This window comes from Halomonas sp. LC1 (genome assembly GCF_030247125.1).
In the GTDB taxonomy this organism is placed as follows: domain Bacteria; phylum Pseudomonadota; class Gammaproteobacteria; order Pseudomonadales; family Halomonadaceae; genus Vreelandella.
Genome location: NZ_JASSPG010000010.1, coordinates 1 through 114,092, shown reverse-complemented (window position 1 = coordinate 114,092; position 114,092 = coordinate 1). Strand labels below are relative to the sequence as shown.

105 protein-coding genes (1 of these 105 running past the window's edge) are annotated in these 114,092 nt (G+C 59.3%); 54 read left to right on the top strand and 51 right to left on the bottom strand.

Annotation, left to right across the window (positions count from 1 at the left end):
- The 5 genes in view from cobS to cobT are tightly spaced (each overlapping or abutting the next) and all read right to left on the bottom strand, a layout consistent with a single transcriptional unit that may run on beyond the window.
- A protein-coding gene (cobS, locus tag QIT27_RS16195) for an adenosylcobinamide-GDP ribazoletransferase (protein WP_285264396.1) crosses the window boundary here: on the bottom strand, positions 1 to 669 show its 5' portion. Its footprint begins 108 nt before the window's first position; the window shows 669 of its 777 coding nt (coding positions 1-669); the start codon lies at positions 667 to 669; the stop codon falls past the left edge of the window.
- Positions 666 to 1,232, bottom strand: coding sequence for a bifunctional adenosylcobinamide kinase/adenosylcobinamide-phosphate guanylyltransferase (locus QIT27_RS16190; RefSeq protein ID WP_285264395.1), 567 nt, complete (start codon positions 1,230 to 1,232; stop codon positions 666 to 668). Before QIT27_RS16190 ends, cobS begins: the two co-directional genes overlap by 4 nt.
- Positions 1,216 to 2,307, bottom strand: a complete 1,092-nt coding sequence (gene cobD / locus QIT27_RS16185; protein WP_285264394.1) for a threonine-phosphate decarboxylase CobD — start codon at positions 2,305 to 2,307, stop codon at positions 1,216 to 1,218. Before cobD ends, QIT27_RS16190 begins: the two co-directional genes overlap by 17 nt.
- On the bottom strand, positions 2,304 to 3,287 hold the full coding sequence (cbiB, locus tag QIT27_RS16180; protein WP_285264393.1) for an adenosylcobinamide-phosphate synthase CbiB: 984 nt from the start codon (positions 3,285 to 3,287) through the stop codon (positions 2,304 to 2,306). The genes cobD and cbiB overlap by 4 nt, the downstream gene beginning before the upstream one ends.
- Positions 3,284 to 4,360, bottom strand: coding sequence for a nicotinate-nucleotide--dimethylbenzimidazole phosphoribosyltransferase (gene cobT / locus QIT27_RS16175; protein ID WP_285264392.1), 1,077 nt, complete (start codon positions 4,358 to 4,360; stop codon positions 3,284 to 3,286). The genes cbiB and cobT overlap by 4 nt, the downstream gene beginning before the upstream one ends.
- Before the next feature lie 276 nt (positions 4,361 to 4,636).
- Between cobT and edd the strand changes: the two genes are divergently transcribed.
- The 4 genes from edd to QIT27_RS16155 are packed head-to-tail and all read left to right on the top strand — an operon-like array spanning position 4,637 to position 9,390.
- Entirely contained in the window at positions 4,637 to 6,526 is a 1,890-nt protein-coding gene (gene edd / locus QIT27_RS16170) for a phosphogluconate dehydratase (protein WP_285264391.1), read from the top strand.
- Positions 6,526 to 7,491 (top strand): glucokinase, encoded by a 966-nt coding sequence (glk, locus tag QIT27_RS16165; RefSeq protein ID WP_253018933.1) that lies wholly within the window; start codon positions 6,526 to 6,528, stop codon positions 7,489 to 7,491. Before edd ends, glk begins: the two co-directional genes overlap by 1 nt.
- Before the next feature lie 15 nt (positions 7,492 to 7,506).
- The gene (locus QIT27_RS16160; protein ID WP_285264390.1) at positions 7,507 to 8,376 is read left to right on the top strand and encodes an aldo/keto reductase; all 870 of its coding nucleotides are present in this window, start codon (positions 7,507 to 7,509) and stop codon (positions 8,374 to 8,376) included.
- A 48-nt stretch (positions 8,377 to 8,424) separates the two neighbouring features.
- On the top strand, positions 8,425 to 9,390 hold the full coding sequence (locus QIT27_RS16155; protein WP_285264389.1) for a carbohydrate kinase family protein: 966 nt from the start codon (positions 8,425 to 8,427) through the stop codon (positions 9,388 to 9,390).
- A gap of 21 nt (positions 9,391 to 9,411) precedes the next feature.
- Here the strand turns inward: QIT27_RS16155 and QIT27_RS16150 are convergent, their stop codons facing one another.
- Positions 9,412 to 10,893 carry a glycoside hydrolase family 32 protein gene (locus QIT27_RS16150; protein ID WP_285264388.1) on the bottom strand — a complete coding sequence of 494 codons (1,482 nt, stop codon included), beginning with the start codon at positions 10,891 to 10,893 and terminating at the stop codon, positions 9,412 to 9,414.
- A gap of 154 nt (positions 10,894 to 11,047) precedes the next feature.
- Between QIT27_RS16150 and QIT27_RS16145 the strand changes: the two genes are divergently transcribed.
- The 6 genes from QIT27_RS16145 to QIT27_RS16120 are packed head-to-tail and all read left to right on the top strand — an operon-like array spanning position 11,048 to position 16,274.
- Positions 11,048 to 11,785 (top strand): FadR/GntR family transcriptional regulator, encoded by a 738-nt coding sequence (locus tag QIT27_RS16145; RefSeq protein ID WP_285264387.1) that lies wholly within the window; start codon positions 11,048 to 11,050, stop codon positions 11,783 to 11,785.
- 31 nt (positions 11,786 to 11,816) lie between these two features.
- Complete coding sequence (gene dgoD, locus QIT27_RS16140) at positions 11,817 to 12,965, top strand: galactonate dehydratase (protein WP_285264386.1); 1,149 nt, start codon at positions 11,817 to 11,819, stop codon at positions 12,963 to 12,965.
- A 26-nt stretch (positions 12,966 to 12,991) separates the two neighbouring features.
- On the top strand, positions 12,992 to 13,762 hold the full coding sequence (locus QIT27_RS16135; RefSeq protein WP_159341837.1) for an SDR family NAD(P)-dependent oxidoreductase: 771 nt from the start codon (positions 12,992 to 12,994) through the stop codon (positions 13,760 to 13,762).
- Positions 13,759 to 14,730: a 2-dehydro-3-deoxygalactonokinase gene (locus tag QIT27_RS16130; protein WP_159341836.1), complete on the top strand. Its 972-nt coding sequence runs from the start codon at positions 13,759 to 13,761 to the stop codon at positions 14,728 to 14,730. Before QIT27_RS16135 ends, QIT27_RS16130 begins: the two co-directional genes overlap by 4 nt.
- A 42-nt stretch (positions 14,731 to 14,772) precedes the next feature.
- Positions 14,773 to 15,378, top strand: a complete 606-nt coding sequence (locus QIT27_RS16125; RefSeq protein WP_159341835.1) for a 2-dehydro-3-deoxy-6-phosphogalactonate aldolase — start codon at positions 14,773 to 14,775, stop codon at positions 15,376 to 15,378.
- Positions 15,378 to 16,274 carry an SMP-30/gluconolactonase/LRE family protein gene (locus tag QIT27_RS16120; RefSeq protein WP_285264385.1) on the top strand — a complete coding sequence of 299 codons (897 nt, stop codon included), beginning with the start codon at positions 15,378 to 15,380 and terminating at the stop codon, positions 16,272 to 16,274. Before QIT27_RS16125 ends, QIT27_RS16120 begins: the two co-directional genes overlap by 1 nt.
- A gap of 98 nt (positions 16,275 to 16,372) precedes the next feature.
- Here QIT27_RS16120 and QIT27_RS16115 read toward each other — a convergent pair whose 3' ends face one another.
- The 4 genes from QIT27_RS16115 to zwf form a co-directional block, all read right to left on the bottom strand.
- Positions 16,373 to 17,968, bottom strand: coding sequence for a solute:sodium symporter family transporter (locus QIT27_RS16115; RefSeq protein WP_285264384.1), 1,596 nt, complete (start codon positions 17,966 to 17,968; stop codon positions 16,373 to 16,375).
- Between the two features lie 233 nt (positions 17,969 to 18,201).
- Positions 18,202 to 18,864, bottom strand: a complete 663-nt coding sequence (locus tag QIT27_RS16110; RefSeq protein WP_159341832.1) for a bifunctional 4-hydroxy-2-oxoglutarate aldolase/2-dehydro-3-deoxy-phosphogluconate aldolase — start codon at positions 18,862 to 18,864, stop codon at positions 18,202 to 18,204.
- A 42-nt stretch (positions 18,865 to 18,906) separates the two neighbouring features.
- Positions 18,907 to 19,572, bottom strand: coding sequence for a 6-phosphogluconolactonase (gene pgl / locus QIT27_RS16105; RefSeq protein ID WP_285264383.1), 666 nt, complete (start codon positions 19,570 to 19,572; stop codon positions 18,907 to 18,909).
- 1 nt (position 19,573) lies between these two features.
- Positions 19,574 to 21,067, bottom strand: a complete 1,494-nt coding sequence (zwf, locus tag QIT27_RS16100; protein ID WP_159341830.1) for a glucose-6-phosphate dehydrogenase — start codon at positions 21,065 to 21,067, stop codon at positions 19,574 to 19,576.
- Between the two features lie 324 nt (positions 21,068 to 21,391).
- On the opposite strand from zwf, the gene malE reads away from it, so the two are divergent.
- From malE to trkA, 7 genes are all read left to right on the top strand, one after another.
- On the top strand, positions 21,392 to 22,579 hold the full coding sequence (malE, locus tag QIT27_RS16095; protein WP_285264382.1) for a maltose/maltodextrin ABC transporter substrate-binding protein MalE: 1,188 nt from the start codon (positions 21,392 to 21,394) through the stop codon (positions 22,577 to 22,579).
- A 62-nt stretch (positions 22,580 to 22,641) separates the two neighbouring features.
- Positions 22,642 to 24,201: a maltose ABC transporter permease MalF gene (malF, locus tag QIT27_RS16090; RefSeq protein WP_285264381.1), complete on the top strand. Its 1,560-nt coding sequence runs from the start codon at positions 22,642 to 22,644 to the stop codon at positions 24,199 to 24,201.
- A 10-nt stretch (positions 24,202 to 24,211) separates the two neighbouring features.
- On the top strand, positions 24,212 to 25,102 hold the full coding sequence (malG, locus tag QIT27_RS16085) for a maltose ABC transporter permease MalG (RefSeq protein WP_285264380.1): 891 nt from the start codon (positions 24,212 to 24,214) through the stop codon (positions 25,100 to 25,102).
- A gap of 183 nt (positions 25,103 to 25,285) precedes the next feature.
- The gene (locus QIT27_RS16080) at positions 25,286 to 26,773 is read left to right on the top strand and encodes a TrkH family potassium uptake protein (protein ID WP_285264379.1); all 1,488 of its coding nucleotides are present in this window, start codon (positions 25,286 to 25,288) and stop codon (positions 26,771 to 26,773) included.
- An 11-nt stretch (positions 26,774 to 26,784) separates the two neighbouring features.
- Positions 26,785 to 27,876 (top strand): sensor histidine kinase, encoded by a 1,092-nt coding sequence (locus QIT27_RS16075; protein ID WP_285264378.1) that lies wholly within the window; start codon positions 26,785 to 26,787, stop codon positions 27,874 to 27,876.
- Positions 27,866 to 28,591 carry a response regulator gene (locus QIT27_RS16070; protein ID WP_285264377.1) on the top strand — a complete coding sequence of 242 codons (726 nt, stop codon included), beginning with the start codon at positions 27,866 to 27,868 and terminating at the stop codon, positions 28,589 to 28,591. The genes QIT27_RS16075 and QIT27_RS16070 overlap by 11 nt, the downstream gene beginning before the upstream one ends.
- Positions 28,588 to 29,961, top strand: coding sequence for a Trk system potassium transporter TrkA (gene trkA / locus QIT27_RS16065; RefSeq protein WP_159341823.1), 1,374 nt, complete (start codon positions 28,588 to 28,590; stop codon positions 29,959 to 29,961). The genes QIT27_RS16070 and trkA overlap by 4 nt, the downstream gene beginning before the upstream one ends.
- 39 nt (positions 29,962 to 30,000) lie before the next feature.
- On the opposite strand, the gene QIT27_RS16060 is transcribed toward trkA, so the two are convergent.
- The 7 genes from QIT27_RS16060 to QIT27_RS16030 form a co-directional block, all read right to left on the bottom strand.
- Positions 30,001 to 30,738 (bottom strand): anti-sigma factor, encoded by a 738-nt coding sequence (locus QIT27_RS16060; protein WP_285264376.1) that lies wholly within the window; start codon positions 30,736 to 30,738, stop codon positions 30,001 to 30,003.
- On the bottom strand, positions 30,735 to 31,358 hold the full coding sequence (locus QIT27_RS16055; protein ID WP_285264375.1) for a sigma-70 family RNA polymerase sigma factor: 624 nt from the start codon (positions 31,356 to 31,358) through the stop codon (positions 30,735 to 30,737). Before QIT27_RS16055 ends, QIT27_RS16060 begins: the two co-directional genes overlap by 4 nt.
- Before the next feature lie 125 nt (positions 31,359 to 31,483).
- Complete coding sequence (locus QIT27_RS16050; protein WP_253018951.1) at positions 31,484 to 32,008, bottom strand: DUF3455 domain-containing protein; 525 nt, start codon at positions 32,006 to 32,008, stop codon at positions 31,484 to 31,486.
- 114 nt (positions 32,009 to 32,122) lie between these two features.
- The gene (gene ugpC / locus QIT27_RS16045; protein WP_285264374.1) at positions 32,123 to 33,238 is read right to left on the bottom strand and encodes a sn-glycerol-3-phosphate ABC transporter ATP-binding protein UgpC; all 1,116 of its coding nucleotides are present in this window, start codon (positions 33,236 to 33,238) and stop codon (positions 32,123 to 32,125) included.
- Entirely contained in the window at positions 33,226 to 34,908 is a 1,683-nt protein-coding gene (locus tag QIT27_RS16040) for an alpha-amylase family glycosyl hydrolase (protein WP_285264373.1), read from the bottom strand. The genes ugpC and QIT27_RS16040 overlap by 13 nt, the downstream gene beginning before the upstream one ends.
- 147 nt (positions 34,909 to 35,055) lie before the next feature.
- A complete protein-coding gene (malT, locus tag QIT27_RS16035) occupies positions 35,056 to 37,761 on the bottom strand; it encodes an HTH-type transcriptional regulator MalT (protein ID WP_253018954.1) in 2,706 nt (901 codons plus the stop codon).
- A gap of 158 nt (positions 37,762 to 37,919) precedes the next feature.
- Complete coding sequence (locus QIT27_RS16030; protein ID WP_159341817.1) at positions 37,920 to 39,455, bottom strand: carbohydrate porin; 1,536 nt, start codon at positions 39,453 to 39,455, stop codon at positions 37,920 to 37,922.
- Between the two features lie 469 nt (positions 39,456 to 39,924).
- On the opposite strand from QIT27_RS16030, the gene QIT27_RS16025 reads away from it, so the two are divergent.
- The 6 genes from QIT27_RS16025 to QIT27_RS16000 all read left to right on the top strand — a co-directional run bounded on the left by QIT27_RS16025 (position 39,925) and on the right by QIT27_RS16000 (position 47,128).
- Positions 39,925 to 41,196 carry an ABC transporter substrate-binding protein gene (locus tag QIT27_RS16025; RefSeq protein ID WP_159341816.1) on the top strand — a complete coding sequence of 424 codons (1,272 nt, stop codon included), beginning with the start codon at positions 39,925 to 39,927 and terminating at the stop codon, positions 41,194 to 41,196.
- Between the two features lie 14 nt (positions 41,197 to 41,210).
- Entirely contained in the window at positions 41,211 to 42,203 is a 993-nt protein-coding gene (locus QIT27_RS16020) for a carbohydrate ABC transporter permease (protein ID WP_159341815.1), read from the top strand.
- Positions 42,203 to 43,045, top strand: a complete 843-nt coding sequence (locus tag QIT27_RS16015; protein ID WP_159341814.1) for a carbohydrate ABC transporter permease — start codon at positions 42,203 to 42,205, stop codon at positions 43,043 to 43,045. The genes QIT27_RS16020 and QIT27_RS16015 overlap by 1 nt, the downstream gene beginning before the upstream one ends.
- Before the next feature lie 66 nt (positions 43,046 to 43,111).
- Positions 43,112 to 44,728 (top strand): alpha-glucosidase family protein, encoded by a 1,617-nt coding sequence (locus QIT27_RS16010; protein ID WP_285264372.1) that lies wholly within the window; start codon positions 43,112 to 43,114, stop codon positions 44,726 to 44,728.
- Between the two features lie 65 nt (positions 44,729 to 44,793).
- A complete protein-coding gene (locus QIT27_RS16005; RefSeq protein ID WP_253018955.1) occupies positions 44,794 to 45,900 on the top strand; it encodes an ABC transporter ATP-binding protein in 1,107 nt (368 codons plus the stop codon).
- Between the two features lie 196 nt (positions 45,901 to 46,096).
- The gene (locus tag QIT27_RS16000) at positions 46,097 to 47,128 is read left to right on the top strand and encodes a LacI family DNA-binding transcriptional regulator (protein ID WP_371825147.1); all 1,032 of its coding nucleotides are present in this window, start codon (positions 46,097 to 46,099) and stop codon (positions 47,126 to 47,128) included.
- 24 nt (positions 47,129 to 47,152) lie between these two features.
- Here the strand turns inward: QIT27_RS16000 and gap are convergent, their stop codons facing one another.
- Positions 47,153 to 48,157 (bottom strand): type I glyceraldehyde-3-phosphate dehydrogenase, encoded by a 1,005-nt coding sequence (gap, locus tag QIT27_RS15995; protein ID WP_159341812.1) that lies wholly within the window; start codon positions 48,155 to 48,157, stop codon positions 47,153 to 47,155.
- 242 nt (positions 48,158 to 48,399) lie between these two features.
- On the opposite strand from gap, the gene pyk reads away from it, so the two are divergent.
- Together pyk and QIT27_RS15985 are read left to right on the top strand one after the other, a co-directional pair.
- On the top strand, positions 48,400 to 49,866 hold the full coding sequence (gene pyk, locus QIT27_RS15990) for a pyruvate kinase (RefSeq protein WP_159341811.1): 1,467 nt from the start codon (positions 48,400 to 48,402) through the stop codon (positions 49,864 to 49,866).
- Positions 49,867 to 49,920: 54 nt separating this feature from the next.
- Positions 49,921 to 50,397 carry a methylglyoxal synthase gene (locus QIT27_RS15985; protein ID WP_044629387.1) on the top strand — a complete coding sequence of 159 codons (477 nt, stop codon included), beginning with the start codon at positions 49,921 to 49,923 and terminating at the stop codon, positions 50,395 to 50,397.
- 18 nt (positions 50,398 to 50,415) lie between these two features.
- Here QIT27_RS15985 and cra read toward each other — a convergent pair whose 3' ends face one another.
- The gene (gene cra, locus QIT27_RS15980; protein ID WP_253018957.1) at positions 50,416 to 51,390 is read right to left on the bottom strand and encodes a catabolite repressor/activator; all 975 of its coding nucleotides are present in this window, start codon (positions 51,388 to 51,390) and stop codon (positions 50,416 to 50,418) included.
- A gap of 237 nt (positions 51,391 to 51,627) precedes the next feature.
- Here cra and ptsP point away from each other — a divergent pair, with 237 nt between their 5' ends.
- The 5 genes from ptsP to QIT27_RS15955 all read left to right on the top strand — a co-directional run bounded on the left by ptsP (position 51,628) and on the right by QIT27_RS15955 (position 59,620).
- A complete protein-coding gene (ptsP, locus tag QIT27_RS15975; RefSeq protein WP_285264370.1) occupies positions 51,628 to 54,498 on the top strand; it encodes a phosphoenolpyruvate--protein phosphotransferase in 2,871 nt (956 codons plus the stop codon).
- The gene (pfkB, locus tag QIT27_RS15970; protein WP_285264369.1) at positions 54,498 to 55,469 is read left to right on the top strand and encodes a 1-phosphofructokinase; all 972 of its coding nucleotides are present in this window, start codon (positions 54,498 to 54,500) and stop codon (positions 55,467 to 55,469) included. Before ptsP ends, pfkB begins: the two co-directional genes overlap by 1 nt.
- Positions 55,466 to 57,202 carry a PTS fructose-like transporter subunit IIB gene (locus tag QIT27_RS15965; RefSeq protein ID WP_285264368.1) on the top strand — a complete coding sequence of 579 codons (1,737 nt, stop codon included), beginning with the start codon at positions 55,466 to 55,468 and terminating at the stop codon, positions 57,200 to 57,202. Before pfkB ends, QIT27_RS15965 begins: the two co-directional genes overlap by 4 nt.
- 235 nt (positions 57,203 to 57,437) lie before the next feature.
- Positions 57,438 to 59,105: a glucose-6-phosphate isomerase gene (gene pgi, locus QIT27_RS15960; protein WP_044629392.1), complete on the top strand. Its 1,668-nt coding sequence runs from the start codon at positions 57,438 to 57,440 to the stop codon at positions 59,103 to 59,105.
- Positions 59,106 to 59,239: 134 nt separating this feature from the next.
- Entirely contained in the window at positions 59,240 to 59,620 is a 381-nt protein-coding gene (locus QIT27_RS15955) for a gamma-glutamylcyclotransferase family protein (RefSeq protein ID WP_285264367.1), read from the top strand.
- A 6-nt stretch (positions 59,621 to 59,626) separates the two neighbouring features.
- On the opposite strand, the gene QIT27_RS15950 is transcribed toward QIT27_RS15955, so the two are convergent.
- Positions 59,627 to 60,190 carry a cysteine hydrolase family protein gene (locus QIT27_RS15950; protein ID WP_285264366.1) on the bottom strand — a complete coding sequence of 188 codons (564 nt, stop codon included), beginning with the start codon at positions 60,188 to 60,190 and terminating at the stop codon, positions 59,627 to 59,629.
- A gap of 158 nt (positions 60,191 to 60,348) precedes the next feature.
- On the opposite strand from QIT27_RS15950, the gene QIT27_RS15945 reads away from it, so the two are divergent.
- Together QIT27_RS15945 and QIT27_RS15940 are read left to right on the top strand one after the other, a co-directional pair.
- Entirely contained in the window at positions 60,349 to 61,428 is a 1,080-nt protein-coding gene (locus tag QIT27_RS15945; protein WP_285264365.1) for a PA0069 family radical SAM protein, read from the top strand.
- A 38-nt stretch (positions 61,429 to 61,466) separates the two neighbouring features.
- Positions 61,467 to 61,760, top strand: coding sequence for a winged helix-turn-helix domain-containing protein (locus QIT27_RS15940; protein WP_083026029.1), 294 nt, complete (start codon positions 61,467 to 61,469; stop codon positions 61,758 to 61,760).
- On the opposite strand, the gene QIT27_RS15935 is transcribed toward QIT27_RS15940, so the two are convergent.
- Genes QIT27_RS15935 through coxB form a run of 4 tightly spaced genes read right to left on the bottom strand, consistent with a single transcriptional unit; the run spans position 61,681 to position 67,910 of the window.
- A complete protein-coding gene (locus tag QIT27_RS15935) occupies positions 61,681 to 63,987 on the bottom strand; it encodes a heavy metal translocating P-type ATPase (protein ID WP_350338777.1) in 2,307 nt (768 codons plus the stop codon). The two genes, QIT27_RS15940 and QIT27_RS15935, sit on opposite strands and share 80 nt — an antisense overlap.
- A complete protein-coding gene (locus QIT27_RS15930) occupies positions 63,978 to 64,322 on the bottom strand; it encodes a hypothetical protein (protein WP_285264364.1) in 345 nt (114 codons plus the stop codon). Before QIT27_RS15930 ends, QIT27_RS15935 begins: the two co-directional genes overlap by 10 nt.
- Positions 64,323 to 64,326: 4 nt before the next feature.
- A complete protein-coding gene (ctaD, locus tag QIT27_RS15925; protein WP_285264363.1) occupies positions 64,327 to 66,852 on the bottom strand; it encodes a cytochrome c oxidase subunit I in 2,526 nt (841 codons plus the stop codon).
- Complete coding sequence (gene coxB / locus QIT27_RS15920) at positions 66,849 to 67,910, bottom strand: cytochrome c oxidase subunit II (protein ID WP_285264362.1); 1,062 nt, start codon at positions 67,908 to 67,910, stop codon at positions 66,849 to 66,851. The genes ctaD and coxB overlap by 4 nt, the downstream gene beginning before the upstream one ends.
- A 68-nt stretch (positions 67,911 to 67,978) precedes the next feature.
- On the opposite strand from coxB, the gene QIT27_RS15915 reads away from it, so the two are divergent.
- Positions 67,979 to 68,437 (top strand): DUF2231 domain-containing protein, encoded by a 459-nt coding sequence (locus QIT27_RS15915; protein WP_285264361.1) that lies wholly within the window; start codon positions 67,979 to 67,981, stop codon positions 68,435 to 68,437.
- A gap of 49 nt (positions 68,438 to 68,486) precedes the next feature.
- On the opposite strand, the gene QIT27_RS15910 is transcribed toward QIT27_RS15915, so the two are convergent.
- The 8 genes from QIT27_RS15910 to QIT27_RS15875 all read right to left on the bottom strand — a co-directional run bounded on the left by QIT27_RS15910 (position 68,487) and on the right by QIT27_RS15875 (position 74,748).
- Positions 68,487 to 68,912, bottom strand: coding sequence for a HemJ family protein (locus QIT27_RS15910; protein WP_285264360.1), 426 nt, complete (start codon positions 68,910 to 68,912; stop codon positions 68,487 to 68,489).
- Between the two features lie 92 nt (positions 68,913 to 69,004).
- Positions 69,005 to 69,868, bottom strand: a complete 864-nt coding sequence (locus QIT27_RS15905) for a DUF2797 domain-containing protein (RefSeq protein WP_502875208.1) — start codon at positions 69,866 to 69,868, stop codon at positions 69,005 to 69,007.
- A complete protein-coding gene (locus QIT27_RS15900) occupies positions 69,852 to 70,136 on the bottom strand; it encodes a YeaC family protein (RefSeq protein WP_159341799.1) in 285 nt (94 codons plus the stop codon). The genes QIT27_RS15905 and QIT27_RS15900 overlap by 17 nt, the downstream gene beginning before the upstream one ends.
- A gap of 41 nt (positions 70,137 to 70,177) precedes the next feature.
- A complete protein-coding gene (locus QIT27_RS15895) occupies positions 70,178 to 71,029 on the bottom strand; it encodes a rhomboid family intramembrane serine protease (protein ID WP_159341798.1) in 852 nt (283 codons plus the stop codon).
- A 199-nt stretch (positions 71,030 to 71,228) separates the two neighbouring features.
- On the bottom strand, positions 71,229 to 72,215 hold the full coding sequence (locus tag QIT27_RS15890) for a metallophosphoesterase (protein ID WP_285264359.1): 987 nt from the start codon (positions 72,213 to 72,215) through the stop codon (positions 71,229 to 71,231).
- A 1-nt stretch (position 72,216) separates the two neighbouring features.
- Positions 72,217 to 73,149 carry an NAD(+) kinase gene (locus QIT27_RS15885; RefSeq protein ID WP_159341796.1) on the bottom strand — a complete coding sequence of 311 codons (933 nt, stop codon included), beginning with the start codon at positions 73,147 to 73,149 and terminating at the stop codon, positions 72,217 to 72,219.
- Positions 73,150 to 73,253: 104 nt separating this feature from the next.
- Complete coding sequence (locus QIT27_RS15880; protein WP_159341795.1) at positions 73,254 to 74,129, bottom strand: carboxylate/amino acid/amine transporter; 876 nt, start codon at positions 74,127 to 74,129, stop codon at positions 73,254 to 73,256.
- A gap of 85 nt (positions 74,130 to 74,214) precedes the next feature.
- On the bottom strand, positions 74,215 to 74,748 hold the full coding sequence (locus QIT27_RS15875; RefSeq protein WP_285264358.1) for a YqaE/Pmp3 family membrane protein: 534 nt from the start codon (positions 74,746 to 74,748) through the stop codon (positions 74,215 to 74,217).
- A gap of 142 nt (positions 74,749 to 74,890) precedes the next feature.
- Here QIT27_RS15875 and QIT27_RS15870 point away from each other — a divergent pair, with 142 nt between their 5' ends.
- The 6 genes from QIT27_RS15870 (at position 74,891) to QIT27_RS15845 (ending at position 82,974) form a co-directional block, all read left to right on the top strand.
- Positions 74,891 to 75,298, top strand: coding sequence for a CBS domain-containing protein (locus QIT27_RS15870; RefSeq protein ID WP_159341793.1), 408 nt, complete (start codon positions 74,891 to 74,893; stop codon positions 75,296 to 75,298).
- A gap of 305 nt (positions 75,299 to 75,603) precedes the next feature.
- Entirely contained in the window at positions 75,604 to 75,963 is a 360-nt protein-coding gene (locus tag QIT27_RS15865) for a hypothetical protein (RefSeq protein WP_159341792.1), read from the top strand.
- A 27-nt stretch (positions 75,964 to 75,990) separates the two neighbouring features.
- Positions 75,991 to 76,857: an AraC family transcriptional regulator gene (locus QIT27_RS15860; protein ID WP_253018970.1), complete on the top strand. Its 867-nt coding sequence runs from the start codon at positions 75,991 to 75,993 to the stop codon at positions 76,855 to 76,857.
- A 255-nt stretch (positions 76,858 to 77,112) separates the two neighbouring features.
- Positions 77,113 to 80,304 carry a bifunctional proline dehydrogenase/L-glutamate gamma-semialdehyde dehydrogenase PutA gene (putA, locus tag QIT27_RS15855; protein ID WP_159341790.1) on the top strand — a complete coding sequence of 1,064 codons (3,192 nt, stop codon included), beginning with the start codon at positions 77,113 to 77,115 and terminating at the stop codon, positions 80,302 to 80,304.
- Positions 80,305 to 80,644: 340 nt separating this feature from the next.
- Positions 80,645 to 82,144: a sodium/proline symporter PutP gene (putP, locus tag QIT27_RS15850; RefSeq protein ID WP_159341789.1), complete on the top strand. Its 1,500-nt coding sequence runs from the start codon at positions 80,645 to 80,647 to the stop codon at positions 82,142 to 82,144.
- Positions 82,145 to 82,347: 203 nt separating this feature from the next.
- Positions 82,348 to 82,974, top strand: a complete 627-nt coding sequence (locus QIT27_RS15845; RefSeq protein WP_253018973.1) for an OmpW/AlkL family protein — start codon at positions 82,348 to 82,350, stop codon at positions 82,972 to 82,974.
- 71 nt (positions 82,975 to 83,045) lie between these two features.
- On the opposite strand, the gene QIT27_RS15840 is transcribed toward QIT27_RS15845, so the two are convergent.
- On the bottom strand, positions 83,046 to 83,378 hold the full coding sequence (locus QIT27_RS15840) for a YqcC family protein (RefSeq protein WP_159341787.1): 333 nt from the start codon (positions 83,376 to 83,378) through the stop codon (positions 83,046 to 83,048).
- Positions 83,379 to 83,663: 285 nt separating this feature from the next.
- Here QIT27_RS15840 and QIT27_RS15835 point away from each other — a divergent pair, with 285 nt between their 5' ends.
- From QIT27_RS15835 to QIT27_RS15820, 4 genes are all read left to right on the top strand, one after another.
- Positions 83,664 to 84,707 carry a DUF3549 family protein gene (locus tag QIT27_RS15835; RefSeq protein WP_285264357.1) on the top strand — a complete coding sequence of 348 codons (1,044 nt, stop codon included), beginning with the start codon at positions 83,664 to 83,666 and terminating at the stop codon, positions 84,705 to 84,707.
- A gap of 52 nt (positions 84,708 to 84,759) precedes the next feature.
- A complete protein-coding gene (locus tag QIT27_RS15830; protein WP_153843938.1) occupies positions 84,760 to 85,200 on the top strand; it encodes an ATP-dependent zinc protease family protein in 441 nt (146 codons plus the stop codon).
- Between the two features lie 39 nt (positions 85,201 to 85,239).
- The gene (gene rimK, locus QIT27_RS15825; RefSeq protein WP_044629759.1) at positions 85,240 to 86,148 is read left to right on the top strand and encodes a 30S ribosomal protein S6--L-glutamate ligase; all 909 of its coding nucleotides are present in this window, start codon (positions 85,240 to 85,242) and stop codon (positions 86,146 to 86,148) included.
- A gap of 88 nt (positions 86,149 to 86,236) precedes the next feature.
- Positions 86,237 to 86,683, top strand: a complete 447-nt coding sequence (locus QIT27_RS15820) for a hypothetical protein (RefSeq protein WP_159341785.1) — start codon at positions 86,237 to 86,239, stop codon at positions 86,681 to 86,683.
- Positions 86,684 to 86,735: 52 nt separating this feature from the next.
- Here the strand turns inward: QIT27_RS15820 and QIT27_RS15815 are convergent, their stop codons facing one another.
- From QIT27_RS15815 to QIT27_RS15770, 10 genes are all read right to left on the bottom strand, one after another.
- Positions 86,736 to 87,494, bottom strand: coding sequence for a SanA/YdcF family protein (locus QIT27_RS15815; protein WP_159341784.1), 759 nt, complete (start codon positions 87,492 to 87,494; stop codon positions 86,736 to 86,738).
- 18 nt (positions 87,495 to 87,512) lie between these two features.
- Positions 87,513 to 88,082: a putative Fe-S cluster assembly protein SufT gene (gene sufT / locus QIT27_RS15810; protein WP_253018976.1), complete on the bottom strand. Its 570-nt coding sequence runs from the start codon at positions 88,080 to 88,082 to the stop codon at positions 87,513 to 87,515.
- Positions 88,083 to 88,090: 8 nt separating this feature from the next.
- Positions 88,091 to 89,356 (bottom strand): cysteine desulfurase, encoded by a 1,266-nt coding sequence (locus QIT27_RS15805; RefSeq protein ID WP_285264356.1) that lies wholly within the window; start codon positions 89,354 to 89,356, stop codon positions 88,091 to 88,093.
- Between the two features lie 14 nt (positions 89,357 to 89,370).
- Positions 89,371 to 90,711, bottom strand: a complete 1,341-nt coding sequence (sufD, locus tag QIT27_RS15800) for a Fe-S cluster assembly protein SufD (RefSeq protein WP_285264355.1) — start codon at positions 90,709 to 90,711, stop codon at positions 89,371 to 89,373.
- Complete coding sequence (gene sufC / locus QIT27_RS15795) at positions 90,708 to 91,457, bottom strand: Fe-S cluster assembly ATPase SufC (protein WP_139528441.1); 750 nt, start codon at positions 91,455 to 91,457, stop codon at positions 90,708 to 90,710. The genes sufD and sufC overlap by 4 nt, the downstream gene beginning before the upstream one ends.
- 71 nt (positions 91,458 to 91,528) lie before the next feature.
- Entirely contained in the window at positions 91,529 to 92,971 is a 1,443-nt protein-coding gene (gene sufB / locus QIT27_RS15790) for a Fe-S cluster assembly protein SufB (protein ID WP_285264354.1), read from the bottom strand.
- A gap of 68 nt (positions 92,972 to 93,039) precedes the next feature.
- Complete coding sequence (locus tag QIT27_RS15785; protein ID WP_139528439.1) at positions 93,040 to 93,504, bottom strand: SUF system Fe-S cluster assembly regulator; 465 nt, start codon at positions 93,502 to 93,504, stop codon at positions 93,040 to 93,042.
- A 239-nt stretch (positions 93,505 to 93,743) separates the two neighbouring features.
- Complete coding sequence (locus QIT27_RS15780; RefSeq protein WP_285264353.1) at positions 93,744 to 94,091, bottom strand: zinc ribbon domain-containing protein YjdM; 348 nt, start codon at positions 94,089 to 94,091, stop codon at positions 93,744 to 93,746.
- A gap of 91 nt (positions 94,092 to 94,182) precedes the next feature.
- On the bottom strand, positions 94,183 to 94,659 hold the full coding sequence (locus QIT27_RS15775; protein ID WP_159341777.1) for a YbhB/YbcL family Raf kinase inhibitor-like protein: 477 nt from the start codon (positions 94,657 to 94,659) through the stop codon (positions 94,183 to 94,185).
- A 52-nt stretch (positions 94,660 to 94,711) separates the two neighbouring features.
- A complete protein-coding gene (locus QIT27_RS15770; protein WP_285264352.1) occupies positions 94,712 to 95,278 on the bottom strand; it encodes a hypothetical protein in 567 nt (188 codons plus the stop codon).
- Between the two features lie 159 nt (positions 95,279 to 95,437).
- On the opposite strand from QIT27_RS15770, the gene QIT27_RS15765 reads away from it, so the two are divergent.
- Positions 95,438 to 95,899 (top strand): flavodoxin family protein, encoded by a 462-nt coding sequence (locus QIT27_RS15765; RefSeq protein WP_285264351.1) that lies wholly within the window; start codon positions 95,438 to 95,440, stop codon positions 95,897 to 95,899.
- Between the two features lie 62 nt (positions 95,900 to 95,961).
- Here the strand turns inward: QIT27_RS15765 and fadA are convergent, their stop codons facing one another.
- Both fadA and fadB read right to left on the bottom strand, forming a co-directional pair.
- Positions 95,962 to 97,140, bottom strand: a complete 1,179-nt coding sequence (fadA, locus tag QIT27_RS15760; RefSeq protein ID WP_159341774.1) for an acetyl-CoA C-acyltransferase FadA — start codon at positions 97,138 to 97,140, stop codon at positions 95,962 to 95,964.
- A gap of 24 nt (positions 97,141 to 97,164) precedes the next feature.
- Complete coding sequence (gene fadB / locus QIT27_RS15755) at positions 97,165 to 99,351, bottom strand: fatty acid oxidation complex subunit alpha FadB (RefSeq protein WP_285264350.1); 2,187 nt, start codon at positions 99,349 to 99,351, stop codon at positions 97,165 to 97,167.
- 258 nt (positions 99,352 to 99,609) lie between these two features.
- Between fadB and QIT27_RS15750 the strand changes: the two genes are divergently transcribed.
- The gene (locus QIT27_RS15750) at positions 99,610 to 100,767 is read left to right on the top strand and encodes a DUF5924 family protein (RefSeq protein WP_285264349.1); all 1,158 of its coding nucleotides are present in this window, start codon (positions 99,610 to 99,612) and stop codon (positions 100,765 to 100,767) included.
- A gap of 72 nt (positions 100,768 to 100,839) precedes the next feature.
- Positions 100,840 to 101,292, top strand: coding sequence for a transcriptional regulator SlyA (gene slyA, locus QIT27_RS15745; protein WP_159341771.1), 453 nt, complete (start codon positions 100,840 to 100,842; stop codon positions 101,290 to 101,292).
- Between the two features lie 4 nt (positions 101,293 to 101,296).
- Here slyA and QIT27_RS15740 read toward each other — a convergent pair whose 3' ends face one another.
- Positions 101,297 to 101,848: a preprotein translocase subunit YajC gene (locus QIT27_RS15740; RefSeq protein ID WP_253018985.1), complete on the bottom strand. Its 552-nt coding sequence runs from the start codon at positions 101,846 to 101,848 to the stop codon at positions 101,297 to 101,299.
- 145 nt (positions 101,849 to 101,993) lie between these two features.
- Here QIT27_RS15740 and QIT27_RS15735 point away from each other — a divergent pair, with 145 nt between their 5' ends.
- Complete coding sequence (locus QIT27_RS15735; RefSeq protein WP_159341769.1) at positions 101,994 to 102,446, top strand: universal stress protein; 453 nt, start codon at positions 101,994 to 101,996, stop codon at positions 102,444 to 102,446.
- Between the two features lie 53 nt (positions 102,447 to 102,499).
- On the opposite strand, the gene QIT27_RS15730 is transcribed toward QIT27_RS15735, so the two are convergent.
- Positions 102,500 to 104,419, bottom strand: a complete 1,920-nt coding sequence (locus tag QIT27_RS15730; RefSeq protein ID WP_285264348.1) for an ATP-binding cassette domain-containing protein — start codon at positions 104,417 to 104,419, stop codon at positions 102,500 to 102,502.
- A gap of 122 nt (positions 104,420 to 104,541) precedes the next feature.
- Complete coding sequence (locus QIT27_RS15725) at positions 104,542 to 106,194, bottom strand: fatty acid--CoA ligase (RefSeq protein ID WP_285264347.1); 1,653 nt, start codon at positions 106,192 to 106,194, stop codon at positions 104,542 to 104,544.
- 159 nt (positions 106,195 to 106,353) lie between these two features.
- On the opposite strand from QIT27_RS15725, the gene QIT27_RS15720 reads away from it, so the two are divergent.
- Complete coding sequence (locus QIT27_RS15720; protein WP_285264346.1) at positions 106,354 to 107,205, top strand: TatD family hydrolase; 852 nt, start codon at positions 106,354 to 106,356, stop codon at positions 107,203 to 107,205.
- A 13-nt stretch (positions 107,206 to 107,218) separates the two neighbouring features.
- Positions 107,219 to 107,698, top strand: a complete 480-nt coding sequence (locus QIT27_RS15715; protein ID WP_159341765.1) for a hypothetical protein — start codon at positions 107,219 to 107,221, stop codon at positions 107,696 to 107,698.
- Here the strand turns inward: QIT27_RS15715 and QIT27_RS15710 are convergent.
- On the bottom strand, positions 107,695 to 108,273 hold the full coding sequence (locus QIT27_RS15710) for an elongation factor P hydroxylase (RefSeq protein ID WP_159341764.1): 579 nt from the start codon (positions 108,271 to 108,273) through the stop codon (positions 107,695 to 107,697). The genes QIT27_RS15715 and QIT27_RS15710 overlap by 4 nt on opposite strands.
- A 136-nt stretch (positions 108,274 to 108,409) precedes the next feature.
- On the opposite strand from QIT27_RS15710, the gene QIT27_RS15705 reads away from it, so the two are divergent.
- The 3 genes from QIT27_RS15705 (at position 108,410) to QIT27_RS15695 (ending at position 111,641) form a co-directional block, all read left to right on the top strand.
- Positions 108,410 to 109,828, top strand: a complete 1,419-nt coding sequence (locus QIT27_RS15705) for an MATE family efflux transporter (RefSeq protein ID WP_285264345.1) — start codon at positions 108,410 to 108,412, stop codon at positions 109,826 to 109,828.
- 3 nt (positions 109,829 to 109,831) lie between these two features.
- Positions 109,832 to 110,824, top strand: a complete 993-nt coding sequence (locus QIT27_RS15700) for a DUF3080 family protein (protein WP_285264344.1) — start codon at positions 109,832 to 109,834, stop codon at positions 110,822 to 110,824.
- 112 nt (positions 110,825 to 110,936) lie between these two features.
- Positions 110,937 to 111,641: a hypothetical protein gene (locus tag QIT27_RS15695; protein WP_159341761.1), complete on the top strand. Its 705-nt coding sequence runs from the start codon at positions 110,937 to 110,939 to the stop codon at positions 111,639 to 111,641.
- Positions 111,642 to 111,700: 59 nt separating this feature from the next.
- Here QIT27_RS15695 and tusA read toward each other — a convergent pair whose 3' ends face one another.
- A complete protein-coding gene (gene tusA, locus QIT27_RS15690) occupies positions 111,701 to 111,952 on the bottom strand; it encodes a sulfurtransferase TusA (RefSeq protein WP_159341760.1) in 252 nt (83 codons plus the stop codon).
- A 27-nt stretch (positions 111,953 to 111,979) separates the two neighbouring features.
- Here tusA and QIT27_RS15685 point away from each other — a divergent pair, with 27 nt between their 5' ends.
- Positions 111,980 to 112,267 carry an antibiotic biosynthesis monooxygenase family protein gene (locus QIT27_RS15685; RefSeq protein ID WP_159341759.1) on the top strand — a complete coding sequence of 96 codons (288 nt, stop codon included), beginning with the start codon at positions 111,980 to 111,982 and terminating at the stop codon, positions 112,265 to 112,267.
- Positions 112,268 to 112,283: 16 nt separating this feature from the next.
- Here QIT27_RS15685 and rlmM read toward each other — a convergent pair whose 3' ends face one another.
- On the bottom strand, positions 112,284 to 113,333 hold the full coding sequence (gene rlmM, locus QIT27_RS15680; protein WP_285264343.1) for a 23S rRNA (cytidine(2498)-2'-O)-methyltransferase RlmM: 1,050 nt from the start codon (positions 113,331 to 113,333) through the stop codon (positions 112,284 to 112,286).
- Between the two features lie 264 nt (positions 113,334 to 113,597).
- Between rlmM and rnk the strand changes: the two genes are divergently transcribed.
- Complete coding sequence (gene rnk / locus QIT27_RS15675; RefSeq protein WP_159341757.1) at positions 113,598 to 114,011, top strand: nucleoside diphosphate kinase regulator; 414 nt, start codon at positions 113,598 to 113,600, stop codon at positions 114,009 to 114,011.
- Positions 114,012 to 114,092: the final 81 nt, after the last annotated feature.

The following is a 114,092-nucleotide window of genomic DNA, read 5'->3' as shown; positions in this document are numbered from 1 at the left end:
GCCGTTAAATAAGCGCAGCAGCGCTAAGCGCGCCAGCGTGACCCAACACACCACCCCTAGCAGCCACAGCGCTGCCGACGGCCATGGCATGGCGAGCGGTAGCAGCGGCAAAAGCGCCAAACCAACGTCGCGGCGACCCAACGACTGCTGCCAGCTCCACGCCAGGCCCCGTGAGTGGGCGCATGGGGTCAATATAAGTAGCGCGACTCCCGCCCAGCGCCCCAGCGCGGGCACGACCATCAGCCACCACAGTGGCGCGTGATACTGCAGCAGCGCCCAGAGCAACACGCCCTTCCAGGCCAGCAAAAACAGCAGCGCGAGCATACCGAAGCTGCCGATTTGCGGGTCTTTCATGATCTCCCAGCGCCGTTTAAGAGGCTGGTTGCTGCCCAGCGCATCGGCCAGATCCATCACGCCATCCAGATGCAACCCACCCGTGACGCCGACCCACACGCTGAGCAGTATCAGCGCGCTTATGGGCGTGGGAGTGTGCGCGTGTTCCAGCAGTAACGCGGCTAGCGCGAGCAGGCCGCCGATGAGCAGGCCGACGAGCGGATAGGCGCGAATGGCCCAGCGGCGGGTGTCAGGCGTCCAGGGGCAGGCCACCGGAATGGGCAATCGTGTCAAGAACTGCAGGGCCAGCAGCCCACCGTAAAGGACGTTATTCACGTATTCGCGACCGCCTTCCAATCGACGCCCTGGCCGGCCACCACTTCGACCACCCGCTCCGCCTCGGCGGCCAGCCAGCGATGCAGCATTTGCAGAAATTCGACATAGCGCAGTGTATAGGGGTCGTTGGGTAGCGGCGCTTCGTTCAGATCGTTGGAAACGATGACGAGGGTAATGTCTCGCGCCCGGGCATCCTGAAGGCAGCGTACCAGCAGCGCGAACCCCTCGGTCGTGGAGAGCGGATCGCTCTCATCGGCGTCGGCATTGAACATGACTTGGCTCGCCCAGAGGGTAAGGCAATCCAGTAGGGCGGCATGGCCGTTAGGTACTTGCGCGATGGCTTGGTCGATGGCCAGCGGTGCCTCCAGCGTCACCCATGCAGACGGCGCACCGTCTGCCTCTCGCTCGGCTTGGTGACGTGAGACCCGCTCGGCCATCTCGTCGTCGTATATGTCAGCGGTGGCCACGTAAAAACACGGTTTGCCGTTGGCGGCTTGCAGGACGCACTGTTCAGCGACGTGACTCTTACCGGAGCGTGCGCCCCCACTAACGAACACAATCATGTAACACCTTTAACAATCGATCATTTGCCGAGCCATCGCGCACGGCCAGCCGCAGCCAATCACCGTCGAGCGCTGCAAAGCTGTAGGTATGCCGCGCCAGCATACCGTGATGCAGCAAGCGTTCAAGCAGCAGCACGCTGGAAAGCCCGCGCTGGCACAACGCTGGACCTGGCCGCACCAAATAAAAGCAGCTATGGCTGGGCACCACGGTAAGCCCTGCCTCTGCCAGCGCTTGCCCCATGCGCGGCTGTTCGCGCGCCAGCCACTGCCGCGTGCGCTGGGCAAAGGCCGTATCCGCCAACAGCGGTGCCACCAGCTCGGCAGCGAGGTGATTCACGCTCCAGGGCGGCTGATGGCATGCCAGGGCGGCAACGCGCTCGGCACTCGCCAGCACGTATCCCAGGCGTAGCCCGGGCAGCGTGTAAAATTTGGTCATGGAGCGCAGCAGCACAAGCTGCGGGTAGTAGGCTAGCAGCGGCGTGAGTGGCTCGGCATCGAGGGCGAGATCGATAAACGCTTCATCCACCACTAGCGTTGCCGTGGTGGGCATGCACGAGAGCAAACGCTCAATTTCTGTAGCGGAAATCAGCGTGCCGGTGGGATTATTGGGGCGGCATAGAAAGATCACGTCTGCTTGGAGGACACCCTCGTCGAGCGCTGCCACTTGCAGACCGAAACAAGGTGCCTCAAGGGCAGTTTCCGTTACCACTAGCCGATGCGCTGCGCAGGCCCTGGCATACTCACCAAAGGTGGGTGTTATGATCAGCCCGCGCTGGCCTGCATGAAGGGCAGCGGCTAAAAAAATGGCGTCTGCCCCGCCGTTGGTGAGCAGCACTTGCTCCGGCGCTACGCCCTCATGTTCGGCAATGGCTTGCCGCGCGGCGCGGTAGCTGGGCTCCGGGTAGCGGCTTAACCCGCTAAAACGTTCAACCAACCAATCCGCCACCCAGGGCGGCGGCCCCAGCGGGTTGAGGTTCGCGCTCACATCCTCGACCGGGTGATCGGCAGGCAGCCCAAAGCGCGCCAGCAGCGCCGCTGCGTCGCCGCCGTGGTCTGGCCAGGGAGCCGTCGTCATCGCAGCCCCCAGAGAAGCGCCAAGAGCGCGCTCACCGTGAAGAACAGTAGCCACCCGCCGTGCATCAGCCGTAACGTCGCCACGATATGACGGACATCGAGCGGCATACATGCGCTTCCCAGCGTCGCTCTATGAGACGCCACGCCCTGATACATATTAGTGCCGCCTAGCTGCACGCCCAGCAGATTCGCTACCATCGCTTCCGGCCATCCGGCGTTGGGACTGGGGTGGCGCGGCGCCTCCCGGCAGGTGGCGGCCAGCGCGCCTCGCCAGCGTGATACGGTGACGCCTCGCCCTATCAAGCCGCTGCCCGCTAGCCATAAACAGAGCGCCGTCAGCCGAGCGGGCAGCCAGTTGGCGATATCGTCGAGCTTGGCGGACGCGTAGCCGAAATCCGCGTAGCGCTCGTTGCGATAGCCCACCATGGAATCGAGCGTGTTGATCGCTTTGTACGCTAGCGCCAGGGGCGCGCCGCCGATAACGGCAAACAGCAGCGGCGAGGTAATGCCATCCACGGTGTTCTCGGCAATGGTCTCTACCGCACCTCGTGTGATCTCGGGTTCATCCAGTGAGTCGGTATCGCGACCTACGACCATCGACAGCGCATGACGAGCGGCGGCCAGATACCCTTGGGCTAGGGGTTGCGCGATGGCTTTCCCGGCCTCGGCGAGACCTTTGATCGCCAGCGTGGTGGCCAGTAGCCAAAGCTCGGCGGCGAGGCCTAGCCAAGGGTGAAGCTGGGTCAGCAGGGCCACCACCAGCCACGCGGCGGTGAACGTGCCCAGTACGATCACCGCCGTCAGTAAAAAGCCCATTGCGCGGCGGTACTGGGCGCTGCCGTGGTTCCAGCGCCGCTCCAGGGCGCTGATGCCCCGACCGATGATCACCACCGGATGCGGCAGCGCGCGGGGGTCGCCCACGATGAGATCGAGCACGATGGCCAATGCGACAAGCGTCACTGAGGCGGGCAGCAGGCTCATACTCCGCCGCTGCTCACGCCCGCCTTCGTAAAGGTAGCCATGTCGCTGAGCATTGAGGCGGCGGCCTGTACTAGCGGGAACGCCAGCACGGCGCCGCTGCCCTCCCCCAGACGCATACCCAGGGCCAGAAGCGGCTCGGTTTCTAGTGCCGCAAGCGCGGTGGCATGGCCAGGTTCTTCGGAGCGATGACCAAAGATGAGATAATCGCGCACCGCCGGAGATATGCGACACGCCGTCAGCGCAGCCACGGTGGCGATGAAGCCATCGACGATGGCGGGTAGTCGATGGGCGGCAGCGGCCAAATAGGCCCCCGTCATGGCGGCAATCTCCAGCCCGCCGAGTTTGCTGAGTACGTCTAAAGGATCGTCGGCGTTGGCTTGGCGGGCGTGTAGCGCCTGCTCGATCACCGCCGCCTTGTGCGCTTGCTGGGCGCTGCTTATCCCGGTCCCCGCGCCGACCACCGACGCCACCGGCACCTGGATGAGCGCCGCCAGCATGGCGCTGCTGGCGGTGGTGTTGGCAATGCCCATTTCACCGACGATGATGCTCCTCGCGCCCTGACCCGCCAAACGCTCTACCGTGTCGGCACCCACACCAATGGCGCACAGCGCCTCCTCTCGGCTCATGGCGTCTTCCCGCACCATGTTCGCCGTACCGGCGCGCACCTTGGCACCGACCACGCTCGGCAGTGACAGCGGTGACGCCACCCCTACATCGACCACGTCGACCTGAGCGCCCATCTGACGAGCGAAGACATTGATGGCCGCTCCCCCCTGGGCGAAATTCGCCACCATCTGAGCGGTCACTTCCTGGGGAAACGCCGACACCCCCTCGTCGGCCACGCCGTGGTCGGCAGCAAACACGGCCACGCCCGGCGGAGAGACGCGGGGTTTGCGCTGGCCGGTGATGGCACTCAACTGAATGGCGAGCGTTTCGAGCCGGCCTAGACTGCCGGGGGGTTTGGTCAGCGTATCGAGATATGCCCGGGTGCGCTCCCCCTCGGCGCTATCTACCGCGCGAATGCGCGCCAGGAGTGACTGAAGTCGCTGTTCGGCGGTCGGCTCGTTGTCCATCACAATTCTCCACAGGCTGGTGGCGCAGGATAGTAGCAAAACCAGGGCTGCTATACTTGCGCATTAACCATGAAACAGGCGCTTGCACGCCGTTTTTTTCTATCATTCATCAAAGCATCATGCGCGACGGCGATAGTTGTTAACCATTAGGGTAATAAAACTACAACTTAAGCTATAAATAGCGATTTTATTGCCGTAAAGTCTCTTATATCGACGCCATAAGATGTAAAATAACTACAAACTTGACTCACCGTCTCGACACATGCAGAGGTCCCTATGCCTGGTTCAACACCCGCTACACTCAATCCTACGGTTGCCGAGGTTACCCAACGCATTCGTGAGCGCTCTGCCGAGCGACGCGCCCTGTATGAGCGCCGCATGGCAGACCAGCACAAACGCGGCGTGCATCGCGCCGAACTCTCTTGCGGCAACCTCGCCCACGGTTTTGCTGCCTGTAGCGTGCAGGAAAAAGACTCCCTGAAGCTGATGAACAGCGCCAACCTGGGGATCATTTCTGCCTACAACGATATGCTCTCGGCCCACCAGCCGTTCGAAACCTTCCCGGAAACCATCAAAGCGGCCGCCCGCGCCATGGGCTCTACCGCCCAGTTTGCCGGTGGCGTGCCCGCCATGTGCGATGGCGTGACCCAAGGCCAGCCGGGCATGGAACTCTCGCTGTTCTCCCGCGATGTGATTGCCATGGCCACCGCCGTGGGCCTATCGCACAACATGTTCGATGCCGCGCTTTACCTCGGCGTGTGCGATAAAATTGTCCCTGGCCTGTTCATCGGCGCGGCGCGCTTTGGTCACCTGCCCGCCATGTTCGTACCCGCAGGCCCGATGCCCAGCGGCCTGCCGAACAAAGAAAAAGCGCGCATTCGCCAGCTCTACGCCGAAGGCAAAGTGGGGCGCGAGGAGCTACTGCAGGCGGAGTCCGACTCTTACCACAGCCCCGGCACCTGCACCTTCTACGGCACCGCTAACTCCAACCAGCTAATGATGGAAGTGATGGGCCTGCACCTGCCGGGCACCTCGTTCGTCAATCCTGGCACCGAGATGCGCGAAGCGCTGACCCGCTACGCCACTGAACAGGCCATTCGTAACACCGAACCTGGCGGCGAGTACCGTCCGTTCTATAAGCAGATCGACGAGCGCGCCATCGTCAACGCCGTGGTCGGTCTGCTGGCCTCCGGCGGTTCCACCAACCACACCATGCACCTGATTGCCATGGCGGCAGCGGCGGGCATTACGCTGAACTGGGATGACTTCACCGACCTGTCAGCGGTCACCCCCAGCCTGATGAAGGTGTACCCCAACGGCCAGGCAGACATCAACCACTTCCAGGCAGCGGGCGGCATGAGCTACCTGTTCCGCGAACTGCTAGGCGCGGGCCTGCTCCATGGCGATATTCCCACCGTGTTTGGCACCGACCTGACCGCTTACACCCAAGAGCCCTTCCTGGAAGATGGCAAAGTGGTATGGCGCGAAGGTCCGGAAAAGAGCCTGGACGAAGAAGTGCTGCGCCCGGTCGCTACACCCTTCGCCCCCACCGGCGGCCTAACCGTGATGAAAGGCAACCTGGGCCGCGGCGTGATCAAGGTCTCGGCGGTAGCCGAAGAGCACCGCATCGTCGAAGCGCCGGTGAAGATCTTCGAAGACCAAAACGAAATGAAAGCGGCGTTTGAGTCGGGCGAGCTGGACCGCGACGTGATCGTGGTGGTTCGCTTCCAAGGCCCCAAAGCCAACGGCATGCCCGAGCTGCACAAACTGACGCCGTTCCTAGGCGTGCTCCAGGATCGCGGCTTCAAGGTTGCCCTCGTCACCGATGGCCGCATGTCTGGCGCATCGGGCAAAGTGCCCGCCTCCATCCACATGAGCCCAGAAGCGCTGGACGGCGGCCCGCTGGCCAAGCTGCGCGATGGTGACGTGGTACGCCTGGATGCCAACGCCGGCACGTTGGAAGCCAAAGTAGACGCCGCCACCTGGGCCGAGCGTGAACTCGTCGTTGCCAATCTAGACCACTACCATGTGGGCCTGGGCCGCGAGCTGTTCTCTGGCTTCCGCCACCTCGCCATGCGCGGTGAAGAGGGTGCAGGTTCTCTGGGCGGCTTCGAAGCCGACGATCTCGCTCGTCAAGAAGGTCAGATTTTTCAAGAGGACGCCTGATGCGACCGGCATTAATCGGGGACATTGGCGGCACGAATGCTCGCCTGGCGTTGGTCACGCCGGGCGAGGTCACGCCCCACGACATTCTTAACCTACCCTGCGCCGATTACCCCGGCGTGATCGAAGCGATTCAGGACTATCTCGCACGGGTGGGCGCAACCGGCGACAACGCGCCCAAAGAAGCTTGTTTGGCGTTCGCCTGCCCGGTGCACGCCGAGCGGGTAAAGATGACCAACAACCATTGGGACTTTATGAAAAGCGACGTTCAGCAGGCGCTGAATCTGTCGCTGTTTAAAGTCATCAATGACTTCACCGCCCAAGCGCTGGGCGTTCCCCACGTGGGGGAAGATAACCTGGTGGAAGTGCAGCCTGGGGAAGCCCAGTCGCACTCTACCCGCTTGGTCATCGGCCCCGGTACGGGCCTGGGCGTTGCCGGCGTGTTCCCCGGCCAGCATGCCTGGATTCCGCTGCCGACCGAGGGCGGCCACGTTACCTTTGCGCCTACCGACACCACCGAACGCGCGCTGCTGGACGTGTTCTTACAGCGCCACCAGCGGGTGAGCGTCGAGCGCATTCTGTGCGGCCAGGGGCTGCTAGAGCTATATCAAGCCCACTGCACCCTGGAAGGCCAAACGCCGCGCTGCGAGACCCCCGCCGAGGTGACTCAAGCGGCCAACCAGGGCGATGCCCTGGCAACGGCTACCCTGCTGCGCTTTTTGAAAATTCTCGGCGACGTGTGCGGCGATGCCACCCTGACCATGGGCGCCCGCGGCGGCGTGTATCTCTGCGGCGGCATTCTGCCCCGCCTGTTGGACTGGCTGCCCAAGTGCGAGCTTCGCGCAAGCTTTGTTAATAAAGGGCGCATGGGCGCGTACAACGCCGATATTCCTGTGTGGATCGTGACGCACCCATGGACCGGCCTGCTGGGTGCCGCCGAAGCGCTGCATAACGAAGAAGTCTTTTAATTGATGGGAAACGCCATGGCTGCTGTTACGTTCGACGTGCCGTTTGTACTCGGCATGATGCGCCTGCATGAAGCGCAAGAGATGCACCAAGCGAGCCATTTGGCCGATTGGATCGAAGCTCGCTTAGAACAGGGCTTGCACTGGTTCGACCATGCCGACATTTATGGCAACGGAGCGTGCGAAACGCTGTTTGGCCAAGCGCTGCGCGCCCGCCCGGCACTGGCTAAGCGGCTGAATGTCGTCACCAAAGCCAGCATCGCCAACGACAACCCGGCACCGGGTTCCGGCAAGGTCAAGCACTACAATGCCAGTCCGGAGTACTTAGGCCGCGCCATTGACGATGCGCTGGGCCGTTTGGGCGTCGAGCGCCTGGACCACTTTCTGATTCACCGCCCGGACCTGCTGATGGATGCCGCTGCCACGGGTCGCGCGCTGGATGATGCCATCGAGGCGGGCAAAATTGGTGCGGCGGGTATTTCCAACCATCTGCCCAGCCAGTGGCGCAGGCTGCAACGCCATATGCACCACCCGCTTCAGGCCAACCAGATCGAACTCTCCATTACCCATAGCGCGCCGCTGTTTGACGGCAGCTTTGATGACCTGGGTGCCGATGGCCATGCGCCCATGGCGTGGTCTCCGCTGGCGGGCGGCCAACTGATGCAGGGTGAAGTGAGCCGTGTGCTGAACCGTTTAGCAGGCGAGCTTAACAGCACCCCCGGCGCGCTGGCGCTGGCATGGCTGCGCACCCTGCCCGGCCGCCCGGCACCGGTGGTGGGCAGCGTGAAACCGGAGCGTATTGCCGACATGCTGAACGGCCCGGAAACGCTGCCCAGAGAAGCCTGGTATGAACTGCTGGAGGCCGCCCGCGGCCACTGCGTCGCTTAGGCTCGCCACCCACTCAACATGAATGCTAATAATGACAAGGAACGACCTATGACGCCGGTGATTGCTTTCGGTGAAGCCTTGATTGATATGCTTTCGAGCCGCTTGGGCGATAACACAGGGCCGGAAACCTTTACCCCCTACGCTGGCGGTGCGCCCGCCAACGTGGCGGTGGCCTGCGCACGGCTGAACGTGCCTAGCCAGTTTTTGGGGATGGTAGGTGACGATACTTTTGGGCACTTTCTAATACGTGAGCTGAAAAGCCACGGCGTAGATACCCAGGGCGTGGTACTCACCAAAGAGGCGCGCACGGCGCTGGCGTTTGTGTCTCGCGACAGCAGCGGCGAGCGCACCTTCGACTTCTACCGCCCACCGGCCGCCGACCTGCTCTACCGCCTGGAGCATCTGCCCCACGGCGTGTTCGAACAGCCCGCCATTGTGCACCTGTGCAGCAATAGCCTGACCGACCCCGAGATTGCCGAGACCACTCTCGCTATTGCCGCCATGGCCAAGCGTGCAGGCTGCCTTGTGAGCGTGGATGCCAACCTGCGCCACAACCTATGGGCAGAGGGCGCTGCGGACACCTGGCTGGTCACCGAACTGATCGACAGTGCCGAGCTGGTGAAAGTATCTCTCGAAGAGCTGGACTACCTGCGCGGCGACCACCCCAAAGAGGCGTGGCTCGCCGAGCGCATGGCCGCAGGAGTCAAAGTGGTGGTCGTTACCGATGGCCCCAACGATGTCGTGCTCAAAGGCATCGGCATTGACCAAACCGTGACGCCGCCCAGCGTCACGGCGGTGGACACCACCGCCGGTGGCGATGCCTTCATTGGCGGATTGCTCGCGGAGCTCTCCCGCTACGGCATCAGCGAGAGCTGGCACCAGGACAGCGCGTTTCTCACCCGCGCGGTGGACATTGCCTGCCGCTGCGGCGCCCACGCGGTCACCCGCCCCGGCGCGTATGCCGCACTGCCCACCCACGCTGATATTGAAGCCCTGCGCAGTTCGGCAGGCTAGCGCTCAGCGTCGTCGAGTTCGCTACTCGGCGACGCTTTGGGTCACCCCTTCCGCCACATCCACCCGCCCGCTGACGACTTCCAACGTAACCGGTTGACGGCGATGATCGACAAAGCTCACCTGGGTGATGCAGCGCTGCTCGGTAGCTCCTTCGATCAACATTTCCAGCGTGCCGTGATCACACCACCACCTCACCGTCACCGTTAACCCATCGACGCTGCCCGCCACGTGATCACAGGCAAAGTGCTCATCGAACGCGGCCTGACCGTTACTCCCTTGACGCTCATAGTGTAGCGACGTTGTTGATTCACCTGCGGTCAGCCACAGCCGCTGCTGATAGCCCTGCTGCAGCGATAGCGCCAGCCTTGTGCCTGCTTTAAGCACCAGCATCAGTTGGCCGTAAACCGCCGCGCCCTCTGGCAAGGCAATACAGTGCTCCCCTACCGTTTGCAGCGAGCGAGGCGATAGGCGGTGAGGGGCGCTGAGTGCTTGACCTGCTTCGCGAGCAAAACGCTGATGTAACCGCACCCCACGAGAAGTCGCACGCAGCGTCAGCTCTCGCGGCAGGCTCATGGTGCCTCGCCAGCCCGTTTCGGGGGCATGGTTGGCGTACTGCCAGTTGTTCAACCACGCCAGCGCAAGCTGCCGCCCGGGGGTATTCGACCAGCTCTGCACCGCATAGAAATCCCGCCCTTCATCCATCATCAGCACAGTGTCGGGCGTGTTCGCATTGCTAAAACACTGGCCGTCAAAGTCGCCTATAAAATACTGGGTGAACGAGCCAAACGGGTTATCCGGCGTGGCGCCAATGCCTACCACCAGCACCCAGCGCGTGGCGGGCTCATCCGGCCCAGCGCCGTCCACCGGCAGCTCAAACAGATCCGGACACTCCCAGGGGTGCTGGGTATGCGCGCCCTCGCCTTCGCCAAAGGCGCTAGCAAACTGCCACTCCAGCAGGTTATGGGAGGTATAGAAGTGAATCTCCTGCCCACAGGCCAGCGCCATTACCCAGCGCTGGCTAGGGCCATGCCAAACCACTTTAGGGTCGCGGAAATCTTTAAACCCAGGCGGCGGCAGAACCGGATTCCCCTCGTAACGCTGCCAGGTACGGCCCTTATCGCGGCTATACGCCAAGCACTGGGACTGCTGGTAATCCTCCGGGTCATCAGAGAACACCCGGTGGCAGGTGTAAAACGCCAGGAGCCCCGGCTGGCCGTCAAACAGCCCTGTGACATCGTGCTCATCCACCACGGCGCTACCCGAAAAGCAGGCACCCTCTTCGTTGGGTGCCAGCGCAATGGGTAAATGCTGCCAGTGGCACAGGTCACGACTGACCGCATGCCCCCAGTGCATTGGCCCCCAAACGGTGCTGAACGGGTGGAACTGATAAAACAGATGGTACTCGCCCTCGAAAAATACCAGCCCATTGGGGTCGTTCATCCACCCCATCGGCGGGGCAAAATGCACCGCCGGGCGCTGGGGTTCAAAATCCGCTAACGTCATGCTTAAACCCTAACTTAATCGTTTAAGTTAGCGTATCACGATGCTTGCTTTTAAGCCTTCATCCAATAGCCGCACAGGCGACTATTGGCTGACTTGTTAAAATGTCAGACATTTAATAGACTTTTTTCAAAGACTATTTCAAAGAGAGTTATCCATGTCGCTGAATGCTTTACCGCCTCACTCCGGCGGCGCCATTCATCTAGCGCGCCTGCTGGCCAGAGCGCTGTTGGCGGGTACATGGCAGCCAGGCGAGCTGTTCCCCAAAGAGATGGATATCAGCAACCACTTTGGCGTCAGCCGTAATCAAGTCCGCAACGCCCTAGCCAGTTTGACGGCTGCCGGGCTTATAGAGCGTACGGCAGGCAGAGGAACGCAAATTCGACAAATGAGCGATTGGCACTTGCTCGACCCGCTGATGAGCGAATGGATGACTGGGCTCACCAACCTAGATCCCGAGCTGATTCGCGCCATTTACGCCTTTCGTTTTTCGGCGGAACCGGTCGTGGCCAGTTTGGCGGCACTAGCCGCCAGCGAAGAAGATCTTGATCGTTTGCGAGCCGCTTTTGAAGGCATGAAGCAAACGGCAACGGACCCGGCGGACCGCCATCAGCACGCGGAATACGACGTGATGTTCCACGATGCCACCTACAGCGCTAGCCACAACCTTGTATGGCGGCAAATGGGGCACCTGTTACGCCCCTCAATCATGGCGTTGGTGCACGGCTCCCAACACCAAACCAGCACGCTTGATGACAGCTTAGCTAGGCACCAGGCCGTTTTAGACGGCATCGTCCATCGTGACCCGGAAGCCGCAGCGGCGGCGGCCAAAGAAGTCCTGCGCCGTACGGCAATCGATTTAGGCATCGTCAACGAACCTTCCTTCACTCATTAATCACTTATCTGCTAGCAAAGGTAGAAGATCGATGAAAATTACCCGTTTAAAAACCTGGCAAGTGCCGCCCCGCTGGCTTTTCCTCAAAATCGAAACTGATGAAGGTTGCTACGGCTGGGGCGAGCCGGTCATTGAAGGGCGTGCCGCCACGGTAGAAGCCGCCGTGCACGAGCTAGCCGACTACTTGATTGGTCAAGACCCTCACCGGATCGAGCACCTATGGAACACCATGTATCGCGCGGGGTTCTACCGCGGCGGCCCGATTCTAATGAGCGCCATTGCAGGGATCGACCAAGCGCTATGGGATTTAAAAGGTCGCGATCTGGGCGTGCCCGTCCATCAACTCTTGGGCGGTGCCGTGCGCGATAAGATGCGGATGTACGCCTGGACCGGGGGCGACCGCCCAAGCGATGTGGGCGCGGGTGCTAAAGCCCTGGTAGATAAAGGGTTCACCGCTTTCAAAATGAACGGCACGCCCGAGCTGCAAATCGTCGACTCCCATCGCAAAGTGGATGAAGCGGTCGCCCGAGTCGCAGAAGCGCGGGACGCGGTAGGGCCCGACGTGGGAATCGGCATCGACTTTCATGGCCGCGTACATCGGCCAATGGCGAAAGCGCTGCTACGCGAACTGGAGCCGTTTCACCCCATGTTTGTTGAAGAGCCCGTGGCTCCCGAACATCTGCCCTGCTTAAAAGATATCGCCGGAGGCCTTGGCTACCCGCTAGCCACCGGCGAGCGCTTGCACACCCGCTTTCAGTTCCGCGACCTGCTGGCAGACGGCATGATCGATATCGTGCAACCCGACATTTCCCACTGCGGCGGTATTAGCGAAGGGCTAAAAATTGCGGCGCTCGCCTCTTCTTACGACGTTGCCCTAGCCCCCCACTGCCCGCTGGGCCCTCTTACCTTAGCCGCCTCTCTGCAGTTGGATGCGGTGAGCCATAACGCCTTTATCCAGGAACAAAGCATGGGGATCCACTACAACCAGGGCAACGATGTGCTGGACTACCTCGTGGATAAAACGGCGTTAGCCATTGAAGACGGCTTTTGTGCCATTCCCCAAGGCCCCGGGTTAGGCGTGGAAATCGATGAAGCCTTTGTTGAAGAGCGGGCCAAAACCGGACACCGCTGGCGCAACCCCGTGTGGACCCATGAAGACGGCTCAATCGCCGAGTGGTAACCCTTCGCTAGCAAATGGAGAGCAGCATGAGCGACCCGTTGAACACTTTGTTATTTAAAGACTTAGCTGGCAAAAGCGTGTTTATTACCGGCGGCGGTAGCGGTATCGGTGCCGCACTGACCGAGGGCTTCCTAGCCCAAGGGGCAAAGGTAGCGTTTGTAGGGCTGACGGACGCCAGTGAATTTTGCACTGCCATGGAAGCGACCTACGGCGTTCGCCCGCTATTCATCAAGTGCGACATTCGTGATGTCGAGGCGCTTAACAGTGCCATCGAGCAAGCCCGCCAAGCGCATGGCCCCATCAGCGTCTTGGTCAACAATGCCGCGCGGGACACCCGTCACCGGCTTGATGAGTGGAGCGTGGCGCAGTGGGACGAATCCATTGCTACCAATCTGCGCCCGCACTTTTTCACCGCCCAGGCGGTGGCGCCGGATATGCGCGCGCTAGGCGGCGGTGCCATTATCAACCTCTCCTCTAACAGCTATTTGCTCGGGTTGAGCGGCTACCCCACCTACGTGACTGCCAAAGCGGGCATCATGGGGCTCACCAAAGCGCTTGCCCGGGAGCTTGGCCCCGACAGCATCCGGGTTAACTGCCTGATTCCAGGCTGGGTGATGACCGAGCGCCAGAAAGAACTCTGGGTAAACGATGCCGACCTTCAAGAGTGTCTGGATCAGCAGTGTTTGAAAGAGGCGATTCCCGTCGATGACATGATCGGGCCCTGCCTGTTTTTGGCCTCTAACGCATCGCGCATGATGACCGGGCAAGAGCTCATCGTGGACGGAGGGCGCGTATGAGCAGCGCCCTCGATCAACGCCTAGCCTGGGTTGCCGCAGATTGGGGGTCCAGCAATCTTCGCGTCTGGGGGCTGGACCAGCACGATCAAGTCATTGCCCAGGCCAGTAGCGATAAGGGAATGCTCGCGTTAATCCCAACTCAGTATGAGGCTGAGTTACTGCGCCTGATTGCCGACTGGCTGCCCGCGAACCGCCAGGTGGATGTGGTGGTGTGCGGTATGGCGGGGGCACGCCAAGGCTGGCTGGAAGCCGCCTACCTACCAGTGCCCACGCCCCTTCATCAGCTGGGCATGGGAGCGGTGACGCCTCAACTGGCTAGCCAGCAGCTGCGCGTTTATTTACTCCCCGGCTTGAGCCAAACCCGCGCCAACGCTACCCATTTCGATGTCATGCGCGGCGAAGAGACCCAACTGGCGGGCTTGCTGGCTGATCACCCCCACTTTTCAGGCCTCGCCTGCCTGCCCGGCACCCACTCCAAATGGGCACACTTAGAAGCGGGAACGGTTGGTAGCTTCAGTACCTACCTAACAGGGGAGCTTTACCAGTTGCTGGCGCGTCAGTCGGTGTTACGGCACTCCATCGGCAGCGACGACCTGGATGATGAGATGGGTCGTGACGCCTTCATGACAGCAGTGCGTGAGAGCTATGAGGCACCAGACGCCTTTAGCAGCCGCCTGTTTGGCCTACGCGCACAGGACTTGCTGGACCCCAAACTGCCCAGCGATGCCCCACGACACAATCTCCTAGCGGCAAGGCTCTCGGGCTTGGTGATTGGGTTAGAACTCGCCGGTGCATCCCGCCAGTACGCGTCAGATGCCCCCATTGCGCTGATTGGCAATCACGCCCTTTGCCAGCGCTACACGTTGGCATTAGACACCATCGGCCGCCCTACTCAGCATCTGGACGGCAGCACCGCCGTACTGGCAGGCCTAAGCCTCGCCCACCATGCGCTTAAGGAAACGGCTTAACGCCGCCCCTGCTGGCCGAACCGATATATGGAGAAATCGCCTATGTCACTGCCCTTAATCGGTATTCTGCGTGGGGTCACACCCACCGACGTTGTTGAGATTGCAGACGCGGTGCTTGCCGCTGGGATTACTCAGATTGAAGTGCCGCTGAACTCCCCCGAACCGTTAGACAGCATCCGTTTACTGGTGGATGCCTTTGGCGAACGCGCCGTAATTGGTGCCGGAACGGTCTTAACCACCGCTCAAGTGCGGGATGTTCACGCCGCTGGGGGCCGTTTGATCGTATCGCCCAACTGCCGCCCTGCTGTCATCGAAGAAACCCATCGGCTTGGCATGGCCAGCTGGCCGGGCATCGTCACCCCCTCTGAAGCGTTCGATGCATTGGACGCCGGCGCTACCGGGTTAAAACTATTTCCAGCGGTCCAGGTGGGTCTAGAAGGCATGAAAGCAGTCCGCGCGGTACTGCCCAAAGGGACGCTGCTATACGCCGTGGGCGGCGTAGGGGTAGATAACTTTGCCGAGTGGCGCACTGCTGGCGTGGACGGAGCGGGCCTTGGCAGCGCGCTGTATAAACCCGGCCAAAGCGCCGCTCAAGTGGGACAACAGGCACAGGCGCTGGTCGACGCTTGGCAGGCAGCGAGGCAGTGATGAGTCCAAACGAGCATACCCCAACCTGGCAAGCGGAGCTGGCCCTTGATTGCCGTTGCACGCTAGGCGAAGGCCCACAGTGGGACGCAGCGAACGAGCGGCTCTATTGGTGCGATATTCTTGAGCAGCGGCTGCACTGGCTAGCCCCTGCCAGCGGGAAGAGCGGCCAGTATGCGCTCGATCACAAAATCTCGTTGGCTACTCCGCTCAACACCGGCGGCCTGCTGCTAGTGGGCGAAGACCGCTTGAGCCACTTCGACCCGCACGGTGGAACCGTCACGCGGTGGGGAGATTTCGAGACCGACAATCCGATTACTCGCAGCAATGACGCCCGCGTGGATCGCCACGGCAGTCTGTGGCTTTCCAGCATGGGTAAGGCTGCCGAACCGGGGGCCGGGGCACTGTATCGCTTGCATCGCGGCGAACTGACACGCTTACGCACCGGTCTAACCATCCCCAATGCCCTCTGCTTCTCGGCAGACGGCCACTTTGCATGGTTTACCGATACGGCCACAAGTGTCGTGATGCGCTGGACGCTAGACAGTGAAGGCTGGCCCCTGGGCGACCCAGAGCCTTGGGCAGACTTCTCCTCTACCTTGGGCAATCCCGATGGCGCAGTCGTCGATAGCGAAGGCTGCCTATGGCTAGCGCTCTGGGGAGCTGGGCAGGTCGTGCGCTTGAACCCTGATGGCGACATCATTGGTCGCGTTGAGTTGCCTGTGAGCCAACCCTCGTGCCCGGCCTTTGCTGGTCCGGGACTGACGACGCTCTATATCACCACCGCGCAAGAAGGATTTAGTGCTGAGCAGTTGGCCAACGAACCCACCGCTGGCTCGCTTTACATGGTAGACACCGGTATTGCGGGGCTTGCAGAGCTGCCTCTACGCCTGACTTAACAAGCCAACAGCCTAAAACAGAAGGCCCCGCTAATCAGGCCCCGCTAACCTAAGCGGGGCCTGTTCGCTTTAGCGTTAAGCGTTGCCAATGCCAGATTTTAACCGGCAAAGCTGAGGTACATCACAATGACCAGCACCACCAACACAACCCCGGCAGGCACGGCGCCTTTCCAAGGCGTCAGATCCACATCGCCGCTATGCTCCTGAATCCAGTCGGTCTCGCGGGGGCGCAGTTTGCCGATGATCAGCATCACAGCCACCAGCAGCACAAACACCAGCGCCACGAAGTGGAACTCGTGCATTACCTGCGGCAGCAGCGTGAACGGCGGCACGAAATAGCCTGCCGCAATCAGCAAGCAGCCACCGACCAACGCTATCTTGGCCGCCATGGGCGGTACTCGCTTGGTTAACAGCCCCACCAGTACGACCGCCAGAATGGGGATGAAGTAGATTGCGTTCATCTTCTGCAGATAGCCGAACAGGCTCTCCTGACCCGCCAGCAGCGGCGCGATAATCATGGTAGTGACGGCCATGATCCAGCCAAACACCTTACCGGACTTCACCACCTGCGCTTCACTCGCGTCTTTATTTAATACGCCCTTATAAATCCCCAGACTGAAAATCGTCGTGGTACTGTTCAGTGCCGAGTTAAACGACGACAGAATGGCACCCACCATTACGGCGGCAAAGAAGCCGGTCAGGTAAGGAGGCAATACGTTAAATACCAGATGACCATACGCTTCGTCAGCACGTACGCCCTGATCGGCATACAAGTGATAAGCGATGATACCCGGCAGCACTAGATACAGCGGCCCCAGCAGTTTGAAGAGACCGGTCAGCAGTACGCCTTTCTGCCCTTCGGCTAGGTTCTTGGCGGCAAAGGTTCGCTGGATGATCTGCTGGTTGGTGCTCCAGTAGAAGAGGTTGATCAGGAAGACGCCGGTAAACAGGGTGAAGAACGGCACCTGCTGTTCAGGGCCACCAATCGAATTCAGCTTATCTGGGTCACTCTCTTTGAGAATATTCCAACCTTCCATCACGCCGCTGCCGTCACTGACCGCCTGCAGGCCGAAATAGACGATGACGAAACCGCCAATCAATAGCCCCACGCCATTCAGCGTGTCGGATACGGCGACCGTGCGCAGCCCGCCAAACAGGGCATAGATGGCCCCAATAATGCCAACAATCCATACCGTCAGCCAAAGCAGCGTGTTGGTCGACTCGATGCCTGTTAGCCCTTGAAGGTCGAGCATTCCCTGCAGGCCGATGGCGCCTGAATAGAGAATGATGGGTAGCAGAATCACCGCGTACGCAATTAGAAAAATGATATTGGTGATTAGCTGCGTCGTTTTATCGAACCGAATTTCGAGTAGCTGAGGCAGCGTCGCAATACCACTTTTCAAAAAGCGCGGAAGGAAAAATAACGCTAGGGCGACCAGAGCAATCACCGCCACGACTTCCCAGGCCATGACGCTTAACCCATCGGCAAACGCCGCACCGTTAAGCCCCACCATCTGCTCCGTAGAGAGGTTGGTCATTAACAGTGAACCCGCGATGAGCGGAAAGGTGAGCGTCCGCCCTGCTAGGAAATAGCCGCTAGTGCTGGAGTGGTCGTCGCGCCGAGTGATGCGCCACGTAATGAAGGCGACAAGCCCTGTGAAAAACAGGAACGACGCCAGGGTCAACATATGCATGCTCGCTTTCCTCTTTGTAGAAAGAACGCGTCATTTTCGAGACGCGCGCGAAATGTCTGACATATCGAAACCTCATCTTAGTTGACGCGAATATATCGACGTTATTCGTCTTTAGTTGTACTAAAGGAACACAAAAAAGCCCGAGCATGGCGACATGCTCGGGCAAACGTCTTGCTCACACGACCCGACATCAGTGAGGCAAGTAACGAGAGTGCTCGGTAAGGTGTTACCTATTAGTGATGAAAACGCTCCGCCGCTTGGCGGGCGAGTTCGCGGATGCCGTCCCAATCTTCGGCATCGACCATTGCTTTCGGCGTCAGCCAAGAGCCGCCGACACACATCACGTTGGGTAGTGATAGGTAAGATTCGGCGTTATCAACGGTGATACCACCTGTGGGGCAGAAACGCGCTTCGGGGATCGGTGCGCCGAACGCTTTGATCGCTTTGGCACCGCCGCTGGATTCCGCGGGGAAGAACTTGAAACGGCGGTAGCCGTACTGCCAGCCGGTCATCAGCTCAGAAATGGTAGACACGCCCGGCAGCATCGGTACGGGGCTCTCTACGCCATAGCGGTAAAGCGCTTCGGTGGCACCCGGCGTAACGACGAAATCAGCGCCAACTTGCTCAGCTTGACGGTACTGGGCAGGCGTGAGTACGGTGCCGACCCCAATGCTGGCGCCCGGTAGCGCCTCTTTCATGCGCTTGATGGCTTCCAGGGCACAGTCGGTACGCAGGGTAATTTCCAGCACGGTGAGGCCACCCTCAACCAAGGCGCGACCCAGCGGTACGGCGTCTTCCAGGCGCTCGATGGTGATCACCGGGATCACTTCGGCTTTCAGGCAAATGCTGTCCAGCTCGGCGGTGCGCGTTGAGGGTAGCTGTTTATCGATGGTCATGAGTGAGTCTCCAAGCAAATTGTTATTGGCGAAAGTGTAGCGTTAGGGCGCCCAGTAGATCGCCAGCGGGCAAGATAAGAACGCGCGGATGGGCAGTGTACGAACATCGTCACCATTTATGGCATTCGCCAATACGGCACGCTTATCGTCACCGGTAATATGTAGAATGTGGCGCTTCGCCTGATGCAGGCGGTCCGCCGAGAAGGTAATGCGCGGCTGCGGCTGGCTGGGGGTACGCACGGCCACTAGCGGCTCATCAGTAGAAAGCGCTAGGTCCAGCTCTTGGCTATCGGGGAACAGCGAGGCCGTATGGCCATCGCCGCCCATGCCTAAAATCACCACGCTCGCGGGCCAAGCAAGCCCGGCGGTCGCTTCTGCCACCGCTGCCACGCCCTCTTCCGGGGTGCCAGCGTCCGAGGTGAGCGGCACGAAGTTAGCCGCCGCCGCTGGGCCTTGCAGCAGGTTGTCGCGCACCAGCTTGGCATTGCTGTCACTGCTTTGCTCGTCGACCCAGCGCTCGTCGGCCAGGGTGATATCGACCCGCGCCCACTCTAGCGGCTTTTGCGCCAGCGCTTTGAAAAACGGCACGGGCGTTGAGCCACCGGAGACTACCAGCAGCGCACGCTTCTGGTGGGAAAGATCGTCGGCTAGCGCCTGATAGACGGCTTCCGCTAGCTGCTCGGCTAGCGCTTGACGTGCTTCACTCATGTTAATAATCCTCGTACCAGCTGCGGCCATCCTGGGTAATCATGGCAATGGAGGCGACCGGCCCCCAAGAGCCAGCTGGGTAGCGGCGCGGCGGCGTTTCGCGTGACTTCCAGCCATTGATGAGCTGGTCGCACCAGCGCCACGCGTGCTCTACTTCATCACGGCGAACGAACAGGTACTGCTGGCCTTTCATGACTTCCAGCAGCAGGCGCTCGTAGGCATCGGGAATACGCGATTTCGGGAAGGCGCTGTTGAAATCCAGGTGCAGCGGGCCAGGGCGTAGGCGCATGCCTTTATCCAGGCCGCTATCTTTAGTGAGCACCTGAAGGGCAATGCCCTCTTCCGGCTGCAGGCGAATGATCAGCTTGTTAGAGGCGATGCCACGCTGGTCCGGGTCGAAGATGTAGTGCGGCTGCTGGCGGAAGTGAATGACGATTTGCGAGAGTTTCTCCGGCATCCGTTTACCGGTGCGCAGGTAGAACGGCACGCCCGCCCAGCGCCAGTTGGCCACTTCGGTTTTCATGGCCACGAAGGTTTCGGTCTGGCTCTGGGTATTGGCCCCCTCTTCTTCCAGGTAGCCCGGCACGGATTGGCCGTCGCTGGTGCCCGCGATGTACTGGCCACGCACGACGTCACGTCCCAGCGATTCGCCGGTAAACGGTTTCAATGCCTTGAGCACCTTCACCTTCTCATCGCGGATGGCATCGGCATCCAGGTTCGAGGGCGGATCCATGGCGATCAGGCACAGCAGCTGTAGAAGGTGGTTCTGCACCATATCCCGCAGCTGCCCCGCATCGTCAAAGTAGCCCCAGCGCCCTTCGATACCGACTTTTTCGGCAACGGTGATCTCGACGTGGGAGATATGGTTCTGGTTCCACTGGGTGCCAAACAGCGGGTTGGCAAAGCGCAGGGCGATCAGGTTTTGAACCGTCTCTTTGCCCAGGTAGTGGTCGATGCGGTAAATACGCGACTCGGGGAACACGGCACCAATGGCGTCGTTGATCTCCTCGGAAGAGGCTAGGTCATAGCCAATCGGCTTTTCTACTACGACGCGGGTATCGTCATCGAGACTGTTGCTGGCCTGCAGATTGCGGCAAATGTCGCCATAGATGCGTGCCGCCACGGAGAGATAGACCACCATCGGGCGCTTGCTGCCCTCGCGCCACTGGCGAATGGCGTCATAGCCCTCAGCGTTGGCAAAGTCGAGCTTGAGATACTCTAAGCGGTTCAGGAACCGCTCCAGGCTCTCTTTATCCTGCTCGTCTTTTTTCAGGCGCTTTTGCAGCGCGCCGCTGACTAGCTGACGGAACGCGGCAGTGTCGTGCTCCTGACGCGCCAGCCCCATGATCCGCGTGCTTTCGGGCATCAAGCCTTCGCGGTCAAGATGATACAGTGCAGGAAACAGCTTGCGCATGGCAAGGTCGCCAAGCGCCCCAAAAAGCGCTAAATCAATAGCGTGATTCGGATCGCCCAGCGGGGCATGTGACTGGCTCATCTCAGCTCCTATTTATAATTAGGTCATCTAATGTAGTTAGATTACCTAAAATCTATCTGATGTGAGGCATTATACGCAATAATTCGTGTAATTTTACTACAAAATATTGTCGCCTGCTGCCCTTTCCGGTGCGTTTTACAGCGACGATGTCGCGCCCTGACCGCCTAAGCTTCTACCTTTACTCTACGCCCCTCGGATACGCCACCCCTCCTCCCCCCAAGGAGGAGGTGGCCTTGTGCGTAATTAGCGACGCTGACCGTGAACAAAGCGCGTCATGTGAGAACGCGCACGACAACAACAACGTCACAACGAGGTATGCACATCATGGCAATGGTTCGTCCATTTTTCACGCCGCTGCTCGCCGCTACGCTAGCGGCCACCGCCACACTCCCCGCCTTCGCCTTTGAGGATGACCGCTTGACCATCTGGATGGGCGATAACAAAGGCCAGGAAGGCATCCGCGCTGTCGCTGACCAGTTCCTGGAAGATACCGGCATCGAAGTGGAAGTCGTGTTTCCCGACAACCTGACCGACCGTTTCCAGCAGGCGGCAGGCAGCGGCCAAGGGCCGGATATCGTCATCTGGGCCCATGACCGCATGGGTGAGTGGGCACAAAGCGGCCTGCTCAAACCGATCGCTCCCAGCGACAGCTTCCGCGACGCGTTTTACGACTTCACCTGGGAAGCGGCGCTGTGGAATGGCGAGACCTACGGTTACCCCATCTCGGTGGAATCGCTGGGTCTGATTTACAACAAAGCACTGGTGGAAACGCCGCCCGAGAGCTTTGCCGAGCTCATGGAGCTGGACGCCACGCTCTCCCAGGAAGGCAAGAAAGCCATCCTGTTCGATTACAGCGAACCCTACTACGGCTGGACGCTGCTGGCAGCCAACGGCGGCTATCCGTTCAAACAGACCGACAGCGGTTATGACGTCAGCGACATCGGCGTCAATAACGAGGGTGCCTTGCAAGGGGCTGAGCTACTGGTCGAACTGATCGAAAGCGATGTACTCCCCCGTGGCACGGACTACAACCTGATGGATACGCGCTTTAACCAAGGCGAAGTAGCCACCATGATCAGCGGCCCTTGGGCATGGCCTAACCTGGAGCGCAGCGGTATCGATTATGGTGTCGCCCTGCTGCCCAAAGTGGGTGATGAGCGAGCCAAGCCGATGTTCGGCGTAATGACCGCGATGATCAACTCTGCCACACCCAACGACTTCCTAGCGGTGGAGTTCCTGGAGAACTACCTGCTCAGCGAAGAGGGAATGCGGACGTTCAACAACGACGGTTCGCTGGGAGCCGTTGCCCATATCGACTATCAAGCCGAGCTGGCGGGCAACCCTAACATTGCCGCCACACTTGAGAACGCCGAAGTGGGCATGCCGATGCCCAACATTCCTGAAATGGGTGCCTTCTGGGCCGCCATGGAGCCTGCGCTGCAGAACATTGGCAGCGGTCGCCAATCGCCCCAAGAAGCGCTGGATGCCGCTGCGCGCCGTATGCACCAGTAGCCTCCGTTTTAGCCTCTACTGCCCGGTAGCACCTGCTGCCGGGCAGCTTTCAGGACTCCATCATGTACACCACCAACGCGTCTCGTGGCCTGCCCCGCCACCGCTCTCGCCATCTTACCGAACGCTATACCCGCTGGGCCATGCGCGGCGTCATTGCCGTGCTGGTCGTCGCACTACTGTGGCTGGTGCTGGCGTTTCATCTCAACGGCCAGTGGATGTTTGCCCTGCTGTTCTTGGTACTTGGCGGCTCGCTGGGCGTGGTCTTCACCAAACGCACGCTGATGAGCCATCGCTATATCTTTCCTGCGATTGCCGGACTTGGCGTGTTCGTCATTTTCCCTCTGTTGTACACCATCGGGATCAGTTTTAGTAACTACAGCTCTACCAACCTGCTCTCAGAAGAGCGGGTACGCGACCAGCTCATGAGCCAAACCTATCAAGCGGAAGGCAACGCCTTTGATCTGGCGCTCTACCCAGAGGGTGATTTGGTACGGCTCTATTTGGAAAGCCCTCAGGGCCAGCGGTTCGTGTCGTCACCGCTCAATTTTTCGAATCAGGAAAATCGCCAAATTGGCGTGCAGGCCACCGATGCCCCGCCTGCACAGGCAGCGCTAGGGATGCGCGACATCATTCAAGCGCGGGATGCTCTGCAAGGTTTGCGGCTAGTCACGCCCGATGGCAGCGAACTGCGTATGGCGGGCTTGCGCCAGTTTGCGCCGATGGTGAACCGCTACGAGGCCCGCGAGGATGGCGCGCTGTATGACCGTCGCGATGAGCGGCTACTCACGCCCGACCCCAGCATTGGCTTTTTCGTGGCTGACGACGGCGAGCAAATTACCCCCGGCTGGCCGGTCAACGTCGGCATGGCCAACTACACTCAGATTTTCACGGACCCGGACATTCGCGGCCCGTTCATGCAGATCTTCGTATGGACCTTCGTGTTTGCCGCCCTCACCGTGGTGTTTACCCTGGCCGTCGGGTTCGTACTGGCCTCGCTGCTGCAGTGGGACCAGCTCAAGGGCAAGGCCGTTTATCGCACGCTGCTGATTTTGCCCTATGCGGTGCCAGCGTTTATTTCGATTCTGATTTTTAAAGGCATGTTCAACCAGCACTTTGGTGAAGTGAACATGATTCTGGACACTTTGTTTGGCGTGCGCCCCGAGTGGTTTACCGACCCATGGCTTGCCCGCAGCATGCTGCTGATTGTGAATACCTGGTTAGGCTACCCCTACATGCTGCTGCTCTGCATGGGTTTGATTCAGGCCATTCCCCAGGATTTATACGAAGCCTCGGCAGTAGACGGCGGAGGACCGCTCACCAACCTGTTCAAAATCACCCTGCCGCTGATCATCAAGCCGCTCACGCCGCTGCTGATTGCCGCCTTTGCGTTCAACTTTAATAACTTCGTGCTGATCGCGCTGCTCACCGGCGGCAGCCCCGATATTTTGGGAGCCAGCACCCCAGCGGGCACCACCGACCTGCTGGTGAGCTACACCTACCGCATCGCCTTTCAGGATGCGGGACAGAACTTTGGCCTCGCGGCGGCCATTGCCACGCTGATTTTCCTGCTGGTGGCAGGCATGTCGCTGCTCAATTTGCGCCTTTCCAAAGTGAAGGTTTAGGAGGTTACTGATGCCCATGGTTCAACCCCGCTCCGTTGGCGCGCGCCGTTTAGGTGCTCACTTGGCGCTGATCTGCTTCGTATCGCTGATCGTCTTTCCGCTGCTGCTGGTGATCTCGATCTCGTTTCGGGAAGGCAACTTTGCCACCGGCAGCCTGATTCCTGAAAACTTCTCGCTGGAACACTGGTCGCTGGCGCTGGGGATTCCCTGGGAGCACGCCGACGGCACCGTTGTCCAGCCCCCCTTCCCCGTGCTGCTGTGGCTGTGGAACTCCATCAAGGTGGCCGTGGTGTCATCGGTGCTGATTCTGATGCTCGCCACCACCAGCGCCTACGCGTTTGCCCGCATGCGCTTCAAAGGCAAGGAGCCGCTGTTAAAAGGCATGCTGATTTTTCAGATGTTCCCCGCAGTGCTGTCGCTGGTGGCGCTCTATGCGCTCTTTGACCGGCTGGGGCAGTTCGTCGGCTGGCTAGGCATCAATACCCACGGCGCACTGATCGTGGCTTCGCTGGGCGCGGTAGCGCTACATATCTGGACGATCAAAGGCTATTTCGAATCCATCGACGGTTCGCTGGAAGAGGCCGCCATGGTCGATGGCGCCAGCACTTGGCAGGCGTTTCGCTATATTTTGCTGCCACTTTCCGTGCCGATCTTGATGGTGGTATTCATCCTGGCATTTGTGATGAGCATTATGGAGTACCCCATGGCCTCGGTACTGTTGGTGGACGAGCACAAGCTGACACTCGCCGTGGGTGCTCAGCAATACCTCGCCGATCATAACCAACGCTGGGGTAACTTCGCCGCTGCCGCCGTGCTCTCCGGCCTGCCCATCACCGTCGCGTTTCTGATCTGCCAACGTTGGATCATCGGTGGTTTAACCGCCGGGGGCGTGAAGGGATAAGCAGGTACTTACTAGGCTGTTTCCTCGCTTGAGCATGTTGCTCGTGACCGGCGCCCCACAGCGCCGGTCTTTTATTGCCTGGGTAATTTTTAGGGAAATTTTACGGACATTTTTTTATCGGCATGATGAGATAGCCTTATTAGCCTTAGGGCATTCTAGAGCGGACCCACACAGAGCGGACTTATGGCCACGTTCCCTAGCGCGCGTTACTACCAAACGACTTACCGAAACTGGGCGCCCATTTTCAAAATCATGTCGGTACTATGGCTCGTGCTGGCCATGTTCATGACGCTGCCCCTGATCGTACTGGTCATCGAAAACGATCCCGACGCCCCGGCGTTTGCCGTCTCGCTAATGATCATTCTCAGCGCGACCTTCCTTACCTGGGCGCTTACCCGTGGCGTGCCGCTAGAGCTCAAACCCTGGCAGATGTTCATTTTGACCGCCGGTAGTTGGACCAGCATTAGCTGCTTTGCCAGCCTGCCGCTGATTCTAGGCGCTCCCCAGCTCAGCTTTACCAACGCCGTGTTCGAATCGGTATCGGCGATCACCACCACCGGATCTACCGTCTTGGTGGGCATCGAAAACCTCTCGGACGGCTTGAAACTGTGGCGCGGCTTGATGCAGTGGATGGGCGGGATCGGCATCATCGTCATGGGCATCGCCATTTTGCCGTTTCTGAAAGTGGGTGGGATGCGGCTGTTCCACACCGAGTCGTCCGACTGGTCCGATAAGGTCATGCCACGCACGGGCGGCATTGCCAAAGCCACCCTTGCCGTTTACGTGATTTTGACGCTCGCGGCCATGCTGAGCTATTGGCTGGGAGGCATGCTCCCGCTGGATGCCATCGTTCACGGCATGACGTCCCTGGCGACAGGCGGCTTTGCCAACTCCGACGCGTCGTTTGGAGCGTATGCCGAGCAGCCCTGGCTACTCTGGATGGCGAGCTTTTTCATGCTCAGCGGCGCGCTCCCCTTCGTGCTGTACATTCGCTTCATTCGCTCTTCGAAGAGCGCGCTTTGGAAAGATCAGCAGGTGCGCGGGCTGCTCAAACTGCTGCTGGCTGCCATCGTAATACTGAGCGCGTGGCGAGTCGTACAAGGCGACGACTGGTTCGTCTCGCTGACCCATGTGACCTTCAACGTCATTTCCGTGGTCACCACCACCGGGTACGCCTCCGATGATTACACCCTGTGGGGCTCGCTGCCCATTGCCGCCTTCTTTTACCTGACGTTCGTGGGCGGCTGTAGCGGCTCCACCAGTGGCGGCATGAAGATCTTTCGCTTCCAGATTGCCATGCTGATGCTGCGTAACCAGCTGCGCTATTTGATTCACGCCAACGGCGTGTTCACCAACCGCTTCAATCAACAGCCGGTGACCAGCGACATTTCGCGCAGCGTGGTCGCATTCTCCTTCTTCTTTTTCATCACCATTGCGGTGCTGGCGTTAGGGCTCGCCGCGTTGGGTCTAGATCTTGTCACGGCGCTCACAGGGGCCGCCACGGCAGTGGCCAACGTGGGCCCGGGCCTCGGCGACATCATTGGCCCCGCCGGCAACTTCGCCCCGCTGCCGGATGCCGCCAAGTGGCTGCTGTGCATCGGCATGTTGATGGGTCGCTTGGAGATTTTGACCGTGGTCGTATTGATGACGCCGATGTTCTGGCGGCGTTGAGGGGCTCGATCATGACGGCATCACGACGCCTGCCTACCCGACAAGAGTGGGCGCTGGTGGTGGGCACCAGCCTCGCGGCACTGCTGGCCGCTTGGTGGCTATTCGCCTGGCTCGCGCTAGCCAACCTATCGCTGATTTTCTTGACGGCAGTGCTGGCCTGCGCCGTCTTGGCCGGCAGCTATGCCGCTTTTATCAGCGCGCTGTTGAACTTCGTCATTTTCAACGTGGGCTTTACCGAGCCCTACTTCTCCTTAGCGGTTGCCGAGCGCGAACAGCTAGTCACGCTGCTGTTCTTTTTGATCGTGGCGCTGGTGGTCGGCAACATTACTGGGGTAAGCCGCGAACGTATGCTGGCTCTCAACGCATCGCGGCTGTCAGAGGAGCAGGAGCGGCTGCGCTCTGCGCTGCTCGCGTCCGTTTCTCATGATCTACGCACGCCGCTGGCGTCGATCATAGGCTCCGCCAGCTCCCTGCGCGCGCTCGACCCTCAACTGACCTCACAGGATCGTTTCGAGCTGCTAGACGGTATCTTGAACGAGAGTGAGCGCTTGAATCGCTACATTCAAAACCTGTTGGACATGACGCGGCTGGGGCACGGTGAGCTTGCCATCCAACGAGACTGGATCAGCGTCGACGACTTGGTGGCCTCAGCCCGTAAACGCTTAGCAGGGTCGTTGACTCCGTTCAACGTGCAGCAGGTATGGGACAGCGAGCTGCCACTGCTACATGTTCACCCCGCGTTGGTGGAGCAGGCGCTCGTCAATGTCTTGGAAAATGCCGCCCGCTTCTCTCCGGCTGGCGGCCAGATCACCATTTCGGCCGCCATCGATAAAACGGCCTCCAGGATGACGCTCACCGTGAGCGATGCGGGCCCGGGCATCCCACGCGACTTACGTGAGCAGGTGTTTGAGATGTTCTTCACCGGCAACGACGGCGACCGCAGTTTGCACGGCACTGGCCTCGGTCTCGCCATTTGCCGCGGAATGCTGGGCGCTCACGGCGGAACCGTAACGGCCACCGATGGCCTTGACGGCCACGGCACGAGTATCATCATGACGCTGCCCTTGCCGACGACGTCGCAGGAGCCTCACCATGAGGACTAAGCCTGCTCGCATTCTCATCGTCGACGATGAGCCCGCTATCCGTCAGTTCTTGCGCATTAGCCTTGTCTCACAAGGATTTCTGATTAGTGAGGCCAGCACCGGGCAACAGGCGATTCGGACGGTGGACGAAGCGGTAGGCGCCGAAGCGATCGATGTCGTTCTACTGGACCTTGGCTTGCCCGACATGGATGGTCAGCAAGTGCTTCGTGCTCTGCGCCAGCAAAGCGCGCTACCGATCATTATCGTGTCGGTGCGTGGCCAGGAGTCCGAGAAAGTCACCGCGCTGGATAGCGGCGCCAATGACTATGTCACCAAGCCCTTTGGCATTCAGGAGCTGTTGGCCCGTATTCGGGCCGTGCTGCGCCACTATCCCACTGCAACTGAGCCATCTCGCTACCAGTATGGTGCCCTGACGCTGGACATCGACGCCCACTTGGTGACCTTGAGCGGCGAGACAATACATTTGACGCCCAAAGAGTTTGCCGTGCTGGCACTACTGATCAGTCGGGCAGGCCGCATCGTGACGCAAACCCACCTGCTGAAAGCCATTTGGGGCCCTACGCATCAGGAAGACACCCACTATTTACGCATCGTAGTCAGCAAGTTACGCCAAAAGCTAGGGGATGATCCGCAGGCCCCTAGCTTGTTACAGACGGAGCCTGGTATCGGTTACCGCTTCTGTGTCGAGTTCGACCGTGAGGAATCCAACCAATGAAAATTATTATTCTAGGCGCAGGCCAAGTGGGCGCAACGCTGGCCGAACACCTCGCCCGCGAGGAGAACGACATCACCGTCGTCGACACCGACGGCGCAAAACTGCGCGAACTGCACACCAAGCTGGATATCCGCACGGTGACCGGCGCGGGCTCCTACCCCATCGTGCTGCGCCAAGCGGGCTGCGAAGACGCCGACATGCTGATCGCGGTGACCAACACCGACGAGATCAATATGATCGCCTGCCAGGTGGCCCATACGCTGTTTCGCACGCCCACCAAAATTGCCCGGGTGCGCTCCACCGCCTACCTCACTCGTAAAGGACTGTTCGCCCATGAAGCGATTCCCATCGACGTGCTGATCAGCCCCGAGCAGGTGGTCACCGATCACGTGCGCCGCTTGATCGAACACCCCGGCGCGCTGCAGGTGCTGGAGTTTGCCGGAGGGTTAGTGCAGTTGGTGGCGGTGAAAGCCTTCTACGGCGGCCCGCTGGTGGGCCAGGATCTGGCCTTTTTGGGCAAGCATATGCCCAACGTGGAGACCCGTGTGGCGGCCATTTATCGCCGCAACCGGCCGATCATTCCCCGGGGCGACACGGTGATTGAAGCTGACGACGAGGTGTTCTTTTTGGCCGCCCGCCGGGATATTCGCGCCGTAATGAGCGAGCTGCGTAAGGTGGAGCGGGACTTCCGCCGCGTGGTGATTGCCGGGGGCGGCAATATCGGCGAGCGGCTGGCGGAGCACTTAGAGCACAGCCATCAGGTCAAGATCATCGAGCACAGCCTGGAGCGCTGCACCACGCTCTCCGAGCGGCTGGATCGCACCGTAGTGCTCCACGGCAGCGCCACCAGCAAACGGCTGCTGGAAGAGGAGAATATCGAAGACTGCGATATCTTCTGCGCGCTGACCAACGACGACGAGGTGAACATCATGTCGTCGCTACTGGCCAAGCGGTTGGGGGCGAAGAAGGTGCTCACACTGATCAACAACGCCGCCTACGTGGATTTGGTGCAGGGCGGCGATATCGACATTGCTATTTCCCCTCAGCAGGCCACCATCGGCAGCCTGCTGACCCACGTGCGCCGGGGCGATATCGTCAACGTACACTCCCTGCGCCGGGGCGCGGCGGAGGCCATCGAGGCCATTGCCCACGGCGATAAACAGTCGTCGAAAGTGGTGGGCCGCACGATCCGCGAGATCGACCTACCCGATGGCACCACCATTGGTGCCATCGTACGCGGTAAAGAAGTGCTCATCGCCCATGGTGACGTGCGGGTGGAGAGCGGCGACCATGTGATTCTGTTCGTGATCGACAAACGACGCATTCGCGACGTGGAGCGCCTGTTCCAAGTCGGGTTGAGCTTCTTTTAACAGCGGCGGACAATGAGCATCGCCACCAGGGTGGCGACGTTAGATTTCGACCGCGCGGCCAATGAACTCAATCGGGCCGGTGGGCAGCCCGGTGGGCGAGCCAGAATCATCTTCCAGCGTCAGCTCGAATAGCTGGTTATCCTCAAGCGGTGGCAGCTGATCCAACCGCAGGCGCAGCGGTTGCCCCGGCTCTACAAGCCCCAGCGAGACAGGCGCTTGCCAATCATCGGCCTTGGTCCAGAACTCGAGCGCTTTGCCCTCGGGCACCTCAAACGTGCCCAAAGGAATCAACTGAATCTCTTGGCGATTCGCGGCCTGCACCACCCACCCCGCCGACTGAGTTTGCGGCGCGAGCAGCACCACCATGTACTCTGGCGTTGCGGGAGCGGTCGTGACGTTGGTCAGCAACACCCCCATGGCCAGCGCAGCCGCTAATCCCGCCCCAGCGATTCCGCGCCAAACCGGCAGGCTGTGCCACCAACGGCTACGCGGCATATGAGCGTGCGGCGCACGCCGGGAGACCGTTTGTGGTACTCGGGTGGCCGATGCGTTTAGGCTGCGCTCGATACGCGGCCAGAGATAATCGGAGGGCGTGACCGGGTCCACCATCGCGGTATAGGGAAAGAAACGCTCTTCCCAAGCCGTCACTGCTTTTTGCAATTCAGGGTCGTTGGCTAAACGCGCCTCAAAGGCTTCACGCTCGGCCATGGGCAGCGTGCCTAGCACGTACTCCCCGGCCAGGGCATGAAGGTCATCGGGTTCGTTCGAAGGGCTCATGCCATACACTCCCGTAAGCGAAGCAGGCTGCGCTTGATCCAGGCTTTGACCGTACCTAGCGGCGCGCCCGTGTGCGCCGCAATCTCTGCATGGGACAAACCATCCACATAGGCATGCAGCACGCAGTTACGGCGTTCGGTTTCCAACTGCTGCAGGCACTCGTCCATCCGTTGGCCGGTTTGCCAATCGAAGGCGTCCGTCACCCGCGACGCCTGTTGGAAGGTGTCGTCGTCATCGAGTTCGTGGGGGTCATCCAGGTCGACACTCACTTCGCGGTCACGGCCACGAATGGCATTCAGCGCCAAGTGGCGGGCAATGCTGAAGATCCAGGTACGGGCCGCGCCTTTTTGCGGGTCGAAGCTGTCCGCGCGCTGCCAAATGTTCAGGCAGGCATCGTGAACGATATCTTCCGCCATGCCTCGGTCTTTCACTATGCGCAAAACAACGCCCAGCAGCTTGGCACCTTCCTGTTGATAAAGCTGTTGTAGCGCTGCGTGCTCTCCCCGGGCACAGCGGGCGAGCGCATCAGCGTAATCGAATTCTTGAGCGGGCCTTACGTGGCCGTTCTCGGTACTAATGGTGTTAGCCTTACCTGTTTCAGACATATCACGTTCAGACACATCTTCGCTCCCTGGTAACGCGCCGGCATCGGTCGTCGCACTGCCAGAAGCATAGCGGCTAGGGAGCCTGGATACGAGTCCCTAGCCTTACTGAACTTAATAAAGTTTAGTCAGTGTTTGAGCGCTTAGTTAGCGGTCCAGAAGATGTAGTCGGCTTGATACGTCACGACGGCAGTGGCGCCCTCGTGGCCCTCATCACAGGCAACGTCAGGGGCAACGCCGCCTTGGGTGTTCAGGCGCTGGATGTAGCTCACGCCGCTCATGGCGCCTTCGCCTTCAGCTGGGTTGGCTTCAACAAGCTGCAGCGGAATGTTGCCATCGCCATTCGGCGCCACGGCTAGCTGGGTGCCGGTAATTTTAGAACCATCCAGGGCTTCCCAAGTGGCGGGCGGGCCATAGTAGCTGCCTACCTGGGTGCCTTCGCTATCGTTCAGCGCAGCGTGCGGGCCTTTAAATACCCAGCCCATGGTGCCGTCTTCTTTGGCTTCACACATGTAGGTAATAGCGCCAACGCCCACGGTTTCGAGAGCGACGGTGTTGCCGTCCGGTACTTGGACTTCGGCGGGCGTCATGTCAGCCAGCGCGACGTGACTGAAGGATGCAATCAAGGTAGCGGCGAGAGTAGCACGCGTCATATGTTGGATGGTCATTTCAGTCTCCTTGGGTTTTGTATCAACCGCTTTAAATAGCGGCTGTATAGGGGATACACACAAGGAGACCGATTGGATGCACTCTTTTTTAAAAAAGTTTAATTCTTTAAAAAACTATCGGCTCACCCCATCCACCGTGACTTGGCGCGGGCAGGCATTGCCGTTGGCATCAAACAGGTGGCAGCGCTGACCAGCGATTCCCAAGCGCGAGACCTGCCCCTCTTCCAGCCGTGTCAGGCCATCCAGGCGCTGGGTCAAAGGGGTATCGATACCCGCCACCTGCCAGTGAGCGAGGGTTTCATAGCCCAGTTTTTCGGCCACCATCAGGGTCGCGCTCAGGGCTGCATCCGCTTGCTCAGCCGCCACGAAGTCTTCGGCCCGCAGCCCCAACGTGGCGTGTTCACCGGCCTGAAGCTGCTGGCCATTTACCGCCACCGCCAGCGTTTCACCGCTGTGCAGGCGCACCACGGTTTGGCGCTCGCCGGGGTCGACCACCGTCACCGGCAACGTATTGATACGCGGCGAACCGATAAACTCCGCCACTTCAAGGATATTGGGAAAGTGATACAGCGATAGCGGCGCGCCCACCTGGGCAATACGCCCTTTCGAGAGCAGCACGATACGATCCGCCAGGGTCATCGCCTCTACCTGATCATGGGTGACGTAGATCATGGTGGCGTTTAAGCGCTTGTGCAACGCGGCGATCTGTACCCGCATATCCACGCGCAGCGCGGCATCCAGATTGGAGAGCGGCTCGTCGAACAGAAACACTGCGGGCTCTTTGACCAGGGTGCGGCCAATAGCGACTCGCTGGCGCTGGCCGCCGGAGAGGTCTTTGGGCTTGCGCTCCAGAAGCTCTGTGAGGTGCAGCATCTCGGCAGCGTGCTCCACGCGGCGACGAATTTCCGCTTTGTCGGTGCGCGCCAGCTTCAAGCCAAACGCCATGTTCTCGGCCACGCTCATGTGCGGATAGAGCGCGTAGGATTGGAACACCATGCCGATGTCCCGCTCCTGGGGCGGTATCTCGTTGATCCGCTGACCATCGAGCTGCATATCCCCTGCGGTAATGTCTTCCAAGCCTGCAATCATGCGTAGCAGCGTGGATTTACCGCAGCCGGAGGGGCCTACGAAAACGACGAACTCGCCGTCTTCGATGGTGAGGTCGATATCTCGTGAGATTTCGACACCATCGAAGGATTTACCGATGCCGCTGAGGGTTAAACGTCCCATGGCGCATCCTCCTCCTGTGCTTGCGGGCAGCGGGCAATCGCCACCCCAAACGGCGGCAGCGTCAGCGTACCTGCCTGCCACTCGCCGTTTAGCCACTTAGGCGCATCCTTCAATGCTTCAGCACCCTCGGGAGCCGGGCGGGTCACGGTTTGATCGCTAAAGTTCAGGGCCACCAGCAGGCGTGTTTGCTGATAGGTGCGCTCCAAGCAAAGCACCTCGTCGCGTACCGGGTGATAGCGCACGTCGCCTTTAACCAGCGCAGGCTGCGTGCGGCGGAAGGCTAAAAAAGCTCGGTAGGCATTGAGCAGCGAATCGGCATCCTGCTCTTGCTGGTCCACCGCCAAACTTGCGTGGGAATCGGGCACCGGCAGCCAGGGAGTAGCGCTGCTAAAGCCCGCATGGCGGGCGTCCGCCTGCCAGGGGTGCGGGGTGCGGCAGCCATCGCGACCTTTATAAGCAGGCCAGAAGGTGATGCCCGCCGGATCGACGAGCTGCTCGAAGGTCAGCTCCGCCTCGGGCAGGCCCAGCTCTTCGCCCTGATAGAGGCATACGCTGCCCCGCTGGCTGAACAGAAACACCAAATAGAGGCGCAGCTTATCGAGCTGCCCTTCCGCCTGCCAGCGGGTTGCCAGCCGCGTTACGTCGTGGTTTCCCAGCGCCCAGCAGGGCCAGCCATCGCCAATGCGCGCTTCCATTTCGGTGAGCGTTTCGTGCAAGTAGCCAGGGTCGGCTTTATCGGTCAGCAAGTTGAACGAGTAGCACATGTGCAGGCGCTTGCCGCCCTGGGAGTACTCCGCCATCACGCCGAGCGCATCGTCGTCGCCCACTTCACCTACGCTTGTGGTGCCGGGGTACTCATCCAGCAGCGCCCGCAGCCGCTCCAGAAACACCAGATTTTCCGGCTGGGTTTTGTCGTATTGGTGGAGCTGATAGCCGTAGGGGTTGTCGGGGCGAACGCCCAGGAAGCTCTCGGTAACTTCCTGGCGCGGCGGGTTGTCTTTTAACTCGCCGTGGGTGCAGAAGTTCACCGCATCCAGCCGGAAGCCATCCACGCCACGCTCCAACCAGAAGCGCACCTCTTCCAGCATGGCGTCGACCACCGCAGGGGTGCGGAAGTTAAGATCCGGCTGGCTGGCCAAGAAGTTATGCAGGTAGTACTGGCAGCGGCGGGTATCCCACTGCCAGGCGCTGCCGCCGAATACCGACTGCCAGTTGGTGGGCGGCGCGCCGTCGGGTTTGGGGTCGGCCCATACGTACCAGTCGGCTTTGGGGTTGTCGCGGCTTTGGCGGCTCTCTTCGAACCACGCGTGCTGGTCGGAGGTGTGGGACATCACCTGATCGATCGTCACTTTCAGCCCCCGCGCGTGGGCCGCTTCGACCAGGCGGTCGAAGTCTTCCAGCGTGCCGAACATGGGGTCGACATCGCGGTAGTTGCTGATGTCGTAGCCGAAATCTTTCATCGGCGAGGTAAAAAACGGCGACAGCCAAATCGCATCGACGTTTAATGAAGCGATGTAGTCGAGCTTGTCGATCACCCCTTTCAAATCGCCAATGCCGTCGCCGTGACTGTCCATAAAGCTGCGCGGGTAGATTTGGTAAATCACCGCGCCGCGCCACCAGTCGGCTCCTTGGCTGCCAACGTAGTGAGAAGTAGAAGGTGTCTGCATCATGGTCCTTATCCTTGTTATTGCCGACGGTGTCTCAAATCGTTGAGTCATCACCCATGGTCGGCATGATGCAGGCTACGCCGCTTGATAGAATCCTCCCCCACTGGGCGCATCAGGCGTAGGCGTGGGGAGGAGTGGTCACACGGCACCTCACTCCCCCTGAATATGCGCCAAGAGCTGCCCTGCCAGCGCAATGGCTTCGTCTCGACGGCGAATGTTCTGCTTTTGGTAAAGGCTACGGATATGGGTCTTGATGGTAGTCGGCGCCACCGAGAGCTGTTCGGCAATCTGTTCATTGGAGAGCCCGGCGTGGATCAACCCCAGGATTTGCCATTCGCGGCGGGTCAGCGGCGAGGTGCGGATCAGCTCTGGCACGTCGGGCCTCGCGACAATATCCGCGATGACCGTTTCGTCCAGCATCAAGCGTCGGGCGCTTCCAAAGTCTTTCTGCTGACCCGCCAGCGCCAGCAGCCGCTCTGCCCTCGCCTGCTCCAGCGCTGATAGCGTGCCGTCCGTCAATAAGCCCGACAGCAGATCTCCCAGCGGTTTGCCCATGCGCAAAAAGCTGCCTATCAACGCCGTGCGAGACGCCAAACTGAGCGCTTGATGCATGTGGCGGCGGGCTTGCTCCTCCTGGCCAGCCGCCCACGCAGCGGCCGCGAGGCAGAGCTGGTTGCGGTTGGCATCGGTGACCAGCCCAAGTCTTTGAGTATGGACTTCGAGTGCTTCCAACAGCGCGCGGGCCTCATCAAAGCGGCCCAGCAGCGTAAGCGCCCGAGCGTGATTGCGTACGTTGCATTGGGCAAAGTGGTTGGTGGCCCCTTCGGTGATGGGCGCGGGCGCTTCCTGACGCCAGCGCTCCACTGCGTCGAGATCTTGCGTGGAGTGCCACCAGGCCAGCAGCGTGGCGTGGGCATTGGCCACCCAGTCGATATGGTAATCGCCTTCGGCCAGGATTTTACGCAGCCGCCGAATATGGTCAGCGCACTGAGCCTGATCGCCACGGCTCTGGGCAATTTTGGCCAGTTGAATGTGGCACTGCAGCGTCCAGCGCTCGCCCTGGTTATCCAGCACGGCAATGCCTTTCAGTGCGGCCTGCTCGGCTTCATCCAGGCGATGCCACTCCCAGAGCACTTGGCTGCGAATCCGGTAGAGAAACTCCGCCACGGGCAGGTGCTCGAGCTCTGCCCGCTCCAGATGGGCAAAAGCGCGCTCTTGAATATCGTAAGCGGCCTGCAAGCGCCCCTGGGCCACCAGCGTTTCCGACTGATGGCAGAATGACCACAGCAGTAACTGGTGATCCTCTCGCTGGCGTGCCAGACGCTCCACCTCGCGCACCCGTTGCAGCGACTCGTCCAGATAGCCCAGCACGAAACGCGCCTCGCTCAAGATGGCGGTCGCGGTCAGCGGGGTGGAGGCTAAATAGCGGGCGGGCACGGCCAGCGCCTGTTCAGCGAGCGGCGCAGCGCGCTCGGCGTTGCCCTGATTGATCGCTAATTGGGCGCGCAGGGTGGCAAACTCGGCAGTCAGCCGCTGCCACTCTGGGGCCTCCAGCTGCGCTTCAATCCATTGGATGACTCGTGCGGTGATATCGAACTGGAACTGCGCATGGGAGACCCAGCCGTAGAGCAGCGCCAGCTCTGGGCGTGTCGAGATTTTCGGCTCCCCCAGCAGCCCAAGCCCTTGAGCCAGCAGCGCGTAGGCCCCGCTGGCCAACAGCGCTGGCCCTTGCGCGACCAGTAGACTAGCCACCTCCTCGGGCGATTCCGCCAAAATGGCTTGGCGCAGTGCCATGATCGGGTCGTTGAGTGCCAACCAGGCCTGGCTGGCCCGCTGATGCAGGGTGCGCTGGGTGGCAAGGCTAAGCTCGTGGCGACGGTGGCGCAGGTACTCCCCGAACAGCCGTTGAAAGCGGTACCACTGGGCGTGGGGGTCGGGCCGCTCGATGAACAGACCCGCTTGCTCGAAGGCATCGAGCCGCTGGGTAAGCCGCTCGCCCTCTAGCAGGCGCGCCATCAATTCGGGGGAGAAACGCTCCAGCACTCCAAGCTGCAGCAGGAGTTCACGCTCTTCAGGGGGCAGCGCCTCGGCCAGCCGTTCATCGAACCAGGCCACAAAATCGGGATGACCGCCGTTTAGCCGCTCGACCAGCGCATCGAATCCGGCGCGGGTCGTCGTACGCTCCACCAGCCAGTTCAGGGCCATCACCCAGCCGCCGCTTCGGCGCAGCGCCCGCTCCAGGCTCACCCGAGTAGGCGGAAAACTGAGCTGCTCGGCGCAGAGGGTTTGCGCCTCTTCGCTATCGAAGGCCAAGGCGCCTAGATCGATCTCTTCGAGTTCGCCGCGCAGCCGCAGACTGGCAAGGCCCAGCGCAGGCCGAGAGCGACTTGCCAGGGTCAGAGTCAGCCAGGGCGGTTGATGGCGCAGCCAGTGGGCCAGTCCGGCCAAAATGTCAGGATGCGTCAGGTGTTCGAACTCATCCAATACCAGCCGACAAGCGGCTCGCTGCTTTGGCAGCTCGCCCAGCCAGCGCTCTAGCTGCTCCACGCAGTCCGCCGCCTCGGACAAAGGCGACAGCAGCGCATCCTCCCGTAACAGCGTATCGATGGCGGCTTGCCAGTAGCGCAAAAAGCGTTCGGGCTGATTATCGCGCTGGTCCAGGCGCAGCCAGGCGGCGTCTTGCTCTAGGGCGGGTAGGCGTTCTGCCAGTAGCGTGGTCTTTCCATAGCCCGACGGGGCTTGAACGAGAAGCAGGCGCACGCGCTCGTTCAATGCAAAGGCATCATTGAGGCGTGGCCTTGCCACGACGCCCAGTGGCAACGTCGGTGCGGTAAGCTTTTCTTGTAGCAGCGGCATGGCCCTCTCCTGTGTGTCTACCAACGTCCTCGTCTCATGACTTAGGCTACTCATTTGGACAATAAAAAGCCCGCGACGAGTCGCGGGCAATCAGCATTGGCAAACGTCGCTCATGTCTCCATGAGCTCAAAACAGTCTTGCTAGCGAGCGGTTCGCCCTTAGAACCATACTTCGGTCTGGACACCGAAGGTAAACTCACCACCTGTGAAACCGTCGCTGCCCAGAGAGCTGGCACCGTAGCTGTTCAGGCTCTCATCCCAGTCGCTGTAAGTGGTGAACAGACGAATTTCAGGACGCTTCCAGAACCCGCCAACTTCCGGCTTGAAGGTCGGGGCGATGGTGAACTTCATGTAGTCGCCGTCCACCGCATTGCGACCGCTGTAGCCCTGCGGCTCGAAGTCCATCCACTGGTAGCTGGCTTCGTACTGCATTTCGAAGTTCTGGTTAATCTCATTCGCCAGGCGAACGTTCAGAGTGGCCCAGTCGTAGCTGTCGCCGCTAGCAAAACGGTCGTCGCTGGTTTCTGCCAGAATGGCCGGCGCAATACGCCACTGCGGAGCGAGGTAGGTCGTACCGTAGAGTGCCAGACGTGTTGCGCTAGCATCATCGGTCAAGTCGCCGTTGCTACCCAAGCCTTTCACCTCGGCACCCAGGCCTTGGCCGTGCAGTACGGCGGCCTTGAAGTTACCGTCGCCCATACCGAAGAAGCTATCACCGTGGTAGGCCACCATGGTGTGCCAACCGGTATCGGCAGCGGTTTGACCCACGCCAATATCGCGCTCGTCGTTATCGGCAGCGGACATGCCGTTGACCATCACCTGCCAGTTACCGAAGTAGTTATTGGAGGTCAGGACCAGGTTGTCGGTATCGCTGTTTTCGCCATCCAAACCGGGGTTTTCACGGTTGATGACCGGGTAGTCGCTGAAGCTGCGACCATAGAGCGAGAAGTTGGTTTTCCAGTTCTCCGCCAGCTGCACGTCGTACACACCGCCACCGGTACCGGCGAGGAAGACTACATCGCTGTCGAGCCAGTGAATGTCGAAGTTATTACGATCAAACCGTTTACCGGCCCAAATCGAGGCGTTCTCGAAGGCACCGGTGAAGCTCGGCAGGTCGCTGAATTCTGCGTACACCTGACGCACGTTCAGGTTGGTGTCATCACCCACCCAGTCGTTGCTGGAATTGGTGCCATGGGCCAGCATGGTGGTGTAACGGGCTTTGGCGCCGTTATCGAACTGCATGCGGTAGTTCAGGATGGCTTCAGAGTAGGTGTCCGGCTCGTTACCCAAACGCCCCACCGCGCCGCCATTACCACCGGCGGGCGTTAGGTACGGGCCGCCCGGTGCGCTTTTGCCATCTTCACCGATCAGCAGACCAGAGCGAGCATACACGTTGAACGAGAAGCCCTCTTCGCCGCTAGCCTGGCGTTCGACGCGGGCCAGGCGCTCTTCGATATCGGCATTGGTAGTCGCCGCAGCCGGGGCGCTGGATGCAGGCGCGGTTCCGCGACCTTGCTCGGCTAGCTCGGCGCGGCGCTCGGCCGCTTCAGCCCGCTGCTCAGCAGCTGCAATGCGTGCTTCCAGCTCGGCAAAGCGCTCTTCCAAGGTCATGTCAGCATTGGCGGCACCGCAAAGACCGAAGCTGGCAGCGGCGACGGCAATGGCTAAAGGTGTTTTGAAAGTCATTTTATGCATTGTTTTTCAACCCTAGTGTTAAATCCTATTGTTTTTTATCCCGAACGCCCGAACCCGTTTGGCTCCCTACTTTTTGATCACCGGCCCCAAAACCGGTGTAAAAAAGCCAGCGTTTCAGTGCTGCCACCCGTGTCGTTACTTCGACTCGCCGAAGCCTGTGCCCAACAACGCGACAAGGTGATTGACCCAACGTGTTGCAAAGCAACTTTCGTGTTGTGTGAAGATAGAGTGACAGTTGAAACTTAATCGATTAAGAGCACGTAAACCAACAAGCTTTTACTAATTATCGACCAATGTCTAAAAGGTTATTTATCTTAGAGAAATTGAATTGACATAGATTAGACAAAAGTCGCTATTGAACTTCACGACGACAGACGGCTAACTGGCAGCGTACTTAATCGTTTAAGTAGGCGCTATGAGCGCATTGATACCCCATCACCCACAACAATAAACGCCGAGGAACGCCGTAATGAAAAAGACACTACTCACTTCAGCTATTGCTTTGGCCAGTCTTGCCAGTGCCACCGGGTCTGCCCAGGCGGCCGAACTGACGATCTCCTGTGGTGCGGTTGGCGCAGAGTTGACCCTTTGCCAAGAAGGCGTGCGCGCTTGGGAAGAGAAAACCGGCCACAGCGTCGATGTGGTTTCAACGCCCAACTCGTCTACTGAGCGCCTGTCGCTCTATCAACAAATTCTCTCCGCTAACTCTAGCGATATCGATGTGATGCAGATCGACGTGGTATGGCCCGGTCTGCTAGCCAACCACCTGCTCGACCTGCGCGAAGTACTGGGTGAAGACGCCGCAGCCGGTCACTTCGACACCATCGTGACCAATAACACCATCGACGACCGCCTAGTCGCCATGCCCTGGTTTACCGATGCGGGTGTTCTTTACTACCGCGAAGACCTGCTGGAAAAGCATGGCCACGAGGTGCCCACCACGTGGCAAGAGTTGACGGAGATCGCGCGCGATATTCAAAACGCCGAGCGTGAAGCGGGCAACGACCGTATGCAAGGCTTCGTGTTCCAAGGCCGCGCCTACGAAGGCCTGACCGTCAACGCCCTCGAGTGGGTTGCCAGCTTTGGCGGCGGCACCGTGGTCGATAACGAAGGCGAAGTGACCATCAACAACGAGCGCGCTGCCCAAGCGCTGGATCTGGCCGCCTCTTGGATTGGCGACATCTCCCCTGAAGGCGTGCTGAACTACACCGAAGAGGAAGCACGGGGTGTTTTCCAGGGCGGCAATGCCGTCTTCATGCGCAACTGGCCCTACGCGTGGTCACTGGCCCAGAGTGACGATAGCGACGTGCGCGGCAAAGTAGGCGTCGTGCAGCTGCCTGCCGGCGGTGAAGAGGGCCAGAGCGCTGCGGGCCTGGGCGGCTGGAACTTGGCCGTGTCGCGCTACAGCGAGCATCCTGACATCGCGGCGGACCTGGTTGCTTACCTGACCGGTGAAGAAGAGCAGAAGCGCCGCGCCATTCAGGCTTCTTACAACCCGACGATCGATTCGCTCTACCAAGATCAGGAAGTGCTGGATGCCGTGCCCTTCTTCGGCACGCTTTACGATACGTTCACCAACGCGGTGGCCCGCCCCTCTGCCCCCACGGGCGATGCCTATGGCCGTGTCAGCAACGCGTTCTTCAGCACCTCTCATGACGTGCTGTCCGGCACCAAAGATGGCGCTCAAGCCGTCGCCGACCTTGAAGGCGAATTGCTGCGCCTGAAGCGTCGCAACTGGTAAACGCGGAGACACCTATGTCGAGCTCTTCTCACCACTCTCACCAAAACGCGCCCCTCGGGGCGCGTTCCGCCACGCCAGCGCGGCGGCAACGGGGTACCAAGGTCCGCCGCCAGCGCGTCAAGGCGGCGTGGCTATTCTTAGCCCCCATGCTGATTGCCCTCACGCTGGTGGCGGGCTGGCCGTTACTACGTACGTTTTTCCTGAGTTTTACCGATGCGTCGCTCTCCGATTTGGGATCGGCGAATCTGATCGGTTTCGAAAACTACCTGGTCTACGACAACGGCCGCTGGTTTGGCGTGCTGGCGGACCCGGTGTGGTGGCAGTCCGTGTGGAATACGGTTTACTTCTCGGTGGTGTCGGTATCGCTGGAAGTCGTTTTCGGCGTCATCGTCGCACTGATTTTGAACGCAGAATTCAAAGGCCGCGTGATCGTTCGGGCGGCCGTGCTGATTCCCTGGGCCATTCCTACCATCGTGTCGGCTCAGATGTGGGCGTGGATGCTCAACGACCAGTTCGGCATCATCAACCACCTGCTGATGATGATCGGCATCATCGATGATCCGATCGCCTGGACAGCCAGCGCCACCTACTCCATGTGGGCGGTGATCATGGTCGACGTTTGGAAAACGATTCCCTTCGTGGCTCTGCTGGTACTAGCCGCGCTGCAGATGCTGCCCAAAGATTGTTACGAAGCCGCCGAGGTGGATGGTATTCACCCCGTGCGCGTGTTCTTCAAGGTCACGCTACCGCTGATCACTCCGGCGCTGATGGTGGCGGTCATCTTCCGCCTGCTGGATGCCCTGCGGGTCTTCGACGTGATCTATGTATTGACCTCCAACTCCACCAGCACGATGTCGATGTCGGTCTACGCGCGCCAGCAGCTCGTCGAGTTTCAGGATGTCGGCTACGGCAGCGCCGCATCAACGCTGCTGTTCTTGATCATCGCGCTGGCCACCGTGGCTTATCTTTACCTGGGCCGCAAACAGATTCAATTGGGAGGTGACTGATGAACAGCCGTCAGTTAACCAAAGTAGCGAAACGCGTCGGGTTCTGGGCACTGATTGCCGTCATCATGGTGTATGCGGTGTTCCCGTTTTATTACGCGGTGATTACCTCGGTGAAACCTTCCAGCGACCTGTTCCGCGTGGAGCTATGGCCATCGACCTGGAACCTGGATAACTACGCACAAATCTTTAGCCAATCGAGCTTCGTGCGGGCGATTTTCAACTCAATCATCGTCGCGTTCAGCGTGGTATTCATCGCGCTTCTGCTAGGCATCACCGCTTCTTATGCGCTGGGTCGGGTACGCTTTCGGGGCCGCTCCACCGTACTGCTGGTCATTCTAGGGGTTTCGATGTTCCCTCAAGTGGCAGTGCTCTCTGGGCTGTTCGAGGTGATTCGCGCGCTGAATCTCTACAACAACCCGGCAGGCCTCATCCTCAGCTACACCATCTTTACCCTGCCCTTCACAGTGTGGGTGCTCACCACCTTTATGAAGCAGCTCCCCATGGAGCTGGAAGAGGCGGCCATCATGGATGGGGCGACGCCCTGGGTGACCATCACCAAGGTGTTTTTGCCGCTGATGTGGCCGGCCATGGCGACCACGGGCCTGCTGGCATTCATCGCCGCCTGGAACGAGTTTCTATTCGCACTGACCTTCACACTGACCGATGCGCAGCGCACGGTGCCGGTTGCGATTGCCCTTCTGTCAGGCGGCAGCGCTTACGAACTGCCCTGGGGGCCGATCATGGCAGCCTCCGTCGTGGTCACCGTACCGCTGGTGATTTTGGTCATTATTTTCCAGCGCCGCATCGTATCGGGCCTGACCGCGGGTGCCGTCAAAGGCTAACCCACGCAACGAATATATTGATGGGCTGATGTTTATCCGTCAGCCACTTTTTTAAGGAACACAGCAATGCAAGACAACATGATGTGGTGGCGCGGCGGCGTTATTTATCAAATCTATCCGCGTAGCTTCTTAGACAGCCGCGGCGACGGCGTAGGCGATCTGAACGGCATCACCGAAAAGCTGGATTACGTGGCCTCCCTCAACGTGGACGGCATCTGGCTATCGCCCTTCTTTACTTCTCCGATGCTCGACTTCGGCTATGACGTGAGCGACTACCGCGACGTGGATCCGATGTTTGGCACGCTGGAAGACTTCAAGGCGCTACTGGAAAAAGCTCACTCGCTGGGCTTGAAAGTGATGATCGACCAGGTGATCAGCCATACCTCCGATCAGCACCCCTGGTTCCAGGAGAGCCGCCAAGATCGCACCAATCCTAAAGCCGACTGGTTTGTGTGGGCCGACCCGAAACCCGACGGCACACCGCCCAACAACTGGCTGTCGATTTTTGGCGGCTCGGCGTGGACCTTCGACTCCCGCCGCCAGCAGTACTATCTGCACAACTTCCTGGCCAGCCAGCCGGACGTGAACTTCCACAATCCGGAAGCGCGTCAGGCGCAGCTCGACAACATGCGTTTCTGGCTGGATTTGGGCGTCGACGGTTTTCGCTTGGATACGGTCAACTTCTACTTCCACGATGCCGAGCTGCGGGACAACCCGCCGGTACCGAAAGGCGAAGCCAAAACCCTGGGTGCACCGGAAGCGAACCCCTATACCTGGCAACGCCATGTCTACGACCTCAGCCGCCCGGAAAACCTGGACTTCCTCAAAGACCTACGCGCGCTGATGGATGAGTACCCCGGCACTACCACCGTGGGTGAGATTGGCGACGATAACCCGCTAGAGCGCATGGCCGAGTACACCGCCGGTGGCGATAAGCTGCACATGGCGTACACTTTCGACCTGCTCAACATGCCCCACTCCGCGAGCTACCTGCGCGAAGTGATCGAGCGTTTCCAACGCTTGGCAGGTGACGCCTGGCCCTGCTGGGCAACTTCCAACCACGATGTGGTGCGTAGCGCGACACGCTGGGGCGCTGACGAAGATCCCCACGCCTACCCGAAAGTGATGCTGGCGATGCTTTTCTCGCTGCGTGGCAGCGTGTGCCTGTACCAAGGCGAAGAGCTGGGCCTGCCGGAAGCGGACGTGCCCTTCGAGCGCATTCAAGACCCCTACGGCAAAGTGTTGTGGCCTGAGTTTAAAGGCCGCGACGGCTGCCGCACGCCCATGCCCTGGACCGACGGCGAACAGGGCGGCTTCTCTTCGGTGGAACCGTGGCTGCCCATGGAAGCTCGCCATTTGGATTTGGCGGTGAGCCGCCAGCAAGACGACCCCAACGCCACACTCAATAGCGTGCGCGCCCTGCTAGCGTTCCGCCGCAGCCACCCGGCGCTGTTTGATGGCGATTTGTCCTTGGTCGATGTCGGTGACGACCTGCTCGGCTTTACCCGTCAAAAAGGCGACGAGACCCTGCTGTGCGTGTTCAACCTGACCGGGCAAGAGCAGCAAACCACCCTGCCTGTGGAGGTCGCCAGCGACTTGCCGGTCGCCCAATTTACCGCCACGCGAGACGGCAGCACGCTCACGCTGCCCGCGTACCAAGCCGCCTTTATGCAGGTTGCCTAAACGCCGCCCATAACAGTTAATAACGATAGCCGACCCGCTCCGGTCGAGGTCGGCAAGGAGTTACCATGGCAAGTGTTACGCTTGAAAAGGTCAATAAGGTATTTGGCCGCGATCACATCATCAAAGACGTTGATCTTTCCATTGGCGACGGTGAGTTTGTCGTGTTCGTGGGCCCCTCCGGCTGCGGTAAATCCACCCTTCTGCGCCTGATTGCCGGGCTTGAATCGATCACCGATGGCGACCTAAACATTGGCGGCACCGTGGTGAACGACCTGCCCCCCCGCGAGCGCGGCGTGGGCATGGTGTTTCAGTCTTACGCGCTCTACCCGCACATGACCGTCTACGACAACATGGCTTTTGGCCTGAAACTGGCCAACACCGCCAAAGAGACCGTTCACGAACGAGTGATGAGCACGGCCAAAATCCTGCAGCTGGAAGAGCTTCTGCACCGCAAACCCAAAGCCCTCTCTGGCGGCCAGCGCCAGCGCGTGGCGATGGGACGCGCCATGGCGCGGGAGCCGCGCATCCTGCTGTTCGATGAGCCACTCTCCAACCTGGATGCCTCGCTGCGGGTGCAGATGCGTAACGAAATCGCCCGCCTTCATAACCGTCTTGGCTCTACCATGATCTACGTGACCCACGATCAGGTCGAAGCCATGACCCTGGCGGATAAAATCGTAGTGCTCAACCGGGGCCATGTGGAACAAGTGGGCAGTCCCCATGAACTGTACCAGCGTCCGGCCACCAAATTCGTCGCCGGCTTCATTGGCTCGCCCACCATGAACTTCATGCCCGCCGAGCTGATCAGCGGTACCGCCGACGGCTGCCGCGTCAAAGCAGCCGGCATCGGCGACGTATCGCTTCCCCAAGCGGGCGACGCTTACTCACAAGGCACCTCGCTCACGCTCGGAGTGCGCCCCGAGCACCTTCGTTTGGAAGCGCCCCAAGGCGATAACTGCTTCGATATCGTCAACGTCGAGTACCTGGGTAACGAGGTCTACGTGTACCTGGAGCCGAAAGCGGGGTCGACCCTGCTGATCCATCGCAGCGAAGCACCCAGCCAGTGGCAAGAGGGCCAGCAGGTGTCGCTGGTACCAGATACCGAACACGTACACCTATTCGATGAAAGCGGCGCCGCGTTGACACTTGGCAACGCGCGCTCGGCAGCTTAAACACTGATTGACAGACCCATCACGGCCTTGGCTGGGTGAGACACCTTTCGAAGAGGGTAGTCGACACACCATCAAGGCCGTTATTCTTGTGCGCGACAATTAAATAATTAGCCTGCGCTATAAATGCGTCCGGCACGCACTCTCTCCACCAACGTTCTTCACCTGTTTAGGAAGCACCGTGACCGCCCCTCGCCGAATGACCCTAAAGGACCTTGCGCTCGAACTCGGCGTCTCTACCGCGACGATTTCCAACGCCTTCAACCGCCCCGATCAGCTCTCTCCGCTGCTGCGCGATCGTATTCTCAAAGAAGCCAAGCGCTTAGGGTATAGCGGCCCCGATGCCAAAGCGCGCAGCCTTCGCACCGGACGCTCCAGCATCGTGGCGGTGATTCTAGCCGAAAGCCTGACCTACAGCTTGAACGATGCCGTCGCCAGTGAGTTTCTCTCTGGTGTGGCTGAAGTGCTGGATGCCCACGGCCATACCATGCTGCTATTACCGGGCCGAGGCCACGCATCGCAGCCGCCCGGCTCGGCTAATATCGCCGATGGCTTCATCGTGTACGGTTTGATGCCCAACAATAAACTGCTGAATGAACTGCCCTCCCAGCGCCCCCTGGTATCGGTCGACTTCGATATCGACGGCTGTCCCACCGTGCACATCGATGACCGCGATGCCAGCTACGCCATGGCCATGCATGCCCTCAAAGAGCGCCCTGCCCGTCCTGCCATCATCAACCTGCGCTTGACCAAAGAGCACTGCAATGGCCGAGTGACGAAGGCGCATACGATGCTGCCCGACAGCAGTACGATCAGCCGGGCACGTCTAGCCGGGTTTCACGCCGCGCTCAGCGAACACGGGTTCGATACCGACACCATTCCGCTATGGAACATCGAGGAGAACGTGTTTGACGTGTGCTCACCGGTGATCACCGAGATTATTGATTTGCCCGACGAGCAGCGCCCCGACTTGCTACTGTGCATGTCAGACCGCATTGCGCTCACCGCGCTGACGCTGGCCGAGCAGCGGGGTATTCACGTACCGGAGGCGTTACGCATTACGGGGTTCGATGGCATTGCCGAAGGCCAGTACCGTGCCCCTCGTTTGACGACCGTGCGCCAGGACAGCGCAGGCAAAGGACGAGTCGCCGCCAAAATGATTTTGGGGCGGATACCAAAAACCCAGCAGCTGCTCAAAACCGAGCTGCTGCTGGGCGATACTTGTCCTTAGCGGACTCCCCCTAAAACGGCGGGATTATTGCGCGGTTTTCTGCATGGCGATGGCGGTATCCAACATGCGGTTGGAGAAGCCCCACTCGTTGTCGTACCACGCCATGATCTTCACCAGACGACCATTAACGCGAGTATGGTTAGCGTCAAAGGTAGACGAGTGCGCATCGTGGTTGAAGTCGATGGAGACCAGCGGCTGGGCGTTGACCGCCAAGACCGGCGAGTTCGCAGCGGCTTTTTCGACGATTTCGTTGATCTCTTCCTTGGTGGTCTCACGGCCCGCCGTGAAAGTCAGATCCACCAGAGAGACGTTGATCACCGGTACACGCACCGCCAAGCCATCGAACTTGCCCGCCAGCTCCGGCAGTACCAAACCCACGGCTGCCGCAGCGCCGGTTTTGGTCGGAATCATGGAGTGGGTGGCGCTACGGGCACGGTACGGGTCGGAGTGATACACATCCGACAGATTCTGGTCATTGGTGTAGGCGTGAACGGTGGTCATTAGGCCGTTTTCGATACCAACGGCGTCATTCAGCGCTTTAGCGACTGGTGCCAAGCAGTTGGTGGTGCAAGACGCATTCGATACCACCGTGTGCTCAGCGGTCAGAATGTCGTCATTCACACCGTAAACGATGGTGGCATCCGCATCCGGGCTTGGGGCTGAAATAAGAACGCGCTTGGCACCGGCAGCGATGTGCTTAGCGGCCGCCTCGCGTTTGGTGAACAAGCCAGTACACTCCATGACGAGGTCGATATCCATGGACGCCCAGGGCAGGTTGGCCGGGTCGCGCTCGGAGGAGATCGCGATGCGATCACCATCCACGCTGATGCTCTCGGCATCATGCTCGACGCTGAACGGGAAGTGACCGTGCACCGTGTCATGGCGCAGGAGATGGGAGTTTAGGGAAGGGTCACCCAGATCGTTGATCGCAACTACCTGAACGCGATCACGGTAGCCGTTTTCATACAGCGCACGCAGTACGTTACGGCCAATCCGTCCAAATCCGTTAATGGCAACTCTTATTGTCATGGTAGCACCTCAATCAAGCAGTGGTCGTAGATGGCGTATCCAGTAAAAAAATTACTAAAAATACGTATTTAATCACCTATAGGCCGATTAAAACCTGCCATAACCGCCCCTAAAGGCTAATAACTATCCAATATGTAGTAAAATTACTATATAAAGGCTATCGTAGTCCAATACTTAATCAACGATTCACCCGCCCTTTTTTCGGGCCTCGTTCAGCCAACGCTGCTCATCAGGAGTACCATATGACACGTGCAACGTCCCCGACTCCCCTACGCCGTACCAAAATCGTCGCCACGCTTGGCCCAGCCAGTGACCGCCCTGGGGTGTTGGAAGCCATGCTAAAAGCGGGCGTTGACGTGGTGCGACTGAATTTCTCCCATGGGTCTGCCGAAGATCATCGCCGTCGGCTAAGCGCTGTCCGCGAGATCGCCCAGCGCCTGGGCCGCAGCGTGGCTGCACTAGGCGACTTACAAGGCCCCAAAATTCGCATTTCGCGCTTTGCCGACGGTGCCGTTCACCTCGAAGTTGGCCAGCCTTTCGTGCTGGACATGGCGCTGGATGCCAATAGCGGCAGTAACGAGCGCGTCGGCTGTGACTACAAAGCGCTAATCGATGACGTCGCCCCCGGTGACCGTCTGCTGCTGGACGATGGCCGCGTCGTACTGGACGTCACTTCTATCGTTGGGCAAGAAGTTCACACCCGAGTTCACGTGGGCGGCAAACTGTCCAACAATAAAGGCATCAACAAACAAGGCGGCGGTCTTTCTGCCCCGGCGCTGACCGATAAGGATAAAGAAGATCTCAAAACCGCCATCGAGATTGGCGTAGACTATCTCGCCGTCTCGTTCCCACGCAGCGCCGCCGACATGCAGGAAGCGCGCGCTCTGCTGGGTGACGAGGGCAAAGAGATCGGGCTGGTCGCTAAACTGGAGCGTGCCGAGGCCGTTGCCAACGACGAAACCCTAGACGCCATCATCGAAGCGTCAGAAGCGGTGATGGTCGCCCGTGGCGACCTGGGCGTAGAGATTGGCGATGAAGCGCTGATCGGCACGCAAAAGCGCATCATCAAGCATGCCCGCTCACTGAATCGCGCGGTGATCACGGCCACCCAAATGATGGAGTCGATGATCGAATCGCCGCTCCCCACCCGTGCGGAAGTCTTCGACGTGGCCAACGCCGTGCTCGACGCCACCGATGCGGTCATGCTTTCGGCGGAAACGGCGGCAGGCGACTACCCGGTGGAAACCATCGAAGCCATGGACCGCGTCTGCCTGGGTGCCGAGCGCGAGCGCATTGCCCAAGCCTCCGGCCACCGTATTCATGAAGGCTTCGAGCGGATCGATGAAACCATCGCGCTTTCTGCTATGTACGCTGCCAACCACCTAACCGGTGTACGCGCCATTGCCTGCATGACCTCCACCGGCTACACGCCGCTGATTGCCTCGCGCATTCGCTCTGGCTTGCCGATTGTCGGCTTGGCCCACAGCCCCATCGCCCAACGGCGCATGGCGCTCTACCGTGGCGTAGTCTCGATTCCATTCGATACGACGCACATGGAGGCCACCGAGGTGAACCATGAAGCCATCAAACTGCTGAAGGCCCATGGATTGGCACGCCCAGGTGAGCATGTCATTCTTACTCGCGGCGATCATATGAATGCCCACGGTGGCACCAACACCATGAAAGTACTGGCCGTTGATGCCGAGTAACTAACCGCTTCGCCGCTCTATAAATAACAAACGAATGATCAGGAGAGCCATGCCATGAACGATGCCCGCCCACCCCGCCAAGCCGTGCGCACGCTGCAACCGCGCAAGCGTATTGCGCTGATTGCCCACGATGGCAAAAAAACCGAGATGCTGGAGTGGGCGACGCGCTGGCAAGACACACTCAGCCAGCACACGCTGATTGGCACAGGCACCACCGCAGGGCGGTTGAAAACCGCCCTGGGGCTAGAAGTGGAAGGCTTAATGAGCGGGCCGCTAGGCGGCGACCAGCAGATTGGGGCGCGCATCGCCGAGCAGCAGCTCGACGTGCTGATCTTCTTCTGGGACCCCTTTGCACCGCAGCCCCACGACCCGGACGTGAAAGCACTGCTGCGCCTTGCCGCGCTGTGGAACGTGCCGGTGGCGTGTAATGCGGCTAGCGCCGACTTTCTGCTCTCCTCGCCCTATCTTAGCGAACGCTATGATATGTCGATTCCAGACGCGAACGCCTGGGCACAGGCACGCACGGTATAAACCGGGCGCGCCCTGCGCTCAGCGGGTACGCAGGCGGCGCGCGACCACCTGCTGCCCGCATTGGTAGCTTCCATTCATCGCGCCCAGCGCGCACTGAAGCGTCAGCTCAGCGATGCGGTCATAATCCTGCAACGCCGAATTAACCGGCTGAGGCAGAAAATCTAACAGGCGGTGGTCACCAAATGTGGCTAACCGCAGCGTCTCCGGCAGCCCGCCCTGGGCAAGCAACTCATCAAACACACCTTCCATCAGCGCGTAGGAGGCCGTGACCAGCGCATCTACCTCGCCTGCAGCAAAGAGCTGTTGCGCCAGTTCAACGCCCACATCCCGCTCGTAGCGCCCACCGCTAAAGGTAACGGCTTCAACGCCCTTCCCTTCCAGTGCGGCAAAAAATCCTGCACGGCGCTCCCGGCTTACCGAGAGTTCAGGCATCGCATCCAACCACGCGATTCGCCGAGTTGCACTGCCCATCACCGAGCGCGTCAGCGCATAAGCGGCTTCTTGGTCATTGCTCACCACGCTGGCAAAGCGCTCGGGCGTCAGGCCCCGGTCCATCCCAACAACGCTCCATCCTTCGTCGGCCAAATCCGTATAAAAAGTGTCGTTTTCCGGCAGGCAGCTGGCGGTAATCAGCACCTCACAGCGCTGGGCGCGCAGGGCCAAAGCCAGCGTGCGCTCACTGTCCGCGCAGTCATCGGAACTCACCACCAACAGTTGGTAGCCGCGCTCGCGAGCACCTCGCTCGAGGCGTTTGGCAAGGCGTGCGTAGCTGATGTTTTCCAAATCCGGCACGATCAAACCGATCAACCGGCTAGCGCCACGGCGCAGCGCGGCGGCCTGAGGGTCAATGTGATAGCGGTGCTGACGCACAACGGCCATCACTTTATCGATAGTGGCCGGGCTAATGCGCCGCTGCTCGGCCTGGCCGTTGATTACATAGCTTGCCGTGGTGCGCGAAACCCCGGCGAGCCGGGCAATATCGGCAAGTGTCATGCTGGTTTCCCCCTAAATGAAGACGGCAGTTTAGCAGCCGTTTTACCCTCTTCAGACCAAAGTCTAAAAAGACAACCCTTGTGTCCAAAAGTGAATCGATTCAGCATAGCCAACTATACACAGGTGACACGATTCATCCAGCTAACCACAACGATCTACGACTAACGTTTTATGCGCGCATTTTCGCCGCCAATCGCAGACGTTGCCGTTGCCTGACCGCGTTTACAGGAGACCCCTATGTTGACACTCGGCCCCGATGACATCTTGCTCGACCGCCACGCGGACAACTGGCAAGCTGCGCTCGACAGCGCCGCCAACGCCCTGGCAGAGGCTGGCTTGGTTGCGGCCGAGTACCGCGATGGCCTCCACGCCCGCGAAGCGCAGTCCTCAACGTACCTAGGCAACGCAATTGCCATTCCCCACGGCACTCCGGAAAGCCGCCATCACGTCAAGCGTACCGGCGTGCGGGTACTGCAGTTCCCTAAAGGGGTGCAGTGGCACGACGGCAACACCGTACATGTGCTGGTCACCATTGCGGCACAAAACGACGAGCACCTGGATATTCTGCGCCAGCTTACCCACGTACTCGACCGCGACGGCGTAGCAACCGAGTTGGCTCGCGCCAGCTCCACCGCCGATGTTGCGCGCCTGCTCTCGAAGCCGTCCTTAGCGCCGCGTCTGGATGCCGATACGCTATGTGTTAACTTCCCCGCCCGCGACCCGCAGGAGCTGGCTCTGGCCGCCGCAGCGCGGCTGCGCCAAAGCGGCTGCGTGGATAACGGCTTTATTAGTGCTGTGGCGAGCGCCCAGCCCCAGTGGTTGGGCAAAGGCCTATGGCTTGCCAGCCACGCCCAAGGGGTGAACCAGCCCGCGCTGGGCGTAGCCACCCCCGCCGATAGCACCATCGAGCACGGCGGCCATCCGGTTCATGCGCTGTTCTGCCTGGCCGCCAGCGGCGATGCCCACCGGCCGCTGCTCGAGCAGCTGATGGCGGTACTAGAGAACGGCGAAAGCGACAGCTTTGTGGGCAAAAATAGCGCCCAGCTGCTGGCAGCGCTGGCCGGTGAAACCGCCAGCACCCAAACCCGCCGCGTGCGGGTTCTGAATCCCCACGGCTTGCACGCTCGCCCGGCTAAACAGCTGGTACAGATCGCCCGCGCCCAGCCCATGCCCATCAACGTGCGCCTGGAAGAAGGCAGCGCCACCACGGTATCTGCTGCCAGTTTGACCAAAGTGATTGGCCTGGGTGCGCGCCGTGGCCAATGGCTGATCTTCTCTGCCGAGGGCGAACAGGCAAGCGCCGCGCTAGATGCCATTGCCGCCGCTGTCGAAGAGGGCTTGGGTGAAAAAGTCACGCCGTTCGACGGGGGCCGCGATGCCACGCCCGCCGCCAACGCCAGCAAGCCCGCCGTTGAGCCGCTGGCCGCTGACACGCCGCACACCGGTGTAGCAGCCTCGCCAGGCTTGGCGATTGCGCCGGTGTTCGTCATTCGTCCGATGCAGTTCGACTACCCAGAGTACGCCAGCCAGCCCGACGAAGAAATCGCTCGCTTGGAAGAGGCTCTAAAAGAGGGCGCTGCCCAACTGCAGGCGCTGGTACACAACGCCCCCGGCGGCGAAGTGGCCGACATTCTCTCTATGCACGAAGAGATGCTCGACGACCCCGAACTGCACCAGGCGGCCATTGACGCCATCCGCGAAGGCCGCTCGGCGGAAGCGGGCTGGTGGGAAGCTATCGACACCGCCGCCCACGCCCAAGAGATGCTGGCCGACCGGCTGCTGGCCGAACGCGCCGCCGACCTGCGCGATGTCGGCCGCCGCGTGCTCGGCGTGCTTTGCGACGTTACCCTGCCCGAGCCACCCGACCACCCCTATATTTTGGTGATGGACGATATCGGCCCCTCCGATGTGGCCCGCTTAGACACATCCCGCGTGCGTGGCCTGCTGACCGTTCGCGGCGGTGCCACGGCGCACAGCGCTATTCTGGCTCGCGCCCTTGGCATTCCTGCGGTAGTCGGTGCCGGTGAAGCGGTCATGGCGCTACACAACGGCGGCATGATGATTCTGGATGGCGAGCGCGGCCGCGTGACCTCGCAACCTTCTGAGGAGCGCCTGCGCCGCGCCGAGCAGCAACTGCTTGACCAGCAGCAGCGTGAGGCGGATGCCTGGGAGCTGCGCTTCGAGCAGGCGCAAACCCGCGACGGTCATAAGGTGGAAGTGGCTGCCAACCTCGGCAACACTGCCCACGCCGCCGATGCGGTAGAGCGCGGCGCGGAAGGGGTCGGCCTGCTGCGCACCGAGTTCCTGTTTATGGCCTACTCCAGCGCGCCGGATCTCGCTACGCAAATCGCCGAATACCGTGAAGCCACCGATGCCCTCAATGGCCGCCCGCTCGTCGCCCGGACCCTGGACGTCGGCGGCGACAAGCCGCTGCCCTACTGGCCGGTGCCCCAGGAAGACAACCCCTTCCTCGGCCTGCGCGGTATTCGCTTAGCGCTGACCCAACCAGAAGTGCTGGAAACCCAGATTCGCGCACTGCTGATGGCCGCCGTCGGCAAACCGCTACGCATCATGCTGCCGATGGTTAAAGACGTGGCCGAGTTCCGCGCGGCGAAGGCGATTTATGACCGCCTGCTCAAAGAGATCGCACCCCAGCAGCGCGCCACCGACGTACAGCTTGGCGTGATGATTGAGGTGCCCTCCAGCGCCTTGTTAGCGCCCACGTTGGCCGCCGAAGTCGACTTCTTCTCAGTGGGTACCAACGACTTAACGCAGTACACCCTCGCGATTGACCGTGGCCACCCAGAGCTATCCGCTAAAGCCGATGGCCTGCACCCAGCGGTACTGCGGTTGATCCAAATGACCGTTGAGGCCGCCCACGCTCACGGCAAATGGGTCGGCGTGTGTGGCGAACTGGCTTCTGATGCCATGGCCGTGCCGGTTCTGGTGGGCTTAGGTGTCGATGAACTCTCGGTGAGCGCACGCCAAATCCCGCTGGTCAAAGCCCGCCTGCGCGAGTTTGATCTTGCCCAAGCCCAGGCCAGCGCCCAGTTAGCGCTGAGCAAAGCCACCAGCGACGACGTCCGCGACGCCTTGGAGGCCAGCTAATGGCAAGAGTTGTCTGTATTACGCTCAACCCAGCGCTGGATCTCGCCTTCAATCTGGATGCGCTGACGCTGGGGCACGTCAACCGCCCCACCGGCGCGCAGCTGGAAGCCGCAGGTAAAGGGGTGAACGTCGCGCGGGTATTGGCAAGCCTGGGCCACGAGGTGATCGTCAGCGGCTTCTTGGGCGAAGAGAACGACGCTCCTTTCAGCCTCGCCTTCCCCCGTTACGGCGTCGAAGATGCCTTTGTGCGAGTGCCGGGCAACACGCGCATCAACGCCAAACTCGCTGAGCAGAGCGGCCGTGTAACCGACATCAACGGCCCCGGCATGCCCATCGAAGCCGCCCATCTGGAGGCTTTACGCACCAAACTAAACGGCCTGTTTGAAAGTAGCGCGCCGCCTGAAGCCATGGTGGTCGCAGGCAGCCTGCCTCCCGGCATCGACCAGCCCGCGTTTGGCGAGCTGCTTGCCTTCCTGAAAGGTTTCGGGGTGCCGCTGTGGGTGGATACCAGCGGACCGGCGCTGCTCACGGCGATTGCCGCGCGGCCTGCCGCAGTCAAGCCCAACGAAACCGAGCTGGCCGACTGGGCCGGTAGCGCCCTTGATAGCGACCAACAGCGCCAAGCCGCCGCCGAGCGGCTGCACGCCAGCGGCATCGAACACGCGCTGATTTCAGCGGGTGCCGAAGGCGTTCTATGGGTGAGCCAGCACGGCACTTGGCAATCCACGCCGCCGACCGTTACCGCCACCAATACTGTTTGCGCGGGCGACACCTTTGTGGCCGGCATGCTTCACGGGCTGCTAAGCCAGCACTCACCCGACGATACGCTTCGTTTCGCCACGGCGCTTTCTGCCGAAGCGGTACGCCATGTCGGTGTGGGCACTTCCCACGCCGATGATTTTGACTCACTCCAACAACAGACCCGGGTACGGCGTCTTGACGACACCCACACCGAGGGAGCCACGCGATGAACCTAATCCTGATTACCGCCTGCCCCAGCGGCATGGCGACCACTTTCCTGGCCGCCAAACGCCTAGAGCAAGCCGCCACACGGCTGGGCTGGAACGTTCATGTAGAGATGCACGGTGAGATTGCGCCACTGCAAGCCGCCAGCGCCGAGCAGATTGCTAACGCCGATTTGATCGTCGTGGCCGCCGACCACGTGCCCGCCCCGGAGCGCTTCGAAGGCAAACGGCTATTCCAAGCTCCTATTGCCCGCGCCCTGCCCGACCCCAGCGCCTTTTTAAGCCAGGCTAAGCGGGAAGCACCGATTTACAGTGCCCCGGCAGCCACCGCTGCGGCTCCGGCCAACAGCGGGAATGGCAAAAAAATCGTTGCCGTCACCGCCTGCCCCACCGGTGTTGCCCACACCTTTATGGCCGCCGAAGCGCTGGCCGAAGCGGGTAAGGCCATGGGCCACCAGATTCGTGTGGAAACCCAAGGCTCGGTGGGCGCGCAAAACAAACTCACGGAAGCGGAAATCGCCGACGCTGATGTGGTCGTGTTGGCCTGCGATATCGAAGTGGATCCTTCACGCTTTGCAGGCAAACGGGTTTATCGCACCTCTACCGGCAATGCGCTGAAAAAGCCGCGCCCGACCCTGGAGGCTGCCTTCACCGACGCCGTTGTGGAAGATGGCACCAGCGCCGCCAGTGGTGCATCGGCCAAGAAAGGCATGAAAGAAAAAGGCGTCTATAAACACCTGCTAACCGGTGTGTCCTTTATGCTGCCCATGGTGGTGGCGGGTGGCTTGTTAATAGCCCTCTCGTTCGTGTTCGGTATCGAAGCGTTCCAGGAAGAAGGCACCCTGGCCGCTGCACTGATGCAGATTGGTGGCGGCACAGCCTTCGCGCTGATGATTCCCGTTCTGGCGGGTTACATCGCCTACTCCATCGCCGACCGCCCCGGTATTGCCCCCGGCATGATTGGCGGTATGTTGGCCGCCGAGATTGGCTCCGGGTTTATCGGCGGTATTTTGGCCGGTTTCCTGGCGGGCTACGTGGCCCTTGCCGTCACGCGCTACGTAAAACTGCCCTCCAGCGTTGAGTCGCTCAAACCGATTCTGATCATCCCGCTGATTGCCAGCTTGGTCACCGGCCTGACGATGATCTACGTGATTGGCGAGCCGGTGGCTGCCGTGCTGAGCGCGCTCACCGGCTTCCTGGAGTCCATGGGCTCGACCAATGCCGTGCTACTGGGCATTCTGCTCGGGGCCATGATGTGCTTCGACCTGGGTGGCCCGGTCAACAAAGCGGCCTACACCTTTGGCGTCGGCCTGTTGGCCTCTGAAACCTACGGTCCAATGGCCGCGATCATGGCCGCCGGCATGGTGCCCGCGATTGGTATGGGTATTGCCAGCTTCGTGGCGCGTAACAAGTTCTCTGCCCCCGAGCGAGAAGCGGGTAAAGCCTCGTTCGTGCTGGGCCTGTGCTTTATCAGTGAAGGCGCGATTCCCTTTGCGGCGAAAGACCCGCTGCGCGTGATTCCCGCCTGTATCGCCGGTGGTGCGGTCACGGGTGCGCTCTCCATGCTGGTGGGTGCCAAACTGATGGCCCCCCATGGCGGTATCTTCGTGCTGCTGATTCCTAACGCCATTACTCCCGCTCTGCTTTACCTGGGCGCGATTGTGGTGGGCTCATTGATCACCGGCCTGGGCTACGCGTTTATCAAACGTGGCGCTGCCCAAGTAGCCGTTGCCAGCTAAAAGCGGCACACTAAGGGTGAGGCAATCTCGCCCTTTTGTTTTTCAGTCAGACATTCAAGACGACCACCACCCCGCTGTTTTATTAACCATTTTTCTTACCATTGATCGCTAACTGTTGTTCTCAAGCGCGCAACATGTAGTATTTTTACATAAATAACAGCGACGCCAAGGGTCGGACACGCCCCGTTAGCGATAACGATGTAAAACAGATGTAAAAACAACAGGACCGCCCGTTATGTTTCAACTCACTCGCAGCGTTACTTGGCAGGCCCTAGAGCGCCTGCGCGATAAAACCGCCAATGACCGCATTCGTGACTACTTTACGAATGACCCGCAGCGCTTCGAAAAAATGAGCCTCCGCGTCGGCGGCCTTTTTCTAGATTACTCCAAGCATCAGGTATCGGATGAAGTGCTGGCTAAACTAATCGAGCTAGCCGACCATTCCGCCCTGGTACAGCGCCGCGCCCAAATGTTTTCTGGCGACATTATCAACGTGACCGAGAACCGCCCGGTACTCCACACCGCCCTACGCCATCTTGGTGATGAACCGGTGTATGTGGACGGCGAAGACGTGATGCCAGAAATCACCCGCACCCGCGAGCAGATCAAGCTGTTCTCGGAAGCGGTGCGTAGCGGCGAGTGGAAAGGCTATAACGGCCAGCGTATTAAAGATGTGGTCAATATCGGCATCGGCGGCTCGGACCTTGGCCCCAACATGGCAGTGCGTGCGCTGTTGAAGTATCGCCACCCAGAGCTGCACTTCCACTTCGTTTCCAACGTGGACGGCACCCATATACAGAAAGTGCTGTCGCGGCTAGACCCCGCCACCACGCTGTTTATCGTCTCTACCAAAACCTTCTCCACCCAGGAAACCCTGCTCAACGCCAAGACGGCGCGGCGCTGGTTCCTGGAGAACGCTGGCGAAGACGCGGACGTGGGCGCGCATTTTATTGCCGCGTCCACCAACCGCAAAGCGGCGATGGAGTTCGGTATTCGCGAAGAGAACGTGTTTGAGTTTTGGGCCTGGGTGGGCGGCCGCTACTCCATGTGGTCTTCCATCGGCTTACCGATTGCGCTCTCGATTGGCTTTGAAGGCTTTATCGAGCTGCTGGAAGGCGCCCATGAGATGGACCGCCACTTTATCGAAGCGCCTTTCGCTCAGAACATGCCGGTCCTGATGGCGCTGATCGGCATCTGGTACATCAACTTTATCGGCGCGGAAACCCAGGCCATCGTGCCCTACGACCAAGCGCTCAACCAGTTACCCTCTTTCCTGCAGCAGCTGGATATGGAGTCTAACGGCAAGTCGGTGGATATTTTCGGCCACCCGGTGAACTACAAAACCGGCCCGATTGTGTGGGGCCAAACCGGCTCCAACGGCCAGCACGCCTTCTTCCAGCTGCTGCACCAGGGCACTCGCTACGTGCCCATCGACTTTATCGCCTCGCTCAAGCCGGAACCGGGCGTGGAAGACCACCACTTCGCCCTGCTGACCAACATGCTGGCCCAAGCCAACGCCTTTATGGAAGGCAGCCAAGGCGACAGCAAAGAGCTTAGCCAGCTAGACCCCTATAGCTGCCCCGGCAACCGCCCCTCCAGCACCCTGCTGCTCGACGAGCTAACGCCGAAAAACCTGGGCGCGCTGATTGCGCTCTACGAACACAAGGTGTTTGTGCAGGGCGTAATCTGGAACATCAACTCGTTCGACCAGTGGGGCGTACAGCTAGGCAAGCGCATCGCCGGTGAAATCAGCGAGCGCATCGACGCCAACGCCGCCGACTTCGACGCTTCTACGCAGGGGCTGCTTGAGCTGGTGCGTGCCCACTTCCCCACCAGCGCACGCAAAGCCGATAGCGCCGAGCCAGCAAGCAGCGATAAAAAACCGGTGCGGAAGAAGCGTTAGGATAAAAAGTAAGTAAGCACAGCGCCTTGGCAGACTGTCAGGGCGCTTTTGGGTCAATGCCTAATGAGTGGCTCTCAACCGTCGACAATCGGCGCGTAGCCGTGGCTTATTGAACATTGTGAAAAGGTGAACCCATGCAGCATCTTCACCGGTCTATTCAGCGCTGCCCGCGAGTCGCGGTCTACGGCACGTTAAAGCACGGCCATCGCAATCATCATTGGTTAAACGGCGCTGACATGCTGGGCCAAGACCGTTTAACGGGAATCACACTTTACGACCTTGGCCCCTACCCAGGCGCTAAGCTCACGCCATCCACAGGCGTTAAGGTGGAAGTGTATGCCATTAACGCCGAACAGCTAGCACGACTGGATGAGCTAGAAGATTACCTGCATAACTCTCCCGACAAGGGGATGTACGACCGAAGGGTGTTGGCAACACAGTATGGCGATGCCTGGTGCTATATCTACAATCCACCGGTTGAGGCAACGTCGCAGATCAAGAGCGGAGAGTGGTAAAACGATTTACAGTAAGGCAAATGCCTCTTCCGTACTCACAACCTCCGCATACTCCCCTGCTAAATTCGCCAGCGACATCGCATGCACCTCTTCGGCAGTGCGATAGGTGCCGGCGTAATCTTGCTTTGCGAACGTGAAGGTGGCATCGCTCACCACATAAGCATCGAAGCCTAAATTCCCCGCCGAACGTACCGTGGCTTCGACCGAATTACTGGTACTGACGCCTACAATGACCAACTTATGGATGCCGCAGGCACGTAGCCAGCGCTCTAACCCAGAGTGCGTGAACGCATCGGGCACGTTTTTATCGACGATATGCTCGGTAGCGAGTGGCTCAAACGCAGGCTGGAATAGCACGCCGCTCTGACCAGGCCAAAACGGTGAGCTGGGCGTGCGGGAAAGATGACGTACATGCACGATAGGCTCACCTTGGCACCGCCAACTGGTTAGTAGCCGCTGAATGTTGGCTTCGGCTTGCGGGTTATTGCGCTCTCCCGCTTTTTCAGTCGCCATGCCTTGCTGCATGTCGATAATGATCAGCGCTACGCGCTGATTCTTCGTCACGTACATGCTTTCCCTCCCTGAAATCATCCGAGTAAGTCTTCCCTCTTTTCCCAAAATACCATTAGCGCTGTCGTGGCTGTACTGCCCGCTTGGTTGCGGTGCTGGGCAAACCTCATATACTGTATTTATGAACATATATATTGATACTACGTACGAGGTAGCAGATGACATCACTGGATCCCTCTCGCGCTACCGTGCATAAAGGGCGCGGTGCAACCTACGACCCACATAACCGCTTTGCCCCTACCCGCAGCGTGGCAGAGGATGACGGATGGTGGCAGGAAGAAGCCTCTATCTCACTGGCAACAGAAGTGCGCGAGGAAGCCAGTAAAAGCGCACTCTCTTGGAACAAATCGCCAGATTTACCTTTTGATCGTTCGCTTAACCCGTATCGCGGCTGTGAGCATGGCTGTGTCTACTGCTATGCCCGGCCCTCACACGCCTATTGGGATTTATCGCCAGGGCTGGATTTTGAAACCAAGCTGATCGCCCGTCGCGGGCTGGTGGAGCATTTAAAAGAGGAACTTTGCCACCCCCACTATGTTTGCCGCCCCATTAACCTCTCCGGTAATACCGACTGTTACCAGCCGCTAGAGGCCACCTACCAAACCACCCGCCGCTTACTGGAATTGCTGTTAGCTTGCCGCCACCCGGTGACGCTAGTGACGAAAAGCACGCTGATTTTGCGGGATATCGATCTACTGGCAGAAATGGCGGAGCATCGCTTGGTGCGGGTGTTCGTGAGCTTGACCAGCCTAGACGCTAACCTAAAGCGCACGCTGGAACCCCGTGCGGCATCGCCGCAGGCACGCCTGAAAGTGATTCGTGAGCTAAACACGGCGGGAATACCGGTGGGCACGCTGATATCACCGATTATTCCCGGCCTGACCGACCACGAAATTGAACGCATTCTGGAAGCCGCCAGCCGCGCCGGGGCGCGCACCGCCACCTGGATGCTGCTGCGGCTGCCCCACGAGGTCGCGCCGCTGTTTGACGCGTGGCTAGAGGCTCACTACCCCGAGCGCGCTGCCAAGGTGATGAGCTTGATGCGCCAGTGTCGGGGCGGTAAAACCTACGATTCGGCCTTTGGTAAGCGCTTTCGCGGAGAAGGGGTATTTGCTGACTTAATCGCCCAGCGGTTTCAGCGTGCTAGCCGCCAGTGGAACATGCAGCCACGCCCCGAGCAGGGGCTGAATACCCGTGATTTTCGCCCGCCCCGGGCACAGGGGGATTTATTTGATTAGACTGCAGGAATACCCATCACTAAGAAGACGCCCTCTCCATGTCGCTCAGCAAAACAAAATCCAGCTTTTACCGCCGCCTTTACGTGGCCCACTTGATTGAGCAAGGCGTGGCCAGCGTACCCGCGCTGATGGAAGCCACCGGCATGCCGAGGCGCACCGCCCAAGACACCATTACGTCCTTGGGGGAATTGGATATTGAGTGCGTATTTGAAAAAGGCGACGGCGAGCGCCACAACATTGGCCACTACACCATTAAGCAGTGGGGCGCGATTGACCCTCAGTGGGTGGCATCGAACGCTGAGCGCTTAGGGCAGGTACTGGGCTATCGCTAGCCTCGTCAGGCTCTGCCCACGCAAGGCGCGCTGTATTTAACGTCACGCTGAGCGAGCTTGCGGCCATCGCCAATACGGCGGCCAAGGGCGGTACCGCCATCATGATCACCAGCCCAAGCGCCAGCGTGTTATAGAGTGCCGAAAACACTAGGTTTTGTACCATGACTCGGCGGGTGCGCTTAGCCAGTGCCAATAGCCTTACGATACCGCTCACCCCAGGCCAAAGCAGCTGTGCGGCGGCTCCTTCTCGGGCAGCTTCGCTGGCTTGCATGGGGGCGACACCTACCCCGGCTTCGGCAAGGCTCAAGGTATCGTTCACCCCGTCGCCCACATAGAGCGTGGGCGATGGCAGCGCTTTGAGCAGTGCCGCTTTAGCTTCCGGCGAACGCTGGGCGTAGCACGCGTTTTTTGCTAGCCCCACCTGCAGGCAAAGCCAGCCCACCGGCCCCTGGCGGTCGCCGCTGATCAGCGCCACGATGTACCCTGAGCGCTGTAGTTCGGCAAGGCTCGCTTTCGCATCGCTTACCGGCTGGTCGGCACAGTAGAGCGTGGCGAGCCAACCGCGGCTGTTGGCCACTACCACCTGTGAAGCAAAGGCGTAGTCAGGGTGTTGGGCATTATCTGGCAAAGGCGCGCTAAGCTGCTGCTCTATCCATGCGGCGCTACCTAACCACCACCGCTCTCCGTTTTGAAACGTTGCTTGCTGGCCTTTGCCGGGATGCTCCTCAAGATGAAGTACTTTATGAAGTGCCTTGGGCGGCGTTGCTGTTTCAGCCTTGTTCGCCCAGTCCAGCAAACCGCTGGCTAGCGGGTGTTCGCTTTGGCTAACGGCGCTGTGCAGCATCGTCTGAAAAATCGTGAGATCTTCGCCCTGGCGCAGTGCGGCGTACACTACCTGATGCTGACCCCGGGTGAGCGTACCGGTTTTATCGAAGGCAATGCCGCGTACGTTCGCCAGGGTTTCAAAAGCAGCAGGGTCACGAAGCGCAATGCCCTGCTGTAACGCTTGGCTGCTACCGGCAAGGCTTGCCAGCGGCACCGCCAGCCCCACCGCGCAGGGGCAAGCCACCACCAAAACAGACAGCGCACGCACAGCAGCGTCTTCTAGACCAAGGCCCAATAGCAGCCCGAGTGGGAGTGTCAGCACAGCCAGCAGCAGCGCTACGGGGCTTAGCCATAAGGCAAAGCGGTCGGCCAGCTTGTGCAATTCGCCCTTTTTTGCCTGGGCGCGGCGCATTTGCTCGCACAGTTTATCCACCCGCCGCTGGCCGACGGTAGCCGTCACAGTCACCTTCAAAGGCGCTGCGTTTAGCCCCGCCGCATAGCGGCAGCCAGCGTATACACGCTGCCCAGCATGCAGGTAGCGCGGCACGCTTTCCCCGGTTAGCGTGGCAGTGTCCAGCCAGCCGGGCGTGTCCAGCAGGCCATCCAGAGGCACCTGCTCACCAGGGGGCACTTCAATCACGGCTCCCATAGAGACTTCCCCAACGGGCTGCGTGTCGCGCTGCTCGCCTCGGCAAACCACCACATCAGCCTCCGGCAGCCTTAGTGAATCAAAGGCCTTAAGCCCCCGCTGCCTGCACAGGGTTTCGACCAGCCGGCCCACCAGAAGCAGCACAATCAGCATCACCGCAGTATCGAAATAGACCTCAGAAGAGCCGCGCAGCAGCAGCCCTACCGATACCGCCATGGCGCCAAACACACCCAGGCTTACCAATACATCCATGCCGGGGCGTCGGGCCAATAGCGTACGCCACCCCGCTCGGTAAAACGGAAGGCCGGAATAGAGCACGACGGGCAGTGAAAAGGCACCGGCCACCCACGCGACGACCAGCTCTATGGTGGCATTGGGCAGCGCGCCCACGTAGATCAGCAGCGACGCCAGCATGGTCCACATACCCAACACCGCACCTACAATCAGGCGCAGTGTGAGGTAGCGGCTCTCTTGGGCTAAGCGCTGCTGGGCATCTTGCACTGGCTCTAACTCGCTCAGCCGATAGCCCAGCCGTTTCACCACGGGGACTAGCCTCGTTAGCTGCGTTGCCTGCTCGGTGCCTTTTACCCACACGGTTGCCGTGGGGTAGTGAACGCTTGCCTGCGCGACGCCTGGCAAACGGGCAAGCGCGCCCTCTACCGCCAGCGCACAGCTGGTGCACCACATGCCATGAAGCGTATAGAGCGGTGCCTCGTCATTAGCAGGCGAGTCACTGTTCACGGTTACAGACAAGGCGGCACGCCAATGATGGGTAGCCCCGCAAACGCCACGCCAAAGGCAGAAAACAAGTAGAGCCAACCGGATACCACGGCATGAAAGCGCTGACGCCCCTGATGCTGCTTGGCTGTGCGGCAGCACCCCCAGGCCAACAGCACAAGCCCAGCAGCACAGAGAAGGGTAAAACCGCCCAGACCTGCGTTGAGCAGCGTGAGTGATCTTGCTTCCGGCGACGGTGGATTTACCGCACAGGCCACCGATAGACCGCTATAAACGGCCACAAACCAAACGCTCCAGAGCGTTAGCCCCACTATCAAATGGATAGGGTGGGTAAAGTTCAATCGTTCCATCGCCCTACCCTCCTAACACGCGGGGCAGCACCGCCAGCGCCCCTATGAGCAGCCCAAAGGTGACCACGTTATAGCGCCAAAGCAGGGCTACTACGCCCGGCTCGAAGGGAGCATGAGCGCCCACATAGCCATAACCCACACGCAGGCCTTGAAGCACGGTCAAGACGACCGCTAAACCGCCGTGGAACAGGGCGTAGACAAGGCCGACCAGCATCACCGCATCGTGGGAGGTTTGTGTGGGAGCAAGTTCGGCTTGCCACAGCGCCCAGCCCATTAGCCCCACTTGCAGTGCACCTAACGCAGCGGCTAAATAGAAGCCTGCGCCTAGCCCGGCATCACGTTGCTGGCGCAGCCCACGCACCAGCTTTTCCATCACACCACAACCGGCTAAAACCGCTACGCCAGCTGCACCCATTATTATGAGCGATAGCGGCGGCGTCTCCGGCATCTGCCATTCCGGTGAAACGGTCCAGAGATAGAACCAGCCAAACAGATAAGAGAGATAAAACGATCCGTTGGCGATCAGAAAAACACCCATCGCCCAAAGGCCCGGGCCGTCCATTGTGCGCGAGTGGAGCGGTGGGTCGCCCGGTTTTACGCCCGCATCCGGTGCCGCTTTAGGATGCGCGCCGTTCTCCCAGGACCAGCGCAGCAGAAAGATACCGGCAATCATCACGAACACGCCTGCCAACACGTACACCTTGGTCAGCAGACTCAGGCACACCACCGCCAGCGCGGCAGCGGCAAACAGCGGCCACCAGGAGTTACCGGGCAGGTGAATAATCTCGCGCACCTTGCCCGTAATCGGGTCGGTGCCCCACATTTCACGCCTGCCGTGGGAGGCCACCGCCAGCGAGTGCTTACCCTCGGCCATGGTATGCGGCAGGTTCGGGTCATCCCACAGCGGATGCCGGGTTTCCACACTGGGTAGGCTCACGAAATTATAGGCGCTGGGCGGCATGGTGTTGGCCCACTCCAGCGTATCGGCATTCCAGGGGTTATGCTTGGCGGGCTTACCAAACCGAAAGTGCAGCGCGATATCCAGCAGCACCATGGCAATCCCTGCCGAGAGCACAAAGCTACTGATCGACGAGAGCAGGTTAAAAATCTCCCAACCTGAGCCCGCTTCATAGGTGTAAATCCGCCGGGGCATACCGAGCAGCCCGGTCCAGTGCATGATCAAGAAGGTGCCGTTAAAGCCCAGGAAGGTAAGCCAGAAGCCCCAGCGCCCCAGATTTTCGGAGGGCATGCGTCCAGAAAAGAGCGGCAGCCAGTAGTAAAGCCCGGCGATCAGCGGGAAGAACATGCCGCCCACCAGCACATAGTGCATATGCGCCACCACAAAGTGGGTGTCGTGCACCTGCCAGTTAAACGGCACCAGCGCCAGCATGACGCCGGTTAACCCGCCGCACACAAAGATAATTAAAAAGCCCATCACCCACAGCATGGGCAGCTTCATTTTGGGTTTGCCAAGCCAGAGCGTGGCTATCCAGACAAAAACCTGAATCGCCGTGGGCACGGCCACCAGCATACTGGCCGCCGAGAAAAACGCCTGGGCCAGCTGCGGAATGCCAATGGTGAACATGTGGTGAACCCACAGCCCAAAGCTGATAAAGCCCATGATGGTGATCGCTGCCACTACCCAGCCGTAACCCACAATGGGCCGCCCGGCAAATACCGGGATCAGGGTAGAGACAATACCAGCGGCAGGCAGGAAGATGATGTACACCTCTGGGTGGCCAAACAGCCAGAACAGATGCTGCCAGAGTACCGGGTCGCCGCCGCCCGCAATTTGGAAAAACGGCATGCCTACCGCCCGCTCAAGCTCCAGCAGCACGCTGCCGAGGATCAGCGGGGGGAAGCCCACCACGATCATTAGCGCCATGGCGAGGATATACCACGCAAACAGCGGCATCTTATGCAGCGCCATGCCCTGGGTGCGGGTGCGTAAGATAGACACCACCAGCTCCACCCCCGCCGAGAGCGCTGATATCTCCACAAAGGTGATGCCCAGCAGCCAAAAATCGGAGCCCAAATCCGGGGCAAACTCTTTACTGCTCAGCGGCGTGTACATAAACCAGCCGCTTGAAGGCGCCATCTCAATAATCAGGCTGGAGGTGAGGATAATCCCGCCAAACAGGTAGCAGAAATAACCCAGCGACGTTAGCCGTGGGCACACCAAGTCACGGGCACCAATCATTTTAGGGATCAGGTAAATCGCCAGCCCCTCCAGCATAGGAATGGCGAACAGAAACATCATCACCGTGCCGTGCATGGTGGTGACCTGGTTATAGATCTCCGGCGACATAAAGTCCTGGTCGGGCATCGCTAGCTGGGTACGCACCAGCATGGCGAGAATGCCGCCAATCAGGAAAAACACCATCCCGGTGATCATAAAACGCAGACCTAGCGTTGTATGGTTCACGATGGTGAGGGCCTTTAGCCCTTTCGGGTTACCCCAAATGTCATGTAGGTCTTCGTGTAGTTGCTGCGGGTCCTGCTCTACCGCCTCTTGATTCACGCTCTTCATGGGGTCAAGGTCTCCAGCCAAGCACCCAGGGCATCCAAGGTGTCCTTATCAATATCGTCGTGGGCGGGCATTTTATTACCCGGCTTCAGCGTTTGGTGCTGCTGCAGCCACTGGCTCACCGCGCCCTCTTCCATGGCCATCACACCGGCACCCAGCATCGTGCGGCTACCGACATCCGAGAGGTTAGGCCCTACACCGCCCTGGCTGACGCCAGCCACTTGATGACAGCTCGCGCAGTGGGTCGCAAAGGCCTCTCTTGCAACATCATGAGTGGTATCTTGCGTCGCTAATTCGCTTAGTTCTGCGTCTTGCCGAGCCGCCAGCCATGTATCGAATGCTTCACGAGGCACGGCTTCGACATACAAATGCATATGGGCATGCCCCACCCCGCACAGCTCGGCACACTGGGCACCAAACACGGCGGGCTCATCGGCTTCCAGGCGGATTTTATTCAGCCTTCCTGGCAGCATGTCGATTTTGCCGCCCAAACGCGGCACCCAAAACGCATGAATGACATCCGCACCGCTCACATGAAAATCCACCGGTTCCCCGGCGGGCATGACGAGCTGGTTAGCGGTGACGACTTCGCCGCCTTCGGCGCCTGGGTAGCGCACCTCCCACCACCATTGGTGGCCGATCACTTCAATCACTTCAGGCGGCTCGCCTAGCGGGAGCGGCAGCATGCGCTGCCCGGCGGGCACCCCAAACATTAGCAGCGCCGTAATACTTGCAATGGGCAAAATGAGGCCACCGCCAATGATCCAACGCCGGGCAATACGTCGTTCTTGGGTAGGCGTGCGCTCCACGTTGCGCGGCTTGAAGGCGTAGAGCCAAACCACGGTGACACCGATCAGCACGATGGTGGCAAACCCCAGCATCACCCACCAAATTAACCGCACGTCTCTTGCGGCGGGCCCAGCAGGGTCTAAGATAGAGCTGTCGCCGCTGCAACCCGCGACACCTAACAGCAAGCCACCCCCTAGCCAATAGGCCAGTCGACGGGCTCGGAGCGCTGTTCGATACGACAAGATGCATGTGGCGCTATGGCGTTCCCTCATTAGCGTTTTCCCTGACATACAGTTGATCTATCTAACTGTTTTGATTTGTCTAACCACAGGAAGTGACCATGACACAGACTCCCCAACGCTCGATCAAAAGCCGCGCATCGCTGGCAGGGCACCCGCTTCACCCAGTGATGATTCACTTCCCGGTGGCGGCCCTGATGGCGTTGGTCGCCTGCGACTTGGCCTACTGGTATACCCAGGATATGTTCTGGCTGCGCGGCGGGCTCTGGCTGGCGGGGGTTGGCGCGTTTGGCGGCTGGATTGCGTCGGTGGCCGGCATTATCGACCTGGTATCGGTGGCCCGCATCCGCCGTTTGATCACGGGCTGGAGTCACGCGATAGTCGCTGTCGTCATGCTTTCTCTGGCGTCGCTGAACTGGCTGCTGCGCTTTACCGAGCCCAATGCCGTGCTGCCGTGGGGCTTGGCCATCTCGCTGGTAACGGCCGGGTTGATTGCGCTGGCCGGCTGGCTCGGTGGCCAGCTGGTGTACGAGCACGCGGTGGGCGTTGAAGTAGAATAGTAACCCGAGCGGCTCAATGGCAGCCCGTAATAGGACATTGGCCATTGAGCTAGCTCCACTCCAGCGGCTTGGAAAGCACAAACCCTAGCACGCCAACAATGCCGACCAGCGCCAGCAGCAGTGCACACAGGCTGGCCGTCTTCACCCCGTTGAAAATGCCCATCTCCAGGCGCAATATGAGCCAGCCAAAGCAGCCGTGGGCCGCCACCATCAGCACCACGGCGCCTAATTTGAGGATCAACCAACCGCCCAACAAGCCATGCAGAAGAAACAGCAGCGTGCCCGAAGCAATCGCAGCGAGAGCGGCCGGCGTGGCGATAGAGTTGTAAAAAAAACGCGGCATTGGAGGTGTGCCTTGGGCAAATCCCGCGTCTTTACGCAGCTGCAGCGATTGCAGTAACAGTGCTGGAAGATAAAGAAGTGCGCCGCACCAAATGACCAGCGCGGCGATGTGCAGCAGTTTTAGCCATGGCATCGAGGCTTCCTTGCGTAACTAGGCAGTGTCTGTGATGACCCTAATAACCCTAGTCAACCGATGCCACTCTGGCTAGGCAAAATGCCTATTTTTCACGCTACCGAAATTTCGTAACCCGTGAATTTACGTAGATTAATCACCCCCGTATCGAACATGAGGTATTGCCCTTTAACACCCTGAAGGGTGCCTTCAACCAGCGGCTGCTTGTCGAAATTATGAGAGACTACTTTGCGGGGAAACGCTGCAACCGGATAGTCGAACTGCAGAGGCGCTTCGTCCAGCGTGCGAATGGCGTCCTCGCCGTGAACACTGCGTAGCTGGCTTAAGCCGTCTGCCAGAGTGTTCAACAATCGGTCACGTTCAGCGCGCAAATCGAGTAGTTCTACCTCACCTTTGAGCATGGCACGCCAGTTGGTGCGGTCGGCTACCTGCTCTTTGAAGAGCATCTCGACGAACCCGGACTGCTGGCGAGTATTCACTTCGAGAATCGGCAGTGCCTGAATAGCGCCTTGATCCAACCAGCGGGTGGGCATTTGGGTTTTGCGGGTAATGCCCACCTTCAAGCCGGAAGAGTTAGCCAGATAGACGATGTGGGGCTGAAAGCAGTGCGCCTCACCCCACTCCGGCTCGCGGCAGGTGCCTTGGTAGTAGTGGCAGGTCTCCGGCTTCATGATGCAGGTGTCGCACTGTGCCAACCGTTTGAAGCACGGGTAGCAGTAGCCTTGTGCAAAACTTTTTTTGGTTGCCCGACCGCAGTGGGTACAGGCAATGGCCCCGCTCCATGAAAGGCGCATGGGGGAACCAATACGCTCATTCAATGCCACCCGATGCTCACCTGCGCGCAGGTGGTAAACCACCTGTTCGTCTTGGCGGCGAGGCAGCGCCGCCGTCATTTTTTGCAAACACCCTTTAACGGGAGAGACCTCTGGGATTAACAAATCAGTCACGCGTGGCATCCCGGCCCAGGCCCGCCATTTCGGGACTCACACCGGCGCCTGTTGCACCTGCCCCACAGGTGCGACGTTCTAGGTATCCTACGCGGTTCTCTTCCGGTACGTTATTTTCGGCTTCATAGCGCATGACCGCTTCTAAGCACAGCTCGGTTTGCTCAGGCGTCAACCGGCGGCCATCGGGCCATTTACGTAGCGAGACCGCCTGCTTCAGGCTTTCATAAATCGCAGGTGTCATTTGGTTAATCATTTTATCGAAGGTCATATCGCTCACGGTCAGCACCTCACGTGTTGGCTGCGTTCAAATTGGCGGCGTTAGGCTTTTCTACGTTGGGAGGAATAATACCAGCCCGAGGCGAGCCCCACGAGCAGCCCGCCCAAGTGAGCTTCATTGGCCACGTTGCCAAAGCCGACGGTACTGGCGATGTCGGTCATGGTGAACACCATCCAGCCGAGCATGAAGACCACCAGCATTTGCGGCACGAAGAAACCGCTTTGCGGGGCACGGCGGGACATAAGCCACACATGGGCCAGCAACGCATACACCACGCCAGACATGCCACCAAACAGCACCGTTCCAGTCACGTATTGCGCCAAGTTGGCACCAATACCGGCGACGAGAAGTAGTAATAGCATCATTTTACTGCCCTGGCGCTGTTCGATCTGTCGGCCGAAATACCATACCCACATCAGGTTGAAAATCAGGTGCATCCAACCGAAGTGCAAAAACGCGGGAGATAACAAACGCCACACCTGCCCTCCCATCACGGTGTCCGCTAACGATCCGTACACCAGCTGACCGCCGGAAATACCCACCGGCACGATGGTCAGGGCCACGACCAGCAAATCGCCAAACACGCCGCTCAAGGCGAATACCAGCAGGCTGACACCGATCATGAGAGCCGTCACCGGGACATGACGCAGCGTCGTGGTGAGATGCTGGACGTTGGCGGCTCGCCGCGGTCGAGCCCCGTCGAGAATCAGCGGTTCACCCCGCTCCCACCGCCCGACGACGGCCTGGAGCTCGTCACGTTGACGAGGGTCGGCCACCCAAAGCAGCTGGCCCTCGGCTTCGTCCGTAATGCGATGGCCAATACGGTAGTGCCATAACGCTTTGCGCAGTGCCTGTGTGTCTGCGCCCGTGGGTAAGAGCATGACGGGATGCATGGCATCTCCCTACTATCCAAGTGGTCGTGCGCCTGAGCGCTAGAGGGCCAACGGATAAACAAAAAAATCCGGCGGAGGGGGCCGCCGGATAAAAGCAAGGGATCATTCAAGGGAACACTTACTCTGATATCCGGCAACGGGGTTAGTTCAGCTGTTTTGCAAAAATTATGTAACCATATGTAACGCTTTAGTCGCCCGCTTAATCAAAATCGATTTCCCACGGCTTAGGTAACGCACGCTCTTCTCTAGGCACTTGAATCCAAACGAAATGATCGGCATTAAGCTGTGTTTCGCCGCTCCAACGATATGCCACTAAACGGCCAAATTTGACGGCGCTATAATCCAGGCAAGCGATATTGGGAGCTGGCAACGCAGGAATCCCTTCACACCAATAATGCCCAATGAAGAGCGGCGGCTGGTCGGGCCCATAATAACTTAGCCGCTGTCGTTCGCTCTGGCTTAACGGCTGCGTCTCTAGGTCGCCGGGCAAGTTGTCGGGTTGAAACACGACATCGCCCCACTGCTGCGGGTTGGCCGACCAAAAATGCGCACGAAAACTTTGCCGGGTGAAACCATCCCCAGAGTGAATCGCTACCCCGGTCGGTAACGGTATGTGGGGGCCACGAGTGAGTCGATCAAGGATGCGATACGCCTGGGACGTCGGGTCGGTGGATTCCACCAAAAACTGGCTATCCATCCGTGCAGAGGGCGCACGCTGCTTGAGTTCATGGATCAGCGTCGCGTCCCAGCAGGCGTGCACGACGCGAATGCCGTCCACCTCTAAAAAAAGTGGGATGGTTTTAAACCATGCCAGCGTATCTTCCCATTCGTTGGTGTGGTCGCGGTATTGATCGAGCGTGTCTTGAATGATGCGATTGTGGCGCGGCGTGTGCTCACGCAGCCAGCGCTTGCCGCTGCCTCGTGGCGCAGGGTGGGTATAGGCCAGCGCATTGTATTCGTGGTTCCCCATGACGATATGGGCCTCGCCCGCCTCCACCATGCGCCGGGCAATGGTAACGGCAAGTCGAATGCGTGGCCCGCGATCGATGAGGTCGCCCAAAAAGATCACTTTGCGTCGGGGGTGACGGTAGACACCACGCCGCTGGTGATACCCCAGCTTCTCGAGCAGCGTTGCCAACGTCGCGCCGCAGCCATGGACATCGCCGATGAGGTCGTAACCCTCCATATCAATCCCCTAGCCGATGGCTCCAGCCGAGCTTACTGCGCAGCACGTCGTAGAAATTGTGCCCAATGGGATGCACCAACTGAACGCGCTCCGGCTTACGGGTGATGACCAGCACATCGTCAGGTTTGGCCACCGCGCGCGTTTGGCCATCGCAACTGATATGAGGGTACGTCTGGTTGGTTTCGCCGATATGAATGCGTATTTCACTGGCCGCATCGATCACGATGGGCCGACTCGAGAGCGTGTGTGGGAACATGGGCACTAGCGTCACCACATCCAGCTTGGGATGCATGATTGGCCCACCACCGGACAGCGCATAGGCAGTGGAGCCCGTTGGCGTGGCCACGATCAGTCCATCACTACGCTGGCTGTAAACGAACTGCCCATCAATAAACAGCTCGAACTCGATCATGCGCACCGCTTTCCCGGGGTGCACGACGACTTCGTTCAGCGCGTCGCCACTGCCCACCGCCACCCCATTGCGATAGAGCACCGCATCCAGCAGAAAACGCTCCTCCACCTCGAACTCGCCCGCCAAGACCTCGCCAACGCGATGCTCTAGCTCATCCGGTGAAATATCGGTAAGAAACCCCAGCCGCCCACGATTAACGCCTAGAATCAGCGTGCCGCTGCGACACAGAGTACGGGCGGCCCCTAGCAAACTGCCGTCACCGCCCACCACGATCACGAGATCGCATAGCTCGCCCAGCATACGGCGGCTCGCCTCGGGCAAACCGTGCTGCGGTAGCGCCGTGGCGGTTCGGTCCTCGATGAGTACCTTGTAGTCATGCTCGGTCAAATAGCGGACCAAGCGTTGCAGCGAGTCGACGACTTTGTCACTGCCAAGGCGGCCAATCAAGCCGATCGTCTTGAAGGGCTTCGCTGGGTGACGCGGGCTACCGGTATGGGAGCTTGACGATGGGGTGTTAGACATGGGTGACTCTCGCTAGCATCAACCCACATTATGGAGAGGAAGGCGGTATCGAGCAAATCACCCGGCGCGGCAGAAGTGCTCCTAGCGCCGGGCAAATCAGCGGTTTAGCTTGCGGCAGCCGCTACCTTTCGGCGCTGCAGCCACCAGTGGTTCAGCCATAGCGAAGCCCCCATGATGGCCGCCCCCAGCAGCAGCTTGTCCAGCTCGGCATCGCGATTCCAGATGACGAGGTTGACGACCAAGCCTGCGGGGACCAACGCATTGTTCATGATGGCGAGCGTGCCCGCATCGACCTTCGTGGCGCCCTGGTTCCAGGCGAAATACCCGACGCCCGACGCCACGAGCCCCAGCCAGGCCAGCACGCCCCACTGCAGCGACGTGGTGGGCAGCGCCGAGTTATTGCCGAACAGCAAGAAAGCAGGCAGCGCCACCAGCATAGCCCCGATGAAGAACCAGCCAAACACGTTGTGCCATGCCAGCGTGGGCGGCAGGTCGGATGCCAAACGGCGATAGCCGACTTGCCCAATGGCAAAACAGAGGTTAGCGCCCTGCACGACCAGAAAGCCTAACCAAAAGCCGCTATCTACTCCATCGTAGCGAATGACGCCCGCACCGATCACCGCCAAGACAGCGGTGACCAAATAGATCGGCGTAAAACGCTTGAACATCAGGTCGTCCAACAGCGCGATATACACCGGTGTGAAAATGGTGAATAACAGCACTTCCGGCACGGAGAGCAGCAAAAAGGAGTGATAAAAGAAGGTGTACATCACGCCGAGTTGAATGGCGCCCAGCGCCATCAACGCCAACCGCTGTTTACCGCGCAGCAGGCTGGGACGTAAAAAAGGGAGAAACACCAGCATCGCCAGAGTGACCCGTACCAGCACGGCAAAGTAACTGTCCACCTGACCAGCGAGGTACACCCCAATCAACGAGAACGAAAACGCCCATAGCGCCGTTACGCCTACCAGATAGCCCATTCGTAAACCTCAAACAAAGAGTTAGTTGACGGGAATTATACGTCATTCGCCTCTCCTGCCAATGGGCTAGCGGCAAAAGAGAAAGCTAGCGCTTGTTCAACCACACGAACGCATAGATAACGCCGGGGAGCCAGCCCGCCAGCGTCAGCAGTGCGCTGATGACGACACGTCGAGCACCACCATCGGTCAACCCCAGGGCGAGGGGCGGTAGTAACACGGCCAGCGCGCGGTACGCCCACTGCAGTGAGGCCGGCTCGTCGGGGGTGGCGCTGTCCGTCACGACGGAAGAGGGCTCCGAGCGGGTCGTGGTCTCTTTCACCACCGGCGCAGGCGTAAAGTGCTCGACGGGCGCATTGGCTCGTTCGGAGGCCGCCTTTTCTTTGGCGAGCGCTCGACGGTGCGCTTCTTTGTCGATTTTTTGTTCCAGGGAATCCGCACCGTCGGCCAGGTCGTCATGGTAACGCTCCCAATCTTCCCAATCGTGGGGCGTGCCTGCCTTGGGACGACGCTGACCCGAGCCACGGGCACGCTCCCAGGCTTTCTCTTCCAGCGTATTGGGCTTGTCAGGATCTCGATCCAGGCCGACGCCTTTACGGTTTAGGTATTCACGAGCGTCCATCGCGACTCCTCACAGCGGTTGAGGCTTATTTAAAAAAGCAAAGCGTTGAATAGAGACAGTATGGGGGCAGTGCAGGGTGAGTTAAATCACCTACAGTAAGAGAATCGGCGGCAGCCTGCCGATGATGATAAGGAGTGCCCTCATGAACAAAAACATTCCGGACACCGTTCGAGACATCATGTCTCGCGACTGCTACCGCGTCTCAGGAGAGACATCCATCACGACACTCGCCCAAGGGCTGGCACTGCATCGGCTGCCGGGGGCGCCGGTCGTGGATATGTCGGACCGTTTGATCGGCTTCATTTCCGAGCAGGATGTCTTGGGGCACGTGCTCGATAGCATTTATCATGACCACGAGGCTCCCTTGGTGCGGGAACTCATGCGTCAAGACGTGCTGACCACCTCGCCCAACAAAAGCGTGACCGATCTCGCGCAGGAAATGCTCGGTGCCAAGCCGAAAATTTACCCGGTCGTCGAGCAGCAACGCTTGGTGGGCATCGTCACGCGTCGGGATATTCTCATGGCTTTACTCACGATTCGTCGTCATTAAGCACGTGAATACCTAAGCCCTCGGGCTTTGCCCCATATATCTATAAAAAAACCTATAAAAAAATACCTACAAAAAAAACCGCTGCTTGAATAAGCAGCGGAAGCAAGGGATCGAAAACAATAGCCAGAACAACACTATTAGCGACTGCCATCGCGATGTTGCCTGTACACTCTCAGACACTGCTCAGGGAAAAAGTTCGCAAAAGGTTAAAATTTTCGTCTTGCCGGACGCAGGCGTATACTGGGCATCGACTCTGATACGGGCGCTGAACTTGGCGTCCATCTTGATGCGGGCGGGAGCATAAGATGGCACTTTATCTACTGGTGTTAGGCGTGTGTGTACTCGTGATGGGCGCCGTACTGCTAGTGCTGATGAACGCAGGAACACCCCGCTATCGTACCGAACCCAAGGATTTGATCGCCCTTTTTGACAAAGCCCTGGAGAGCAGCGTGAGCGAGACGGAATGGAACGCCTTGATTGGCTACCCCATTCGCCACGACGAGTATCTCGACAATATTCGCCGCCGAGCGTCCCACCTGATGGATACCCATGGCAGGCGCTGGCAAATTGCCCAAGGCAAACCGCTGCTCAATCAAGAGGGTTACGCAGAGCTTAAAGCTCTGCGCGATCATTTAGCGGCACATACAGCGCTTCGTCAGCGCTAACCACGCTGCAGCGACGAGGAGAACCGTATGCCGAGTACCATTCGTCAAATTCCCTTGGAAACGGCGACGAAGCATCACTCCCACGATTTTCACCAGATCGTGATTACGCTTTGCGGCTCCTCAGAGTTCGAAATCGAAGGGCTGGGTGGACGAGTGAATGCGTTTTCCGGCTGCATCGTGCCCGCTAATCATGAGCACTACTATTCCGGAAACGGCCACAACCGCCAACTCATTTTGGACCTTCCCGAGGATGCGCCCGCCCTGACAGGCGAGCATCGTGAATTGGTGGCGCTCTTCGATGCGCCACGCTTTTTCGCTCTGGACAGCCCACTACGCCACTACCTCACCTTCGTTGAGAGTGAGCTCGCCCGAGGATTTGACAACTCTGCGACCTCTTTTCAGCAGGACCGACTGGCCGCCACGCTGCTCGGCTCGCTAAAGGCGCGCCTGGGGGCATCGAGTACGGCAACCCAGCGGCGCATCGATCTCGATCAAATTGACCGCTTCATACGCCGCCATTTGGCAGACGAGCTGCGCGTGGCAGATCTGGCCAAACTTGCCTGTCTGAGCGAGGCGCACTTCTCCGAACGGTTTCGCGCTCAAACCGGCCTTTCGCCCTGGCAGTACGTTCGTCGGCAGCGCCTTCATGCGGCGCGCCAGCTCATCATGCAGAGCCGCCTGCCGCTTACCGATATTGCCATTCAAACCGGGTTCGCCAATCAAAGCGCCCTATCCCACGCGTTTCGACGCAGTTACGGTGCCTCTCCGCGCCAGTTACGCCAAGGATTGACGGGGCCATCTCTCGATACCGGTCACCGTTCGGCGAGCCCTTCAACGGTGCTATCTCCCGCCAGCCCCCCAACGGGGTCAGGCGTTCTCTCGTCTCGTCGATAGCTAACGAGACGCTACACTATAAACGTCGTTGGATGGGCCCCTCGCAAGCGCCGGCCAACTCTACTAAAGTCGTAAATGGGCACCGCTTGCCGAGAAATTGACACGTTTTGCCACGAAAACGACATACACCTAACGGCGGCTAGCTCTACATTCGAACGTCAGCCTGGGCACCTGCCCTGCCACCACTTTTAAACGTTAGCTGACACAGCTATCCGTTCATGCTGTTCGTTTCAGACCTGTCTTACGGGGGCCTCAATGCTCAATGCTAAAAAAATGCGTGACCCTGCCACCTGGCAAACCGACCTCGATACGCTGATGCAGCGTGTCAGCGAACACTATATCGTCGATGAAGATGCCTACGTAGGCGAGCTGATCAAGCTGCTCAACGCCGACCAAGACGATTTCGCGCGCATTGAGGCCAACACGGCAGCGCTGGTGCGCGACGTTCGCAACATGGACACCGCCGTCGACACCATCGACGAGCTGCTTCAGCAGTACAGCCTGGATACCCACGAAGGGCTGATGCTGATGTGTCTTGCCGAGGCGATGCTGCGTATTCCGGACAAAGCCACCGCCGATGCGCTGATCGAAGACAAACTGGGACCAGCCGATTGGCAGTCCCACGTGGGCAAGAGCGAGTCCTGGATGGTCAACGCCTCGACCTGGGGCCTGCTGATGACCGGACGGGTATTGAAGCTCGATCACCCAAAAGAGGGCCAGCCCGCCCACTTCATCAATCGCATGGTGAACCGCATGGGCGAGCCGGTCATTCGCCGGGCGATGACCGAAGCCATGAAAATCATGGGCAAGCAGTTCGTCCTGGGTCGCGACATCAATGAAGCGCTAAAGCGTTCCAAGCCGCTGTTCAATAAAGGCTACACCTACTCCTACGATATGCTAGGCGAAGCCGCACGCACCCGAGCCGATGCCAAGCGCTACTTTGACGATTACGCACGCGCCATCGAGCAGGTCGGTAAAGCGTGTAAGTCCCTTGGCGACAAAACGCCCGCCCCGTCGGTCTCCATCAAACTCTCTGCCCTGCACCCGCGCTATGAGTTTGGCCGCCGCGAGCAGGTGTTGGCCGAGCTGGTAGATACCGTCATCCAACTGGTCAGCAAAGCGCGCGAGCTGGATGTCGCGGTCACCATCGACGCCGAGGAAGTCGATCGTCTGGAGCTTTCACTGGAAGTGTTCCGGGCGATTTATCAAAGCGACGCCGTCAAAGGTTGGGGCCACTTTGGTCTGGTCGTTCAGGCGTACTCCAAGCGTGCGCTGCCGGTGCTGCACTACATCAACCGCTTGGCCGACGAGCAAGGCGATGAAATTCCGCTGCGGTTGGTCAAAGGCGCGTACTGGGACAGCGAGATCAAAGAGTCGCAGCAGCTGGGCATTGACGGGTACCCGGTTTACACCCGCAAGGCGTGTACCGATGTGGCCTACCTAGCCTGCGCACAGTTCCTGCTGTCGGACGATACCCGTGGCCGCATCTTCCCTCAGTTTGCGACCCACAACGCCCACACCGTCACGACCATTCTGGAGCTGGCGAACCACGACAGCCGCCCGTTCGAATTCCAGCGCCTGCACGGTATGGGCGAAGCGCTTTACGACGCGGCCCTCGAGCGTGCTCCCAAAGGCACCTATTGCCGTATTTACGCACCGGTTGGCGCCCATAAAGACCTGCTGCCCTACTTGGTACGTCGCCTGCTGGAAAACGGCGCTAACTCGTCTTTCGTTCACCAGATCGTCGACCCGGACGTGCCGGTGGAGTCACTTTGCCAGCACCCCATCGACACCCTGCGCCAGCAGAAGACGTTCTACAACAAGCGTATTCCGCTGCCGAAAGACATTTATGGGCCGAAGCGTCGCAACTCCCGTGGGGTCAACCTCAACATCCGTAGCCATTACTACCCGCTGATGGAAAAGATGAGCGGGTTCATGGACAAGCAGTACCCCACCAAGCCGCTACTGGCCTTTGATGTGGCAGACGACAGCGCTAACACGCATAGCGTGACCTCGCCTTTTGATCGCCGCCAAACCGTTGGCAGCGTGCAGTGGACCAGCAAAGAGCAGGCGGCCAAAGCCCTCGATGCGGCTTGGGAAGCCTTCCCACGCTGGGACGCAACGCCCGTTGCCGAACGCGCTGCGATTGTGCGTCGGCTGGGCGACCTGATGGAAGAGCACATGGCAGAGCTGATGACACTCTGCTCCCGCGAGGGCGGCAAGCTGCTCACCGATGGCGTCGATGAAATCAAGGAAGCGGTCGATTTCTGCCGCTACTACGCCATGCGTGCCGAGGAGTCGTTTGGCGAGCCCATCGAGCTACCTGGTCCCACCGGCGAATCCAACCGGTTGACCATGGGCGGTAAAGGCGTTTTTGCCGCCATCAGCCCCTGGAATTTCCCGGTGGCGATTTTCTGCGGACAAATCGTTGCCGCGGCCGTGGCGGGCAACACCGTGCTAGCGAAACCCGCTGAGCAGACGTCTATTGTCGCTCACCGCGTCATCGAACTGCTTTACGAAGCGGGTATGCCCCGTGACGTGGTGCAGCTGCTGCCGGGGGATGGCCCGACCGTAGGCAGCGTATTGACCTCTGACCCACGCATTACTGGCGTGGTCTTCACCGGCGGTACCGACACGGCGCAAATCATCAACCGCGCGCTGGCCGCCCGCGAAAACGCGCCGCTCCCCACGCTGATCGCTGAAACCGGCGGCATGAACGCGATGATCGTTGACTCCACCGCCCTGCCCGAGCAGGTCGTCGTGGATGTCATTCAATCGGCGTTCCAGAGTGCTGGCCAGCGCTGCTCGGCCCTTCGGGTGCTCTACCTTCAGGAAGACGTTGCTGACCGCGTCATTGAAATCCTAAAGGGTGCAATGAGCGAACTGCGCATTGGCGACCCCCGCGACCTGGGTACCGATGTCGGCCCCGTCATCGATGAAGACGCGCGCAACGGCTTGATGGCGCACATCGAAAAGCTCAAAAGCGAAAACCGCTTGGTCGCTGAAACGCCGATGACCGCGGAGCATACCCAACACGGCACTTTCGTACCGCCAGTGGCCTTTACCATCGACAGCATCGACGCCCTGACGCGCGAGCAGTTTGGCCCGGTGCTGCATATCGTGCGCTTCAAAGCACGCGAGCTTGATAAGGTCATCAATGACATCAACGGCCGGGGGTATGGCCTGACGTTTGGGGTGCATAGCCGTAACGAATCCTTTGCCGCTGAAATAGCGCAGAAAATTCGAGTAGGCAATGTGTATATCAACCGTAATATCATCGGGGCTGTTGTTGGCGTTCAGCCGTTCGGTGGCCAAGGGCTGTCCGGCACCGGCCCGAAAGCGGGCGGTCCGCACTACCTGCAGCGCTTCGTGACCGAGAAAACGATTACTAACAACACCGCCGCCCTAGGTGGCAACGCGTCGCTTCTGGCGCTAGGGGATGAGTAAACGGCTCATCAATACAACTAACCTGAACTCCTGAAAAGGAACCGTCTCATGGTTGACAATAATAGAGCAATGGCCCTGGCACGGGCGGCCTGTCTAGGCCGCCCACCGGGCACGGGGAACTTTGCACACACGCGTACCCATCAACTCTCTCATGCTTCGTCGCGCGAAGGCGCGACGGCTGGTAGTGACATCACGACTCAGGGTTAACAACAACAAGGCTGTGTCATGGCCGTGACGATTCGGCCAACGCAGCCCCTGTCGATGCTCGCCGTGTACAAAAGGGTCAGCACCCGCCGATGCTTTTGTACGTAGCGTCGTCCTCACACATTGGAGAAGTTTCATGGCTACAGGTGTATGGATTAGCTTATTCGGTTACTTCGCGCTGATGATCGCCATTGGCGTTTATGCAATGCGCAAGGCCACGTCTTCCTCTGAAGACTACATGCTGGGGGGGCGTACCCTCAGTCCACAGGTAGCGGCCCTCTCAGCGGGCGCGTCGGACATGAGCGGCTGGCTGCTGCTGGGGCTACCCGGTGCCATGTTCGTTTCTGGCCTGGGCTCTGCTTGGATCGGCATCGGCCTTCTGGTGGGTGCGTTCTTCAACTGGCTGCTGGTAGCGCCGCGCCTGCGTGAACAAACCATTCACTACGGCAATGCCATTACCATCCCGGCCTTTTTGGCCAACCGCTTCCCGACCCGCGCGCTGTCGCTACGCACGGTATCGGCCGTCGTCATCGTGATCTTCTTTGCCGTCTACACCGCGTCAGGCCTCGTCGCGGGTGGCAAACTGTTCGAAAGCGCTTTCACCGGCGTTTACAACTTCGGTGACATGAGCAACTACGCCATGGGCGTGATCATCACCCTGGGCGTGGTACTGATCTACACCGTCGTAGGCGGCTTCCTCGCCGTGAGCATGACGGACTTCGTTCAGGGCTGCATCATGATGCTGGCGCTGATCATCATGCCTGCCGTCGTACTGTTCGGTGAAGGCGGCGGCGGCTTCTCGCAGGCGTCTCAGACGCTCAATGAAGTCGATCCCACGCTGCTGTCATGGTCAGAAGGTCTCACGTTCATTGGTTGGCTCTCAGCGGTCACCTGGGGCTTAGGCTACTTTGGTCAGCCGCACATCATCGTGCGCTTCATGGCGATCCGTTCGCAGAAAGACGTACCGACGGCCCGTAACATCGGTATGGCGTGGATGCTCATCTCGTTGATTGGTGCCGTGTCTCTGGGTATCTTTGGTCGCGCTTATGCCATTCGCAACGGCTTGGACGTTCAGGATCCGGAAACCATCTTCATCGTGCTGGCCAACCTGCTGTTCCACCCGCTGATCACTGGCTTCCTCTATGCCGCGCTGCTGGCGGCCATCATGAGCACCATTTCCAGTCAGCTACTGGTGTCCTCTTCCTCGTTGACCGAAGACTTCTACCGCCTGTTCCTGCATAAGAAAGCCTCGGAGCAGCAGTGCGTTGCCGTGGGCCGTATCTGCGTCGTGCTGGTGGGTATCGTCGCCGCGATCATTGCTTCGGACGAAAACTCTCAGGTACTGGGTTTGGTGAGTAACGCCTGGGCAGGCTTCGGTGCGGCTTTCGGCCCGCTGATCATCCTGTCGCTGATGTGGTCACGCACCAACGGTGCGGGCGCCGTTGCCGGTATGATCGTAGGTGCCGTGACCGTCATGCTGTGGATTGCCCTGGGCTGGAACGGCTCCTTCATGGGAGGACCGGGCATCTATGAAATCATTCCTGGCTTCATCGCCTCGTTCATCGCCATTCTGGTGGTGAGCAGCGTGACGGCGGATGCTGGCGAATACAAGCACATCGACCGTCAAGACGCGTAATACGTCGGTTTGATGCAGCAGGCTCAGCGGGGAAACCCGCTGAGCTTTTTTATGGGCAGCGTTCTCACGCCAACACTCCCTACGAACTCCCCAACCCCCTCCCCCTTTGCCCCAGGTCAATAACGCTCTCGCACTGGCTCGATACACTGGCTCCAGGGTTAACGCAACCCACCATCCTCACACGATCGTCCAGGAGCCACGCTATGCGCCTTTTATCACTGCCCACTCTATTCACCGCCGGACTTGCCGCCGCTACCTTAGCCGCCAGTTCCCAGGCGTTCGCCTATGGGGCGGGCGATATTTTCACCCGCGTGGGGGTCGCCAAGGTGGCGCCCAAGAGCGACAACGGCTCGCTGGCCGGTGGGGCTTTCGCGGTCGATGTTCAAGACAAAACCGGCCCTGCGTTTACACTAGGCTACCGCTTCCACGATAAGGTAGGTGTCGAGTTACTGGCCGCGCTTCCCTTCGAGCACGACATTGCCCTCAACGGCGACCATCTCGCCTCCACCAAACACCTGCCGCCCACATTGACCCTACAATATTATCCGTTAGGCGGTAGCGAGTCGCCGGTGCAACCCTACGTCGGCGCGGGCATCAACTACACGCGTTTTTCCGATGAGCGCCTAGCCATTGGCGAACTCGAGCTGGACGACGCCTGGGGCGCCGCCGCCCAAGTGGGGGTCGACCTACTGATCGACGAACACTGGGCACTGAACGCTGCGGCGTGGTACCTGGACATCGACACCGACGCCAAAATCAATGGGGCTGCTGCAGGCACTGTGGCCATCGATCCCATGGTGGTCATGGCGGGATTGAGCTACCGCTTCTGAGTCCACGCAGTCGCGGCAAAAAAATGCCCAGGGCGTTCGCCCTGGGCATTGTCGTTGACGGCACGTCGCTCTTAATTCTCGGTGACGATTTGGTCGACCCGCTCCACCGCCTTGACGACCAGCACCTGATCGCTGGCACGCGCTTTCTCCTGCATCATGTAAGCCGCCACCGCCGGAGCGACATCGCACTTGGCAGGCATGGCGGCTTTGGCATCGATTAACGCGTTCAAACGCGCAATGAACACATAGCGCACCCACTGAGGCAGCGACATGGTATCGATACAGAAAGGCTGCTGGCTGGCAAATGCCGACGCATCGGGCGTGGGGGTGCGCCACAAATTCGCGGCCTTCATGGCGGCTTCAAGCTCAAGAAGCGCGGTTTGAAGCTGTTGATGGACGCTCATAAACACCTTGGGGTTGGTCAATGTTGACGCCCATTATCCCAACTCTGTGGGTAAGTTGCCACTCGCGAGCCTCTCTCTAAGGCGTTATTCACAGATTCACAGAAAACCTGCAAGAGGCTGTGGATAAACTATGGAAAGGTGTCGCCACCGCTACTCTCACGCGGCTTACGCAAAGTTGTTCAATTTTTAACCACTTAGACAATAAAGCACGGATTAATCAACGGTTGCGGCTGACAGTGGCAAACCAGCAAGGTAGAGTGCAGGCTTGAAAAGCGGAAGGATGTCATGCAGCCAATTCACACCCTTGATGAGTTTTTTACGCGCAGCGGTGCGGAGGTATCGCTTTACCATATGGGGCGCCGGGTCACGGCGTGTCCACGAGACGTATTGCGCGCTTTCGAGAACGCCGAATACGCATGGCCCGAGCCTTGGCAGGGTCAGGCACGGCTCGCCATTGTCTTCCGTTTGGGGGCCATGGAAGAGCCTGCCATTTGGTTCTTGGCACTGCCGCTGGATGAGCAAGGCATGCTCTCGCCTGCCCAACGTGACGGGTTTATCAATCGTCTGTTGGAAACACTAGGACGCAACGCCGCCGCGACCGACCTGGACGCAGCCGACACCGCCGATGTCGATCACCTGATGAAAGATAATCCACTGGCGTTTACGCCGGACATTACCTTTCAGGCCATGCTCAATGCCCGGGCCACCCATGCGAGCGGCTTACCGGCCAGCCAGCACCTTGAGCCAGTAGAGGCGTATCTGAGCGGTCAACAGTCGATCGATTGGCAAGCCTTGGGGCTACAAGGCATTGCCGATTACGTCGTTCGCTTGGATACCGCGACGGCAGACGCGCTCGCCGGTCGCATTCCCGACCTGCCGACAAGCGTCATCCACTCCCTCTGCTACTGCTTAGAGCACAACGCCCTACCGGACGCCCTGGTCGATGCCCTACGTTTGCGAGGTGAACACGCCGCCAGTGACGGTGACCTAGAGACGCTGTGCGCCTGCGTGCGTGCGGTAGGCAGCTCGTCTGCGGCAACGGCAGGCACGTGGTACACCCAGCTGCTAAACGACTCGGCCGCGTGCGGCCCCGACTTGATGGCCGCCATGGCCGGGCGCGGGTGGCCGCTGCTGGAAGACGCCGAACGCCTCCCTCTCTTCCTGCAACGTCTGGCGGAAGACGAGCGCAGCCACTTTGCGGCTGCGGTACGGGACATTGCGTTGATTCCTCGGCTACGCTTACCCGTTATGCTAACCCTGCGTGACGCGCCCACGGGGTCCGCCATTCAAACGCGTTTATCGGCCATGCAGCCTTCCCCAAAAGGCTAGCAGGAAGCGTCATCACTATGTCTTGTTTCTCTTATATCGTCAGGAGTGCGCTGTGAAGGAATTACCCTATCAGGCCAAAGCTGTCATCGGCCGCCGCGAAATGGTGACGTTACCTGAATTAGGGCTTCACCTTTGCTGCAAAGCCGATACCGGCGCGCGAACATCGGCGCTGCACGCCGAAGAGATCGAAACCCATGAAGATGCCGACGGGCAGCTATGGGTAAGTTTTCTGACTCACAGCGGTGGGCCCGAGACGCCTGCCCACCGCTACCGGTTACATTTGCACGACCGTCGCCGCGTTACCAGCTCGAACGGCCATAGCGAGTGGCGTTATGTCATTCGAACTCCCATGCAACTGGGCGAACTGAATTTTCCGGTTGAACTAACACTGACCGACCGTAGCAATATGCGCCATGCGATGCTGCTAGGCAGACGGGCCATGCGCCGCCTCCTAGTTGCCCCCGGCGCGGCTTTTTTGCACGGCGAGCCTTAAACACATTTCAACAATCCCTTTTTTGGCCCGGAGCCCTGCATGCACATTGCCTTACTTTCCCGTAACCGCAACCTTTACTCTACCCGCCGACTGGTAGAAGCCGCCGAGCAGCGTGGCCATACCGCTCGCGTGGTCGATACCTTGCGTTGTTACATGAGCATCGCCTCACACCACCCCTCCATTCATTACAAAGGCGCAGAAATCGAGCCATTCGATGCGGTCATCCCCCGCATTGGCGCATCGGTGACCTTTTACGGCTGCGCGGTGCTGCGCCAGTTCGAAATGATGGGCACCTACGTCATCAACGACTCGGTGGCGATTACTCGCTCGCGCGACAAGCTGCGCTCGCTCCAACTGCTCTCTCGCAAGGGGCTGGGTCTGCCAATCACCGGCTTCGCCCACTCCCCGGACGATATTCCCGACCTGATCACCATGGTGAAAGGCGCCCCGCTGGTCATCAAACTCCTAGAGGGCACTCAGGGAATCGGCGTGGTCCTGGCAGAAACCAACCAGGCGGCAGAGTCCGTGATTCAGGCCTTCATGGGCATGAAAGCCAACATCATGGTGCAGGAGTACATCAAAGAAGCTCGCGGTGCGGACATTCGCTGCTTCGTGATTGGCGATAAGGTCGTGGCCTCGATGAAGCGTCAGGCAGCGGACGGCGAATTCCGCTCCAACCTGCACCGCGGTGGCACCGCCAGCGTGATTCGCATTACGCCGGAAGAGCGCTCTACCGCCATTCGTGCGGCCAAGGCCATGGGGCTTCGCGTGGCGGGGGTAGACTTGCTGCGCTCGAACCACGGCCCGGTGATCATGGAGGTCAACTCATCGCCGGGACTGCAGGGCATCGAGAGTGCAACCGGTAAGGACATTGCGGGCATGATTATCGAGCACATCGAAAAGAACGCCGTTCCTGCGCGCAAGGCGCCGCCCAAGCCTAAAGGCTAACGGGCAAATGCAAAAATAATCCCTATTAGGGGTGGCAAATCAACGCTGCCACCCCCACAATCTGCGTCACCGAAGGAGGTAGACGCTCATGTTTCTCGACAATCGCCAAGTGGCGATGGACAGCGTTCTGGAAGCGCTGGCCGATAGCATTGATTATTTCCAGGACAATATCGAACGCCTGCGCCCCTCCCTGCGCGATGCACTGAAGCCGCACTATACCGAGCGACTCAAGCAGATGCGCAAGCTGCAGGAACTAGCCCGTGCGCACTTGAAAATGCTGCCTCGGGATGCCGATGTCGAGCGGGATGACTTTCTATGGCTGTGGAGCCGTTTGAAGAGTTTCGTGGGCAACGATAGTCAAGTACTGATCAATGAGCTGTTGGAACAAGAGCGTGTGCTCATGCAGGCCCTCTCGACACTATTCACGCACCCTCTGCCCGACCCCATCGAGCCCGTCGTGGATGAGTGCATGCAAGGGTGTCGCAAACTCATCCGTGAGCTCTACAGCCTGCAAAAACGCAAGACCCGCCGTTGATCGGCGGCTCTTTGAGGGTGTCGACCTTGGCATACTCAAAACCTGTGATGCCCTACTGCGTCTCCCTGCCGGATTCTAAGCGGTCTTGTAACAGCCATACGCCGTCTAGTTCTAACACTTCCGACGCCTCTCGGGCATCTTTGCTACGGCGAAGCTCGATGGGTTCGGCGGGACCAAGAAAGTACGGCTCTCTTCCCCAGAGATAGAGATCACCCACGGTCGCAATACGCGCCACCCACTCCCGCGCCCTCAATCGCCACTCATCGGCGGCTGGTTGCTCTTCCGCTATGCAGCCCGTCACGTCCATTCCCAGTGCTCGACCAATGAACAGCGCGCGCGGCAAGTGCCAACTTTGAGTGACCAGCAGTGCCTCTTGTAGCTGAAACACATCCCGCGCGCGCACCAGGGTGTCGTAGGTACTGAAGCCCGCGAAATCCATCGTCAGCTGGTCGGCGGCCACGCCACGGCGGTATAAGTCTCGCCACATGGCGCGCGGCTCGTTGTACGCTTGAGTGCGGTTATCTCCCGATAGCAACAAGTGCTGCACGCGCTGATCGGCCACCAGCCGGGCAGAGGTGCGCATTCGGGCATGGAAGTGCGGATTTCTGAGCCCGCTGCGGGTCCAGTGGGACGTGCCAAAGACAATGGCCACATCGGTAGGTCGGCACTGCTCCAAATGGCCATCGATGTAGCGGGAAGTGCTGGCCAGCACCCATAAATTACCCGCTATAAACAGCAATGTCGCCAGCAGCAACAAGGCTCCTAGCGACATTAGCAAACGCTTCATCCAACGTAATAACAGGCTGTGCATCCAGCTCCCCAACAGGGGTTAGAACATGCCGAGCTCTAGCTTGGCTTCGTCGCTCATCATGTCACGGCTCCAGGGCGGACTGAAGACGATTTCGGTATGCACCTTGTTGATTTGCGGTGCCCCCAAAATTTTATTGCGCGCATCGGCGGCAATCACGTCTCCCATCCCACAACCTGGCGCGGTCAGCGTCATACGGATAGTGACCATCCGTTCACCGCTAATCAAGCGTTCGATACGGCAGCCGTACACCAACCCCAAATCGACGATATTGACCGGAATCTCCGGATCAAAGCAGGTGCGCAGTTGGTCCCATACGAACTGCTCGATCTCTTCATCGCTGGCACTCTCAGGAAGCGTCGGCCGGGGGAGCGGTTCTAGACCCAGCGCGTCCAAGTGCCGCCCCTCGATCAAGTACAAACGCCCTTGAAATCCGACACTCACCGAGCTGCCCTTGGCTTGCATCACACTGACGACGCTATCTTCCGCCAGCGTTTCCGTTTTTCCAAACGGAATGGCAATGGCGTCCACATCACGCTGCAGCGGTAGTTGTTGGCCTCGTTCGAGGCTAGCCACTTGCTCGATATCCATAGCAGTCCTTAACGTACCATCCCAATTACGCGGTTAAGCGCCGCCACGAAGGTATCCACTTCATCGAGCGTATTATACGCAGCAAACGATGCGCGACAGGTGGCCTCGACACCAAAATGGTGAAGCAGCGGCTGAGCGCAGTGGTGCCCGGTGCGAATCGCGACGCCCAACTGATCGATGAGCAGACCAATGTCTTGGGCATGTGCCCCCTCGACCACAAAGGAGAGCACGCCCGCTTTGTGTGGCGCGGTTCCCAGAATACGCAGCCCGTCGATTTGACTGACGGCCTGAGTGGCATGATTCAGCAACACGGCCTCCCAGGCGCCAATCGCATCGACACCGATGCCTTCCATCCACTCCAAAGCGCGGCCCAGGGCCACGACCTCGGCAATGGCGGGGGTGCCCGCTTCGAACTTGTGGGGAATGCCCGCAAAGGTAGTGCCAACGTCGAAGGAGACGGTTTTGATCATCTCACCACCGCCTTGCCATGGCGGCATGGCCTCCAACAGCGCCTGCTTGCCGTAGAGCACGCCAACACCCGTAGGACCGTATACTTTATGGCCCGAGAAGGCGTAGAAATCGGCATCGATCTCCTGCACATCGACCTGCTGATGCGGTGTGGCCTGCGCGCCATCGACCAGGATCAGTGCGCCCTGCTGATGCGCCAATGCCGCCATCTCTTTCACGGGGTTGATCGTGCCCAGCGCGTTGGAGACGTGGTTGACGGCCACCAGCTTGGTACGCTCATTCAACAGTTCACGGTATGCCTGCATATCGAGCGCACAGTGGTCATCGACCGGAATCACCTTGATGGTGAACCCACGCTCGGCTGCCAGCAGCTGCCAAGGCACGATGTTGGAGTGGTGCTCCAGCATCGAAATCAACACCTCGTCGCCCGCCTTGAGCTCACTGCGCCCCCAGCTTTGAACGACGAGGTTGATCGCCTCGGTAGTACCCCGCGTGAAGATGATTTGACGGGCATCTTCGGCATTGAGAAACGCTTTGACACGATGGCGCGTGGCTTCGAAAGCCGCTGTCGCCTCATCGGCCAGCGTGTGCAGCCCACGGTGAATATTGGCGTTATAGCGCGAGTAGTAGTCGCTAAATACCTCGATCACCTGCAGGGGCGTTTGGCTGGTGGCCGCATTATCCAAATAGACCAGCGGCTTACCGTGCACTTGACGATTTAAAATCGGAAAGTCGCCACGCAGCGCCTCAACGTCGTACGCCGCAGTGCTGCCCGCCATGGGCTTCTCAATCACGCTATGGGGCATCGATGACTCCTTGATTAATCGTTGAGCGCAGCCGCCGCTTCGACCAGTCCGGCCAAGTTGAAACGCTCCGGCAACTTGCCCGCCACCGCTAGCTCGACGCGCTCGGCAATGGCATCCAACGCCACTTGCTCTAGCACTTCTCCAGCGAACGCCAGCGTCAGCAGGCCACGGGCGGTGGCTTCGTCGATACCGCGGGTACGCAGTGCGTAGATCGCGTCCTCGTCCAACTGACCGGTGGTGGTGCCGTGCGAACACTTCACATCGTCGGCGTAGATTTCGAGCTCGGGTTTTGCGTCGATTTGCGCGCGATCCGATAACAGCAGGTTCTGGTTGCTCTGGAATCCTTCGATCTTCTGGCTGTCACGCTTCACGTAGACCTTACCATTGAAGACACCGTGAGCGCGGTCATCCAGAATGCCTTTGTAGTTCTCGTTCGAGAACGTCAGCGGGGCGTTGTGGTTGACCTTGGTGTGGTTATCCACGTGCTGACGCCCCTGGCCAAAGAACAGCCCATAGAAGTTCGTTTCAGCGCCCTGCCCGTTCAAATCGCTAATCAGGTCGTTACGTACCAGCGCGCCGCCCAGATTCAGGTTGTACGAGGTGTAACGGCTATCACGATTTTGCTCTACATGGATGCTCGCCACGTGCAGATCGCCAAGCGGCGCTTCCTGCAGCTTGTAGTGGTTCAAAATCGCCCCACGATCCAGCATCAACTCAGCCACCACGTTGGTGAAGTTGGCGGCGTCCGCCTCGCCTACGTAGTGCTCGATCAACGTGGCTTCGCTACGCCCAGCGGCTTCCACCAGAATGCGCGGGTGGCTCATCACCGGCGTGCCCGCGCGGGAAAGAAACTGCAGCAAAATGGGCTTTTCGACGACGGTGCCCTGCGCGATGCGAACCACGGCACCCTCTTCCATGAACGCCGTGTTCAGCGCGGCAAAGGGCGAGAAGTCGACGCCGGTCAAACGGCCCAACGGACCACCAACGGCTTCATGGTTATCCGTCAGCGCCTTGGAGAGCGGCATGACCTGAACGCTGTCGGGAAGCGCATCGAGGTCCGACAGCGCTGCCGAGAACACACCATCCACGAACGTCAACCGGTAAGCATCCAGGGGCAGCGTGATGGCAGCCGCCTGGGCCTGGGAGAACTCGGCGCTCTCTGCCAACGCAAAGTTGCCCTGGGCGATGGCGCGGACATCGGTGTATTTCCACTCTTCATCACGGCGGGTCGGAAAGCCCATCGCTTCGAAGCGGGCCGCGCCCGCCTGACGGCGAGCGGCGATCCAGGTGGGCTCGCCAGCGCGCTGATGACTGCGCGCCGCTAGCGTGTCCAGAAAGGTTTGGGTATCGCTCATGCCACGGACTCCTCAATGCCTTCGTAACCGTTGGCCTCTAGCTCTTTGGCGAGCTCGGCATCGCCGGTTTTGACGATGCGGCCGTCGACCAGTACGTGGACTTTGTCCGGTACGATGTAGTCCAGCAAGCGCTGATAGTGGGTGACCAGCAGAATGGCGCGCTCTTCGGCACGCAGGCTGTTCACGCCATCGGCGACGACTTTCATGGCGTCGATGTCGAGGCCAGAGTCGATTTCGTCCAGCATGGCCAGCTTCGGCTGCAGTACCAGCATCTGCAGAATTTCGTTGCGCTTTTTCTCACCGCCGGAGAAACCTTCGTTCACCGCACGCTGCAGGAAGCTGGCGTCCATTTTCATGAAGCCGAGCTTCTCTTTCACCAGCTTCATGAATTCGGGGGCAGGCATTTCACCTTCACCACGGGCAGCGCGCTGAGCGTTAAGCGCGGACTTCAGCAGGTAGATGTTTTTCACGCCCGGAATTTCGACCGGGTATTGGAAACCCAGCAGCAGGCCCGCTTGGGCGCGCTCTTCGATTTCCATTTCCAGCACGTCCTGACCTTCGAACGTGATGCTGCCTTGGGTCACTTCGTAGCCATCTTTACCAGCAATAACCGCTGACAACGTGGATTTACCCGCGCCGTTGGGGCCCATGATGGCATGCACTTCACCGGCGTTGATGGTGAGTGTCAGGCCTTTCAGAATCTCTTTGCCTTCGACGGTGACGTGTAAATCATTAACTTGCAACATAGTGATCGCCTTTTGAATACATGCGGGTCGCGAGCGCGACGCCCTAAAAATGGTGTTGGGTGCCGGAGCGGTTAGCCCACCGCGCCTTCCAGGGTAACGTTCAGCAGCGCTTCCGCTTCTACCGCGAACTCCATCGGTAGCTCTTGGAAAACGTCTTTACAGAAGCCGTTCACGATCATGCTGACCGCGTCCTCTTCGGAGATACCGCGGCTCTGGCAGTAGAAGAGCTGATCTTCACCGATTTTAGAGGTGGTGGCTTCGTGCTCGATGGTCGCCGTGCTGTTACCGATCTCTTGGTACGGGAAGGTGTGCGCCCCGCACTTGTCACCGATCAGCAGTGAATCGCACTGGGTAAAGTTACGCGCACCCTTGGCACGAGGCCCGATCTTGACGAGGCCACGGTAGGACTGGTCGCTCTTACCCGCCGAAATCCCCTTGGCCACGATGTAGGAACGCGTGCCCTCACCAATGTGAATCATCTTGGTGCCGGTATCCGCCTGCTGGCGGCCGTTCGTTACTGCAACAGAATAGAATTCACCGATGCTGTCTTTACCGCGCAGCACGCAAGAGGGGTATTTCCAAGTAATCGCAGAGCCGGTTTCTACCTGCGTCCAGCTGATGCGTGAACGCTCACCGCGGCAGTCGCCACGCTTGGTCACGAAGTTGTAGATGCCGCCTTTACCCTCTTCGTCACCGGGATACCAGTTCTGAACGGTGGAGTATTTGATGTAGGCGTCATCCAGGGCGACCAGTTCGACCACGGCAGCGTGCAGCTGATTCTCGTCGCGCATTGGCGCGGTGCAGCCTTCCAGGTAGGAGACCTGGGCGCGGTCTTCACAGATGATCAACGTACGCTCGAACTGGCCCGTGTTGGCCGCGTTGATACGGAAGTAGGTGGAGAGTTCCATCGGGCACTTCACGCCTTCCGGTACGAAGACGAACGAGCCATCTGTGAACACCGCAGAGTTCAGGGCAGCGAAGTAGTTATCCGCTACGGGCACGACGGTGCCGAGGTACTGCTTGATCAGATCCGGGTAGTCGCGAATCGCTTCGGAAATGGAGCAAAAAATCACGCCTGCTTCGGCCAGCTCTTTCTTGAAGGTCGTCGCGACAGAGACGGAGTCGAAAACCGCATCGACGGCCACACCTGCCAAGGCTGCACGTTCATGCAGCGGAATACCCAGCTTTTCGTAGGTTTCCAGCAGTTTAGGGTCTACCTCGTCGAGGCTTTGGGGACGATCTTCTGGGCGCTTGGGCGCACTGAAATAGGAGATCTCTTGATAATCGATGGGCGGATAGTCGAGGTGCGCCCAGGATGGCTCTTCCATCTTCAACCACTGACGATACGCATCCAGACGCCACTCCAACATCCACTCGGGCTCGCCTTTCTTCTTGGAAATGAAGGCAATGGTGTTTTCATCAAGGCCAGGTGGCAGTGTGTCGCTTTCGATATCGGTTACAAAACCATCTTTGTACTCGCGACGAACCAACTGTTCCATTTCTTCGCTTGCCATGGTGATACCCTCCGGGCAGTTGGGTGGCGAGGTCAGCTCGCCGTCAATAGGGTGATAGACCTAGCGGCTTATGCGGATGCCGCCGATAGGCTAATGCTTTGGATCGGTAACTGTACGGGCAGTTTGATAGGTGTCGTGTCGGCCAAGTGCGCCAACGTCACACTTTCGAGTAACGTACGAATGGCCAGCGATACTCGCTGCCAGTTGTCGGCCACACCGCAGGTGGCCACCAAGTCGCACTCACCTTCGGCTTGGCTGCACTCGGTCATCGCGACGGGGCCTTCAATGGCACTGATAATGTCAGCCGCCGTGATGTGCGACGCAGGCCGCGCTAGGCGATAACCACCTTGAACCCCACGCTGCGACTCCAAGAGTCCTGCTTTCACCAGCATTTTAAGGGTTTTACTCACGGTGGGATGGGGTAGCTGTACCGCGTCTGCTAAGTCAGCCGCCGCATGCGACGCCTGGGGATGACGGGCAATTTGTGCCATCACCACAGCGGCATAATCTGTCAGCCGAGAAAGCTTGAGCATAGTCACTCCGTTTGCCATCGCGTTGGGCCGAACCGTTGGCCTACCCGCTAATTGGGTACCATTTTAGTCCTGTATAAATTTGATGTGAAGCCCTTCTGCAAAATCCTTATCAAATAGCGCGACTTCTTAGCACGTTCGCGGCTGATAACATCAAAAAAGCCAATCATTATCATTTAGGAAAACTATGACATGGACATAAAAAAGCCTGCTCGCAAGCGGCAGGCTGTCAGAAGGCGGGATTAAGAGGTGACTTTCTTGACGAACATGGACTTCAATTTCATAGGACCAACACCGTCGACTTTACAGTCGATGTCGTGATCGCCGTCCACCAATCGAATGTTTTTGACTTTGGTGCCTACTTTGACGACCGAGGAGCTGCCTTTGACCTTGAGATCTTTGATCACGGTCACCGAGTCACCATCGACGAGCAGGTTGCCGTTTGCATCACGAATGCCATCATCCGAGACCGCCTCGCTGTCGTTCGCCTCTTCCGACCATTCATGGCCACACTCGGGGCAGACATATTGCAGGCCATCATCGTAGGTAAACTCGGAGGCACAGGCAGGGCAGTTAGGCAGGTTACTCATCAAAGGCTCCATCGCAGCAGACAGTCAGGCAAACAGTAGCAAGCGACGGAGCCTACACGGCTTGAGCGCAATGCTCCAGCCTGGTGCCGTATTAGCCGCGCTGGTAGGTACCAACCAGACGATTCATTCCCAGCAGATGGGGCTCCACGGCGGTGAGTAGCTCAGGCAATGTCAGCCCCTCGGGCAGTGACGTCTGTTCGTCCAGCGCCAGCACCCAGAAATAGTAAAGGTGGCTGCCATGCCCCTCGGGAGGCATGGGCCCACCGTATCCTGGCTTGCCGAAATCGGTCATGCCAGACGTTCCCAACGCGGTATTTTCTTCCAGCGAGGTGGTCTCAGCAGGCAAGTTGTAAAGCACCCAGTGAACGAAACCGTAACCGCCCTCCTTCACCAATGGCGCATCCGGATCATGACAGATCACCGCATAGCCCTTGGTACCTTCCGGGGCCCCCTCCCACGACAGCGCTGGGGACACGTCTTCGGCCTCGCCGGTGTGCTTGGCAGGAATCGCTTGGTGATGTGCAAACGCCGAGCTGGTGACGCTCATTGAAGATAGTGCAAAAGCCATAATGCTCTCCTATGCGACGGGTGTGATAGCAAAACGTAATGTAGCGAAGAATTTAGCGTAACTCTAACTGCGTGGCGTAACTCTCCCACCACTGCCGTGCAATGCGCCGATTCTCCTGATTGGCACTAGGGTCGAGTACCGTCGGCAGTCGAACGGACTCCCCCCCTGTCTGAAAAGTCACGAGTGGGTCCTGGGTGGCTAACTGCAGCGCATACAGCACCAACATCAGTTCATACGCGTCATCGGTATGAAGCCTAGCAAACAGCAGGGGCACGGCCGGCATGCCAATCTCGCCCAAACGTTCCGCAGCAATGTACCAAGGCCTTGGGTAATCGGGCCCGCCATACTGGCTGACGAATCGACGGTCCGCTAATCGGCTGACGTAATAGGCGGCTTCTTCTTCTGGGCTCACCTGGAGCGGCGGCGCCCAATCGTCGGCATGCGCCACGGAGGAAGGCGGCCCTTCTTGCGCGCTGGGCGCTGACGCCGTTTGATGAAGAGCGGTAGCCGTCGGGCGGTCGTCATGGGCAGTCGGGCGTGATTGCCCTGCACACCCCGCCAGTAAGAGTGTCAATGTATAAAGAGTGGCGATTCCTATCGCTTTGGCCTGCTGACGCATGACGCAATTCCCTGGTTGATCGTTCAACGCTTGATACCTTATCCAAGATGCCGTGTAAGAGCGTTTGATGGGTGTACCCAAAGGCGACTAGGCTTTGCCATGGAGTGCTTACAGTGTGGCACCTCTTGAACTCACCGCCAATTGCCTGAAGAACGTCGAATGAAACGCTTATTAATCGTCGCCCACTCCCCTTCCGTCAATACCCGTGCCTTGCGCGATGCCGTGCAGCGAGGGGCAGAACATGACGATATCGAATCCGTGACGTGCATCGTCAAAACGCCCTTCGAAGCAGGGCCAACGGACATCCTCCATTGCGATGGCATCGTCCTGGGAACGACTGAAAACCTAGGCACCATGAGCGGCGCGCTGAAAGATTTTTTCGACCGCAGCTACTACGGGGTACTGGACGAGAAGCAGGGCCTGCCCTGCGCGCTTTATATCCGTGCAGGACATGACGGCACGGGTACTCGTCGGGCGGTGGAGAGCATCGTCACAGGGCTACGTTGGCGCTGGGTTCAGGACCCGCTGATTTTTCGTGGCGAGTGGCAGGAGGCGTTTATCCGCCAAGCCGAGGAGTTGGGCATGACTCTCGCTGCCGGGTTGGATAACGGATTGTTTTAACGCCTTGAAACGAAAAACGGCACCGCTCAGGGTGCCGTTTTCATCACGGGGAAGAGCGCGTATTACTTCAAACGCTCGAACACCGTGGCAACCCCTTGCCCCATGCCAATACACATGGTGGCTAGGCCCAAGGTGGTATCGCGCTGCTGCATGACGTTCAGCAGCGTCGTACAAATGCGCGACCCGGAGCAGCCCAACGGGTGACCCAAGGCAATGGCACCGCCGTGCAGGTTCACTTTTTCGTCCATGGCGTCCAGGAAGCCTAGGTCCTTCAACACTGGCAGCCCCTGTGCGGCAAACGCCTCGTTCAGCTCGACGGTTTCAATGTCCGCCGCGGACAAACCAGCCGCTTTCAAGGCTTTCTTGGACGCGGGCACCGGGCCATAGCCCATGATGGAGGCATCGCAGCCCGCCACACCGGTCGAGAGCACTTTGGCAATCGGCTCCAGCCCCAGCGCCTGGGCGCGCTCGTAGCTCATGACCGCCATCGCAGATGCACCCACCGACAGCGCCGAAGAGGTACCTGCGGTAACGGTACCGTTACGAGGGTCAAACACGGGCTTCAGGTTCGCCATGGACTCAAGGCTGGCATCGGCGCGAATCACTTCGTCGTTTTTTACCAGCACTTTGAAGCCACGCTGGTCGTGGCCTTCAACGCCGATAATCTCGTTATCGAAGTAGCCTTTCTCCATCGCCGCCTGAGCACGCTGATGCGAGCGCACGCCGAACTTATCCTGATCTTCACGAGAAATGCCGTGCATTTTACCCAGCAACTCGGCCGTCAGGCCCATCATCATGGCGGCTTTGGCAGCGTACTTGCTGGCGGCCGGGTTGACATCGACCCCGTGGGCCATGGGAACGTGCTCCATGTGCTCCACACCGCCAATCACGTAGAAGTCGCCCATGCCGGCTTTGATGTTCGCAGCGGCAATATGCAGCGCGGTCATCGAAGAACCGCATAGGCGGTTGACCGTTTGCGCGGGTACCGAGCGCGGAATGCCGGTCATGATCGCCGCGTTGCGGGCGATGTTCATGGACTGTTCCAGCGTCTGGTTGACACAGCCCCAGATCACATCATCCACTTCCGACGGATCCAGGTTCGGATTTCGGGTAAACAGCGCCTGCATGACGGCAGCGGAGAGGTTTTCGGCACGCACGTTGCGGAAGGCGCCGTTTTTCGCTTTCGCCATGGCGGTACGAACACCGTCAACCACCACGATATCTCTCGGATTCAAACTCATCTTATTTCTCCTGTGGGTGGTGACTTAGGCCTGAGCGTTTGCCGTGGTGCCAGCGTAGAACTGCTCGTTGTTCTTGGCCATGGCGCGCAGCTTCTCGGTGGGCGCGTACAGCGGCCCCAGCTCTTCGGCCAAACGGTCGGCCAGCGCAACAAACTCGGCTACGCCCAGCGCGTCGATGTAGCGCAGCGCACCGCCACGGAAGGGAGGGAAGCCAATGCCGTAAATCAGCGCCATATCGGCTTCTGCTGGCGTATCGACAATGCCATCTTCCAGGCAGCGTACGGTTTCCAGGCACAGCGGCACCATCATGCGAGCGATGATGTCTTCATCCGAAAACTCTTTCTGCTCTTTCACCACTTCTTTTACTAGCGCGTAAGCCTGCTCGTCGCTGACCTTCTTCGGCTTACCCTTCTTATCTTCTTCGTAGGCGTAGAAGCCTTTGTCGTTCTTCTGGCCCAGGCGCTGGTTGTCGTACATCACTTGAATCGCCGTTTTGCCTTCACGTGCCATGCGGTCTGGGAAGCCTTCGGCCATCACCTCGTTGGCGTGCACGGCGGTATCCATGCCGACGACATCCAGCAGATAGGCCGGGCCCATGGGCCAGCCAAACTTCTCCATGACTTTATCCACGCGCTGGAAGTCGGCGCCCTGCTCGACCAGGAAGCTAAAGCCACCGAAGTAAGGGAACAGTACGCGGTTGACCAGAAACCCTGGGCAGTCATTCACCACGATGGGGGTTTTACCCATGGCGCGGGCGTAGGCGACGGTCGCTGCCACGGCGGCGTCCGAGGTTTTCTCACCGCGGATGACCTCGACCAGCGGCATGCGATGAACCGGGTTGAAGAAGTGCATGCCGCAGAAATTTTCCGGGCGCTTCAGGTTTTTGGCCAGACGGTTGATCGAAATGGTCGACGTATTGGAGGTCAGAATCGTGTTCTCACCTACCACGCCTTCCACTTCGGTCAACACGGCATCTTTGACGTTGGGGTTCTCGACCACCGCTTCCACGACCAAATCGACGTTACCGAAATCGCCGTAGGAGAGCGTCGGGCGGATGTTGGAAAGTTTCTCGGCCATCTGCTCGGTGGTCAGCTTTTTACGCTCTACCTGCTTGGCAAACAGCTTGCGTGCCTCTTTGAGGCCGAGCTCGATGGCGTCATCCTTGATGTCTTTCATTAGGATGGGCGTGCCTTTGCTGGCACTTTGGTAGGCGATACCGCCCCCCATGATGCCGGCACCCAACACGGCGGTCTGTTTGACCGGCTGGGCCTGCTTTTCGTACTTGCTGCCCTTCTTCTTAACGACCTGGTCGTTCAGGAACAGGCCGACCAGGTTAAAGGCAACGCTGCTTAGCGCCAGCTTGGCGAACGATTTGGCTTCGATCGCCTGAGCGCGGGCGCGGGTTTCACCGGCGCCTTTTTGGATCACTTTGATCGCTTCCACCGGGGCGGGATAGTGCGGGCCTGCTTTGCCAGCCACGTACCCTTTAGCGGTTTCGAACGCCATCATCTGCTCGATGGCATTGAGCTTGAGCGGTGATGTTTTCTCGTCGCGACGGGCGTGATAGTCCAACTCGCCTGCATTGGCGCGGTCAAGAATGTCCAGCGCCGCTTCTTCCAGCAGCTCATGAGCAACGGCCGCGTCTACTGCGCCTACTTTTAGCGCGGCGTCAGCGCGATTTTCGGTACCACCGGCAATCCACTCGACGGCATTATCGGCACCGATCAGACGCGGCAGACGTACGCAACCACCCCAGCCCGGCAGGATACCCAGCTTGGTTTCCGGTAAGCCAATTTTGGCTTTCTCACTCATCACGCGGAAATCGGTGGTCAGCAGAACTTCGCAGCCACCGCCAAGCGCCAGGCCATTGATCGCCGTCACGGTGGGGAAAGGCAGGTCTTCGATGGCGTTGAAAATATCGTGAACCTTGAGGTTCATCTCTACCAAGTACTCTTCACTCTTATCGAACAGGCTATGGAATTCGGTAATGTCAGCACCGACGATGAAGGCGTCTTTGGCACTGCGAATCATCAACCCTTTCAAACCGTTTTCGGCTTGGAGGGCTTTGACGGCGTCGCCGAGTTCAGCCACGACGGCGCTGGATAGCTTATTGACGGACTCATCTTTCAAATCGAAAGTGAGCATTGCGATGTCATTGCCACCCTGGGTGTCACGCCGCTCCACCGTGATGGCATTGCCTTGATAGATCATCCGCGCTCTCTCCACAAGTTCGGGCTGGCACGCCGTGGACGTGCCTGCCACGCATTTCATACGGTCGTTTGATTGCCTTAGCTTGGTTGAGTTACACCGGAACGTCAAGCCCTGACTTTTGGCTAATCCGCTCGCAGGAGCCGCTCGTTGACTCATGCACACATTTCTTGCGCTTTTTTCCCTCACACTGACGCATCGCATCGACTTTACCTGCGATCCCAACGATCATATACGTTTCATTGATGAGTTTTTAACGCTATGGGGACACTCTTAACGCCCGCCCGCATGGAAGCCTTGCAAGGGCGCGTCGAACGGATCGTCGAGCGGCTGAAACCTTGGAGCTGGCTCTGGCCGCCGTTGGCATTTGCGGCTGGGCTGGGCAGCTTTTTCCTCGTAGACCGTCAGCAGTGGCTGGGCGCGGCCCTGGCACTTGGTCTGCTGTTGGCTTGGTTGCTGCTGCTCTCCGAAAGCTTGATTGGCCGCTGGCTTTCCCATCGCGGCCACCCCACGTTGCCAAAAGGCGTGACGGCCTTCATTGCGCAAATGATTCACCAGGAGACGCTGTTTTTTACCCTGCCTTTCATTCTGGTGACCACCGTGTGGAACAGCGGCCAAGCACTATTCGCGCTGTTGGTGATGGGTATGGCCGTGTGGTCGATCATCGACCCGCTCTACTACAAGCTCGCTGGGCGCTGGCGCAGTCTCTATTTCATGTTTCATGCCCAGTGCGTCTTCCTGGTGCTTCTGGTCATCTTGCCTATCATGGTGCATCTCACCACCGGCCAGAGCCTGCTGCTCGCCTTGGTGCTGACCGTCCTGGTGGCCCTTCCCAGTTTCTGGCATCTACTCAAAAAACGCTCGCCAGCTCGCTGGTTGGGATTTTTCGCGCTCACCGTGGCGCTGGCCTATGGGGCGTGGCTTGGCCGTGTGTGGGTGCCGCCCGCCAGTCTATGGATGACCAGCACGGCGCTCTCCCCCGCTTTTGATACGCAGCAGCGCACTCCCCAAGGCTCGCTGACACTGACGCCCGAAGCCATTCGCAACAATGGCCTGTATGTCTATACGGCCATTCGCGCCCCGCGAGGGCTGAGCGAAACGATTTACCATGCGTGGCATCATAATGGCGAAGCGATGGACACCGTGGCATTAGCGATCAACGGCGGTCGGGAACAGGGTTATCGCGCCTGGAGCCATAAGCAGAACTTTCCCGAAGACCCCTCGGGCGAGTGGCGTGTCGATATCATGACCGACGGCGGGCAGCGTTTGGGGCTGATTCGGTTTACCGTCTCGCAAGATGCCAACGCCGCCACCGTGGCCGATGGCACGATCCGACCGAGCGGTCTGAGCGCATTGAATCTGCGTCGTTTCGTTCCAGGCAACGGCGCTTCCCCAGACGATGCCCAAGCGACCGAGTAACGGAACGCCTTGCATTCAGCGGCGCAGCTTATGACAATTCGCCCACTTACACTTTTTGGCAGTTAGTTACCTATGGCATCAACAATTGGTTTTCGTATTGCTCGCTTGCCCCACCTGTGGCGCTCGATTCTCGATCGCAGGCTTGCGCCACTGGGGCTGACCCAGACCCGCTGGGTGACGCTGTATCATCTTTGGAAGTTGGGCGAAGGCAACCCACAGTGCGATTTGGCTCGCGCGATTGGGGTGGAAGCCCCGTCCCTGGTGCGGACGTTGGGGCAGTTGGAGGAGCAAGGTTTAGTTGAGCGTCGCGCCTGCGATAACGACCGCCGCAGCAAACGCATCTACCTCACCCCGGCAGCGATGCCGCTGTTGGAGCAGATCGACAGTGTCGTGCTCGCCGCCCGCCAGGAGATGCTGGCAGGCTTGAGCGAAGACGACTTGGAACAGTTGGAAAAGTGGCTCGCGCTGATCGAATCCAACGGCCTCGCCATTCAGGCCAGAGACCAAGACGGGCCCTCCGCTTAACGCTCTACCCCTTCTCGCTTCCTTCTTCTTCCGTGCCACCTGTCTCCAGCGGCTTGACAGGTGGGCGGTCTGACAGGCCGCTCAATGCCTCTTTGAGCGGTTCGATATCCGACAAATAGCGGGTGAACCGTTCGGCGGTTTGTGATTCCCACCACCATAGCGTCAGCGAATGGGCGTTAGACTCTAGGACCAACGCGTCCTGAGGCAGGTGTTCGAGTAAGGTTTGCAAATGTTGACTGGCCACATCGGGCAACGGACGCAGCGGCGCGATGCGCCAGCGCCAGCCGGCGTGGTAAGGTTCTAATGCGTCGCTGGCGTTGGAATCCCTCACCAGCAAAAAATCTGGCCCGGGTGCTGACTGCGGGTAGTGCCAGCGATAGGCGGGCATGGTGCCTCGAAAGTGATGCAACGGCGGTTTGGCCATTTTTACCGTCACGCCCTGTTTTCCGGCACTTGAGCGCAGCGCCATTTGACGCTGCTGGCGCGGGCTGGGTTTTAGCCACATGACCGGCGCAATCACAAACATCAGAATAAAAACGATGATCAACCATTCCATTGCAACACCTACCCTCTTTTCGTCAAACTCATTTGGCAATGTATCGAAACCCTGATCTAGGTCGTTGTTAAGAGTCACCTCTACGCCTAAAGTGAAGGTATCGAACACAGCCTTTACGTGTGGCACATCACCAAGGAGATACGCCATGAGCTATCGCCATATCCTGGTCGCCGTTGACTTAACCAAGGACTCTCACAAAATTCTTGAGCGTGCGGTGGCGATTGCCGAGCGCAATAACGGCGCTAAAATCTCGATCATGCACACCCTGGAGCCTTTAGGTTTTGCCTACGGCGGCGACATTCCGATGGACCTTACCAGCATCCAGGACCAGCTCGATGACCACGCCAAGAAGCGTCTAGCCGAGATCGCCGCTCCCCACGTCGAAGCCGCAGATCAACACGTGGTCGTGGGTATGCCCGACACGGAGATCCACCGTTTCGCCGATGAGCACAACGTCGACTTGATCGTGGTCGGCTCCCATGGACGCCACGGCTTCGCCCTGCTGTTAGGCTCTACGTCGACAGGCGTTCTTCACGGAGCCCAGTGCGACGTGCTTGCCGTTCGGGTTGGCAAGAAAGGCGAAAAAAGCGACGAGTGAGACGCCCAACGCCAAAGGCCCCTTGCGGGGCCTTTGGAACATCGATAGACACGTTACTCACCGTTTGCCATGGCTTCCAGCTCCATCCACCGCTCCATGGCAGCGTCCAACGCCTGCTGTACCTTTTCGAGCGCCTGCAGTTTGGCGGTCACCACCGTGGCTTCCTGCTGATAAAAGGCCGGGTCTCCTACCTCTTGCTCCAGCGCTTCGATGTCACTCTCTAGCCGCTCGATCTCCGCAGGCAGCGCATCCAATTCACGCTGCAGCTTATAAGAGAGTTTGACGGTTTTCTTTGCAGGCTCCCCGGCGGGTGCCGGTGGCGACTTTTCCTCTGCGGTGCGGGTGGGTTCGGTGTGCTGACGTGCCGCGCCCTCCCAAGGCGCAGGTGGCAATTGGCCACCCTGGCGAATCCAGTCCGTGTAGCCGCCGACATACTCGCGCACGCGCCCTTCCCCTTCGAACGCCAGCATGCTGGTGACGACGTTATCCATGAAGGTTCGGTCGTGGGAGACCAGCAGCAGCGTGCCGTCAAAATCGAGCAGTAGCTCTTCGAGCAGCTCCAGGGTTTCCATGTCTAGGTCGTTGGTCGGCTCGTCCAGCACCAGTACGTTGGCGGGCTGGGTGAACAGCTTGGCCAACAGCAGACGGTTGGATTCGCCTCCTGACAGCGCTTTTACCGGCTGGCGAACCCGGTCTGGAGTGAAGAGAAAATCTTGCAGATAGCTCATGACATGGCGGTCTTTACCGCCCACGCTCACCCGGTCACTGCCTTGCGCTACGTTGTCATACACCGTTTTTTCCAGCTCGAGGCCGGCCCGCAGCTGGTCGAAGTAGGCCACTTTGAGGTTGGTGCCTAACTGAACGCTGCCCTCGGTGGGTGCCAGCTCGCCGAGCAAAATCTTCAGCAGCGTGGTTTTACCGGCACCGTTGCGCCCCAAGAAGCCGATGCGGTCGCCCCGCATGACTTCCAGGTTCACGTTGCGCAAGATCACGTCGTCACCAAAGCGCTGAGTGACCCCTTTTAGCTCGACCACGCGCTTACCGGTCCGCTCGCCGCTATCCACGGTAAGATTCGCCGTCCCCTGCCGCTCGCGGCGCTGGCTACGCTCCACGCGCATTTTTTCAAGCTCGCGCACACGGCCTTCATTACGCGTACGCCGCGCCTTGACGCCCTGACGAATCCATACCTCTTCTTGGGCCAATTTTTTATCGAACAGCGCATTCTCGCGCGACTCGGCCTCCAGCTCGTGCTGCTTGCGCTCTTGGTATTCGGCGTAGACACCGGGATAACGCCCGAGCTTCCCACGGTCGAGCTCCAGGATGTTCGTCGCGAGTTTCGACAAAAATGCCCTATCGTGGGTGATCAGCAGTACCGCACCGTTGAAGGCCAATAGCTGCTCTTCCAGCCACGCAATGGTGTCGAGATCCAGGTGGTTGGTCGGCTCGTCGAGCAGCAGTAGGTCAGGCTCGGAAACCAGCGCACGGGCCAGCGCTACTCGCCGCCGCCAACCGCCGGACAGTGCGCTCATCTCGGCGTCTGGGGGCAAACCGAGCCGGGTCAGCACCACATCGATTCGCTGATGGAAGGACCAGCCATCGATGGCTTCAAGGCGCGTCTGTAGCGTCGCCATGCGGTTCATGTCCGGGTCCGGGTCATTGATCAGGTGCTGATACTCCGACAGCAGCTCGCCCGCTTCCGGCAGGCCTTGCGCCACCATATCGAAAATGGTCATACCCGAGGATTCAGGCAGCTCTTGAGCCAGCACGCCAATTTTCAAACCGGGCGCACGCCAAATGGTGCCATCATCCGCTTGAATGTCGCCCGCCACGAGCTTGAGCAGGGTGGATTTACCGGTGCCGTTGCGCCCGACCAGCGCCAGCCGCTCGCCTCTTTCAACCGTTAGGTCGGCGCGGTTAAGCAGTACTTGGGTGCCGTAAGCGAGTTGCAGCTGTTCGAGTCGTAACAAGGTCACGCAGTGTCCTCCTTCGTCGTGAGGCGCACAGTGTAACGCATGGACCGGGCTTACGGGGTAACCGAATGACGTCTCGATGGCAGGAGCGCCTGCGGTGGGCATCGCAGGCGCGTGTTGGCGGGTTACATCTCGGTGCGGATACGCTTTTTATCCAACTTGCCAACGCTGGTTTTGGGTATCTCATCGACGATACGAATCAGGGATGGAACCCCCCAGCGGTTGAGTTTTCCCTGCGCCACGAACTGCTCCATGAAACCTTGAATCGCCTCGACGGTAGGCGGCGTTTTATGATCGCTGGGCACTACGAGCGCGGCGGGCCTTTCGCCCCATTTATCGTCCGCCACGCCAATCACCGCGACCTCTGCCACGCCGGGGCACTGGCTGATATAGCTTTCGAGGGCCAACGATGAGAGCCATTCGCCCCCGGTTTTAATCACATCTTTCATGCGGTCACTGATCGACAAAAAACCGTGCTCATCGAGCGATCCCACATCCCCGGTGTGTAGCCAGCCATCGCGCCATAACTCCTCACTGCGCGCGTCCTCTTTATAATACGCCTGGGTCAGCCAGGGTGCTTGCACGCGCACCTCGCCAATGCTGCGGCCATCATGGGGAAGCGGCTCGCCATCGGTATCGACGACTTGAAGTTTGACGAATGGTACGGGTAACCCTGCTTTGCAGCGCCAGGGCAGCTGATGCTCGAAATCGGCATCGGCGACGTCTTTGGGTAGTATATCGGCGGTCAATAGCGGACAGGTCTCCGACATGCCGTAAGCGCTGCGCGTATCGATGCCCAGCGCCCAAGCACGACTGGCCAGCGCTTGGGTCAACGCACTTCCTCCCACCAACACTTTCCAACCCGAGACATCGATCTCCTTCGTCGCGATGGCGTCAGCACTCACCACCATGTTGAGTAGCGTCGGTACGCAGTGTGAAAAATCGACTTTTTCGCTCACCAACAGTTTGACCAACATGTCGGGTTCGTACTTGCCGGGGTAGACCTGCGTGGCCCCCAACAGGGTCGCGGTATAAGGCACGCCCCACGCATGCACATGGAACATGGGCGTAATGGGCATGTACACCTTATCCCGATTGAGCAGCTCGAACCCTGGCGCCTGGAAGGTGCTGGCTTCGCTCAGGGTATGCAACACGAGCTGACGATGGGTAAAGAAAACCCCCTTGGGGTTGCCTGTCGTGCCCGTGGTGTAGAACAGAGTAGCTACCGCGTTTTCGTCAAAGATGGGAAAGTCATAATGGAGCGGCTGTCGAGCGAGTAAGGCTTCAAACTCGCCCACCAGTGGCAACGAAGTCTCTACAGACTGTTCGCTCTCTTGGCAGAGCATGTACCCTCGAATGTTCGGTAGCCGAGCGGCAAGCGGCTCTAGCAAGGGAACGAAGTCTTCGTGCACCAGTACGAACACATCTTCCGCGTGCTCCATGGTATAGAGAACCTGCTCTGGCGCTAACCTGACATTCACGGTGTGAAGTACCGCGCCTATCATGGGAATGGCAAAAAAACACTCCAGATAACGATGGCTATCCCAGTCGAGCACGGCGACCACATCCCCTGCCTGCACTCCTTGGGCGGTGAGCGCGTGAGCCAATTGATGCACCCGCTCTTGAAAGCGACGATAGTCATGACGACATTGATCGCGGTAAACGATGTGATTGTTACCCGCCATGCGAACACCCGATTCCAGCAGCTCTTTGATCAATAGAGGCGGCTGTGTGGCGGAAGCAGTCGCCGGCAATATCTTGGGGGTTATCGTTGCCATGGTCACTCCTTGATGTCGTTATTGTTCATAGAGACTCACCGTTGCAGTGTTCACCACCGCGTAGGGCGACGCAATGCGAACGGGCACACCTTTGGTATTAGCCGAGGCGCGTACCGACCTTTACAATACGCCTTTCACCATCTGGACAAGGGGACACGCTTGACGACCACGACAGCCGATACGTTTTTGCCCGAGGCGCTACGGTTTCGCCCGGCAACTCCTTTGGTGGACATTGGCGCGAACTTGACCCATGAGAGCTTTCAGCGCGACCTAGACGACGTGATCGCCAGAGCCAGGGCCGCACAGGTGCGGACGTTGATCGTGACCGGCACCGACGTGGCCCATGCCAAGCAGGCAGTGGCGATGGCCCAGCGGTTCGAAGGCGTTTACGCCACGGCGGGCGTGCACCCCCATGACGCCAGTAGCTGGAACGACACGGTGGCACAAGACATGCGGGCGCTCTACCGCCGTCCTGAGGTGGTGGCCGTTGGCGAGTGCGGGCTGGATTTCAATCGCAACTTCTCCACGCCGCAAGCGCAAGAGATCGCCTTCGAAGCCCAGCTGGCGCTGGCCGCCGACAGTGGCCTGCCACTGTTTCTACATGAGCGGGATGCCGGCGAGCGCATGCGCGATATACTGCGCAGCTGGCGAGATGACATTAGCGATGCAGTGATACACTGCTTCACGGCGGATCGAGCGACCCTACATGGGTATCTCGATCTCGACCTTCACATCGGCCTCACCGGCTGGATTTGCGACGAGCGCCGAGGGCACCATCTACGTGACTTGGTGCGGGACATTCCTCTGGAGCGACTCATGGTCGAAACCGACTGCCCTTATTTGCTGCCCCGCAATTTGCCGGCCAAGTTGAAGGGCCGTCGCCATGAACCGGCCCTGCTGCCGTGGATCGTGCAAGAGATCGCCCGTTGGCATGATGTGAGTGACACCGAGCTGGGGGCTGCCACGACGCGCACCGCCCAGCGTTTTTTCCGCATCGATGCGGACGCTTAAAAGGAGCAACTGCGTGGCTGACTATCCTGGCTTCATTGCCATCGAAACAGGCGAAGATAATGGCCTGCCGCTCTCCATCGCCTGGTCGTTACCCGATGGGCGTATCAAGCAAACGTTGATTCAGCCGGACGATAGCTGGATCAATGAAGATAGCAACGTCATGGGCGCTTACAGCATCGAAGAGCTGGAGAGCTTGGGGGTCAGCCCGCTGGACGTGATCCGCGAGCTGGAGAACGACCACTTCTCGGCGACGCTCTATACCAGCGATAACGGCGATGACGACGCCGCACTGGCACGGTTATTCGATACCTACGGCTTGGACCCGTTCGTCGAACTGGCCCCCGCCAAGGTACTGTACGATCATCTCGGCCCCGGAGAGTGGCACCGCCTGCGCAGCGATGCCTTCAACGATCTTGGCTTGGAGCCAATGCGTCCAGAGCACGAAATCGAAGTGATGCTGACGCTACACCGCCAGCTAAACGAGCAGGATTAAGCAACCCGACACGCGGCTAGACACGCTTTCCCCTTGGCGATGGCGTCATCGCGCGAGCCTTGCTGCTGGTAGTAGTGCGTCAGTGCTGTATGAAAAGCGTTGGCACGCGCTGGCAGCCCTTCGTCCATATAACGCTGGGCTCTCGCAGCGACCTTCTGGGCGAAGGCATCGCGATCCACGTCGACGTCACCGCCCAGGTTATCGACACTGACATGGAAGGTACGCCCACACGCGTGGGTGAACAGCTGCTCGAGTGCTTGGGGCGCAATTTCTGCCCGCTCGAACGCCCGCTGCTGCTCGGCATTACGCCCGTCCGGCAGGTACCAATACCCATAATCTTCAAGCTGCCGCCGCTTGTCTCCTGCGATACACCAGTGGCTGATCTCGTGCAGCGCGCTCGCGAAATAGCCACGAGCAAAAATCACCTGATGATAGGGACACTCGACATTCGCGGGGCGATAAAGAGGCTCATCACCGCCCTTGATGAGTCGCGTGTGAAAGTGTTCCATAAACACGCCATCGAACAGCGCCATGATATCGTCCAGGGTCCAACGCTCTTTCTCGTGTGTCACCATGTTGCCACTTTCGTCATTCATTTCGCGCAGTATACCCGTGCCCCTCCACTAGGCTAAAGAGGAGACGGCAAACCACAGCGACTCCTGCTACTCTATCGGCCTTTCTTAGGTCTCTTTGCTAAAGAGGAGCCATACCTTGGGCGGCTTTACTAGCGATATAAAAACGATCTACTGGCCTGAAACCCGCACCCTGGTCGCGTTGGCACTGCCCATTTGTGGCGCTCAGCTCGCCCAGGCGGGCATGAGCGTGGTGGATGTCATGATGACGGGCAGGCACAACGCCACCGACCTGGCGGCGGTGTCGGTCGGGTCGAGTTTATGGATGCCGTTGATGCTCTTCATGACCGGCACCCTCATGGGCTTGACCCCGATCGTGGCACACTTGCTAGGTGGACAACGCCATGGCGCCATTCGCCCCGCCGTACATCAAGCGCTGTGGGTGGCGTTGGCCTTAGGGTGCGTCTCGGCGGTGTTATTGTGGGTCGCCGTAGCGCCGATTTTCGAACGCATGGACGTGCCGCCTAGCGTTGCCCGGGAGTCCGCCGCCTATCTTAGTGCGGTGGCGTTTGGCATGCCGGGCATTGCTCTCTTTCAAGCGCTTCGGGCCTTTTCTGACGGCATGAACCATACTCGCCCGGCCCTGTGGATCAGCTTAGTCGGCTTGAGCGTTAATATTCCCTGTAACTATTTACTCATTTACGGCGGCGAGGGTTTAGTGAGCCTATTCGGCTCCGGCCTTCCAAGCAGTTGGCAGCAGCTTCCCGCCCTCGGCGCATTGGGTTGCGGCATTGCCACCGCCATCTCCATGTGGACCATGGCCATCGCCATGGCGCTCTATACTCGCCGCGGCACGACGTACCGCAGTGTCGCGCTGTGGCAGCAGTTGACGCCGCCCAATTTGGCGGGCATTCGCGAACTCGTCGTTGTAGGCGTACCGATTGGTGTGGCCATCTTTGTCGAAGTAACGCTGTTCACGCTGATCGCACTGTTCATTGCCAGCTTCGGTGAAGTCACCGTTGGTGCTCACCAAATCGCCCTCAGCTACACGACCATCCTGTTCATGTTACCGATGTCGTTAAGCATGGCGCTAACCGTACGGGTGGGAAACACGCTGGGGCAAAAGCGTTTGGCCATGGCGCGCAAAGTGGCTTGGAATGGCATCGTCATCAGTGTCATCGTCGCGGCCATCAATAGCACACTTTTGTGGTTTTCCGCCGCCCCGGTCATATCACTCTATACCTCGAATGCGGACATTCAGGCATTAGCGCTCACCATCATTGCATTGGCGGTGGTTTTCCAGCTCTCCGACTCCTTACAGGTCAACTTAGCCGGTGCGCTCAGAGGCTACAAAGACACACGTATCGTCATGGTGATTACCGTACTCTCGTATTGGATTGTGGGCTTGGGCGGAGGACACTGGCTAGGAACCTACGGCCTAGGGAGCATGTCTGAACCTATGGGTGTACACGGCTACTGGATTGGGCTGATTGCAGGTCTCAGCACGGCTGCATGTTTACTGGCTTGGCGATTAAAAAAAATCAGTCAACAGGAGTGATCTATGCCCCTACCTTCCCGTCTCTTGTGGCTCATCGCAGCCACTGGAGTGCTGCTGTCTGGCTGTGGCGACCATAGCGCTGAACATGCCTGGGAACAGTATCATCAGCAATTGGCCGCTGCGCTGGATACGTCGCCGCCAGCGCCATCCGAACCGCGCAACATTGACGCCTTCCCTGAACGCCAGCAGCGCTTGATCGAGGTACCAGAAATTCGCGATGGAATGCTCAACATCTATGCGTTGCGCGAGTGCCAAATCACCTCCTTGGTTGCTGCCCGTAACAATCAGCTGGGCCGCGTAGCACCTCCTAGCCAACACTGGCTGTACGAACGCGCCCTTTGGCAGCGTCTGGACGCCTGTTGGAATAGCGACATCCCCGATACCCTGAGCGACGACGACAAAGCGCGCTTGGCGCAGTTGACCGAGCTTAAAACCGAGCAGCTACCCGCCGTCAGTTGGAACGCGATTTTTGATTCTGAAGAGTGGGAAAAGAGTTTTTCAAGGGCCAGCAGCCCATTTCCTCCACAGGCAAGCCTCGATATCAGCGAGCAGCAAGCGGCCCTCAGCTACCTACAACGAATGGTCGATCAGCAGTTCAGTCAGACATGGGAGCAGGACTCTTCAACGCTAGAAAATCACTTGAAAGCCCTTCAAGAGAGACCGTTGAGCGCCGAGATGCTGCGCTCGCTACTGCTCGCCGAACAGCGACTGAGCGAAGCCAACCACATGCTCGCGGCAGCGGCTGACGACGAGGCCTGCCTGTCGGTGGAAACGCCTGTTTGGATCGAGACGTTGGCAGAAAACGCCCAACAGTGGCTCGTCAGCGTGAACCAGTTGATTGAGGCTCATCCCGTCACCCCTCCTGATTCGGTTGCCGCGTATCAACAGAATTGGCTCTCTTTACACCGCCCGGAAGCTCCGTGGCAGCAGTTTCAAACCGCGTGGGACAAGCATACCGCGTTAAAAAGCGCCTTTTCCCCCTGCGTGTCGGATTAAAAATGACGTTTACGCTTAACCTCGCGGTCAAGCTGTGCTATTGGTGAAGTGTGCGGCAGGCGGTTACCGCTGTCTGCCAACGTCGTGACCACGCAGTACAAGGAGGGACACCATGGGCGCACCCCTGTCAACTCGCTCTGCCCAGGTCATCGACCTGGAAACCGTGCGTCAGCGTCAGCAGGCGCGCAAGTGTTTAGTTCGTTTAGCTCCAGAGCTAGATGGATTGGAGATGGTCTACCAGCTCGCTGCGAGTCCCGACACCTACTACGGCCTGCCGATTCTTGCTTGGGGGCTGAGGGAAGATGGCAACGTGGTAGGACTCGTCCCATGGATGGAGTCGCTCGTCGCGTGCCATGAGCTGGATAGCCATGAGAGCGGCGTTTTTATCGGTTATCGTGATCCTGAAACAGACGAAATCTTCGACCTCCCTCCCGATCACAAATACGACGAGCTGACTGCGGCAGCTAGCTACTTCGAGTATGAGTCGTCGGGTGATATCACGCTCATTCAGCAGCTTCCCGATACCCTAGGGACTCACGCCCTCTGCATGAACCACCCCAATGCACCTTGGCACATGAAACCCGTGTACGGATGGCGTTTATATAGCGACGGTAACATCGAAGCGGTGCTGGCAGACGAGCAAAAAGCCACCATGACGCCGATCCTACTCGGCGATGCATGCCTTTACGATGCGCACTCACAACACCAAACCGTCTACTTCTTCCAGCGCCATATCGCTAACCGTATTCTGGAAGAGGACCCCGCCACGTTAGAGGCACTTGCCATGATGGTCGTGCCCAGTAGTGACAGTCCATAACCCTTCTCCGCAAGGCGTTCACCCTTTAGTCGGTAAACGCCTTGTCTCGCTCTACAGGGTCATGCCAAGCGGATAAAGTAGACGTACTGATCGTCCCCACTTTCTTGATGCAACAGTTCGTGGCCGAGAAATTGGCAAAACTTTGGCACATCGCGAGTCGTGGCAGGATCGGTCGCCACGACTTTCAAAATTTGGCCCGAGGCCATATCACGCACTTTGTTATGCATCAGCATGATCGGTTCCGGGCAGTAAAGTCCGGTAGTGTCCAATGCAGTATCGAACGCGGCGGGATCATTCGTAGTATCAGTCATCGACTCTCTCGGTTAGGAAACAGACCTATGATAAAAATCATCATTGAACGACGCATCATGCCCGGTTTGGAAGAGGAATATGAACACGCAGCACGCGAGGCGATGCGTGTCTCCTTGGGCGTCCGGGGCTTCGTTGGTGGTGAAACCTTGGTGGAGCTTGGCCACACCGACCGCCGTCTGATGATTACCAAATGGCGCGACCTGCGTGCCTGGAAAGAGTGGCACGCCAGCGAAGAGCGCGCCATGGCGATGCAGCGTATTTTACCGCTACTCACTGAAGATGAAACTATTCGACTCTATGAGCCGGGCTACTAAACCGTCGTCCCCCACGTCAGTGAGCTAGCCTGACGTATACCGTCACCTCTTCGCGGTCGTGGTAGAGGTGGCGGCATCGAATCGTGGCGCTGACACCCGAGGCTGCTAACGCCTCTTCCAGCGTTGCCAGGCAGCGGGTCACCTCGTCCCAACGCTTCTTCATCGGCAGCTTGAGGTTGAAGATCGCCTCACGGCACCACTTGCGCGTTAACCAACGCTCTACCATGGCCAAAACGCGCACCGGCTTATCGACGATGTCACACACCAGCCAATCTAACCGCTGCGGCGGTTCCCAGGTAAAGCCGTCCTCGCGTAGATGATCGATCTGGCCAGTGGCCATGAGCTGCTTGTCCATTGGGCCATTATCGATGGCATAGACATACATACCGCGCTGTACCAGTTGCCATGTCCAGCCGCCCGGAGCTGCCCCCAAATCTGCCGCCTGCATGTGTGCGGCTAAACGCTCTTCCCACTCGTCGCGAGGGATGAACTCGTGCCAAGCCTCCTCTAACTTCAATGTCGAACGACTGGGCGCACGAGAAGGAAAGCGCAGCCGACGAATGCCATTGATTAACTCGCTGCGGTTATCGGGAAAACTCATCCCTAACTGAACCCGGTCACCATCCGTCCAAAACACGTGCAAGCGACGCCCACCCGCCTTGCCACGCAGTGCGCCTCTTTTCTTCAGCATACTCTGTAGGGGCTTGGTCAACGCCTTGATCAAGCCCGCTAAGGCTTTCCCCTCGTTCGTATCCGGCGTTTCATGCCAGATCTCTTCGAAACTCCAACGGCTTGCTTTGATCTGTTCGAGAATGGCCGTGAGGCGGTCATCCCGAGATAGCGTCAACGCAGGCAGTGCCGCTAAACTTTGTCTGGCGAATATGAGTCGCTTGAAGGCAGCCTGACGATGTAAATCGTTAATTGCTTCCCCGTCTTGGCGCGTGACACTTACCCAGCCTTCACCCCGCACCGGTTCACAGGGCACGCCCAGCTGCTGCGCATGGTGCTGCATTTCAGCCAACGCATCGTTTTCAAACCCGGGCCGGCAGTAAACAAGCCATGACATGGGTACCGTATCACTCACCTTTCACCTCAACATAATCTGCAACCCATAAACGCGATATCACATACTTGCTCACGCGGCGGCCTGCATCATAGCACTTTGCGCGCGTCACTCTAAGCGCGTCGTCTTTTCATTAGAAGTGTCGTACACTATTCGGACGGTATCTCGAGTCCTTCCTTCATGGAGGGGCTTTTTTTATGCCGGACAGCACCATTTGACTAACAGCGCGCGCCGTCTCGTCCGGCCGCGTTTGCCAAGGAGAGCATCATGGGGCAGCGTCCTCCCCTTTTGATCAATCGGCTCGACGCAGATCGTCTGCAGCGCTTGATCGATAACGCCACCGACAAGGATCAAATGGTGGCTGAGCTTTTACAAGAGGAGCTCAGTCGCGGAGAAGTGGTCGATCCTGAAGAAATTCCCGATAACGTCGTCAGTATGAACAGTCAAATTCAGTTCACTGACCTCACTCGCAACCAACAGATGGTGCGTACGCTGGTGTATCCGCACTCGCTCGGCACGACGAAAGACGCCATTTCGATCATGGCGCCCATTGGTGCCAGCCTGCTAGGGCTTAAAGTAGGCGACACCATCGACTGGCCTCTACCCAACCAGCAAAACGCACATTTACGAGTAGACGCGATTCTCTGGCAACCTGAACGTGAAAAGCAGTACCACCGCTAATTCGTACCGCGCTTTCTAAGCCGCTTCTGTTCTGATAAGCGGCTTTTTCGTTTCCCTCCCGCGTTTTCCAGAGACCACACA

Excerpts from the sequence above, each read along its gene's own strand:
- QIT27_RS15965 (WP_285264368.1), top strand. The coding sequence starts at position 55,466 with ATGAACCTAATCCTGATTACCGCCTGCCCCAGCGGCATGGCGACCACT.
- QIT27_RS15915 (WP_285264361.1), top strand. The coding sequence starts at position 67,979 with ATGACACAGACTCCCCAACGCTCGATCAAAAGCCGCGCATCGCTGGCA.
- QIT27_RS15930 (WP_285264364.1), bottom strand. The coding sequence starts at position 64,322 with ATGGAACGATTGAACTTTACCCACCCTATCCATTTGATAGTGGGGCTA.
- tusA (WP_159341760.1), bottom strand. The coding sequence starts at position 111,952 with ATGACTGATACTACGAATGATCCCGCCGCGTTCGATACTGCATTGGAC.
- malE (WP_285264382.1), top strand. The coding sequence starts at position 21,392 with ATGGCAATGGTTCGTCCATTTTTCACGCCGCTGCTCGCCGCTACGCTA.
- trkA (WP_159341823.1), top strand. The coding sequence starts at position 28,588 with ATGAAAATTATTATTCTAGGCGCAGGCCAAGTGGGCGCAACGCTGGCC.
- cobD (WP_285264394.1), bottom strand. The coding sequence starts at position 2,307 with ATGACGACGGCTCCCTGGCCAGACCACGGCGGCGACGCAGCGGCGCTG.
- QIT27_RS16070 (WP_285264377.1), top strand. The coding sequence starts at position 27,866 with ATGAGGACTAAGCCTGCTCGCATTCTCATCGTCGACGATGAGCCCGCT.
- QIT27_RS15910 (WP_285264360.1), bottom strand. The coding sequence starts at position 68,912 with ATGCCATGGCTAAAACTGCTGCACATCGCCGCGCTGGTCATTTGGTGC.
- ptsP (WP_285264370.1), top strand. The coding sequence starts at position 51,628 with ATGTTGACACTCGGCCCCGATGACATCTTGCTCGACCGCCACGCGGAC.
- sufD (WP_285264355.1), bottom strand. The coding sequence starts at position 90,711 with ATGAGCGATACCCAAACCTTTCTGGACACGCTAGCGGCGCGCAGTCAT.
- sufB (WP_285264354.1), bottom strand. The coding sequence starts at position 92,971 with ATGGCAAGCGAAGAAATGGAACAGTTGGTTCGTCGCGAGTACAAAGAT.
- QIT27_RS15865 (WP_159341792.1), top strand. The coding sequence starts at position 75,604 with ATGGCACTTTATCTACTGGTGTTAGGCGTGTGTGTACTCGTGATGGGC.
- slyA (WP_159341771.1), top strand. The coding sequence starts at position 100,840 with ATGGCATCAACAATTGGTTTTCGTATTGCTCGCTTGCCCCACCTGTGG.
- QIT27_RS15770 (WP_285264352.1), bottom strand. The coding sequence starts at position 95,278 with ATGCGTCAGCAGGCCAAAGCGATAGGAATCGCCACTCTTTATACATTG.
- QIT27_RS16145 (WP_285264387.1), top strand. The coding sequence starts at position 11,048 with ATGTCGCTGAATGCTTTACCGCCTCACTCCGGCGGCGCCATTCATCTA.
- cbiB (WP_285264393.1), bottom strand. The coding sequence starts at position 3,287 with ATGAGCCTGCTGCCCGCCTCAGTGACGCTTGTCGCATTGGCCATCGTG.
- rimK (WP_044629759.1), top strand. The coding sequence starts at position 85,240 with ATGCACATTGCCTTACTTTCCCGTAACCGCAACCTTTACTCTACCCGC.
- zwf (WP_159341830.1), bottom strand. The coding sequence starts at position 21,067 with ATGAGCCAGTCACATGCCCCGCTGGGCGATCCGAATCACGCTATTGAT.
- QIT27_RS15785 (WP_139528439.1), bottom strand. The coding sequence starts at position 93,504 with ATGCTCAAGCTTTCTCGGCTGACAGATTATGCCGCTGTGGTGATGGCA.
- malF (WP_285264381.1), top strand. The coding sequence starts at position 22,642 with ATGTACACCACCAACGCGTCTCGTGGCCTGCCCCGCCACCGCTCTCGC.
- QIT27_RS15880 (WP_159341795.1), bottom strand. The coding sequence starts at position 74,129 with ATGGGCTATCTGGTAGGCGTAACGGCGCTATGGGCGTTTTCGTTCTCG.
- QIT27_RS15875 (WP_285264358.1), bottom strand. The coding sequence starts at position 74,748 with ATGGACGCTCGTGAATACCTAAACCGTAAAGGCGTCGGCCTGGATCGA.
- QIT27_RS15940 (WP_083026029.1), top strand. The coding sequence starts at position 61,467 with ATGTCGCTCAGCAAAACAAAATCCAGCTTTTACCGCCGCCTTTACGTG.
- QIT27_RS16015 (WP_159341814.1), top strand. The coding sequence starts at position 42,203 with ATGAACAGCCGTCAGTTAACCAAAGTAGCGAAACGCGTCGGGTTCTGG.
- QIT27_RS16135 (WP_159341837.1), top strand. The coding sequence starts at position 12,992 with ATGAGCGACCCGTTGAACACTTTGTTATTTAAAGACTTAGCTGGCAAA.
- glk (WP_253018933.1), top strand. The coding sequence starts at position 6,526 with ATGCGACCGGCATTAATCGGGGACATTGGCGGCACGAATGCTCGCCTG.
- pyk (WP_159341811.1), top strand. The coding sequence starts at position 48,400 with ATGACACGTGCAACGTCCCCGACTCCCCTACGCCGTACCAAAATCGTC.
- QIT27_RS15845 (WP_253018973.1), top strand. The coding sequence starts at position 82,348 with ATGCGCCTTTTATCACTGCCCACTCTATTCACCGCCGGACTTGCCGCC.
- pfkB (WP_285264369.1), top strand. The coding sequence starts at position 54,498 with ATGGCAAGAGTTGTCTGTATTACGCTCAACCCAGCGCTGGATCTCGCC.
- putA (WP_159341790.1), top strand. The coding sequence starts at position 77,113 with ATGCTCAATGCTAAAAAAATGCGTGACCCTGCCACCTGGCAAACCGAC.
- QIT27_RS15870 (WP_159341793.1), top strand. The coding sequence starts at position 74,891 with ATGAACAAAAACATTCCGGACACCGTTCGAGACATCATGTCTCGCGAC.
- QIT27_RS16125 (WP_159341835.1), top strand. The coding sequence starts at position 14,773 with ATGTCACTGCCCTTAATCGGTATTCTGCGTGGGGTCACACCCACCGAC.
- QIT27_RS16190 (WP_285264395.1), bottom strand. The coding sequence starts at position 1,232 with ATGATTGTGTTCGTTAGTGGGGGCGCACGCTCCGGTAAGAGTCACGTC.
- QIT27_RS16050 (WP_253018951.1), bottom strand. The coding sequence starts at position 32,008 with ATGACCATCCAACATATGACGCGTGCTACTCTCGCCGCTACCTTGATT.
- rnk (WP_159341757.1), top strand. The coding sequence starts at position 113,598 with ATGGGGCAGCGTCCTCCCCTTTTGATCAATCGGCTCGACGCAGATCGT.
- QIT27_RS15765 (WP_285264351.1), top strand. The coding sequence starts at position 95,438 with ATGAAACGCTTATTAATCGTCGCCCACTCCCCTTCCGTCAATACCCGT.
- QIT27_RS15955 (WP_285264367.1), top strand. The coding sequence starts at position 59,240 with ATGCAGCATCTTCACCGGTCTATTCAGCGCTGCCCGCGAGTCGCGGTC.
- QIT27_RS15740 (WP_253018985.1), bottom strand. The coding sequence starts at position 101,848 with ATGGAATGGTTGATCATCGTTTTTATTCTGATGTTTGTGATTGCGCCG.
- QIT27_RS15985 (WP_044629387.1), top strand. The coding sequence starts at position 49,921 with ATGAACGATGCCCGCCCACCCCGCCAAGCCGTGCGCACGCTGCAACCG.
- QIT27_RS15780 (WP_285264353.1), bottom strand. The coding sequence starts at position 94,091 with ATGAGTAACCTGCCTAACTGCCCTGCCTGTGCCTCCGAGTTTACCTAC.
- pgl (WP_285264383.1), bottom strand. The coding sequence starts at position 19,572 with ATGAGTGAAGCACGTCAAGCGCTAGCCGAGCAGCTAGCGGAAGCCGTC.
- rlmM (WP_285264343.1), bottom strand. The coding sequence starts at position 113,333 with ATGTCATGGCTTGTTTACTGCCGGCCCGGGTTTGAAAACGATGCGTTG.
- QIT27_RS16025 (WP_159341816.1), top strand. The coding sequence starts at position 39,925 with ATGAAAAAGACACTACTCACTTCAGCTATTGCTTTGGCCAGTCTTGCC.
- coxB (WP_285264362.1), bottom strand. The coding sequence starts at position 67,910 with ATGAGGGAACGCCATAGCGCCACATGCATCTTGTCGTATCGAACAGCG.
- QIT27_RS16020 (WP_159341815.1), top strand. The coding sequence starts at position 41,211 with ATGTCGAGCTCTTCTCACCACTCTCACCAAAACGCGCCCCTCGGGGCG.
- QIT27_RS16150 (WP_285264388.1), bottom strand. The coding sequence starts at position 10,893 with ATGACGTTAGCGGATTTTGAACCCCAGCGCCCGGCGGTGCATTTTGCC.
- QIT27_RS16120 (WP_285264385.1), top strand. The coding sequence starts at position 15,378 with ATGAGTCCAAACGAGCATACCCCAACCTGGCAAGCGGAGCTGGCCCTT.
- QIT27_RS15725 (WP_285264347.1), bottom strand. The coding sequence starts at position 106,194 with ATGGCAACGATAACCCCCAAGATATTGCCGGCGACTGCTTCCGCCACA.
- QIT27_RS16160 (WP_285264390.1), top strand. The coding sequence starts at position 7,507 with ATGGCTGCTGTTACGTTCGACGTGCCGTTTGTACTCGGCATGATGCGC.
- fadB (WP_285264350.1), bottom strand. The coding sequence starts at position 99,351 with ATGATCTATCAAGGCAATGCCATCACGGTGGAGCGGCGTGACACCCAG.
- QIT27_RS15750 (WP_285264349.1), top strand. The coding sequence starts at position 99,610 with ATGGGGACACTCTTAACGCCCGCCCGCATGGAAGCCTTGCAAGGGCGC.
- edd (WP_285264391.1), top strand. The coding sequence starts at position 4,637 with ATGCCTGGTTCAACACCCGCTACACTCAATCCTACGGTTGCCGAGGTT.
- cobT (WP_285264392.1), bottom strand. The coding sequence starts at position 4,360 with ATGGACAACGAGCCGACCGCCGAACAGCGACTTCAGTCACTCCTGGCG.
- QIT27_RS16130 (WP_159341836.1), top strand. The coding sequence starts at position 13,759 with ATGAGCAGCGCCCTCGATCAACGCCTAGCCTGGGTTGCCGCAGATTGG.
- gap (WP_159341812.1), bottom strand. The coding sequence starts at position 48,157 with ATGACAATAAGAGTTGCCATTAACGGATTTGGACGGATTGGCCGTAAC.
- putP (WP_159341789.1), top strand. The coding sequence starts at position 80,645 with ATGGCTACAGGTGTATGGATTAGCTTATTCGGTTACTTCGCGCTGATG.
- QIT27_RS16080 (WP_285264379.1), top strand. The coding sequence starts at position 25,286 with ATGGCCACGTTCCCTAGCGCGCGTTACTACCAAACGACTTACCGAAAC.
- QIT27_RS15950 (WP_285264366.1), bottom strand. The coding sequence starts at position 60,190 with ATGTACGTGACGAAGAATCAGCGCGTAGCGCTGATCATTATCGACATG.
- sufT (WP_253018976.1), bottom strand. The coding sequence starts at position 88,082 with ATGGATATCGAGCAAGTGGCTAGCCTCGAACGAGGCCAACAACTACCG.
- QIT27_RS16110 (WP_159341832.1), bottom strand. The coding sequence starts at position 18,864 with ATGACCATCGATAAACAGCTACCCTCAACGCGCACCGCCGAGCTGGAC.
- pgi (WP_044629392.1), top strand. The coding sequence starts at position 57,438 with ATGTTTCAACTCACTCGCAGCGTTACTTGGCAGGCCCTAGAGCGCCTG.
- ctaD (WP_285264363.1), bottom strand. The coding sequence starts at position 66,852 with ATGAAGAGCGTGAATCAAGAGGCGGTAGAGCAGGACCCGCAGCAACTA.
- ugpC (WP_285264374.1), bottom strand. The coding sequence starts at position 33,238 with ATGGGACGTTTAACCCTCAGCGGCATCGGTAAATCCTTCGATGGTGTC.
- QIT27_RS15820 (WP_159341785.1), top strand. The coding sequence starts at position 86,237 with ATGTTTCTCGACAATCGCCAAGTGGCGATGGACAGCGTTCTGGAAGCG.
- QIT27_RS15775 (WP_159341777.1), bottom strand. The coding sequence starts at position 94,659 with ATGGCTTTTGCACTATCTTCAATGAGCGTCACCAGCTCGGCGTTTGCA.
- QIT27_RS15890 (WP_285264359.1), bottom strand. The coding sequence starts at position 72,215 with ATGGAGGGTTACGACCTCATCGGCGATGTCCATGGCTGCGGCGCGACG.
- QIT27_RS15840 (WP_159341787.1), bottom strand. The coding sequence starts at position 83,378 with ATGAGCGTCCATCAACAGCTTCAAACCGCGCTTCTTGAGCTTGAAGCC.
- QIT27_RS16030 (WP_159341817.1), bottom strand. The coding sequence starts at position 39,455 with ATGCATAAAATGACTTTCAAAACACCTTTAGCCATTGCCGTCGCCGCT.
- QIT27_RS15685 (WP_159341759.1), top strand. The coding sequence starts at position 111,980 with ATGATAAAAATCATCATTGAACGACGCATCATGCCCGGTTTGGAAGAG.
- QIT27_RS16060 (WP_285264376.1), bottom strand. The coding sequence starts at position 30,738 with ATGAGCCCTTCGAACGAACCCGATGACCTTCATGCCCTGGCCGGGGAG.
- QIT27_RS15805 (WP_285264356.1), bottom strand. The coding sequence starts at position 89,356 with ATGCCCCATAGCGTGATTGAGAAGCCCATGGCGGGCAGCACTGCGGCG.
- QIT27_RS15905 (WP_502875208.1), bottom strand. The coding sequence starts at position 69,868 with ATGCCACGCGTGACTGATTTGTTAATCCCAGAGGTCTCTCCCGTTAAA.
- QIT27_RS16075 (WP_285264378.1), top strand. The coding sequence starts at position 26,785 with ATGACGGCATCACGACGCCTGCCTACCCGACAAGAGTGGGCGCTGGTG.
- malT (WP_253018954.1), bottom strand. The coding sequence starts at position 37,761 with ATGCCGCTGCTACAAGAAAAGCTTACCGCACCGACGTTGCCACTGGGC.
- QIT27_RS16115 (WP_285264384.1), bottom strand. The coding sequence starts at position 17,968 with ATGCATATGTTGACCCTGGCGTCGTTCCTGTTTTTCACAGGGCTTGTC.
- QIT27_RS16005 (WP_253018955.1), top strand. The coding sequence starts at position 44,794 with ATGGCAAGTGTTACGCTTGAAAAGGTCAATAAGGTATTTGGCCGCGAT.
- QIT27_RS15815 (WP_159341784.1), bottom strand. The coding sequence starts at position 87,494 with ATGCACAGCCTGTTATTACGTTGGATGAAGCGTTTGCTAATGTCGCTA.
- QIT27_RS16155 (WP_285264389.1), top strand. The coding sequence starts at position 8,425 with ATGACGCCGGTGATTGCTTTCGGTGAAGCCTTGATTGATATGCTTTCG.
- sufC (WP_139528441.1), bottom strand. The coding sequence starts at position 91,457 with ATGTTGCAAGTTAATGATTTACACGTCACCGTCGAAGGCAAAGAGATT.
- QIT27_RS15945 (WP_285264365.1), top strand. The coding sequence starts at position 60,349 with ATGACATCACTGGATCCCTCTCGCGCTACCGTGCATAAAGGGCGCGGT.
- QIT27_RS15860 (WP_253018970.1), top strand. The coding sequence starts at position 75,991 with ATGCCGAGTACCATTCGTCAAATTCCCTTGGAAACGGCGACGAAGCAT.
- QIT27_RS15695 (WP_159341761.1), top strand. The coding sequence starts at position 110,937 with ATGGGCGCACCCCTGTCAACTCGCTCTGCCCAGGTCATCGACCTGGAA.
- QIT27_RS16010 (WP_285264372.1), top strand. The coding sequence starts at position 43,112 with ATGCAAGACAACATGATGTGGTGGCGCGGCGGCGTTATTTATCAAATC.
- QIT27_RS16040 (WP_285264373.1), bottom strand. The coding sequence starts at position 34,908 with ATGATGCAGACACCTTCTACTTCTCACTACGTTGGCAGCCAAGGAGCC.
- dgoD (WP_285264386.1), top strand. The coding sequence starts at position 11,817 with ATGAAAATTACCCGTTTAAAAACCTGGCAAGTGCCGCCCCGCTGGCTT.
- QIT27_RS15835 (WP_285264357.1), top strand. The coding sequence starts at position 83,664 with ATGCAGCCAATTCACACCCTTGATGAGTTTTTTACGCGCAGCGGTGCG.
- QIT27_RS15700 (WP_285264344.1), top strand. The coding sequence starts at position 109,832 with ATGCCCCTACCTTCCCGTCTCTTGTGGCTCATCGCAGCCACTGGAGTG.
- fadA (WP_159341774.1), bottom strand. The coding sequence starts at position 97,140 with ATGAGTTTGAATCCGAGAGATATCGTGGTGGTTGACGGTGTTCGTACC.
- QIT27_RS15710 (WP_159341764.1), bottom strand. The coding sequence starts at position 108,273 with ATGGTGACACACGAGAAAGAGCGTTGGACCCTGGACGATATCATGGCG.
- malG (WP_285264380.1), top strand. The coding sequence starts at position 24,212 with ATGCCCATGGTTCAACCCCGCTCCGTTGGCGCGCGCCGTTTAGGTGCT.
- QIT27_RS15885 (WP_159341796.1), bottom strand. The coding sequence starts at position 73,149 with ATGTCTAACACCCCATCGTCAAGCTCCCATACCGGTAGCCCGCGTCAC.
- QIT27_RS16000 (WP_371825147.1), top strand. The coding sequence starts at position 46,097 with ATGACCCTAAAGGACCTTGCGCTCGAACTCGGCGTCTCTACCGCGACG.
- cra (WP_253018957.1), bottom strand. The coding sequence starts at position 51,390 with ATGACACTTGCCGATATTGCCCGGCTCGCCGGGGTTTCGCGCACCACG.
- QIT27_RS15895 (WP_159341798.1), bottom strand. The coding sequence starts at position 71,029 with ATGCATCCCGTCATGCTCTTACCCACGGGCGCAGACACACAGGCACTG.
- QIT27_RS15735 (WP_159341769.1), top strand. The coding sequence starts at position 101,994 with ATGAGCTATCGCCATATCCTGGTCGCCGTTGACTTAACCAAGGACTCT.